The organism is Nocardioides sp. Z13_37 (assembly GCF_058355585.1).
On sequence record NZ_JBZGDV010000004.1, the window covers coordinates 1 to 114,002 of the forward strand.

The following is a 114,002-nucleotide window of genomic DNA, read 5'->3' on the forward strand; positions in this document are numbered from 1 at the left end:
CATCGCTGCCACGGCGAAGTCGAGCCTGACCGAGTGGAACCGGCGGAACGAGGCGGCGTTCGGTTCGCTGGGGCTGGCCGACCTGGTCGACACCAGTTCGCTGAGCATCCTCTTTGGCAGCCGGAACACGAGCCTGCTGGACGGCCTCCTCGGTGAGGCCGATCCGACCTTGGGCCAGACCCGTGGAGACGCCATCTCCGAAGGGCCGGCGCCGGGGTGGCTCACGACTGAGTCGGGGCTGATTGTGCCGGACAAGGCGCAGCTCGTTGCGACCGCTGTAACGATCTATACGGCCCTGATCGTGATGGGCCTCTTCCTCCGTGAAGCAGTGCGACTCGAAGAGCGAATCACCGAAGGCAATCGGGTCGCCATCTTCTTTGCCTTGCTCAGTTGGGCTCAGGCTCAGTGGTGGTTACACGGCAAGGTCGTCGGCCTCGTTCGCCGGTTTGAGAACACCGAGGAGCAGATTGGTCATCCAGGACAGGAGCCGCTCGACGGCTAAGTGCTCGACGCGTGCCGCTGTCTGGATGGCCGACACCTGACTGCACGCTTACCGGCATGCGCCCACGTCCTCATGGAGCCATGTACGGATGTCTCGCATCAATTCGCCACCCACAGGCGTCGCGTGGACGACCTTGACGGACATCAGACTCGCCCGGCGGGGATCTTCCGTGGGGCGGCTTCGAGGTCGTCCAGCTTGATCCGGATCGCTCGCTTGCCGCATCGATAGGCCGGGAGGGTGCCGGCTGCGATCCAGCGCCGGATGGTCTTGACCGAGACCGACATGCACTTGGCCGCTTCCTCGAGGCTGAGGTAGACCGGCGTAGCGCGCCGCTCAGTCATCGGAACGCACCTCCGCCCGCGTGGCGGTTGCCGAGGCGAGGAAGCGTCGGGCCTCCGCGACGGTGATGTAGAGCCGGCCGACGCCCTGGAAGCGGGTCCATCGTGGGCCGACGCCGCGTTGGCGCCAGTCGCGGACGGTGCGCTGTGGTGTGCGGATGAGGTCGCAGAACTCCTCGAACAGGATCAGGTTGTTGTCGTCCCAGTCGTCTGGGATGCCGATGGGTGTCACCATCACGTCGCCTCTCGTCGTGGCCGCCGACGGGTTCGGCAACCGATCTGGAGAAGCAACCTCGTGCTCGGCGGTTCGGACGTCTGTGGCCGTTGCTGTCGAGACCGGAGCGTCTCCTGGTCACCTATGTCGTCCGGGCACCTCCGGGCGGTCACTGGACACGAGCAAGTTGGTCAGCGGCCGATGCCGTGAGAAGTCGGCGACGAGGTCGGGATCGGCTGGGGTGGGCGGCGTGGGGTGTCGCGTAGCGCGGCCGCCTGCATGGCCGCCGAGGTCCGACGGTCGTTCGCTCCGTACCGGTCTATGTCGTCGGCGGCCCTCTGTGCGGCGTGGCGTGGTCCGAGGTCGGCGCGGTCGCGGCTGAAGACGTCGACCCATTGGGTGCGGGCTTCGTCAATGGATTCGGCGACGAGGTGAGCGGTGTTGTGGTGGCGGCCCCGGGTCATGGCGACGTAGGCCGAGGCGGCACCGGTCGTCTCGCCGAGCACGAAGTGTGCGGTGCCGACGGTCTCGCCTTGGGCTCCGTAGGCGGTGGTGGAATATGCGAGCTCGACGTGCTCGCGGACGTACCCGGCCGGGAGGGTACGTTGGCCGGCGCGTCCGGCGACGACCAGGCTGCCGTCCTCATCGATCCCGGCAACGGTCCAGGTGTCCCGGTTGGCGACCCCGAGGTCGCGGTCGTTGCGCCGAGTGGCGACTCGGTCACCGAGACCGATCCGCTCACCACGACGCGTGATGGGCTCACCATTCCGCTCACCAACCTGATCCTCTGGTGGTTCGACAACGTGCTGGCGGCGGTCGCGGATGGCTGCGTTGAGCGCACCGACCTGATCGCGGGTGTCTGCGATGACCAGCTGGTCACTGTCATCAAGACTGTGGGCGCCGATGGCGGCGAGGGCGGCTGTGCGTTCGACCTCGCTGGCGTGGAGGACGATCTGTCCGCGCTCGTGAAGCTTGTCGAAGACCTCACCAGATCGCTCGCCGATGCGCATGAGCAGGCTGAGGTCGGCGTACGCGGGATCGCTGAACCGGTGGACCGACTCGAGCTCGTGGTGCGCTGCGGGTCGTACCCACCGTGCGGCGAGGTCGAGGACGCCGCCGCGACCGACTGCGGGCAACTGGTGGCGGTCACCGAGGAGCGCGACCCTCGCGTGCGCTCGGTCGGCGATCGCGAACAGCGCGCGGGCGGTGTCCTGGTCGAGCATGCCAGCCTCGTCGACGAGCAGGACGTCACCGGGGAGCAGGCGGGCTCGCGCATCGGGACGAGCCTCGGGTGCGGCGTCGGGTCCCGTGTCGACGCGTGTCCAGTGACCGTCTTCGTCCCAGCGGTAGCCGTGCTGGTGGATGAGCCAGGCGGCGGAGAACGCGTCGGCGCCGACCTGCTGCCGTGCCGCTTGGGCAGCCTTGAGGGTGGGGGTGACGACCACGAGGCGACGCTCGGAGGCGTCGAGGACGTCGCGCGCGACCGCGAGGGTGGTGGTCTTGCCCGTGCCGGCGGCGCCTTCGATCACGAGCAGACCTGCGCCGCCGGCCAGCGCCGCGACGACGCGTTGCTGCGCCGGGTCGAGGTGCCGGCTGCCGCGGAGCCGACCCGCAGTGGTCACAGGTTGCGAGGCGCGCGCGGCGAGGGTGTTGACCAGGTCGGCTTCGACGGCGAGTACCCGTTCGGAGGTCAGGCTGCGGACGTGCTCGGGGACGTCGTCGCGGTTCAGCAACGGCACGCACCGTGCCCGGGCCCGCTCGGCGATGTCTTCGACCAACTCTTGACGGACGGGTCGTTCGGCGACCACGCCGACGGCGGCGACCAGTCGTTCGACCTCGCCACGGATGTCGGCGGTGTTCCACGCCGACCGCTTGGCGCCGAGCCGGGTGAGCACGAGGTCGGCGGCGACGTCCCGACTGAGCCGACCGATCTGCAGGCCTAGCTCTGCCGGCGAGATGGTCGGTGGCGTCGGTGGGGTGAAGCCGAGGTCGCGCAGCTCTCGGTTCCATGCGGCGACAAGGTCGGCGCCGCTGCGGGGCACGACCTTGTCCGGTCGTGCGTCGGCCCAGGCGCGTCGGTCCCAGGTCTGGCGCAGACTTGGCCCGGGCTCGGTGCCGGGGTGCTCGGCACGCCAGGCGGCTTCGTACCGACCGACGTTGCGACCGATCTGCGCGGCGCGCTGGCTGAACCGTCCGGCGTACGGCGCGAGCTGCGCGATCTCGCCGCCGTCGTCGAGGGTGTACCCCCGCGCGGCAATCGCGGCTCGGAATTCGGGGTCGCACATCACAGCTGCGTGCCCGATCCCGTTGAGCGCCTCGATGCTGTCGACGACACCGACCGAGTGCAGGCCCCGCCAAGCGCCGCGCGCGAAGACGCGTGCGTTGATCTGCACGTGGAGGTGGCGGTGCGGGTCACCGGCCCGGGAGGTGTAGTGCCGCACGACAGCGGCCTCGACCTTCTCCACCGGGACCTGCACCTGCCGGCCACGTGGCCCGACCCGCGTGGTGGCGTGCTCGGCCACCCACCCGATCACCTCGCCAGCGGCCCGGTCCATCGCCGCGTCGTACGCCGTCGCGACGTCGGGGTGGAGCGCGGCGGCGAGCGACCAGGACTTCGGCCCGTTGACGACGACCTCGACGAACCGCAATGCGTGGGTGTCGTCACGCAGCCGGCCCTTCGGCATCCCCGTCACGACGTCGTAGCCGGCGACCCACCGCTCGTACGCGTCCCCATCCAGCGTCCCCCCGTCCTGAACTGCGGGAACACCGCGTCCCCCCGCCGCGTCACTGGGACCGGTGGCGACGTATCGCTCGGCCACCCCGGTGCCCTCGGCGAGGTAGTAGTCGTCGACTCGTGAGCGGTCCGCCTCGACATAGGAGCGCGCGGCGGACGCGGAGCCGCGGTAGAACTTCACTCCACCGTGCATCAGCGTCGTCACCGCCCGTCAGTACTCGTCATCTAGCCTTGAAATGACGCTCGGCCCGCCCCGAGGGGCGGACCGATCTACGGACCTTCGTAGCATGCGTGCCGCTCAATATTGAAGGTCTTCGGAGGCGTTCAAGGGAGCGGATCTGGGACTCGTCACTCCTCGTCATCGCATGCCGATGAGGCGGAGAAGAAGCGGTAACGGGTCTGACTGGAGACGTCGGGCTCGAGGTTTCGACACTCGGCCGCGTACTCCATCTCATCGACGAGGTCGGGCTCGACCGTTAGTACCGGAAGTCCGATCTTCCGGCAGCGGACCCGACAGGTGGGCCCCGCATTCTGGCTGCTGCATGTTCCGTGCGACGCCCCCGTCCCGGGAACACCTCCGGACAGGGCTACCGAAACAACCGGCTCATCCTCCCCTGTTCCCCACGCGAGCGTCGCCGCAGAAGGTTCGGCTTGCGGGACAGACTAGTGGAGATGATTGCGCGTCCTAGATCTGCGGGGATCTAACCATCGGGGGTGGGCGCGGAGAGCTGCCCCATGCTGGTCTGGACCACTCAGCATGGTCCCTTGTGTGGTAGGGCGCCGTGAGTCACAGTCGTTCGACCGCATACCCCATTTTGGGGATCGGATGCGGCTCATTCTCGGGGGAGATCATGCGCATCGGTCGCGCAGTTTCGGCTGCATTTGTTTTGACGGTTCTGATCGGGTCCGTACTCAGTCTCCCGGCGTCACCAGCATCGGCTGGTCCGTCGATCGGTGCATTGGCCGGTGCTGGCGAACGGCCGGGAGCGACCCGGCTTTCGTTCACGGTCGGTGACAGCGTTCGCGCGCAAGTCGATGTGGGGTCGGGCAACCTGCTGCTGACCGTGCGCGGCATCTCGCTACCCAGCGTGAACCGGCAGCTACAGGTGGGGGCGTACTACAACTCCGCCGCGGTCGGGCTCACCCCGGTGTCGCGGCTGGGCAAGGGATGGGGGCTGACCAATACCCCGGACGTGCGGCTGGTCGAGAACGGCGACGGGTCGGTGACCTACCACGGCGCCGGGGGCTGACCGGGGTGTTCGACCTGGTCAGTGGGTCCACGACGAACTACACGCCCGCGCCCGGATTCAAAGTGCAGCTCGTCAAGGTTCCCGGGTCGGGGTGGACCCTCGCCGACAACGCCTCCCAGGACAAGCTGACGTTCACCACTGCCGGCGCTCTGGCCTCGGTCGCCGACCGCAACGCCAACACCACCACGGTGACCGCGTCAGGGACGGGCACGTTCAAGAACATCGAGGTCGCCACCCCGGTGGACACCGACGGCTGGTCCCACGACGCGCTGGTCACCACCACCTCGGGCACCACGAAAGTCGTGCACGGCGACCCGGCCAGTCCGCTGCGCATGGTGAAGTTCGAGCCCGTCGACGCCGACACCATGCGGTTCGTCGACGCCCGCGGCCGCGCCACCTCCTTCGACTACACGACCGCGGGGCTGATTACCCGGGTCAGCGCACCAGGGTCGGTGACCACCGACGTCGCCTACGACACCAGCGGGCGGGTCACCTCCATCACCCAGGACGAGACGTCGGTCGGTGGTCCGGGCGACTCCACCACCCGCCTTGCCTATCCCTCGGCCACCCAGACGCTGCTTGCCGCACCCGACACGAACCAGTCGCAGGCCGTGTCCGCGGTGCCGCACACGACCTACACCCTCGACTCCACGCAGCGGGTCCTCACGGCGGTCGACGCTGCCGGCCGCAGCCGCTCACGGAGCTACACCGCGAACTTCGACACCGCCACCTCCACCCAGGGCCCCACAGGAACCGGGTTCACCCGCACCAACACGTGGGGCGCGAACAACGGGACCTCACTGACCAAGACAACCTCGGCCACCGGGTCGTCCCAGCAGCTGGCCTACACGGGGACGGGTGCCGCTCAGTACAACCCCACCTCGAGCACCGACGACGCCGGCAATGCCTCGACGTACAGCTACAACGGCGCGGGTAACCAGCTCACCGCGACCGACACCGCCGGGGAGGAGGCCGAGCTCACCTACAACCCGGACGGCACCGTGGCCGAGGCGTTCGCGCCGGGCAATGGCGATTACGCGACCGACTACTGGTACGTCGACAAGCGGCTCGCCGGGATCACCCCGGTGACCTACCCCAGTCTGGGCGAGCGCGAGTACACCTACGACGACCTCGGCCGGCTCGAGACCGCCTCCAACGGCCGCGGCATCACCCGTACCTCCACCTACAACCTCAACGACCAAGTCACCCAGGTCACCTTCACCGGCACCGGCTCTGGTGCCCAGTCCACCACCTACGGGTACGACACTGCCGGTCGTCTCGCCTCACGCACCGACTCGACCAGCGGCGCCACGACCGCGACCACCACCTGGAGCTACGACCAGCTTGGCCGGCTGCTGACCCGTCAGACGACCGTCGCCGCCGGCTCCGGCGGCGGGGGTGGTGGTGTAATCACCTACACCTACGACAAGGCCTCGAATCTCGCCTCCTCCACGTCGAGCGTCGGCGGGACCGTTACATACACCTACGACTCCTCCGGTCTCCCGACCTCGCTCACCTACCCCGACCCCGCGGCCGGGACACCCGGGCTGATGCGGTTCACCTACGACGACCAGGGCCGCCGCACCGCCACCTACCTCAAGACCAACGCCACCCTCTCAATCTGGGCCTCGCGGACCCGCAACACCTACGACAACAGCGGCCGGGTCACCAGGGTCCAGGCCGACACCGGGCCCAGCACCGCCAACATCGTCGACCTCTCCTACTGCTACACCACCGGCACCACCCCGGCAGCGCCGGGATCGGGGGCCTGCACAGGACCGGCGACCGCAGACCGGGACAAGGTGCAGTGGCGCCGCGACAACCTCACCGGCAAAGCCACCACCTACACCTACGACACCGCCGGCCGCCTCACCCAAGCCCAGGTCAGCGGCGGAGCGACCTTCGCCTACACGTTCGACGCCAACGGCAACCGCCTCACCGCCAGCAACGGCTCCACCAGCCAGAGCCTGAACTTCAACAAGGCCAACCAGATCTCGACCACCGGCTACACCTACGACGCCACCGGTAACCAGAAGAACGACCCCTCCACCAGCACCAGCGCGATCACCTACACCGGAGCCGACCAGCTCAAGTCCGTCACCAAGGCCGGCACCGCCTACACCTACCTCCACGCCGGTGTCGACAACGTCGAGCTGCTCCGCCAGACCAGCCCGAGTGGCACCCACGCCACCACGTACGGCCGCACCGCCCCCACCGGTGTCCCGGTCGTGGAGCAGACCAGCGTCAACGACGGCACCACCACCAAGAACACGGCCGTGATCTCCGACCCCGTCACTGGCACCCCGCTGATGTTGCGCACCGACAACGGCGTTCAGTCGATGTACGTCTACGACGGCACCCCCGGCGCGCCCATCGCCCTGGTCTCGTCAGCCTCGATCCAGCAGTTCGGATACGACTACGACCCCTACGGGGTCCCGACGATCACCCAGAACTCCGGTAGCCAAGCCGTCCCACAGAATCCCTACACCTTCGCTGGCACCGGGGTGAAGGACCGCACCACCGGCTGGGTCCACTACGCCAACCGCTACTACAACCCCGCCACCGGCACCTGGACCCAACAAGACGACCTTGACGCACCCCTCGACCCCGCCAACGCGAACCGTTACGCGTTCGCTGGCGGCGACCCCATAAGCAACACCGACCCCACCGGGCGAGACATTCTCGAAGATATCGAGGATGCTGCGACCACCATCGGAACCTTCGCGGGTGCTGGGGCCGGGATTGGTGCAACGGTCGGCTGTGTCGTGGCTACCGCTGGATGCCCAGGCGGTGCTGGGGTCGGTGCTGGGATCGGCAGCGCGATCGGCACCGTCGTCGGCGTATCAGTCGCGATCGAGAACTACAGGAAGAAGAACTGACCGTTGAAGACGTCGACCCTTTGGGTGATAGTCATCGTTCTGGCTGTGGCGATCGGTTACGGACTTAGTGCCGCTGGGGCTAGCAAGCTAGTTGTGGGCCTTGTCGCGATCGCTGTGCTGCTCCCTCTTGCTGTAGTGCTCATACGCCGTGAGGTGAGGGCCCGGGAAGATGGCGGGCGCCGTTGAACGCGAGCCCAGGCCGCCGAGAGCCGCGTCCCATGACGCCTGTATAGCCTGCGTTCCGATCTCGACCCTCGCCACGTCCGCGAGTCGTCCCAGTGCGAACGTCCCGAGGGCTGCCGCGATGAGCGCGTTCCGGAAAGGTTGTTTTCGGTCGGCGTAGTTCCGAAGAGCGATCCCGCACCGGGTCGCTCCGCGAGCCCATCCCGCACCGGGTCGCTCCGCGAGCCCATCCCGCATCGGTTCGCTCCGTGAGCCTGTCCTCGCGCGGAGCGCGGCCACAGCCGGGCCGCGCACCGGAGTGCAGGGATAAATCTGACGTGCTCATCCGACGAACGAGCGCACCACCACTCCGCCGTCGTCTACGACGAGGTTTAGACGACGCAGATCAAGGCTCGCGGTGAGAAGGGCCTGGTCAACGGGGAATACGACGACGCGCCAGCCCGCGGCCCGGGCTCGTTCGGCCGCGTCGGCAACCAAACGCCCTGCAAGGGGCGGTGGATCTCCGTTTGGCAAAATTCCCGCCTTCGGACCGACCGCACCTCGCTTGAGGTCCGACACTGATCGAAGACGGATGGAGGCTCTCTCGGTGCCGATAAAGACGGGGTTGTTGTCGCAAGTCTGCTGAGCCAGGCGCGTGTCATCAGCCAGCACCTCTACCACCAGCTCGAAAGGTCCAACCGCTAACACGGGACCCGCCAACACCGGGAGAAACTCACCACGGGCGATGACCGTTGCCAGTTCCTCGAGGGACTCGAACTGACGGTTCATGTTGGCTCCGGAAGGCGGTCGTGGAGGGCAGCGCTATACGCTACGCCCGGCAGTCGCACATCAACAGTCTTGTACGCGCTTGGTTTCCGACATACTGAACCGCCCCGGCAAGTCCGGAGACTCCGTTCCTTGGGAAGGATGGAGTCATGTCAGGGAGTACGTCGAAGAGGTACCCGGTCGAGCTGCGTGAGCGGGCGGTACGGATGGTCGTCGAGATCCGGGCCGATCACGAGTCGGAGTGGGCGGCGATGAGCAAGGTCGCCGAGCTGCTCGGGGTCGGGACGCCGGAGACGGTGCGCAAGTGGTGTCGTCAGGCCGAGGTCGATGCCGGCCGGCGGCCCGGGATGACTTCGGAGGAGTCCGCGGAGCTGAAGCGGTTGAAGCGGGAGAACGCCGAGTTGAAGCGGGCCAACGCGATTCTCAAGAGCGCATCGGCTTTCTTCGCGGCCGAACTCGACCGGCCCCGCCACCAACAGCGTTGATCGTGGCCTACATCGACGAGCACGTCGGTGTGCGCCACGAGGATGCCGACGGGCCAGGTCTGCGATGGGGTGTCGAGTCGATCTGCGAGCAGCTCACTGAGCTGGGCTGCAAGATCGCCCCCGCGACCTACTACGAGCACCGCGCCAAGAGGCCGTCGGCCCGCGAGCAGCGCGACGAGGAGCTGAAGCCGAAGATCGCCGCGGTCCACGCGTCGAACTACGGCGTCTACGGTGCTCGGAAGGTGTGGCTGACCTTGAACCGCGAACGCGCTGCCGAGGAGCCTCCAATCGCGCGCTGCACCGTGGAGCGGCTGATGGGCGAGATGGGGCTGGCCGGTGCGGTGCGCGGGAAGGTCAAGCGCACCACGATCAGCGATCCGAAGGCGCCCAAGCCGCTCGACCTGGTGGACCGCAACTTCGCGCCGCTGGCACCGGACCGGCTGTGGGTTGCCGACTTCACGTATGTCTCGACGTGGTCGGGCTGGTGCTACACCGCGTTCGTCATCGATGCCTACGCCCGCAGGATCCTGGGCTGGTCAGTGGCGACCACGATGACCAGCCAGCTCGTCGTCGACGCCGTGGAGCAGGCGATCTGGACCCGGCAGCGTGAAGGCAAGGACCTGGCCGGTTTGATCGCGCACCATGACCACGGAGTCCAGTACTTGTCCGTGGCCTACTCCGAGCACCTGGACGCTGCCGGGATCAAGCCCTCGACCGGTGCGGTGGGCTCGTCCTACGACAAGCCCTGGCCGAGTCGGTGATCGGGCTCTACAAGACCGAACTGGTCAAGCCACGACGGCCGTGGAAGGGCTTCGACGACCTCGAGATCGCGACCGCCGAGTGGGTCGACTGGTTCAACCACCGCCGCCCGTTCGAGTACTGCGACGACCTCACGCCCATCGAGGCCGAGCAGGCTCACTACGCTCACCACAAGCAGGCCCCGACAACCGTTGGAGTCTCAAACTAGAAAGTCTCCGGACACGCCGGGGCGGTTCACAGAGTCCCCACGCATCCGTCTGACCGGGGGCTACGACTCCTTCGACGTCGGGGATTCAGTCGAACTGTCGGGCTGGGTGCAAGACGTCTGGAGAGCGGTAGGCGTGAGTGCGCCTACTGAGTGGCGACGGTGCGTGGGTGGGCGGGGTGACCACGAGGCCATGCTCGTCGTCGCCACCAACGACGACTGACGCGAGCATTGACGCAACGCTCGCTCATCGGCAGATCCGCGCTCTGAACGCGGCACACCTGGCCGTCACTCGGCGCAAGAGCGGACACTCGGATCGAGATGTTGCGGACGTGCGGCTCATGCGAACACGGACTACGGTGCTGAGGATGAGACTGCGTCACGTGACGATCGATTGCGCGGACCCCTACGAGCTGGCAACGTTCTGGAGCCGATTGATCGACTGGCCGATCTCCGACATCGATGAAGCCGGCGACGACGAGGTGCTAGTCGAAGCGCCGGACCAAGTGCCGGGTCTCCTGTTCGTCCGTGTCCCCGAGCCGCGATCGGCCAAGAACCGGGTTCACCTCGACTGGGCGCCCGACCGGCGCTCCCGCGACGAGGAGGTCGAGCGGGCGGTCAGCCTCGGCGCCACGATCCACGAGGATCACAGGGGTCCAGAGGATCGCGGCTGGGTGACCCTGCGTGACCCCGAGGGCAACGAGTTCTGTATCGAACCACAATGAACTCAGGCGGCGCCCCAGACCGTGGGCACGGACATCGGCAGATCCGCGCACCATCAGCGGCATGTGCGGATGTTGCTATGGAAGCGGTTGACCGCGCTCGGGCCTCGGCGCCTCACCCGCGTAGTAGGCAGTCCAGGCTTCGGCGTTGGCGACGGCACGTTCCTGCAGGTCCGCGAACCGGGCTTGCTCTCCATGTAGGACAGGCGGGTCCTCACGCATCTTGTCCAGCGCCACTTCTAGGAGACGACCGATGGACACAGCACCAGCCAAGCCCTCGTAAGACCACCCGTGCCAGGGCTCTTGGTCGTGACGGTGAACTGCGACCGACACCTCCCCGCGGGGACTGTGTGTCGCGACTATCCGAACCTCGGGCGAGGTCAGAAGCACCAGACCGTCCTCCTCCTTCGCGACGGTGAAGTCGCCGTCGAGCAGAGGAGACCATCTGTCGCGCACGAGGTCGGCCAGCGTCGCGGTCACGTTGACATCCAAGCATTGCATTGACCGCCTGAGCCCGCACCGCTGTGAGGGCGGGTGGCCGTCGGGGTCGAGCAACGATTCGGGACCGGTAAGCGTCGTACGGGTATGCGCCGGATCCCTGCCAGAGTGGCCTTGACCATCGCATTCGCCGCGGGCGCCGGTTGCAGCGCAGGCACGTCTGACGAGGCGCCACGTCATGTCGGCACGTACAAGGCCATTGGGAAAGGTGGCGACGGGGCGATGTTGGAGGGAACAGTCCGGTTGGACGACGGCTGCTTCATCGTCGAAACCAGCGCGGCCGAGCGCTTCCTCGTCTACTTCCCGAAGGACGAGGTTGAGTGGAGCAAGGAGGGACTTCACTATGGCGGTTGGACGTACAGCAACGGCGACAGCATCGCCCTAGGCGGCGGAGGGGCTGATGCCTCGCGGCCCGCTCCGCCCGACTGCCGTGAGCGCTTCGAGGGGCTGCGTCAGTGGACTGTCGCTCAGTCCGGCTAGTGCGCTGAGCCGGTCTTACCCAACGTCCGGATCTGCCGCGATCCGCTCGAAGTGCGGGGTGTGCGATCACCCCTCCAGCAGATCGAGATCGCGTACGCAGAACCCGTGGTGCGCCCACTCCTCGTTCAGGACCACGCGAAGACATTCGTTCACAGTCTTCCCTTCGGCGTACGGCGGCCAGCCGAGCCCTGCAGGCACCGGCGCAACCTCCGACAGTTCATCAGCAGTCACGCTGGCCAACCAACGTTCCAGCTCGTCGGCCTGCTCGTCACGCACCGTCAACACCTGATCGAGGCTTGGCCGCGCCGATCGGTCCAGACCCAGCTCTTCCTGGTCAGGTACGAAGTCCGGTGCCAAGCCGAGTGCGGTGAACGTTCCAGGTGATCCCAGGCAGCAGCGGCGAAACCACGAGTCGTGCACGAAGACGAGATGACGAAGCGTTTCCACCGCCGACCACTCGGCTCCGACGCGCTGGTGCTCCAGCCCTCGGGCTGCGCCGCGGAGGCGGGCGACCGTCGCCACCCAGGTCGCCCTCAGACGCCGCTCGGCTTCTCGGAGGTCAGCCGGGTCGGTCGATCGCATCAGCGGCCGCACCGGGTACCGGCGGTCCAGCTCCGCCTCGACGTATGACATCACCTCGACCCCGTTGACCACCAGATTGCTGACCAAGCCGTCGATCATCACGTCCTGCATCACCACCCCGATCAGACGGGCCCCGGTCAGGTCGCACTCGCGGAACTCGGCACCTGTCAGGTCTTGGTCCTCGAATCTCGTCATGTCGGTCAGTCTGCAACGACGCACCGACATGTGCGCGCGTCGGCCACGAACGGTGCTCAGTTCAGGTCGTCCTGTCGCCGAGGTCGTCGTGTTCTCGAACGACTTCGCCAACCGGCGGGAGCGCCCCAGGCGGCCGCGGGCGACCTTCGACGCGCCAGGCGTGCCGGATCGGGCGGAAGACCGGCTGCTCGTCGTTCCACCCGACCCGGCGGACCTCGAGGTCGTGCTCCCGGCCGAGGTTCCGCGCGGCGGCCGCGGTGACCCCGCGGTCCACCAGGACGAGCTCGAGCCGTCCGGCGACGCCCTGCTGGGTCAGGTGCTCGAGCATCAGGTCGCTGGCGCGGTTCTCGGGTGTTGGACCGTCAGGGCCTGCCATCGGTCAGATCACTTGGATACGGCATGCCCCGCACGGTGACGACGCCACTCGTCGAGACAATAGGGACACACCCAGTCAGAGTCGGGCCATGCGGGTCACGCCTTGCCGCGCGGCACCACGAGCGTCGACGTGGAGACCGCCGGCCGCACGAGGTCGGTGCCCGCGAAACGGACGACCAGGGGCCTCTTGCCGGGCGCGACGTCGCGGACGACGAGACGGGCCGTCCCGCGGACCAGCTCGCCCTCGACCGTGCGCCGCCCGATGGTCACGGTGATCGCGCCGGACGGCTTCGGTGCTCCCACGGCCTTGACGCGCACGTCGACGACCACACGTCCCCGCTTGGCGTCGGGGCGGACCCGCATGGTGGGCACGGCCCTGAGGGGCGACGCCACCGTGAGGGTCTCGGTCGTGGCGCGGAAGTTGCGGCGCGTCATCGTGACCTCGACCGCGAGCGCGTGACCGACGTCGCCCTTGCGGACGGTGTACGTGCGCTTCGTGGCCTTGGCGATGCGTCGGCCGTCGCGGAGCCACCGGTAGGTGGCCGATGCGTCGACGGGCCGGACACGACCGGGCTTCACGACGAGCCGGCGCCCCACCTGTGCCTTGCCTGTGACCTTGGACGGGCTGAGCAGCGTGACCGGCTTGGCCTGGACGGCCGCGGTCGCCGGTGCGTTCGACCTCGACTTGCGGTAGCCCTTCGCGCTCGCCGTGAGACGTGCGCTGATCTGCTGCCCGATCTCGTCGCGGGTGAGGGTCAGCGTGTTGCCGGTGGCTCCCGCAAGGGGCTTCCCGTCGGCGTACCACTGCGTCGTGGACTTCTTCGGTTGCGGCGACCATGCCGACGGGGTGAGCGTCAGGGTCGATCCGACCTGGGGCTCGCCCTGGATCGTCGGCAGCTGGGTGCGCTCGAGGGTGCCGGGGGCGACCGGAGGCGTGGCCAGGGTCGCGGCGCCGGGGGTGTAGCCGTCGAGCTGTGCGGTGACCCGGGCGGTCAGTGTCTTGCCCTTGACGTCGGGCGTGGGCACGTACCCGGCGCCGGTGGCGCCCGGGATGGCGGCACCGTCGGCGAGCCACTGGAAGGTGATGCTGGACGGCGCGGGCGTCCACGCCCCGACGGCGACCTCGAGCGGCGCGCCGACCATGGGCGTGCCGGCGATGGTGGGGGGCGACGTGGGCTGCACGACGCGGTCGTTGAAGTGGATGAACCCGCTCGGCCAGCCGCCGCCGGACTTGGTGATGCGGCGCCAGTAGAAGTCGCCGCCCCAGTAGTCCTCGGAGACGATGATCTCGGTGTCGGAGATGACCTGCTCCACGACGGCGACATGCCCGTTCCCGCCGGCCGGCGTCACGTGCGGCCTGTACCAGGCGACGGAGCCGACCGTGGGCGTCTGGTCGGTGATGGCGGCCATCGCCACGCCCCAGTTCGACGCGTTGCCGTTGCCCTCCCACGGCCGCACGTCGGGCATGCCCGACTGGATGAGCCGGTACGCCACGTAGTTCGTGCAGTTGTGCCCGGCGAACATGCGCCAGTACTGCTTCGACGAGGCCTGCCGGTAGCCGCCGTCGCCGTACCCCTTGGCCGCGCAGCCCTGGTAGCCCGTGCACAGGTACGTCGACGACGACAGGCTGATCCGACCCGCGGTGGTCGGCACGAGGAGGGCGAGGAGGACGAGCACCCCGGTGAGCACCTTCGCCGTCCCGAGACCCCGCCCGACGACGCTCCGCAGGGCGGTCGGGCGCGGGAGGTCGGGGTGTGACGTCTGGGACTCATGGGGCTTTTGGTGCACGAGAGGAGATCGTATGTGTCATCTGTCAAGCCCGCCACGCCGATGGATGAAGATCAACCGTGTAATTCGTGGCCCTGAGCGGGGACAGCCCTCTGTGGAGCCGGTTGTCGACGCTCCGCGACCGCACTTGGTGGGCGAGTCTGACACTTGGAGGCCGTTGCAACCCCCTCCAAGTGTCGGAGTCCCCGCTCGAGCGGGGACTCCGACAAGGGAACGGCCCGACCGAGCCCACCCGGCCCACCCGACCACCTCAGAACTCGTAGCCGAACTCCTCGATCGTCCGGCGGAAGCGGGCGGCCACGATGTCGGCGTCGCCGGGGCCGTAGAGCTCGCGGTAGTGGGGCCCGCTCCCCTGCTTGGCGTGGGGCAGGTCGAGCTCGAGGCCGAGGCGTGAGGACAGGTCGGCCACCGCGGCGGGCAGCTCCTCGTAGCGGTAGACCCGGTCGACGACGACCCGCCCGCCGAGGCGGTAGAGCCGCTCGTTGAGGGCGAGGCGCTCCATCCGCTTCGGGGTGCGCACGAACTCGGCGAAGGTCTTGGTGAACGACGGCTTGCGCGCGCTGTAGCGATAGGACGAGGCGACCACGTCGAACGGGTTGCGCTCCACCGCGAAGGTGAAGTAGTCGTCCCACGTCTCGCGCCCGATCACCTCGATGACGCGGCGTGCGCCCATGTGGGCGTACGAGCTGGGCTCGGTGTCGTCGTTCTGCGGGCCCACTCCCCCGGCGGCGGCGCGCAGCTCCTCGTCCTCGGGGCTGATCCGGGTGACGATGTCGTCGGGGCCGCAGTGGCGCGACAGCGCGATCTCGAGGCTGGTGCCGGCGGTCTTGCGGGTCTTGACGAACACGAAGCGGTGTCGGTGCGACGCGATCACGGCTCAGTCTTCCTCGTCGGCCAGTTCCTCGCCGTGGGTGCCCGGGCGCGGCGCCCACGGCAGCTCCTTCGCCGGGCGTACGACGATGAGCCGGTCGCCGCGCGCGAGCAGGGACACCACGGGGTCGAAGTAGCGGTAGACCTTCTCGTCGCGGATGACCGCGATGACCTGGTCGGGCAGCCGCTGGGGCTGCTTGCCGACCTCGGCGACGAGCAGGTCGCGCTCGGCGACCTCGAGGCCCTCGCCATAGGTCATCAGGTCCTCCATCACCGAGCCGAGCATCGGCGACATCGACGACAGGCCGAGCAGTCGCCCGACGGCGTCGGAGGAGGTGATGACCGAGTTGGCACCCGACTGGCGCATCAGCGGGACGTTCTCCTGCTCGCGCACCGACGCCACGATCCACGCGTCGGGGTTGATCTGGCGCACGGTGAGGGTGACGAGCACGTTGGAGTCGTCGCGGTCGGTGGTGATGATGACGTGGGTCGCCTTCTCCACCCCGGCCTGGCGCAGCACCCCGCGGCGGGTGGCGTCGCCGACGATGGCCACGAGCCGGTCGCGATTGGCCTCCTCGACGGGCACGGGCTCGGGGTCGACGACCACGATCGACCTGCGGTCGTAGCCGTTGCTGACGAGGGTGTCGATCGCGCTGCGGCCCTTGGTGCCGTAGCCGACGACGACGACGTGCTGGTCCATCTTCTTGTTCCTCCACCGGGAGACCCGGAACATCTCGCGTCCCTGCGAGGCGAGGACCTCGAGGGTGGTGCCGATCAGCAGCACCAGGAAGGCGATGCGGGCAGGGGTGATCACCAGCGCGTTGACCAGCCGGGCCTGCTCCGACTCCGGTGCGATGTCGCCGTAGCCGGTCGTGCTGAGCGTGACGGTCGTGTAGTAGAACGCGTCGAGCAGCGTCAGGTCGCGGCCGGGGTGCGCGTTGTCGCTGTAGCCCTCGCGGTCGAGGTAGACGAGCAGCATGGTGCCGAACAGGATCCCGGCCGCCAGCAGGATCCGGCGGCCGAGCTCCCACCAGGGAGAGCGTTCGGTCTCCGGGAGGGAGACCCGGCCGACGCCGGGCTCCACGCTGTCAGCAGACACGATCAGGAGTCTCGCACGCTCCTCCGCTCCCGCAGTCGCTGCACCATCTCGAGCCGCGCGCGCGTCGTGCTCTTCTGCGGGTAGACGGTGTCGAACGCCGCGTTGACCGCCGCCCCGATGAGCACGGCGAGGGCCAGCAGGTAGAGCCACAGCAGCACGGCGATCGGCGCCGCCAGCGGCCCGTAGATCGACCGCGACTCCGCGGCGGTGACGGTGAGCACCCAGCGCAGCGTGTAGGACCCGGCGATCCAGCAGAACAGCGCGAAGACCGCGCCGGGCAGGTTGAAGCTCCAGTTGGTCCGCACCGGGACCGACACGTGGTAGAGCGTGGCGAGGAAGCAGATGCACACCGCGAGCACGACGGGCCAGTAGAGGCTGTTGACGAAGTCGAGGCGCTCGGGCACCACCCGGTCGACCAGGCTCGGGCCGGCGACGACGAGCGGGATGCTCACCGCGCCGGTCACCATCGCGAGGACGTAGAGCACGAACGACAGCGCGCGGGTGGCGACGATCCCCCGGTGCCCGCCGAGGCCGTGCATGATCGTGATGGTGTCGACGAAGACGTTGAGCGCGCGCGAGCCCGACCACAGCGCCAGGATGAACCCGATCGAGATCACGTCGTAGCGCCCGCCGTCGAGGACCTGGTCGATCGTCGGGCGGATGATCGTGTCGACGGCCCTCTCGGTCAGGCCCTGCCGCGACATCTCGAGGACGGCGTTGCGCACGTCCTCCACCTGGGTGTCGGTGAACCGCTCGCTGACGAAGCCGACCGCGCCCGCGAGGGCGAAGATCAGGGGCGGCACCGACAGCACCGCGAAGAACGCCGCCTCCGCGGCCAGGCCGGTGACCCGCTGCCGCAGGCACGAGCCGACGCTCGTGACGATGATGCGCCACAGCTGCTCCCGCCACCGGCGGAGGAGGACCTCGACGCGGCGCCGGACAGGGGTGTCCTCCCGCGCCTCGACCATGTGACCACGCTATCGAGCCGGCCCGCCCGGTCGCCGGACCCGCGCGGCGGTTCCGCCTCCGACGTGACCGACCCCTCGAGGCGGGACGCGAAGGGCCCTACCGTGGCCCCATGAGCGACCGCCCCACCGTCGACGCCCGCACCGCGACCAACCAGGCGCCGCCCCTCGTCGGGCACAACGTGGTCACCTCCGACCTCGCCCTCACCGAGGCGCTCGCCCGCCACGGCGCCGCCGGACTGGTCGACGAGCTCGCCCCGCTGGGGGCCGAGGCCGGCACCGCCGAGGCGCGCGAGCACGGCATGCTCGCCAACCGCCACCACCCCGAGCTCGTGCCGTACGACCGCTGGGGCAACCGGATCGACGAGGTCTCCTTCCACCCGTCGTGGCACTGGCTGATGGAGCGGGCCGTCGGCCACGGCCTGCAGGCCGCCCCGTGGGAGCAGCAGGAGGCCGGCGACCCGCACGCCCACCTGCGTCGCGCCGCCGGGTTCTACGCGTGGTCGCAGACCGAGCCCGGCCACGGGTGCCCGATCTCGATGACGTACGCCGCCGTGCCGGCGCTGCGGGCCGACGAGGCGGTCGCGAAGGAGTGGACGCCGCTGCTCGCCTCCCGCTCCTATGACCCGGGCGTGCGCAGCCGGTCCACCAAGACCGGGGCGCTGGCCGGGATGGGGATGACGGAGAAGCAGGGCGGCTCCGACGTGCGGGCCAACCAGACCCGGGCGACCCCGACCGCCGAGGACGGGTGGTACCGCCTCGACGGCCACAAGTGGTTCACCTCCGCGCCGATGAACGACGTCTTCCTGGTCCTCGCGCAGGCCGAGGGCGGCCTGACCTGCTTCGTCGTGCCGCGCGTGCTGGACGACGGCACCCGCAACCGGATCGACGTGGTGCGGCTCAAGGACAAGCTCGGCAACCGGTCCAACGCCTCGAGCGAGCTCGAGCTCGCGGGCACGCTGGCCCAGCGCCTGGGCGACGAGGGCCGCGGGGTGCGGACCATCATCGAGATGGTGGCCGCGACCAGGCTCGACTGCGTGCTCGGCTCGGCGGCGCTCATGCGCCACGCGCTGGCCGAGGCGTCCTGGCACGTCGCGCACCGCTCGGCCTTCGGCCGGCTGCTGGCCGACGCGCCCCTCATGCAGAACGTCGTGGCCGACCTCGCCGTCGAGTCGGAGGCGGCCACCGCGCTCGCGATGCGCCTCGCCGCGGCCGTCGACCGGCCCGACGACCCGCACGAGGTGGCGTTGCGCCGCATCGCGCTCCCGCTGGCGAAGTTCTGGGTGTGCAAGCGCACCCCGGCGATGGTGGCCGAGGCCCTGGAGTGCCTCGGCGGCAACGGCTACGTCGAGGACTCCGGGCTGCCGCTGATGTTCCGGGAGTCGCCGCTCAACTCCGTCTGGGAGGGCTCGGGCAACGTCAACGCGCTCGACGTGCTCCGTGCCCTGGGCCGCGAGCCCGAGGTGCTCCAGGCCTGGATCACGGAGGTGGGTGCGGCACGCGGCGGCGACAGCCGGCTCGACCGGGCGGTCGACGACACCTTCGCCCTGCTCGGCGAGGCCGCAGGTGCCGAGGCGGGCGCGCGGCGGCTGGCCGGCCAGATGGCCGCCTGCCTCCAGGGCTCCCTCCTGGTGCGCTTCGCGCCGGGCGAGGTGGCCGACGCCTTCTGCGGCAGCCGGTTCGGGACGTCGTACGGCGGCACGTTCGGGATGCTGGAGAGCGGCTCTCTCCGCGCTGTTGTCCAGCGGGCCACCCCGGTGCTGTGACAGGCTCGTCGCGCGCACCGTCCGGACCCGCCCGTCGGTGCGCCTGAGCCGGGTCCGCGCGCGGAGCGTGTGCACATCGGGAGGGGGAGGCCATGTCGGCCAAGGGCAGCACGTTGTTCACCGTCGGGACCCTGCTGCGCCACGCGCAGGACGCCGGCGCCGCCGTGCGGCTCCTCGTCCAGGGCACGTGGCTCGAGGGCCGCATCGTCGGCGCGGACGGCCACGGGGTGGTGCTCGACGACGGCAACGCCCAGCAGGCGCTCGTCCGCCTCGACGCGATCGTGGCGGTCAGCTTCTCCCGCTCCGACATCGACGACCCTGAGGGCAAGGACAGCACGGACGGCGAGGACGGCAAGGACGCGCGGGCGCACGGGCGTCGCCGCCGCGACCCGATCGAGGCGGGACCGGTCGGCGGCTGACCTCGCCGCGCGGGTGCTCCTCAGCCCAGCGCCGCGCCGACCACCTGGCGGGCCTCCTCCTGCACCTGCGCGAGGTGCTCGGGCCCGCGGAACGACTCGGCGTAGATCTTGTAGACGTCCTCGGTGCCGCTGGGCCGCGCCGCGAACCAGGCCGACTCGGTCGTCACCTTGAGCCCGCCGATCTTGGCCCCGTTGCCGGGCGCCTCGGTGAGCTTGCCGGTGATCGGCTCGCCCGCGAGCTCGGTCGCGGCCACGTCGTCGGGGGTCAGGGCGGCCAGCCGGGCCTTCTGCTCGCGGTCGGCGGGCGCGTCGATGCGGGCGTACGCCGGGTCGCCGTGGCGCTCGACCAGCTGGGCGTAGTGCTGGCTGGGCGTGCGGCCGGTCGCGCCGAGGATCTCGCTCGCCAGGAGCGCCAGCACGATGCCGTCCTTGTCGGTGGTCCAGGTGGAGCCGTCGCGCCGCAGGAACGAGGCCCCCGCAGACTCCTCTCCCCCGAACCCGAACGACCCGTCCATCAGGCCCGGCACGAACCACTTGAAGCCCACGGGCACCTCGACGAGCGGCGCGCCGATCGACGCAGCGACCCGGTCGATCATCGAGCTCGAGACCAGCGTCTTGCCGATCCGGGCGCCGTCGGGCCAGCCGGGACGTGCCCCGCCGAAGAGGTGGGCGATGGCGACCGCGAGGAAGTGGTTGGGGTTCATCAGGCCCGCGTCGGGGGTCACGATGCCGTGCCGGTCGGCGTCGGCGTCGTTGCCCGTGGCGATGGCGTACTCGTCCTTGCGGCCCACCAGCGACGCCATCGCGTAGGGCGAGGAGCAGTCCATGCGGATCTTGCCGTCCCAGTCGAGCGTCATGAAGCGCCAGGTCGGGTCGACCAGCGGGTTGACCACCGTCAGGTCGAGCCGGTGCCGCTCGGCGATCTCGCCCCAGTAGGCCACGCTCGCCCCGCCGAGCGGGTCGGCGCCGATCCGCACGCCCGCGTCGCGGACCACGTCGAGGTCGAGCACGCTGGGCAGGTCGTCGACGTAGGTGCCCAGGAAGTCGTAGGGCTCGGCCGCGGCACGCGCCTTGGCGAACGCCACCCGGCGCACGCCCGCGATGTTGCCGCGGATCAGCTCGTTGGCGCGGGCGGCGATCACGCTCGTGGCGTCGGAGTCGGCCGGGCCGCCGTGGGGCGGGTTGTACTTGAAGCCGCCGTCCTGGGGCGGGTTGTGCGAGGGGGTGACCACGATGCCGTCGGCGAGCCCCGGGCCGGTCGTACGCCCGTGGTTGGCCCGGATGATCGCGTGGCTGACCGCCGGGGTCGGGGTGAAGCCGTCGCGGTCGTCGACCAGCACGGTCACGTCGTTGGCGACCAGCACCTCCAGCGCCGTGGCCCACGCCGGCTCGGACAGCGCATGGGTGTCGCGTCCCATGAACAGCGGCCCGTCGTAGCCCTGCTCGCGGCGGTAGTCGCAGATCGCCTGCGTGGTCGCGGCGATGTGCACCTCGTTGAACGAGGTGGCGAGCGACGTGCCGCGGTGCCCGCTGGTGCCGAAGGCGACCTGCTGCGACACCTCGTCGGGGTCGGGCTCGAGGTCGAAGTAGGCCGTCACGAGGTGGGAGACGTCCACCAGGTCCTCCGTGCGGGCGGGCTGTCCGGCTCTCTCGTGGGTGGCCATGGCCCCATCTTGCTGGGTCCGGCGAGCCCCGTCGAGAAAGCCCCCGTCCTCGTGTCGATTCCGGCAGTCTGGACCCGTCAGAGGGGTGAGGCCGCAGCCGCGGCCCACGACACGAAGGAGCCACCGGCGATGAGCCGATACCTGATCCTGCTGCCCGCGCCCGAGGCGGAGTGGGACGACCTGCCGCCCGAGGAGCACGAGAAGGGGCACCGCTCGCACGGCGAGTTCCACCGCGACCTCGAGGCCGAGGGGCACACCCTCGTCACCGGCGGACCGCTCGAGCCGTCCGTGCTGGCGACCTCCATGCGCCCGGACGGGGCCGGGGGCGCGCTGGTCACCGACGGTCCGTTCAGCGAGACCACCGAGCAGGTGGTCGGCTTCTACCTCGTCGAGTCCACCGACGAGACGGCGCTGCGCGCCACCTGTGAGCGGTTCGCCGCGCGTGGCGAGCACATCGAGTTCCGCCGGATGGCGGAGTGAAGGAGACCGGCATGACCGACTACATCGTCCTGCTCCTGGGCGACACCGAGGCGTGGTGGGACACGCCCGAGGAGGAGAAGAAGGCGACCTACGCGGTGCACGGCCGCTTCACCGCCGAGCTCGAGCGCCGCGGCCACACGATCATCGGCGGGGCCGAGCTCCCCCGCGCGTCCGAGGCGAAGTCGCTGGCACCGCACTCCGACACCGTCATCGACGGTCCGTTCACCGAGTCCACCGAGCAGCTGGGCGGCTACTACGAGGTGCGCACCGACGACCTCGACGACCTGATGCAGGTCTGCGCGATCCTCTCGGCCACCGGCGACGCCGTCGAGGTGCACCGCAAGATCACCGAGCAGCCCTCGTGAGCCGCTACGTGCTGTTCATCGCCTACGAGTCCTCGGAGTGGGACGCCGCGAGCGAGGAGGTCCGCGAGTCCTACTACCGCGACCACGACGCGTTCTCCGCCTTCGTGGCCGAGCACGGCACCGAGCACGCCTCGGGTGCCCTCGCCGACGCCGACCGGGCGACGACGGTGCGCCACCGCGGTGGCACCCGCGACGGCGAGGTCGTCGTGACCGAGGGCCCGTTCGCCGAGACCGCCGAGCAGCTGGGCGGCTACTACGACGTGGAGCTGCCCGACCTCGACCACGCCGTCCGGGCCGCGGCGCTGCTACCGGCCACCTACTCGGTCGAGATCCGACCCACCATCACCATCGGCTGACCGCTGCGACGACACGCTGCGACGACAAGGAGAGGACGAGAGATGAAGTACCTGGTGCTGTTGATGGACGACGGCGACGAGAAGCCGTGGGACGAGCAGACGGACGACGAGAAGGCCGCCACGATGGCGAAGTTCGGCGAGTTCGACGCGGCCTGCGCGGCGCGCGACGGCGTGGAGATCCTCGCCGGCGAGGCGCTCGCCGGCCCGGAGGCGGCGACCACCGTCCGCCCGCGCGGCGGCCGGCTGCAGGTGAGCGAGGGCCCCTTCGCCGAGGCGGTCGAGGCGATGGGTGGCTTCTACCTGATCGAGGCGCCCGACCTCGACGTGCTCCTCGAGGTGCTCGCGGCCCTGCCCGCCTACGACCTGCACGTGCAGCCCGCGGTGGACATGGGCTGAGCGCCCCGATGACCCTCCCCCAGGACGCCCTCGCCGAGGTCGTGCGCGAGGAGTGGGGCCGCCTGGTGGCCCTGCTCCTCGCGCAGTTCCGGCGCCTCGACCTCGTCGAGGACGCGTTGGGCGACGCCGTCGAGGCGGCCAGCCGCACCTGGCCGTTCGACGGCGTCCCCGCCAACCCGCCCGCCTGGCTGATGACGGCCGCCCGACGCCGGGTGATCGACCGGCTGCGCACCGAGGACGTGGCCCGCCGCAAGGAGCAGCTGCTGCTCGTCGACGCCGAGCACCACCAGATGGGAGCACGCACGATGGCCGACGCGGGGACCCACGTCGAGGACGACGTGCTGCGCCTGGTGCTGATGTGCGCGCACCCGGCGCTGTCGCCGGAGGCGGCCAGCGCCCTCAGCCTCCGGCTGGTGCTGGGCGTGCCGACCCCCGACATCGCGCGGCTCTTCCTCGTGCCGGAGCCGACGATGGCCGCGCGGATCACCCGGGCCAAGAAGCGCATCGTGGGGGCCGGCATCCCCTTCGCGGTCCCCGACGCCTCCGTGCTGCCGGACCGGATGGACATGGTCGCGCAGACCGCCTACCTCGCCTTCACCGCCGGCTACGCCCCCGGCACCGGTCCCGACCTGCTGCGCGCCGACCAGTCCGGCGAGGCGATCAGGCTGGTGCGGGTGGTGCTCGGCCTGCGTCCCGGCGAGCCCGCGCTCGTCGCGCTGCTCGCGCTGATGCTGCTGCAGCACTCGCGGCGCGACGCCCGGGTGCGCGACGGGCGGCTGGTGCTGCTCGCCGACCAGGACCGCGGCCGCTGGCACCACGACGACATCGCCGAGGCGACACGCCTCCTCGCCCACCCCGACCTGACGGGCCCGCTGACCGCGCTGGCGGCGTCCTACGTCCTGCAGGCGCGCATCGCCGCCGAGCACGCCACCGCGCCCAGCACCGAGGACACCCGCTGGGACCGCGTCCTGCACCTCTACGACCTGCTGCTGCAGGTGGCGCCGTCGCCCTCGGCCCGGCTTGCGCGCGCGGTCGCGGTCGCCGAGCAGCACGGCCCGGCCGCGGGGCTCGAGGCGCTCGAGGGCCTGGAGATCCCGGCCAGCCACCGTCCGGCCGCGGTGCGTGCCGAGCTGCTCTCCCGCGCCGGCGAGACCGACGCGGCGCGGGCGGCGTACGACCAGGCCATCGCCGCCTGCCGCAACGAGGTCGAGCTGGCGTTCCTCGTGGCCCAGCGCGAGGCGCTCTAGCCCTCCGGGACCGGCTGCTGCTTGGCGAGGACGGTGAGTCCGTCGTCGACGACGAACCCGCGTGCGCGGTCAGCGTCGTGGTCGACGCCGATCTGGACGCCGGGCGGCACGATGACGCCCTTGTCGATGATCGCGTTGCGCACGACCGCTCCCTCGCCGACCCACACGCCGTCCATCAGCACCGAGTCCGACACCTCCGCACCGTCCTTGACCCACACGGCCGGCGAGAGCACCGACCGGTTGACCCGGCCGCCGCTGACCACGACGCCCGGCGACAGGATCGAGTTGAAGGTCGACACCCGCGAGCCGCTCGCGCCCTCGACCAGCTTGGCCGGCGGGTGCGGGCCGTAGCTGGTGTAGATCGGCCACGCGGTGTTGTAGAGGTTGAAGACGGGCAGCGGCGAGACGAGGTCCATGTGGGCGTCGTAGTAGGAGCGCATCGTGCCGACGTCGCGCCAGTAGCCGCGGTCGCGGTCGGTCGCGCCGGGGACCTCGTTGTCCCTGTAGTCGTAGACCGCCGACTCCGACTTGTCGACGAACCACGGCACGATGTCGCCGCCCATGTCGTGCTTGGACTGGTCGCGGTCGGCGTCGCGGGTCACGGCATCGCGCAGCGCGTCGGCGTCGAAGACGTAGTTGCCCATGCTCGCCAGCACCTCGTCGGGCGCGTCGGGCAGGCCGACGGGGTCGGTCGGCTTCTCGAGGAACGCGCGGATCCGCGACGGGCTCGCGGGGTCGACGTCGATCACGCCGAACTGGTCGGCCAGGCCGATCGGCTGGCGGATCGCCGCCACCGTGCACCCCGCGCCGGACTCGACGTGGTCGGCGACCATCTGGGCGAAGTCCATGCGGTAGACGTGGTCGGCGCCCACCACGACCACGATGTCGGGCCGCTCGTCGGTGAGCAGGTTGAGCGACTGGTAGATCGCGTCGGCGCTGCCGAGGTACCACCGCTTGCCGACGCGCTGCTGCGCGGGCACCGGGGTGACGTAGTTGCCCAGTAGGTTGGACATCCGCCAGGTCGTGGTGACGTGCCGGTCGAGGCTGTGCGACTTGTACTGGGTCAGCACGACGACCTTGAGGTAGCCGGAGCTGACGACGTTGGACAGCGCGAAGTCGATCAGCCGGTAGATGCCGCCGAACGGGACGGCGGGCTTGGCTCGGTCGGCCGTCAGCGGCATCAGACGCTTGCCCTCACCCCCGGCGAGCACGACGGCGAGGACCTTCTTGCGCGCGGGCGTGATGGCCATGCACCGAAACTAGCCCTCCGCGGGGGCGCGGTCGACCACCCGCGGGGGCTACCTTCACGTCATGCGCATCGACGTCCTGAGCAGGGAGTACCCACCGGAGGTCTACGGCGGCGCCGGGGTGCACGTCGCCGAGCTGGTCCGAGCGCTGCGGGTGCTGCCCGACGTCGACGCCCGGGTGCGCTGCTTCGGCGCGCCCCGCTCCGAGCCCGGCACGACGGCGTACGCCGAGCCCGAGTCGCTCGCCGGGGCCAACCCCGCCATCCGCACGCTCGGCGTCGACCTCGCGATGGTCGACGACTGCGCCGGGGCCGACCTGGTCCACTCGCACACCTGGTACGCCAACATGGCCGGCCACCTCGCCGGGCTGATGCACGGCATCCCCCACGTCGTCAGCGCCCACTCGCTCGAGCCGATGCGGCCGTGGAAGGCCGAGCAGCTCGGCGGCGGCTACGCGCTGTCGAGCTGGGTCGAGCAGACGGCGTACGAAGGAGCGGCGGGCATCGTCGCGGTCAGCGCGGCGATGCGCGACGACGTGCTGCGCAGCTATCCGGCCGTCGACCCCGACCAGGTGCACGTCGTGCACAACGGCATCGACACCACGGAGTGGGCGCCGCTCGACGACCCCCGCCGGGTGCGCGAGCTGGGCGTCGACCCCGACCGGCCGAGCGTGGTCTTCGTCGGACGGATCACCCGGCAGAAGGGCCTGCCGCTGTTCCTGCGGGCGGCCGCCGCGCTGCCGCCCGACGTGCAGCTGGTGCTGTGCGCCGGCGCGCCCGACACCCCCGAGATCGAGGCCGAGGTGCGAGGGCTGGTCGAGGACCTCGCCGCCACCCGCTCGGGTGTCGTGTGGATCCCCGAGATGCTCCCCCGCACCGACGTCGTGGCGCTGCTGACCGCGGCGACCGTGTTCGCGTGCCCGTCGATCTACGAGCCGCTCGGCATCGTCAACCTCGAGGCGATGGCCTGCGAGACCGCCGTGGTCGCCACCGCGACCGGCGGCATCCCCGAGGTCGTGGTCGACGGGGAGACCGGCTGGCTGGTGCCGATCGAGCAGGCCACCGACGGCACCGGCACCCCGCTCGACCCCGAGCGCTACGTCGCCGACCTCGCCGCCGCGCTCACCGACGCCGTCAGCGACCCGGACCGCGCCCGCGCCTTCGGCGTCGCCGGCCGTCGCCGAGCCGAGGACCACTTCAGCTGGGGCTCCATCGCCACCCGCACGCTCGAGCTGTACCGCTCGCTGACCTGACTCCAGTCGAGTCGGCGCCTCCTGACCGCCAGATCGGGTCGAGTCGGCGAGTCCTGACCGCCAGATCGGGTCGAGTCGGCGCATCCTGACCGTCGTTCCGCTCGAGCTGGCATGTCGAGGGCGTGAGGACGAGCCCACTCGACCCCGCCTGAGCGTCACAACGAGCCCACTCGACCCCGCCTGAGCGTCACGACGAGCCGACTCGACCCGCCCGAGCGTCACGACGAGCCCACTCGACCCGGCCTGAGCGTCACAACGCGCCCACTCGACCCGGCCTGAGCGTCACAACGCGCCCACTCGACCCGGCCTGAGCGTCACAACGCGCCCACTCGACCACGCCTGAGCGTCACAACGCGCCCACTCGACCACGCCTGAGCGTCACGACGCGCCCACTCGACCCCGCCTGAGCGCTACAACGAGCCCACTCGACCCCGAGCGTCACGACGAGGCGAGCGGTCAGCTGAGGACGAGGCCCGGGTAGAGCGGGTGCTTGTCGAGCATCTCGGCCGACCGCTTGGTGACCCGGTCGGCGACGCCGTCGTCGAGGACGTACGACGCCTTGCTGGGCGCGCCGGCCTTGGTGGTGCCGGCCGTGGTGTTGGACAGGACGTCGACGATCAGCTCGGCGACGGTGTCGAACTCGTCGTGGCCGAAGCCGCGAGTGGTCAGGGCGGGGGTGCCGAGCCGGACGCCGGAGGTGTACCAGGCGCCGTTGCGGTCGGCGGGCACCGAGTTGCGGTTGGTGACCACGCCTGCCTCGAGGAGCGCGGACTCGGCCTGGCGGCCGGTGAGGCCGTAGGACGACACGTCGAGCAGCACGAGGTGGTTGTCGGTGCCGCCGGTGACGAGCGTGGCGCCGCGAGTGAGGAACCCGTCGGCCAGCGACTTGGCGTTGTCGGCGATGCGCTGCGCGTAGTCCTGGAAGTCGGTGGTGCGCGCCTCGGCGAACGCGACGGCCTTGGCCGCCATCACGTGCGACAGCGGGCCGCCGAGCACCATGGGGCAGCCGCGGTCAACGTCGGCGGCGAACTCCTGCTGCGCCAGCACCATGCCGCCGCGGGGGCCGCGCAGCGACTTGTGGGTCGTGGTGGTGGTGATGTGGGCGTAGGGGACGGGGTCCTCCTCGCCGGTGAACACCTTGCCGGCCACCAGGCCGGCGAAGTGGGCCATGTCGACCATCAGCACGGCGCCGACCTCGTCGGCGATCTCGCGCATCTTGGCGAAGTTGACCCGGCGCGGGTAGGCGGAGTAGCCGGCGACGAGCACCAGCGGCTTGAACTCGCGCGCCTTGGCCGCGACGGCGTCGTAGTCGAGCAGCCCGGTCTCCGGGTCGGTGCCGTACTGCTGCTGGTGGAACATCTTGCCACTGATGTTGGGCCGGAAGCCGTGGGTGAGGTGGCCGCCGGCGTCGAGCGACATGCCGAGCAGCCGCTGGTTGCCGAACTCGTGGCGCAGCTGCTCCCAGTCGGACTCGCTGAGCTCGTTGACGTTCTTGGCCTGCATCTTCTCCAGGTAGGGCGTCTCCACCTTGTTGGCCAGGATCGACCAGAACGCGACGAGGTTGGCGTCGATGCCGGAGTGGGGCTGCACGTAGGCGTAGGGCGCGCCGAACAGCTCGCGGGCGTGCTCGGCGGCCAGCGACTCGACGGTGTCGACGTTCTGGCAGCCGGCGTAGAAGCGGTGGCCGACGGTGCCCTCGGCGTACTTGTCGCTGAACCAGGTGCCCATCGTGAGCAGCACAGCGGGCGAGGCGTAGTTCTCCGAGGCGATCAGCTTGAGGGAGGCGCGCTGGTCGGCGAGCTCCTGCCGGGTGGCCTCCGCGATGCGGGGTTCGACCGAGGCGATGACCTCGAGAGCCTGGGAGTACGCACTGCTGATCAGGGAGTCCGTCATGGCGACAGCCTAGAGCCCGACCGCGGCCGGATGGCGGCCACCCGCGCGCGCTGGACACCGGCGGACGGGAACCCCGGTGGCGGGTCGTGCGTTGGACCCGCATGCCCCTCCCCTCCCCGACCGACCAGGCCGAGCGGCTCGTCCACCTCGGCGTCGACGAGCTCTCCGGGACCGCCCCCGACCGGCTGCGCGAGGTGGCCGCGCACGCGCCGGCGGGCGCGCTCCTGGTGACGTCGGCCCCGGCCTCGGCGCTGGCCCCGCTGCTGCGCCGGGCCGACCGCGACGGCTTCGTCGTCGAGGACATGACCGACGTCGACGCGTTCGCCCCCGTCGAGGAGGTGCCGCCGACGCCGTACGTCGTCGTCGGGCTCGACCGCGGCGACGCCTTCCTCGGGCGCACCCCCGCCGAGTCGGTGCCCGAGATCCTCGCCGCGGGCCGCTCGCCCCTCACCCTCGCCGAGGGCCTGCACTGGGTGCTGCCGGAGCCCGGCGTGCTGGAGCGCAACGCCTGCTTCATGACGCCCGGCTCGCGCCTGCGTCGGACAACGGCTCGTACGACGCCCGCGCGCCCGCCCTGTGGATCGGCAACGGCACCGGCCGCGACGGCGCCGAACGCCGCGGCGCGACCAAGCTGGGCTGGTGCTGGTGGGGCAACCACCACACCTGGCTCAGTGTCGCCTCGTGCGCGGGCCGCGGCTGACTGATCGACGACCCTCCGGCGTACCTGCGCCGCGGCATCGTCAACCTCGCTAGGACGGGAGGCCTGTGCGCACGGGGCGCTGTGGGACGGCTTTCCTGGTTGCTCGTACGCGCCGGCTGGTGGCGTCAGCGCCGGTCAGCAGATGTTCTTGTCGGTGATGGCTTCGCCGCACACGACGTAGGACCAGGTGACCGGGAGTGTGAACTGACGACCTCCGGCTTCGTAGTTCACGTCCACGCCGTCAATCAGGGCTCCGCTGCTCCCTGTCTCGACAGTCGTGATGATCTCGGTGAACGGCTCGCTCTTGCCCGACCCGCACAGAGACTCGTCGAACCGTGCTCCTTCGACTTCGGTGAGTGACTGCCAGCGAAGCTCGCCGCGCTCACGCAGCTCGAGGGGGGTGCCGAGCTGCGACCCGACCGGAGCCCAGTCGATGTCTGGCCCTTCGCGCTGCTCCGGAACGGGCACCGTGCGTAACGCGAAGTCCACGTTCCCCGCGCCTTGGGTGATGTGGGGTTCGGCCCCGAGGAGCGTCACGGGCTCCGTGGTGCAGATGATCAGGCTCCCGAACGTCGCGCTCCAGCGGGGCCCAGCGTCAGGTGGGCGATCCACGCTGACGCCGCCAGAGCCTAGTGTCGTGGAAAGTGGTCCGGTCGAGCTGGGTTCTTGCTCTTGCCCTTCCTCAGGTTCGGAGCAGGCCACGAAGGCGAGCACGCTCAGGCTGAGCACGAGGGGCGCGAGCCTCCTGGTCGGGCGTAAGCGCGTCGTGCTGGGTGGTCTCGTCGCCATGGGCGGGCCTTCCGGTTCGGGTCTCGGCGTCGAAGCCGCGCGAGGTGGTCGCGTTGCAGCGGGTCGGGGCGGCGCGCGGCGCCTCCTCCAGGAGACGCCGCGCGCCCGATCGTTTCGCTACGACGATTCAACGCCCAGCTTGCTGGTGAAGCGAGACATCACCGTGCCCGCCCGGGGGTAGTCGACCAAGCCGCCGCACCCGGCCTCTTCTCGCGACCACCAGTGTGACCTGGGTCGCACCCGGACCCGGAGCCCGGCGGGGCCGCCCGCCGCACGTCTCACATCGTGGCGCTTCATCTCGCATAGCAAGATTCCGCCTTGTGGAACGGCTGTCCAAGCCCTGAGACTTCTTGACATGGTCACCGCCTCCACCCACGCACACCTTGTGGTCCGACGTCATGTCGACCTCATGCGCGTGGGCAGCGCGACCTGTTGGCATCGCTGAACGCCGCCCCAGCACATCCCCCTCCGCGCTCACCGTCGCGCGCGGCACCATCAGCGAACAGGACTCTCCTGACATGCCCGACCTCCGGTTCACGCCACAGGCCGCCCAGCACACCGAGATCCCGCGCCCCAAGCGCGCCGAGGGCCAGTGGGCGCTCGGCTACACCGAGCCGCTCAACAAGAACGAGCAGTCCAAGAAGGACGACGACCCGCTCAACGTGCGCGACCGGATCCTCCACACCTACTCGCGCCGCGGCTTCGACTCGATCGATCCCGCCGACCTGCGCGGCCGGTTCCGGTGGATGGGCCTCTACACGCAGCGCGCTCCCGGCTTCGACGGCGGCAAGACCGCCCAGCTCGAGGAGGAGGAGCTCGACGACCGTTACTTCATGATGCGCGTGCGCACCGACGGCGCGGTCCTCGACGCGGCCGCCCTCCGGGCGCTCGGCGAGGTGTCGACGGCCTACGCCCGCAACACCGCCGACATCACCGACCGCAACAACATCCAGTACCACTGGATCGAGATCGAGGACGTCCCGGCGATCTGGGAGCGGCTCGAGGCGGTCGGGCTCAGCACCCTGGAGGCGTGCGGCGACAGCCCGCGACCGTTCCTCGGCTCCCCCGTCGCAGGCATCGCCAAGGACGAGATCATCGACGGCAGCGAGGCGCTCGCCGAGATCAAGCGCCGCGCGCTCGACAACCCGGCGTTCTCCAACCTGCCCCGCAAGTTCAAGACCGCGCTGACCGGGCACCCGAGCCACGACGTGGCCCCCGAGGTCAACGACGTGTCGTTCGTCGGCACCGTCCACCCCGAGCACGGCCCGGGCTTCGACCTCTGGGTCGGCGGCGGCCTGTCCACCAACCCCATGCTCGCGCACAAGCTCGGCGTGTGGATCCCCCTCGACGAGGTCGCCGACGCCTGGGAGGGCGTGGCGGGCATCTTCCGCGACTACGGCTACCGCCGGCTCCGCTCCAAGGCCCGCCTGAAGTTCCTCCTGGCCGACTGGGGCAAGGAGAAGTTCCGCGAGGTGCTGGAGAACGAGTACCTCCACCGCGCGCTCGTCGACAACCCCTCCCCCGCGGCTCCCGTGGTGCAGGGTGACCACATCGGCATCCACGAGCAGAAGGACGGCCGGTACTACATCGGCGCCGCGCCGGTGGTGGGCCGCATCGACGGCACCACCCTCACGGCGCTGTCCGAGGTGGTCGAGCGCTACGGCGCCCGCGGCGCCCGGCTCACCGCCTACCAGAAGCTCGTGGTGATCGGCGTGCGCGCCGAGGACACCGAGGCGTTCGCCGACGACCTGGAGAAGATCGGCCTCACCGCGCGCCCGAGCAACTGGCGCCGCTCCACGATGGCCTGCACCGGCATCGAGTTCTGCAAGCTCGCCATCGTCGACACCAAGGAGCGCGCCCGCCGCCTGGTCACCGAGCTCGAGAAGCGCTTCCCCGACCTCGACAGCGCCATCTCGATCAACGTCAACGGCTGCCCCAACGCGTGCGCGCGCACCCAGATCGCCGACATAGGCCTCAAGGGCCAGCTCGTCATGGACGCCGACGGCCGCCAGGTCGAGGGCTTCCAGGTGCACCTCGGCGGCGCCCTGGGGCTCAACCCGGCGATGGGTCGCAAGCTGCGCGCCCACAAGGTCACCAGCGCCGGCCTCGACGACTACGTCTCAGCCGTCGTCTCGGCCTACCTGCGCGACCGCACCGACGGCGAGCGCTTCGCCGCCTGGGTCGCCCGCGCCGACGAGGTCCTGCTGCGCGGGGAGCCGGTGGCGTCCTGATGTCGGAGCGAGCCGTGCCCTTCCACTGCCCCTACTGCGGGGACGAGAACCTGTTCCCTCGCGAGGGTGCAGGCGCCTGGGAGTGCCGCTCGTGCCTGCGCAGCTTCACCGTGCAGATGACCGGGATGATCCCGCACCCCGGCACCGACGGAGGAGCGCCATGAGCCTGTCGACCCGCGCCGCCCGCGCGTTCAAGGGCACCCACACCGAGGGGCGTACGCCCGAGGAGCTGCGCGAGCTCGTCTCCCACGTCGGCGCCGAGCTCGAGCTCGCTCCCGCCGAGGTGATCATCGAGTGGGCCGTGGCGACCTTCGGCGAGCGGTTCGCCATCACCTCCTCGATGGGCGACGCCGTGCTCGCGCACCTCGCCTCCACGGTGGCTCCGGGCATCGACGTGGTCTTCCTCGACACCGGCTACCACTTCGCCGAGACCATCGGCACCCGCGACGCCGTCGAGGCCACCCTGCCGGTCAACCTGCTGACCATCACGCCCGTCCAGAGCGTCGCCGAGCAGGACGCCGAGCACGGTACGGACCTCTACCGCACCGACCCGGACCTGTGCTGCGCGCTCCGCAAGGTCGCCCCCCTCAACGAGGCCCTCTCGCGCTACGACGCCTGGGCCACCGGGCTGCGCCGCGCCGAGACCCACAACCGGGTCATCGCACCCGTCGTCGGCTGGGACGCGCGCAAGGGCAAGGTCAAGGTCTCGCCCCTGGCCCGGTGGAGCGACGAGCAGGTGGAGCGCTACGTCCTCGACCACGGCGTCCTGGTCAACCCGCTCGTCCATGACGGCTACCCGAGCATCGGCTGCCGGCCGTGCACGCGCCGCGTCGCCCCCGGCGACGACCCGCGCAGCGGCCGGTGGGCAGGCACCAGCAAGACCGAGTGCGGGATCCACGCATGACGTCACCCACCCTCGAGAAGATCTCCCGCTCGACGCAGCGCGACAACGTCGTCCCGCCGCAGCACCACCCCCTGATGCACCACCGCACCACTCACGAACGGAGGCACCCCTGATGGCTGCTCCTGCTCTGGTTGCCCTGGCCCACGGAAGCCGGGACCCGCGTTCGGCCGCGACGATCAAGGCGCTCGTCGCCGAGGTCAAGGCGATGCGACCCGACCTCAAGATCGAGACGGCCTTCCTCGACCTCTCCAAGCCGAGCTTCGACACGGTCGTCGACAGGCTGGTGAAGGCGGGCCACGACGAGATCGTCGTCGTCCCGCTGCTGCTCACCGAGGCCTACCACGCCAAGGTGGACGTGCCGCAGGCCATCGCCGCTGCGATGGCCCGCCACGACGGGGTCCGCATCCAGGCCAGCCGCATCCTCGGCATGGAGGCCGCCTTCCTCGAGGTGCTCGACCTGCGCCTGCGCGAGGCGCTCAAGGCCGCGCGGGTGCGCGAGCTCGACGCGCTGGTGCTGACGGCGGCCGGGTCGTCCGACCCGCTCGCCAACCAGGCGGTCGCCCGCATCGCCCGCACCTGGGGCGCGCGCCACCGGCTCCCGGTCACCGCGGCCTTCGCCTCGGCCGCTCCCCCGGCCGCCGGCGAGGCGGTGCGCGCCTTCCGCGCCGAGGGCAAGCGCCACATCGCCGTCGCGTCGTTCTTCCTCGCTCCCGGGCGGCTGCCCGACCGGGCCACCGAGCTGGCCGTCGAGGCCGGTGCCGTGGCGGTCTCCGACCCGCTGGGGGCGCACCCGGCGGTCGCCCGCGCGATCCTGGCCCGCTACGCGGTGGGCGCCGTGGAGCTCGTCCCCGTCTGATCCGGCACGACGTCGTCGCGGCCGGTCGCTCGGGCGGCCGGCTGGGTGGTGTCAGGTCAGGTGCTTGAGCGCCTCGCGCCGCGACAGCCCGCTGAGCCGGTCGGCGTGGTCCTGCACGAAGGTGCGGACCCACGCCGGGTCGGTGCGCGCGTGCTGCCGCAGCGCCCACCCCACCGCCTTGCGGACGAAGAACTCGCGCCCGTACGTCGTGTCGTCGAGGTTGGCGACGAGCACCCGCTCCAGCAGGTCGGTGTCGGTCTGCTCGCCGTGGCGCAGCTGCGCCAGCACGGCCGTACGCCGCACCCACAGGCTGTCGGGGTCGACCGACCAGCCCTCGACGACCGGCGTGGCCGCACTTCGGTGGTCGAGGAGCACCTGGCCGACCGGCTGCGAGGCGATCTCGTCGACGACGTCCCACCAGGCCCCGAGCCGGACGAGCCGCTCGAGCAGGGGCAGCAGGTCGGGGTCGAGCCACGCGCGGTAGGCCGGGTCGCGCAGCAGCGCGACCGCGGCGTACCACTCCTCGCGGTGCTCGGCGTCCTCCCACAGCTCGAGCACCGCGGCCTCCCACTGGGCCCGGTCCACGAAGCGGTGCTCGGCCAGCAGCGGTCGCAGCAGGGCCCTGAGCGCGGGGGCCCCGAGGCCGACGAACGGCATCTCCGACTTCATGTACGCCTGCTGCTGGGCAGCGCGCACCGGGTCGCCGACCTCGGCGAGGGCCGCCCGCACCGCACCGACGTACGTCATGGGCTAGCCGACGAGCCGCTCGCGCAGGTGGGCGAGCTGTCGCGCCGGGTCGGCGGTGAGGCCGCCGTGCACGGGGCCGGGCTGCAGCACCGTGCTCCGCGGCGCCTTGAGGAACCCGAAGCGCTGCCCCAGCGACTGCCGGGCGGCCTCGCCCGCGCGTTCGTCGCCTCGGCACACCCAGTCGGCGAAGGTGAGGGCCTCGCACACCTGGTCGACGTCGATGCCGGGGTGGAGGGCGCGCAGCCGGTGGGCGTCGACGGACCACGCGGCGTCGAGGAAGTCGGCGGCCTGGCAGTGGAGCACGACGCCGACGTTGAGGAACTCCTCGCGCTCCGGGCGGGGCACGCACCGCAGCACGACGTACTGGTAGGCCATCCGGTGGGCGGTCATCGCGCGGCCTCCGGCAGCCACTGGCGGGTGCCCAGGCGCGCGATGAGGAACTCGACGTACGCCTCGCGCAGCGCGTCCGGCGTCTCGGCGCCGGGCACCGGCTCGAGCCACACGTCGGGGACCGCGGCCAGCACCTCGACGAAGACGTCGCGGTCGAGCCGGGCGGCGATCTCGTCGTCCAGCTCGCGGGCCCGGCGCGCGCACGCCTCGAACACGTGGCCGCTGGCGTCCCACGGCTGCGCGGCGAACCGCGCGGGGTCGGTGACGCCCGAGCGCCAGCCGTGGTGGAAGTAGAGCGAAGCGCCGTGGTCGATGACCCAGAGGTCGCCGTGCCAGAGCAGCAGGTTGGGGTTGCGCCACGAGCGGTCGACGTTGGCGGTGAAGGCGTCGAGCCAGAGCACCCGCGCGCCCTCGTCGTCCGCCGCGCTGACCTGGCCGTCGACGCCGAACGAGCCGGGGAGGAAGTCGATGCCGAGGTTGGGACCGACGCTGGCGTTGAGCAGGTCCTGGACCTCCTCGTCGGCCTCGTAGCGCGCGAGCTCGGGGTCGAGGTCGAGCACGACGAGGCGCGGGGTGCGCAGGCCGAGGCGGGTGGCGAGGCCGCTGACGATGACCTCGGCGACCAGCCCCTTGGCGCCCTGGCCGGCGCCGCGGAACTTGCACACGTACGTGCCCAGGTCGTCGCCCTCGACCACGCCGGGCAGGCTGCCGCCCTCGCGCAGCGGCGTGACGTAGCGGGTGACCTGGACCGTCGGGAGGGGTCCGGTGACTGCGGTGCTCGTCACCGGACCGGTGCCTCCTCGGCGAGCCGCCGCTTCTCGGCCTCGACGTCGAAGCCGGCGGTCGGCCAGTGCAGGTCGAGGCCGCGCAGGGTGTCGAGGAGGATGTGGGCGACGGCCAGGTTGCGGTACCACTTCTTGTCCGACGGCACGACGTACCAGGGCGCGGCGTCGGTGCTGGTGCGCTCGAGGGCGATCTCGTAGGCCTCGCGGTAGGCCGGCCACATCGCCCGCTCGTCGAGGTCGCCGGTGTCGTACTTCCAGTGCTTGTCGGGGTTGGCCAGCCGCTCGGCGAGGCGGTTCTTCTGCTCGGCGGCGCTGATGTGGAGCATGCACTTGATGACCGAGACGCCCTGGTCGGTCAGCCGGGCCTCGAAGTCGTTGATCGCGCCGTAGCGACGCTCGATCTCGGCGGCGTCGGCGAAGGAGCGCACGCGCCCGATGAGGACGTCCTCGTAGTGGGAGCGGTCGAAGACCCCGATGTAGCCGGCGTCCGGCAGCCCCTTCTCGATGCGCCACAGGAAGTCGTGCGCGAGCTCCTCCTCGGTGGGCGCCTTGAAGCTGGTGATGCGGATGCCCTGCGGGTCGACCAGGCCGATCGTGTGGCGCAGCACCCCGCCCTTGCCACTGGTGTCCATGCCTTGGAGCACCATCAGGATGCGACGCTGGGAGCCCGCTGTGCGCTCGGCCCAGAGTCGCTCCTGGAGGTCGGCCAGCTCGACCTGCATCTCGGCGAGCGCGTCCCGGCCCTCGCTCTTGCTGCCCTCGAAGCCGGGCGCCGCGTCGGTCGCGATCGTGGTCAGGTCGACGGGTCCGTCCGGAAGGCGGAGCGCGTCGGCGATGGCGGGACTCATGGGGCCATCATGGCCCACCGGCGCCGACCGGCAGCGTACGCGGCCGGACGAAGTCCGGCGGCGTACGCGTCGGGCGCGGGTCGCGTGCGCGTCAGTGCGCCATCGCGTCGGGATCGATGACCGGGGGCAGTACCGACCACGGGAAGTCGATCCAGCGCTCGGTGAGCCGCCACGAGTAGTCGGGCCGGATGACCGACTGGGGCTTCTCGTAGATGACGACCGTGCGCACCTCGGCGACGTGTCCCTCGCAGAACTCGTGGACGAGCTCGAGCGTGCGCCCGGTGTCGGCGACGTCGTCGGCCACCAGCACCTTCAGGCCCGACAGGTCGACTGCTGCCGGGGTCGGCGGCAGCATGATCGGGACGTCGAGGCGCTGGTCGACGCCGGTGTAGAACTCCACGTTGACAACGGAGATGTTCTTGACCGCCAGCGCATAGCCCAGCCCCATGCCCAGCGCGAGCCCGCCCCGGGCGATCGCCAGGATCATGTCGGGACGAAACCCCGAGGCGGCGACCTCCTGGGCCAGCTCACGCGTCGCCGTGCCGAACAGGTCGTAGGTCAGCACCTCGCGCTCGCTCACCCACCTATCCCACCAGAGTCCTCCACTCCCGGGGAAGGCGGCCCGGGGACTGCGCCGCCCCCGCCCGCCCGCTCCTTGCGTCATACGAAGGCGAACGCATAGGTGCGTGTCGAGTCTCAGGACATCGGTAACGCATAGGTGCGGCTTCGTATGACGCAACGCGCGCCGACCGGAGCGAGCGGCCACCCGGCCCCGGTCAGAAGTCGGGGTGGGGCTCGTCGACCTCGGCGGCGCCGGCGAGCGCCTCGCGGACGACGGAGAAGGCGAGGCCGGCGGGGTAGCCCTTGCGCGCCAGCAGGCCGGCCAGGCGGCGGGTGGCGACCTGGGGGTCGAGCGCCGACATCGAGCGCAGCTTCTTGTCGACGAGCGCGCGGGCGGCGGTGCGCTGGTCGTCCTCGTCGATCTGCTCGAGCGCCGCCTTGGCATCGTCGTCACCGACGCCCTTGCGGCGCAGCTCCTGAGCCAGGGCGCGCGGGGCGAGGCCGCGGCTGCGGTGGCGGCTCTCGACCCACTGCCTGGCGTAGGCGGCGTCGTCGATCAGCCCGACCTCGGTGAAGCGGTCGAGCAGGCCGGCTGCGAGGTCGTCGGGGACGCCGCGCTTGGCCAGCTTGTCGGCCAGCTCCTGGCGCGAGCGGGCCTGCCCGGTGAGGGTGTCGAGGAGGATCCTGCGGGCCACCGCCTCGGGGTCGGCCTCGACCTCCGCGGCAGCGGCCTCCGCGCGGGCGACCCTGGCCGCCTCGCGCTCCCCCCAGGTGCGGGTGCGCCCGCGACCACCCGAGCGGCGCCCGCCACGTCCGCCGCGCCCGGCTCGGGCGGGGCGATCGGTGCCGGGCTCCGGGGTCTCGGCACCGGTCTCGGCGGGCGTGGGTGGGACCTTCCCCACCCACGCCTCGACGCCGAGGCCCACGTCACCGACCCACGAGGGGGCCGGCCGGGTCTCCGGACCGACCGCACCGGACGAGGGTCCGGATGCAGAGCCGGGCGCCCGGTCAGAAGTCATTGACCCCGATGGGCTCGTCGCTCAGGTCGTCGGCGGGCTTGTCGACGACGGGAGTGACGCCCAGCTTCTCGAGGATGAGCTTCTCGATCTCGTTGGCGAGGTCGGGGTTGTCCTTGAGGAAGTTGCGCGAGTTCTCCTTGCCCTGGCCGAGCTGGTCGCCCTCGTAGGTGTACCAGGCGCCGGCCTTGCGGATGATGCCCGCCTCCACGCCGACGTCGATCAGGCCGCCCTCGCGGCTGATGCCCTTGCCGTACATGATGTCGAACTCGGCCTGCTTGAACGGCGGGGCCACCTTGTTCTTCACGACCTTGACGCGGGTGCGGTTGCCGACCATGTCGGTGCCGTCCTTGAGCGTCTCGATGCGACGCACGTCGAGGCGCACCGAGGAGTAGAACTTCAGCGCCCGGCCACCGGTCGTGGTCTCCGGCGAGCCGAACATCACGCCGATCTTCTCGCGCAGCTGGTTGATGAAGATGGCCGTGGTGCCGGAGTTGTTGAGGGCACCGGTCATCTTGCGCAGCGCCTGGCTCATCAGGCGGGCCTGGAGGCCGACGTGGCTGTCGCCCATCTCGCCCTCGATCTCGGCGCGGGGCACGAGCGCGGCCACCGAGTCGATGACGATCAGCGACAGCGCGCCCGAGCGGACCAGCATGTCGGCGATCTCGAGCGCCTGCTCACCCGAGTCGGGCTGGGAGACCAGGAGCGCGTCGGTGTCGACACCGAGGGCCTTGGCGTAGTCGGGGTCGAGCGCGTGCTCGGCGTCGATGAAGGCGACGATGCCGCCGGCCGCCTGCGCGCTGGCCACCGCATGGAGGGCGACCGTCGTCTTTCCGGAGGACTCCGGACCGTAGATCTCCACGACGCGGCCGCGCGGCAGGCCGCCCAGGCCGAGTGCGACGTCGAGGGCGATCGACCCCGTGGGGATCACCTCGAGCGGGGCACGCGTCTCGTCGCCCAGTCGCATGACCGAGCCCTTGCCGAACTGCTTCTCCACCTGAGCGAGCGCGGCATCCAGGGCCTTCTCGCGGTCTGCACCAGCCATTGCAGTGTCCCGTCTTGTCGTCGTGTCGTGAGAGGTACGTCTGCGACGCTAGGGCGAGCCACCGACAGTCCCTGATCAGGACGGTCGAACGCTGTGGACAACCTCGCCCCTCGTCATACCTGTGGAAGAACAGTAACCCGAACACCTGTTCGACGGCGGCTCCGGGTGCGGCGTGTCGCGCCCCGGTCGTGAACGCGTCCTGGACGCGTCGGGCGCCGCGTCAGGCGTGACGCCGGGTGACCGCGCCCGCGACGACCACCGCACCGGCCAGCAGGGCCGCGAACATCGCGAGCACCGGGTAGCCGAGCGAGCCGACGATGACGCCGGCGAGGGCGCCGCCCCCGGCCGCGGTCAGCGACATCGCCATGTCGGAGGTGCCCTGGACGTCGGTGCGCGCGTCGATGGGCGTGCGGTCGGCGATGACCGTCGACGCAGCAACTGTGGCGCACGACCAGCCGAGGCCGAGCAGGAAGAGCCCCGCGAAGATCTGCCACGACGTGCCCTGCGGCGACAGCCCGCACAGGGCGAGCGAGACCAGCAGCACCACTCCCCCGGCGACCAGCACCGTCGCCCGGCCGTAGCGGTCGGCGGCCCAGCCGACGAGCGGGGAGAAGGCGAACATGCCGAGCACGTGCACCGAGATCACGAACCCGATGACCTCGAGGTGCGCACCGCCGTGCTCCATGTGGAGCGGCGTCATGATCATCACGGTGACCATCGCGGCGTGGGCGCACGCCATCGCCACGACGGCGGCACCCACCGCCGGCACGTCGCGCACGACGACCACGAAGCGACGCCACGACCGCCCGCGCGGCTCGTCCCGGTCGGGCGTGGCGCCGGCCTCGCGCTGCGCGAGCAGCAGCGGGTCGGGACGCAGCCGCCACCAGACCCACCCCGCCGCCAGCACGAGCACGACCGCGCCGATGGCGAAGCCGCCGGTCAGCTCGGGCACGCCGATCGACCGGGCGACGCTCGCGCCCACCCCGGTGAGGTTGGGCCCGGCGACGGCCCCGAGGGTCGTGGCCCACACCACGACCGAGAGCGCGCGGGCCCGGTGCTCCTCGGTGGCGAGGTCGGTGGCGGCGTAGCGCGAGCCGTTGTTGACCGCCGTCGTCGCGCCGAGCAGCACGGCGCCGAGCAGCAGCACCGCCATCGAGTCCACGACGCCGGCGACGACCGCCAGCACCGCGCCCGTCGCGCCCGCGAGGTAGCCCAGGACGAGCCCGACCCGGCGCCCGCGACGCCGCATCACCCGCGCCAGCGAGTACGCCGCGGCGGCCGTGCCGAGGACCTGGAACGTCTGGGCGAGGCCGGCCATCGTCTCGCTGCCGGAGATGTCGCGCGCCAGCAGGGAGGCCGTCGCCACTCCGATGGTCACGCCGACGGCGCCGACGGCCTGCGAGACGACGAGGGTGCGCACCGTGCGGCGCTGCACGTCCGCGACGGTGAGGCCCGCCTCCAGCCGGGTGCTCACCGCTCGCTGTCCGGGAGCTCGAGGTGGCGGCGCACGGCGGACCAGACCTGCTTGGGCGGGACGCCCGCGTCGAGCGCCTCCCGGGTCGTCCGCCCGTCGAGCTCACGCACGACGGTCAGCTCGGCCCACGTGCGCGAGTAGTCGCGCCCCAGGACCTGGTCGAGCCGCGCCCAGAACTCCGTGTGCCTCATGCCCACACCTCATCACGGACCGCCGACACCTCGAGCCAGGACTCCGACCGCTTGCCCGAGATCTCGGCGCGCACCTCGACCTCGGTCCAGCCGGCGCCGAGGACGACCGGACGCAGCGCGTCGGCACGCCAGTAGGTGAAGTGGCGCCGGTGGCGGATCGACCCGTGCGTGGACCACCCCTCGCCGTCACCCTCCTTGAGGGAGATCCGCAGCAGCCCACCGGGCCGGGTGACCTCGGCGAGGCGCCCGAGGACCGTCGGCAGGTCCGCCCGGGCGACGTGGAGCAGCGAGGCGTTGCCCCACACGGCGTCGTACGGGCCCTCCGGCGAGGTGAGGTCGTCGACGAGCGGGTCGAGGAGCTCGGCCTGCCACCCCCGCTGGCGCAGCAGGTCGACGAAGCCCTGCGAGACGTCGGTACGCCGCACGCGCAGGCCGAGCTCCTCGATCAGGCGCGCGTCGCGACCCCCGCCGGACCCGATCTCCAGCACCCTGGCGCCCGGACCAATCCGGTCGACGAAGTCCTCGATGTCGGCACGGACGGAGGCCGGGATGACTGACGACGCGTCGGCGTACGCCTCGGCGTCGAGGTCGTAGGCGCGGACCGTCTCGTTCACCCGCGTCCGGCCCCCACGTCGTGCAGGTGGTGCACGACGTCGTGCAGGTGGTAGGAGCCGAGCGAGGCGACGGTGAACCGGTCGCCGTTGGAGCGCAGGCCGGGCCGGTCCGCGCTGGCGCCGCTCACGCCGGCGTAGAGGTCGGCGACGACCGATGCGGCCAGCACCAGCTCGGCCGACACCACGGCGGGGTCCTGCCCGGCGTAGTCGCTCTCGACGGCGGTGGCGTCCTGGTCCCAGTTGGCGAACGTCGGCTCGTCCTCGGTCAGCATCAGCCGCACCCGCTCGCCGAAGAGCACGTGCACGTCGCGGACGTGGCAGCCGTACTCGAGGACCGACCACACGTCGGCGGCCGGACGCAGGCGCGCGTCGCTGCGGGCGAGCGCTCGCGCCCACTCCGCGGCGGTCCCCCGCAGCAGGTCGGGGAGGTCGGCCAGCGCCTGTGCGGCGGGGTCGAACCCGCACTCCGGGCACGGCCGCTCCAGGACCCAGGTCCAGTCCTTGGCGTCGGGCGCGATGCTCATGCGCGCCATCAAACCAGTCGCGGGCGCTGGGACAATGACCGGAATGGACATCCGACGTGCACTTCCCGCCGACCTCCCCGAGGTCGCCGAGATCTATGCCCGCGAGGCCCGCGGAGGCCACGCCACGTTCGACCTCGAGCCCCGTCCGATGGAGCTGTGGGAGGAGCGGCTGGCCGCTGCCGGGGCCGGCGAGCACTTCCTGGTGGCCGAGCACGAGGGCGCCGTGGCCGGCTACGCCACGTCGTCGTCGTTCCGGCCCAAGCCGGCCTACGCCCACACCCGCGAGACGACGGTCTACGTCGCGCCGGGCCAGCAGGGCCGCGGCGTGGGTCGGCAGCTGTACGACGCCCTGCTGGCGCAGCTGGCCGACGACGGGGTGCACCTAGTCGTCGCCGCGGTCGCCCTGCCTAACCCCGCCAGCCTGGCCCTGCACCGCGCCTGCGGCTTCGAGGAGGTCGGCGTCATGCGCGAGGTGGGGCGCAAGCACGATCGGTGGATCGACCTGGCGTGGCTGCAGCGGGTCCTCGGCTGACCTGATCGGTCCAGACCACCCGCGCGTCTCCGCCGTGACGGTGAACCGCTGAGCCACATCGGCGGCACAGTAGGGCTTGATGGGACAGGTGCACGACGGGTGGAGCTCCGACGCGGGCTACTCGGCCTGGAGCGACGCGCAGCTGGTCGACGCCGTGGGGGCGGCCGACCGGGGCGCTCTGCACGAGCTGTTCGTGCGGCACGAGCCGTGGCTGGCCACGCGCCTGTCGCGGCGCTGCGCCGACACGGCAGTGGTGGACACCGCCGTGCAGGACACGTTCCTCGCCGTGTGGCGCAGGCCGCAGGGGTGGCGCGGCGAGGGCGACGTGGCCGCGTGGCTCTGGGGGATCGCCGTGCGCTCGCTCCTGCGCCAGCTCCGCCCCCGCGCCAACGTCGTCGAGCGGCTGCGCAACCTGCGCAGCCATCCGGCGACGTCGGCGGAGGAGGAGGTGCTGGCCCGGGTGGAGCACAGCGACGTCGGCCTGGCCTTCGCGCGCCTGTCCCCCGACCTCCGGGCGGTCGTCCAGGCGACCGTCCTCGACGGCCTCACCACCCGTGAGGCCGCCGCGCTGCTCGGCATCCCGAGCGGCACCGTCAAGAGCCGGATGAGCCGCGCTCGCACCGAGCTGAGGGGGGCCCTGCTGTGACGCAGACCTGGCACGCCGACGAGCAGACCCTGCGTGCGTGGGCCGACGGCTCGGCGCCGCCCGTGCTGGCCGCCTCGCTCGAGGCGCACCTGCTCCGCTGCGACGGGTGCCGGCGCCGGATGGCGAGCCGCGGCCCCGCCTCGCCCGCCAGCGACGTCGTACGCCGCTGGGACGCGCTGGCCGACGAGGTGGACCGGCCCCGTCGCCGGCTCCTCGCGCGCCTGGGCCTGTCCACCCCAGCACTGCGGGTCGCGTGGCTCGGCGCCCTGCTCGTCCTCCTCGCGCTGCCGGTCGTCGCGACCGCGCTGGGCGGCCGGGTGCCGCTCGTGCTGGCGGTGGCACCGCTCGCCCCGCTGGCGTCGGTGGCCCTGGCGTTCGGCCGGTCCGTCGAGCCGGCCGGCGAGATCGCGGTGGCCGCGCCGAGCGCCGGGCTGCGGATGGTGTCCGCACGCGCCCTGCTGGTCGCGGTGCCCGCTGTGCCCATCGGTGTCATCGCCGCGTTGGTCGCCGGCTTCCCGCTCGGCGTCGCCCTCGGGTGGCTGGTGCCCGGCGCGGCGCTGTGCGCGCTGGTGCTGCTGAGCGGCACCACCCGGGCGGACCCCGCCCTCGTGGCGGGGAGCCTCGGTGCCGCGTGGGCGGTGGCCCTCGCCCTGCCCGCAGCGGTCGACCGCGTCCCGGCCGACGCGGTCGTCGACCTCGTGGCCTCGCCGCCCGTCCAGCTCGTCGCGCTCGCCATCGCCGCCGGCGCCGCCGCCGTCACCGTCGCCCGCCGCGACGCCGTCGCCTACCGGAGGACCGCATGACCAGCCCCGCCACCCCCGCGAGCCCTGCCGGGCCGGCCCGCTCGCTCGGAGCCCCGCGGTCGGCGGGCATCACCACCTCGGGACTGACCAAGCGGTTCGGCCCGCGCGTGGCCGTCGACCACGCGGACATCGAGGTCGGCCGCGGAGTCGTCGGCCTGCTGGGGCCCAACGGAGCGGGCAAGACCACGCTGCTGCGCATCCTCGCCACCGTGCTCGCACCCGACGAGGGCGGCGTGCGCGTCCTGGGTCTGGACCCATCGGTCCCCGCCGAGCGCCTCGAGATCCGCCGACGGCTCGGCTACCTGCCGCAGTCGCCGGACCTGTACGGCGGCTTCACCCCGCTGGAGATGGTCGACTACGTGGCGATCCTCAAGGAGCACACCGACCGGGCCTGGCGCCGGCGCGAGGCCCGCCGGGTGCTCGAGTCGCTGGGGCTGGGCGACTCGATGCACCGCCGCATCCGCACGCTCTCCGGGGGCATGCAGCAGCGGGTCGCGCTGGCCGCCGCGCTGATCGGCGCGCCCGACCTGCTCGTGCTCGACGAACCGGCCACGGGCCTCGACCCCGAGCAGCGGATCACGTTGCGCTCGGTGCTGGCGGAGTCCGCCGAGCGCGGCACCGTGGTGCTCTCGACCCACAACACGGCCGAGGTCGCGGCGCTGTGCCACCGCGTCCTGGTGATGGACGGGGGCCGCATCTGCTGGAGCGGCACGCCGGCCGGGCTCGCCGCGACCGCGGACGGGATGGCGTGGGAGTCGGCCGGCGACGAGCCGACCGCCCTGCGGAGCTGGGTGACCGGCGCCGGGACGCGGCGACACCTCGGCACGCCGCCGGCCGGGACGCCCACCGTCGCCCCGACCCTGGACGACGGCTACCTGCTCGTGACCGGGCGGGCGCGGTGAGCACCCTGGCGCAGGCGGCGCTGCCCACGGCCCGCACGATCCGGTGGTGGCCGCTGGCCGCCGTGGCCGGGTCGCTGGCGGGTCTGGTGCTCATGGCGCGCGGCGCCGATCGACCGGCCGGACCGGTGCTGCTGCTCGGTGCCGTCGCCCTCGCTGCGCTGGTCGTCGGCGCACTGCGCGACGACGCGGCGACCACGCTCGAGGCGCTGCCGGTGACGCTCGGGCGGCGCCGAGCGCTGCGGCTCGCGCTGGCGGGCACACCCGTGCTGGTGGCGTGGTGTGCACTGCGCGTCCTCGGCGACACTGCGCGTCCCGCCACCGCCTCGCTGGTCGCCGTCGCCGCGTGCGGTGTGGCGGTGGCCGTCTGCGGCCCGCGCCGGTGGTCGCTGCTCGCCGGGGTCGCGCTGCCCCTGGTCTGGTACGCGGGCGACCGCGTGGTGGGAGGGCGCGGCGCCGTCGGCGACGTGCTCGGCTGGTGGCGCACCGACCCGTGGCCCGTGCTCGCCGTCGCGGTCGTGCTCTGCCTCGCCGGGGGCCGGCGATGAGCGCGGCGGTGGCGGCCCCGGCGGGACTGCACGCGCGGCGCTCGTCGTACGCCGTCGTGCGCGCGCTGGCCGCGACCGAGCTGCGGCGCACGCTGCGCACGCCGCTCGTGCCCGTGGCCCTCGTCGCGTCGGCCTGGTACCTCTGGACGATCACACCGGCCACCGAGCAGTGGTCGGGCGCGGCCTACAGCGAGATGGCGATCGCCTCCACCCCGCTGCTCGCGGTGCTGTCGTGGGTGGCCGCGCGCTCCTTCCACCGGGAGCGGCGCGCCGTGGCGCTCGCCGCGCCGGTCCGTGAGGGACTCCGCGCCACGGCGCGCACGCTGGCCGCCCTCCCGCTCCTCGCCCTCACCGTGGCCTTCGCCGCCCTGGTGGCGTGGCGCCAGCACGACCTGGGCGGTCTCACCCTCGGAGTCGAGCCGGGGCGGACGACGCAGGCCATGCACTCGCTGCCCGAGCTGGCCCAGCACCTCGCCCTGGGCGTCCTGGCCGTCGCGCTCGGCGCCGCGCTGGGACGCCGGGTGCCACGCCTCGTGCTCGCGCTGCCCGTCCTGCTCGTGTGGTGGTTCGCGGTGTCGGGCCTCTACTGGCTCTTCGGCAGCCGGCGGGTCGCCCCCTTCGCGGTGGTGCAGGTGCAGCCGGTGACCGTGCCGGTCGGTCCCGCCTCCGCCGACCCGCTGTCGTTCCCGGCGTCGTGGCTGCTCGAGGGACCGGGCGAGCACCAGGAGGGCTGGACGCGGCTGCTGGTCTCGACCGAGCTGGCCTGGTGGCACTGCGGGTGGCTGCTCGGCCTGGCGGCGGTCCTGCTCGCCGCGGCCGCGCCAGCCGGCCGGGCCCGCCGGGTGCTGGTCGTGGGGGGCGTGGCGCTCGCCGCCCTCAGCGCGGTGGCCCAGGCGCGGGTGATCCCGTGAGACGCCGCGTCAAGGGCCGGGACGCGACGGTGGCGGTGGTGGCCGTGCTCGCGGCCGCCCTGGCGGGGTGCAGCGCCGCCGCCGACACCGACGGCGAGGTGCTCGCCGCCGGCCCGATGAGCGCCGCGGCGCCCACGCACCCCGACGCGGTGCCGGTCGTCGTCGACACCGACCTCGCGCCCGACGACCTCGCCGCGCTCGCGCTGCTGGTGCGTCACCCGCGCGTGGACGTCGTGGCGGTGACCGTGCCTGCGACCGGACAGCTGGACTGTCGCGGGACCGGCCTGCTGGCCGACTTCTTCGAGGCGCTCGCGACGGCTCCTCCCCCGGTCGCGTGCGGGGCCACCCCGCGTGGGGTCGAGGGGATCGCGTTCCCGCCCGAGTGGGGCGCGGGGGCGCTCACGATGAGCGGGCTCCCGCGCGACGGGACGCCGGGCGAGCTGCGCACCGTGCGGGCCGCCTCGCACGACCTCGTCGCCCGGCTGGCGCGCGAGCACGACGGCCTGCACGTCGTCGCGCTGGGCCCGCTCACCGACGTGGCGGCGCTGCTGCGCGAGCACCCCGGCGCCTACCGCCGGCTGGCCGGCGTCACCGCGATGGCCGGCAGCGTGGCCGCCGAGTCGCACGCCGACGGCGTGGCGGAGTGGAACGCGGCGGCCGACCCGGTGCCCCTCGCGGAGGTCCTCGCCGGCCCGGTGCCGGTGACGCTGCTGCCCGACGACCCGGTCGAGCGCGGCGCGCCGGACGGACTGGCCGGTCCCGTGGTGGGCGGGCTGGGCCGGGTTCCCGGTTTCGCGTCGCCCGCCTTCTGGGACCTCCCCACGGCCGGCGTCTTCGTGGAGCCGGGGGCCGCGACCACCGAGACGGGCACGTGGTCGGTCGACGTCTCCACCGACCGTGGCCGGCTGCGGCGCACGGGTGACGGGCCGGTGCGGGTGGTGACCGGCCTGGACGGGGCGGCGCTCGACGAGGTCTACCGCCAGGTGTTCGGCTGAGCGGCGCTCAGCCGAGGCCGAGGCGCTGCGCCGACACCTCGCGGATCTCGACCTTGCGGACCTTGCCGGTCACGGTCATCGGGAACTCCTCGACGACCATCACGTAGCGCGGCACCTTGTAGTGCGCGAGCCTGCCGTCGGCGAAGGCGCGCACCGCGTCGGCGTCCAGCGGCTCGGCGCCCGGCCGCATCCGCACCCACGCGCAGAGCTCCTCGCCGTACTTCTCGTCGGGCACCCCGACGACCTGGACGTCCTCGATGTCGGGGTGGGTGTAGAGGAACTCCTCCACCTCGCGCGGGTAGACGTTCTCCCCGCCGCGGATGACCATGTCCTTGATCCGCCCCGTGATCTGGACGTAGCCGTCCTCGGCCATGACGCCGAGGTCGCCGGTGTGCATCCACCCGTCGGCGTCGACGGTCTCGGCGGTCTTCTCCGGGTCGTCCCAGTAGCCCAGCATCACCGAGTAGCCGCGGGTGCAGAACTCGCCGGCCTCACCGCGCGGGAGCGTCGCCCCGGTGACCGGGTCGGCGATCTTCACCTCCAGGTGGGGGCAGACCCGCCCGACCGTGGCGACCTTGTGCTCGAAGGAGTCGTCGGTGCGGGTCTGCATCGAGACCGGCGACGTCTCCGTCATGCCGTAGGCGATCGTCATCTCCTCGATCCCCGCCGCGATCAGCTTCTTCATCATCTCCGCGGGGCACGGGGACCCTGCCATGATCCCGGTGCGCACCGAGGAGAGGTCGTAGGACCCGATGTCGGGCAGCGCCCACTCGGCGATGAACATCGTGGGCACCCCGTAGAGCGACGTGCAGGCCTCCTCGGCCACCGCCCGCAGCGTCAGCGCCGGGTCGAAGCCCGGGGACGGGATGACCATCGTCGCGCCGTGGGAGGAGCAGGCGAGGTTGCCCATGACCATGCCGAAGCAGTGGTAGAAGGGCACCGGGATGCACACCCGGTCGAGCTCGGTGTAGCGGCACACCTCGCCGACGAGGTAGCCGTTGTTGAGGATGTTGCGGTGGCTGAGGGTGGCGCCCTTGGGGAAGCCAGTCGTGCCCGAGGTGTACTGGATGTTGATCGGGTCGTCGGGCGACAGGCCGGCCGCGCGCGCGGCGAGGGCGTCGTCGGGGACGGCGTTGCCGTCGGCCAGCAGGGCGGCCCAGCTCTGCTCGTCGTCGAGGTAGACCGCCCGCTCCAGGGTCGGGGTGCCGATGGCGGTCTCGGCCACCATCGTGCGGTAGTCGCTGGTCTTGAACGACGACGCGGCGACCAGGAGCCGCATGCCCGACCGGTTGGCGACGTAGGAGAACTCGTGGGTGCGGTAGGCGGGGTTGACGTTGACCAGGATCGCGCCGACCTTCGCCGTGGCGAACTGCACGAGGGTCCACTCGGCGCTGTTGGGCCCCCAGATGCCGACCCGGTCGCCCTTCTCGATCCCGGCGCCGATCAGTCCGCGGGCGACGGCGTCGACGTCGGCCTGGAGCTGCGCCCACGTCCACCGGCGGCCCGTCGCGCACTCGACCAGCGCCTCGCGGTGGGCGTACGACGCGACGGTGCGCGCGAGGTTGTCGCCGATCGTCTCCTCGAGCAGGGCCGGCGTGGTCTCGCCGCGGGTGTAGGCGTCCATCGTCCGAACCTAGCCCGGCGGAGCGCCTCAGGTCAGCAGCAGCTTGTCCAGCCGGCGGCGTACGACGAGCAGCCCGACGATGCCCATCGTCACGAGGTAGACCACGGAGACCGCCGACTCCCACGTCACCACGCCGGTCGTGAGCTCGCGGCACAGCACCACCCCGCGGTAGAGCGGGGTGACCTCGACGATCCAGCGCAGCACGCCGCCGCCGAACGCCTCGATGGGGAAGAACGTCGCCGAGAAGAGGAACAGCGGCATCTGCGCGAGCTGGATCTTGTCGAAGTCCTGCCAGGACGTCATCCACGTCGTCAGGGCCATGCACACGGCCGAGAACGCGAACGCGATGAGGATCGCGGCCGGCAGGGCGAGGACGGCCCACCAGGAGTGGGTCAGGCCCATCAGCGCCATCACGCCGAGGAACGCGGCGGAGTAGACCGAGCCGCGCATCAGGCCCCACGTGATCTCGCCCCGCGCGATGTCTCCGGTGGAGAGCGGCGTGGCGAGCATCTGGTCGTAGAGCTTCTCGTAGCGCAGCTTGAAGAACACGTTGTAGGTCGAGTCGAGCAGCGCGCCGTTGAACGCCGACGTGGCGAGCATGGCGGGTGCGACGAACTCGGCGTAGGGGATCGCCTCGCCGTGGAACTCGAAGGTGTCGATGAGCTTGCCGACGCCGATGCCGATGGAGAAGAGGTAGAAGACGGGCTCGAGGAAGCCGGTGATGAAGAGCTTCCACGCGTCCTTGTAGACGACGTAGTTGCGCAGCACCAGCACCTTGGTGGCCGCTGCCGGGGTCAGCGGGGCGGGGATCGGCTCGACGAGTGCCATCTCAGACCTCCAGCCGGCGGTCGAGGTGGCGCACGGCGAGGAACCAGCCGAGGACGGTGAGCGAGACCAGGACCACGACGTGCACGGCGACGAGCGACCAGTCGACCTGGCCGACGCAGAACATCCGCGACAGCGAGACGCCGTGCCACAGCGGGGTCAGCCTGGCGACCCACTCGAGCACCGGGCCGAGGTTGCTGATCGGGAAGAACGCCCCGGAGAACAGCGTCAGCGGGATCACGCCGAGGCGGAACAGCAGGCCGAACCCCTCCTCCGACCGCAGCCGCGCGCTGTAGGCGAAGACCAGGGTCGCGAAGGCGCAGCCGACCAGCACCTGCGACACCCACGCGAGGATCGGCCCCCACCAGGTGGTGAAGACGCCGAACGGGGCGAGGACGAGCATGAAGACCGCGCACGCCGAGGCGACGCGGAACACCACGAACGCGACGAAGGCGTTGACCAGGTCGCGCACGGCGAGCGGCGTGGCCAGCTGGGCGTAGAAGGTCTTGTGCCACTTGATGGCCCCCATGACGGGGTACGTCGACTCGTTGACCGCGATCGTCATGGCGTGCGAGGCGACGAGGCCGGGGACGACGAAGGCGAGGTAGGACGTCGCGCCGTCGAGCCGGTCGGGGTCGGCCTCGATGAAGCCGCCGAGCAGCACGCCCATCGCGACGACGTAGAGCAGCGGGGTGAGGAAGCTGCTCACCACTCCCCCGCGCCACGTGCGCTTGAGGACGGTGAGCCAGTAGTCGTACTGGCGGGCCATGCCCTCCCACGCCGACAGGGCGCCCGGGGTCGTCGGTGCGGCGGTGGTCGCGGCGGCGCCGTCGGGGGCGGTGTGCGGTGTCGTCACGTCAGTCCGCCAGGCTCCGGCCGGTGAGGCGCAGGAAGACGTCCTCGAGGGTGGAGCGGCGCACCAGCGTCGCGATGGGGTGCAGACCTCGGTCGATGACGGCCGAGACGACCTCCTCGCCGTGGTCGCTGTAGACGAGGAGCCGGTCGGGCAGCACCTCGATGCGCTCGCCGAGGTCCTCGATCTTCTCCGCGAGGGCCTCGTGCTCGCCGACCCCGAAGCGCAGCTCGGCCACCTCCCGGGTCGAGTGGGCGTCGATGAGCTCGCGCGGCGACCCCTCGGCCGCGATGCGCCCCTTGTCCATCACGACCAGGCGGTCGCACAGCTGCTCTGCCTCGTCCATGTAGTGGGTGGTGATGACGAGGGTGACGCCGGCCTGCTTGAGCCGGAAGAGCTGGTCCCACAGGACGTGGCGCGCCTGCGGGTCGAGGCCCGTGGTCGGCTCGTCGAGCAGCAGCAGGTCGGGCCGGTTGATGAGGCTGCGGGCGATGGTGAGCCGGCGCTTCATGCCGCCCGAGAGGTTCTCGACCTTCGCCTTGGCCTTGTCGGTGATCTGCGCGAACTCGAGCAGCTCGTTGGCCCGCTCGCGGCAGGTGGCCCGGTCGATGCCGAAGTAGCGGCCGTAGATGTAGAGGTTGTCGAAGACGTTGAGCTCGTTGTCGAGCGTGTCCTCCTGCGGGCACACGCCCAGCCGCCCGCGGATGGCCGGACCGTCGGTGGCGGGGTCCATGCCGAGGATCCGCAGCTCGCCGCCGCTCACGGGACTGACCGAGGCGATCATCCGCATCGTGCTCGACTTGCCGGCGCCGTTGGGGCCGAGGAAGCCGAACGCCTCGCCCCTGCGTACCTCCACGTCGATGCCCTTGACGGCTTCGAAGTCACCGAAGGACTTGCGCAGTCCCCGCGCCGAGATCATGGCTTCTGTCACAGGGGTCGACCCTAGATCAGCACCTGCCCGCCCGACCAACCCGTCACCCACAGGTCGCGCCTCCGGGTCACTGCTGCTCGACGCCTGCCGCGGTCGGATCTGCGCCGGACGCCTGGATGCGGTCCACCGCCACACCTAGGGTGTGGACGTGGACGAGGCCGGCGTCGAGCCCGTGTCGCCGGAGGCTCCGGCCCTGGCGGGCACCGTGATGATGAGCCAGCAGTGGCGCGACCTGACCTTCCTCCACTGGGCGCTCGACCCCGCCGCCGTGGCCCGCCGGATGCCGCCCGGTGTCCGGCCCGACACCTTCCAGGGGCGGACCTACGTCGGGCTCGTCCCGTTCCGCCTGGTCGACGCCGGAGCGGGGCGGGGGCCGGCGGTCCCGTGGCTGGGCACCTTCCTCGAGACCAACGTGCGCCTGTACTCCGTCGACCGCACCGGGCGGCGCGGCGTCGTCTTCCTCAGCCTCGCCGCCGAGCGGGCCGCGGTGGTGCTCGGGGCCCGCTCCGCCCTGGGCCTGCCCTACCGCTGGGCGCGGATGCGCCACCACCGCGACGGCGACGTGCACACCTACGACGCGCGCCTGCGCGGGGCCGGTGCGCGGCCGGCCAGCCACGTCGTCGTACGCGCCGGGGCGCAGCGCGCGCCCACCGACCTCGACCACTTCCTCACCGCCAGGTGGGGACTCCACACGCGGTGGTGGGGACGCACCCTCCACGTCCCCAACCGGCACGAGCCGTGGCCCCTGCACGACGCCGAGGTGCTCGCCCTCGACGACGGGCTGATGGCGTCGCTGGGGCTCTCGGGCCTCGCCTCGCGCCCGCCCGACCACGTGGCCTTCAGCCCGGGCGTGCACGCGGACTTCGCGCTGCCTGCCGACGCGGCCACCCCGCGTCCGCGCTGACGCCTCTTGGCAGGCCGGCGGCACGGCGGAAAAATGTGGGACACCGATGTCGAAGCGCGTCGCGCCCGTTCGACGTACGTGCGAGAACACACCGACCCGCACCACAGGAGGAGCGATCACGATGCCGCGATTCATGGGATTCGTCAGGATGGAGGAGAACATCGACATGCCGCCGCAGTCGTTGTTCGACGCGATGGACGTCTACATCGGAGAGCGGGCCGCCAACGGCTCGTTCCTCGACGGGGGCGGGCTCTACGGCACGGAGGACGCCGTCAACTTCGTCGTCCGCTCGGGCGAGGTGACCCGCGTCGACGGGCCCTACGCCGAGGGCAAGGAGGTCGTCGGCGGCTGGTCGCTCATGGAGTACGCCAGCCTCGAGGAGGCCGTCGCCGACCAGCGCCTCTTCGCCGAGCTGCACGCCAAGCACTGGCCGAACGCCACCGTGGTGGCGACGCTGCGGCAGGTGTCCGAGGGTCCTGAGGCTCCCGGCGACTGAGCGGACCTCACTACGCTGGCCGCGTGCCGGCACCGACGTACGACGACCCCTCGGGCCCCCCGGGGCCGGAAGGGGTCGTGATCGCCACGTGGCGGGCCGAGTCGGCCCGCCTCGTCGGCGCCCTCACCCGGATGACGCGCGACGTCGACCTCGCCGAGGACCTCGCGCAGGACGCGCTCGTGGCCGCGCTGGAGCAGTGGCCGGTGTCCGGCATCCCGGACAACCCGTCGGCGTGGCTGATGACGACGGCGAAGCGCCGCGGCGTCGACCACTTCCGCCGTGCGGACACGCTGCGGCGCAAGGTCGCCGAGCTCGAGCACGCGCGGGGCGGGGAGGAGGCACAGGTGCCCGACCTCGACGACCAGGTCGACCACATCGAGGACGACGTCCTGCGGCTGGTCTTCCTCTCCTGCCACCCCTCGCTGACGCCCGAGTCGCGTGCCGCCCTCACCCTGCGCCTGGTGGGCGGGCTCACCACGGCCGAGATCGCCCGCGGCTTCCTCACCAGCGAGTCCACGATGGGCCAGCGGATCTCGCGCGCCAAGCGGACGCTCGCCGAGACCGGCGCCGAGCTCGAGCTGCCCACGGGCGCCGAGCGGACGGCGCGCCTCGACGACGTGATGGCCGTGGTCTACCTGATCTTCAACGAGGGCTACACCGCCACCGCGGGCGACGACTGGATGCGCCCCGACCTGGCGGCCGAGGCGACCCGGCTGGCCCGCATGCTCGCCGACCTCGCGCCCGACGAGCCCGAGGTGCTCGGCCTCCAGGCGCTGCTGGAGCTGCAGGGGTCGCGCACCGCCGCGCGCGTCTCCCCCGACGGCACGCCGGTGCTGCTCGACGCCCAGGACCGCACGAAGTGGGACCAGCTGATGGTCCGGCGCGGGCTGGCCGCCCTGCGGGCCGCCTCTCGCCTGGCCGCCGCCGGCCGGCCGGTCGGCCGCTACTTCCTGCAGGCCTCCATCGCCGCCGAGCACGCGAGCGCCGCGCGGGCCGAGGACACCGACTGGGGCAGGATCGCGGCGTTGTACGACGTCCTGGCCCAGGCCGCGCCCGGCCCGGTGGTCGAGGTCAACCGGGCCGTCGCCCACGGGCGGGCCCACGGCGCCACGGCCGGCCTGGCCGTGCTGGACGCCGTCGACCGGTCGGCGCTGGGCGACTCGCCGCTCCTGCCGAGCGTGCGGGGCGACCTGCTCGAGCTGGCCGGGCGGCACGCCGAGGCGGCCGAGGCGTTCGCGCGCGCGGCCTCGCTGACCCGCAACGAGGGCGAGCGCCGGGTGCTGCTGGCGCGGGCCGAGGACAACGAGGCGCGCGCGGTCGAGTGACGCCGGCCCGGCGAGGGCGTTCCGCTGGGGCACGCAGCGGGACATGATGGAACGACCCGGGGCTCGGACGACCCGGGTGGGAGGCGCCATGGCGAGCGACGCACCGGTCTCCCGGCGTGCGCGCCGACGCGGTCGAGGCTGGTTCGTCGTCGCCGACCTCGCGCGCCTGCTCGCGACCTGGCTGGTCTCCACCGCCCTGCTGTGGACGGCTGCCGCGCTGCTCCCCGACCTCGAGGCCTCCTCGCTGGGGAGCCTCGCCGCGGTCGCGGCGGGCAGCGGTGTCGTCGGCTCCCTCGTGCGTCCGCTGCTGGTGGAGGTCAGCGTCCGCCTCGGCTGGCTGACGGTGCTCCCCCTGGCCTTCTGCGCCCAGGCAGTGGTGCTGCACCTCGCGATCCTCCTCGTCCCGGCGATCACCGCGACCTGGCCGGCCGCCTTCATCGCGAGCTGGCTGTGCGCCGCCGGCGGGACGATCGCCGCCTACCTCCTCACCGCCGGCACCGACGAGTCGCTCACCACCGCCCTCGCCCGTCGAGGCCGAGCGGTGCGGCCGCCCGACCCGGACGTCGACGGCCTCGTCGTCGTGCAGCTCGACGGGGTGCCGTTCCCGGTGCTGCGGTGGGCCGTGCAGGCCGGCGGGGTGCCGACCATCCGGCGGTGGGTGACCTCCGGCGCCTACGAGCTCCGCGAGTGGACCCCCCAGCTGCCGTGCACCACCCCGGCCAGCCAGCTCGGCCTGCTGCACGGCACCGTCGCCGGCATCCCCGGCTTCCGGTGGTACGACCGCGAGCTCGGCCGCGTCCTGGTCGCCAACCACCCCGCGGACGCGCGCATCATCGAGGAGCGCGCGAGCAACGGCCGGGGCCTGCTCTGCGAGGACGGCGTGTCGATCTCCAACCTCTTCTCCGGAGACGCCGACAACGCGCTGCTGACGATGAGCCGGGCCAGCCCCCGTGTCGGCTCGGCCCAGACCAGGAGGGCGGTGGCCTGGTTCATGGTCACCCCCACGGGCTTCGCCCGCAGCCTCTCCCGCACGCTCGGCCAGGTGGTGAAGGAGCGGTGGCAGGCACGCGCCCAGGTGCGGCACGACCTGGTGCCCCGGGTGCCCAGGAACTGGACCTTCGCGCTGCTCCGGTCCGTGACCAACGGCCTGCTGCGCGACCTCAACACCGCGCTGATCGCCGAGGAGATGCGGTCGGGCCGCAAGGTGATCTACGTCGACTACGTCGACTACGACGAGGTCGCGCACCACGCCGGCCTCTTCCGGCACGAGTCCCTGGACGCCCTCGAGGGGCTCGACCGGGTGCTGGGCAACCTGGAGCTGCTCGCCGAGAACGCCGCCCGGCGCTACCGCCTGGTCGTCGTCTCCGACCACGGCCAGGCCCAGGGCCAGCCGTTCGCCGACCGCCACGGCGTGGACCTGCCGACCCTCTGCACCCGGCTGATGGGCGAGGACGTCCACGACTACGAGGAGAGCGACGAGGGCTGGGGCAGGGCCGACGCGCTGGTCCAGGACATCGGCTCGCAGGGGGTCGCGGGCCGGCTCACGGCGCCGGCCCGCCGCCGGGTCGAGCGCGAGGGCGAGGGCCGCGACGGCGGGCGTGCTCGCGACCGTGCCCCCAGCCAGCCCGTGGTCCTGGGCTCGGGCAACCTGGGGCTGTTCTACGTGCCTGGCCAGACGCGTCAGAGCCTGGACGCGCTGGCGGCCCGCTGGCCGCGCCTGCTCCCCGGGCTGTGCGAGCACCCGGGGGTGGGGTTCGTCGCCGGGATCGACGAGCGCGGCGTTCCGTGGGCCCACGGCGACGGCTGCCGGGTCGACCTGGCCTCCGGCGCGGTCACCGGCACCGACCCGCTGGCCCGGTTCGGCGAGCACGCCCGGCGGGTGGTCCTGCGGGCGGTGCTGGACCCGCGGGCCCCCGACCTCTACGTCAACAGCTCGGTGGACGACCACACCCTCGACATCGCGGCGTTCGAGGAGCTGGTCGGGGCCCACGGCGGCCTGGGCGGCTGGCAGGACAGCGCGGTCCTCCTCGCGCCCATGGACCTCGCCGTCTCCGTGCCGGAGCACGTCGAGGGCGCCGAGCAGCTCCACCAGGTGCTGCTCGGGTTCCTCCGGCAGTCCGGTCAGCGCCTCGAGTCGGAGCCGCGCCACCGCAGCGAACTCGGCGGGGAAGTCTGACACCTGGAGGGGGTTGCAACGGCCTCCAAGTGGCGGAGTCCCCGCTCGAGCGGGGACTCCGACACAACCCGACACGACCCGACGCCAGGCCCGATGCCAGGCCGTACGCCCGGGTCAGGGGTCGCGGTCAGGGCTTTCGCCCGCGCCGTCGGGCGACCAGGGCTCCCCGTGCTCGACCGTGATCACCCGGCAGTCCGGCGCCACGGCCGCGACCTCCGCCTCGAAGGCGGCCAGCGGACGCTCGAACCAGTCGCCGAAGATCGTCATCAGGGGCGCGTGCAGCGTGCCCCAGTGCACCGGCAGGGCGTGGCGTGCGCCCGTCATCGCACACGCCTGCGCCGCCTCCGCGGGTCCCATGTGGTTGGCCGAGAGCCGGGGCCCCCACCCGCCGATCGGGACGATCGCCACGTCCAGCCGGTCTGTCCCGGCCAGCGCGGGCAGCTCGGCCATGCCGTCGTACAGGGCGGTGTCGCCGGCCACCCACAGCGTGGTCGCCTCCGTGCGCACCAGGTGGCCGTGCGCCTCGTTGGGGCGGTGCGGCATCGGGCGGCCGTGGTGGACCGCGGGCACCAGCCGCACCTGCACGGCGCCCACGTCGGTCCACTCCTCCGCCGGCACGCCGAGGAGGCCCCGCGTGCGCACCCAGTCCGCGTTGCGACTGCCGGTCAGGACGGGCACCCGCGGCAGCATCCGGAGCGACCGGAGCTCGGCGTGGTCGAGGTGCAGGTGGGAGAGCAAGACGGCGTCGGGGTGCGCCCACTGCTCACGTGTCGGCACGACGCCCCTGCGGCGCAGGACGTTGTTGTGGGGGCGCAGCAGCGGGTCGGTCAGCAGCCGGCAGCCCGCGAGGTCGATCACCACAGTCGAGTGGCCCAACCACGTGAGCCTCAGCCGGTCGCCGGACGCGCGCACCCATCGAGCCTAGACCTCACCCGGCGGGCCCGCGTACGACGTCATGGGTCCCGCCGGTTCGAACCGCGGATCCTCATGACGTCCCGCCTGGCTCGGCCACCAAGCCGCCCTCAGCGCGCCGCGCGGGTCGCGCCGCGCACGGTCCGGCCGGCCGTGACGACGGTGGCGGCGACCGCCAGGACCACGACGCCCGCGCTCAGCGCGAGGTAGGCCGGCAGGTCGACGACGGGGACCCCCCAGCCGACGAGACCGACGCTCGTGCCGACGACGGCGGGCAGGACCGACACGGTGCCGATCGCCCAGGCCGCCAGCCCGGTGAGCACCGCCTCGGCCCCGGTCATCGCGAGCAGCTGCCGCGGCGTCGCGCCGGTGCGGTGCAGGAGGCGGAACTCGCCGCCACGTCCGGCGGTGAGGAGCACCAGGGCGTTCAACGACCCGAGCCCCACGAAGAGGAGCAGCAGCAGGGTGAGCAGCGTCGAGAGGCGCTGGCCGCCGGAGTCGGCGCTGGCGGCCGTCTCCACGTGGCTCGCCGTCGGCACGACGTCGACGCCGTCGACCTGCACGGGTGCCTCCGCGGACACCAGCGCCAGGTGGGTCGTCGTGTCCACGCCGAGCTCGGCAGGCGTGGCCGGGCCGACGATGTGGGGTCCGAGCCCGAGGCCGCGGTCGTACACCGCGACCACGCGCAGATCCGTCTCCTGCCCGTCCGACCGGACCCGGAGCGTGTCGCCCACGCCGGTGCTCGTCTCGAAGCCGCTGTCGGAGCTGACGGCCACGGTGAGCGGCTCGGCCAGGTCGGCGAGGTCCCCGCGCACGACGCCGGGGTCCAGGTCGGCGCGCTCGACGTCCGGCGGCACGACCAGCAGCCGGGTCGCCTCCCAGGCGAGCGACTCGGGGCCCTCGTCGTCGACGCGGACCTCGGCCGCGGCGTCCGCGAGGGGGACGACGCCCGTGACGCCGTCGGCTCCGGCCAACCGCGCGAGCTGGTCGGGACCCAGGCCCGCGTCGGACGTCGCCACCAGGCCGGTGCCGATGGCGTCCCCGAGCTGCTGGGTCGCCGCCTCCTGCAGGGCCCGGTCGACGGTGGTCTGCGTCGTGCCGACCGCCACCACGAGCGCCAGCGGCACGACGACCGCGGTCAGGCGGCGGGAGAACCCGTGCAGGTTGCCGACGGCCAGGCGGGTGCTGGCCCTGCCGCGGCCACCGGACACGGCCGCGGCCCGGCCGAAGGTCCACTCGACCAGCAGCGGGCCGGCCAGCGCGGCGGCACCGATCAGCAGGAACGCCGAGCTGGCGGCGAGCGCGCCGCCCATGGCTCCGGGCAGCACTGCCGGCGTCAGCGCGGCGCACAGCCCCGCGACTGCGGTCACGACGGCGGCGACCCGGCGTACCGGACCGACCCGGCGCGAGTCGGCGGCGCTGTCGCGTACGGCCGTGGTGGGCGCCGTGCGCACGGTCTCGCGCGCGGCGAGCCGCCCGGAGAGCAGCGCGGTCGGGACGACGACGAGGACGGCCGCGAGGACCGGGAGCAGCGAGAGGCTCGAGGTGAAGCCGGGGTCGACGAGTCCGGCGTCCCGCAGCGCCCCGTCGAGCCAGCGGGCGAGGACCATCCCGGGGACCGCGCCGACCGGCGCGGCGACCGCGCTGAGGAGCAGCAGCTCGGTGGACACCTGGCGGCGCACCTGGGCGCGGGTGGCGCCGACGACGCGCATCAGGGCGAACTCGTGCCGCCGCCTGCGCAGCGCGAGGGTCGTCGTGGCGGCGACGACGAGGACGACGAGGACCAGCGCGGTGCCGGCGAACGACGTGCCGAGGGCGACCAGCAGCCCGCCCTCGGGGGCCGGGAGCCGCAGCCCCGACTCGATGAGCACCCCGGTGACGGTCACGAGCGCCGACGCGAGCGCGACGACCAGTGCGGTCCCGATCGAGCCGGGCACGTCGGCGCGGGCGCCCGAGGCGGCCAGGCGCAGCGCGCTCATCGGCTCGTCTCCAGCACGCGGGCGTTGACCTGCTCGGCACTCGGCGCGACGAGCGCGTCGACGACCAGGCCGTCGGCCAGGACGAGCACCTGCTCGGCGCTCGCCGCCACCCGGCTGTCGTGGGTGACGACCACGACGGTCTGCTCGAGGTCGCGGGCGGTGCTGCTCAGCAGCTCCAGCACGGCCGCTCCGGTCGCCGAGTCCAGCGCGCCCGTCGGCTCGTCGGCGAAGACCACGGTCGGCCGGGTGATCAGGGCGCGGGCGATCGCCACGCGCTGGGCCTGGCCGCCCGAGAGCTCGCCGGGCCGGCGCCCGAGCATCTGCCCGAGGCCGGTGCGCGCGACGAGGTGGTCGGTCCACGCCGGGTCGGGCCGGTGACCGGCGAGCACGAGGGGCAGCTCGAGGTTGTCCCGCACGCTGAGGTGGCCGATGAGGTTGTAGGACTGGAAGACGAACCCGACGTGCTCGCGGCGGAACCGGGTCAGCGCGTCGTCCGACAGGGTGCTGATGTCCTGCCCGCCGACCACGACGCTGCCGCTCGTCGGCCGGTCCAGGCCGGCGGCGCAGTTGAGCAGCGTCGACTTGCCCGAGCCGGACTGGCCGACGATCGCGGTGAGTGATCCGGCCTTCAGCGTGAGGGAGATGCCCCGGAGGGCCGGGGTCGGCTCGGGACCGGTGTCGTAGCTCTTGTGCAGGTCGTGCAGCTCGATCGCGGTCCCCGTGCGTGGGGGTGTCGTGACGGTCATCGTGGTGCTCCATCGCTCGGGTGGGTGGGTCACCACGACGCTAGGAAGGATGCGGCCCGGCCACGAGCCGCGCAGGATGCAACTCGTGGGCTTGCACCTTTGGGTGCAAGGTCAGCCGTCGACCTCGACCACGCCGTTCTGGTAGGCCCACACGACCGCCTGCAGCCGCGACTTCACCCCGAGCTTGGGCAGCATCCGCGCGAGGTGGGACTTGACCGTCGAGGTCTCCAGCACGAGCGCGCGGGCGACCTCGTCGTTCGACATCCCCTGCGCCAGGAGCAGCAGGATGTCGAGCTCTCGCGGCGTCAGGAGGTCGGTGGCGCGTGCGGCGACGACCGGTTGGGTGCGTCGCCGGGTGACCATCTCCGCCACGACCCGCCGGGTGAGGGTGTTGTCGAGCGTGCCGTGCCCGCCGGCGACCGCGCGGACGGCGTCGACGACGGTCTCCGGCTCGGCGTCCTTGAGCAGGAACCCCGAGGCGCCCGCCTCGAGCGCCCCGAACAGGTAGTCGTCGACGTCGAACGTCGTGATGACCAGCACCGGGATCGGGTCGGCCACGTCGGGTCCGCACAGCTCGGCCGTGGCGGTGATGCCGTCGGTGCCGGGCATCCGGATGTCCATGCAGACCACGTCGGCGGCGAGCGACCGCGCGGCGTCGACGGCGGCCCGCCCGTCAGCCACCGCGGCCACCACCTCGAGGTCGGGCTCGGCGCCGATCATGGTCGTCAGGCCGGCCCGTACGAGCGGCTGGTCGTCGGCGACCACCACGCGGATCACTGCGTCGGTCACGGCGTCTCCTCCTCGCGCGGCACGGTCAGGGTGACCACGAAGCCGCCGTCGGGCGAGGGGCCGGTGACGAGGTCCGAGCCGGTGAGCTCGGCCCGCTCGCGCATCCCGAGGATGCCGAAGCCCCCACCTGCACCGGGCGACGGCGCAGGTGAGGGCGCCGACGAGGGCGCGACGTTGCGGACGGTGAGGACCAGCGCCGCCGGGTCGCGGGCGTCGACGACGACGTCGCAGGCTGCGTTGGGCGCGTGGCGCGCCGCGTTGGCCAGCGCCTCCTGCACCGTGCGGTGGGCCGCCAGCTGGGCCAGCGGCCCGACGTCCAGCTCGGCGAGGCGGTCGCTCGCCGCGCCGAGCACGGTCAGGGTGACGTCACGACCGGCGGCGCGCGCGTCTCGCACCAGGCGCACGACGCCGTCCAGGGTCTCCGGCTCCACGTCCCTCGCGACCTCGCCGATCCCGTCGGGGGCGCCGTCGTCGTCGCGCAGCAGCGCCACGAGCTGTCGCAGGTCCTTGAGCATCGCCGTGCTCTGCTGCCGGACCTGGCGCACCGCGACCTTGGCCCCGGCCGGGTCGGTGTCGATCTGCCGGTCGAGCGCGGCCGTCATCACCGCGATGCCGGAGAGGTGGTGCGCGGCGATGTCGTGCAGCTCGCGGGCCATCGCCGTGCGCTGCCGGGCGACCGCGGCCTGGGTGAGCGCCGCCTGCTCGCCCGCCTGGGCCCGGGCCTGCGCGGCGCGGGCCACGACGGCGTCACGCCGCGAGACCACGACCGCCCCGACCACCCCGGCGGTCACCACCGTCCCCAGGCCCTGCGCCACCGCGAGCCCGACCGATCCGGCCGTGAGCCCCTCGTCCCGGCTCGCGCGGACGACCTCGCCGAGGGCGATCAGGAGGCCCGCTCCCGCCAGCACCGGCACGGCCCGCTGCCACGGGGTGGCGAGCACGACGGCGTACGCCGCGACCAGCGCCGCCACCGTGGTCGCGCCGGTCGCCGCCCCGAGCCCCGCGACCGCCGCCAGAGGCACGATCGCGCAGACCGCGAGGAGCGCCGACGACGCCGACGTACGCCGGCGAGCGGGTCCCCGGAGCAGCACGGCGGCCTGGGCGGTGATGGCCACGAGCCCCACGACGAAGGTGGCCGCCGTGGGTGCCGGCTGGCCGTCCAGCGATCCGGGCGACGACGACCCCAGCACCACGACACCGAGGAGGAGGACCAGCGCGACGCCCCACGCACCCACCACCGTCACGGGACGGAGCTGGTCTGCCACAGCGGTGAGCCTACCCAGTGCGGCGCCCGCGGGTCGGTCGCTCGACCTCAGCGCGCCCCGAGCGCGTCGAGCGCCGCCATGTCGTCCTCGTCGAGGACGAAGCCGGCGACGTCGGCGTTGGACCGGATGCGATCGGGGTGCACCGACTTCGGGATCACCACGACCTCGTGCTGGAGGTGCCACCGGATGATCACCTGTGCCGGCGTGCGCCCGAGGCGCTCGGCGATCCGGACGACCTCGGGGTGGTCGAGGGTGCCGCCCCGCAGGGCGCTGTAGCCCTCGACCGCGACGCCGCGCTCGCGGTGCTCGGCGAGCGTCCGGGCGTCGAAGAGCAGCGGGCTCCACTCGATCTGGTCGATCGCGGGCCGCACGCCGGTCGCGTCGGTGACCTCGTCGATCAGGGCGGCGTCGAAGTTGCTCACGCCGATCTCGCGGGCCAGGCCCTGCTCGCGGGCCTGGACGAACGCGCTCCACATGGCGCTGTTGGTCGAGCCCTCGCCCGGCCAGTGGATCAGCCAGAGGTCGACGTGGTCGGTGCCCAGCAGCTCGAGGCTCTCGCGCAGGGTCTCCAGCTCGCGCCCGCTCCGGCCCGGCGGGCACTTGGTGGTGACGAACACGTCGTCGCGCGCGACCCCGCTCTCGGCCAGTGCGCGGCCGACCTCCGCCTCGTTGCCGTAGACCGTCGCGGTGTCGAGGTGGCGGTAGCCCGCCTCGAGCGCCGCCGACGTGGCGCGCACGGCGTCGTCGCCGGTGATCTGCCAGGTGCCGAAGCCGAGCAGCGGGATGCGCGCCCCGCCGCTCAGGGTCAGGGTCTGGTCGGGCAGCTGCGGGGCGTGGTCGCTCATGCCGACCGATGCTGCCAGCCGCGCCACGACCTGTCACCGACGCCCGCCCCGCCGGGTGGGCCGGTGCGCGGGCCCGGATGCAACGGAGTCCTGGGCCCCCATGGGCCCAGGACTCCGCCGGTACTGGTGTCGGCCGGTGTCGGCCGGGGTCGTCAGGCCTGCTGGCCGAGGGCGAACTGGATGTTGCCCTCCTCGTCCACGCCCCCGTCGAGCACCTTGTCGGCGAGGAACTCCGACGCCGGCGCGTCGACGTAGATCGTGGCCCCGTCCTGCTCGACGACCAGGTCGTCGGCCTCCGCGTGGTCGGCGGGGCTCACGGACAGGGACTGCCCGTCCGCCTCGGTGGCGATGCGGAGCGCGGAGATCTCCGGCACCTCCTCGGCGAGCCTCTTGACGATGTCGGTCACGTTCTCGGTGAGAGCAAGCACGGGCTCTCCTTCCGTAGGGAGAATGTGTCCGCTCCACCATTGCTCGCACGCGCGGGTCATGCAAACCAGCAGGTCACGGGGCGCTGTCGAGCACCCGCCGCACCACGCGCCGCCGCAGGGTGGGCGAGGCCACCACCTCGTAGCCGGCCTCGAGGAAGACCTGCACCAGCCCGACCGAGGCCTCGTCCCAGATCACGGTCTTGCCGGCCGGCGGCTCCATCGGGTAGCCCTCCAGGACGCGGGCGCCGACCTGCTGGCCGTAGTCGACGGTGGCGGCGGCGAGCTCGTAGGTCAGTCCCGCACGTCGCCAGCCCTTGCGCACGACGAAGCAGGTGACCGACCAGACCCCCTCGAGGTCGGGGTCCATCCGCATCCACGCCTGCTTGCGGCTCCACAGCCTGGGGTAGTTCTCCCGCGGCTCGACCGCCACCCAGCCGGCGGCCTCGCCGTCGACGTACCCGATCAGCCCGGACGTGGGACCGGCGGTGCCGCAGGCGGTCTGCTCGACCAGCGCGGTGTCCCTCTGCTCCTGGGTGGTGTCACGCCAGATCCAGCCCGGCACCTTCATGGCCTGGCAGCGGCACTTCCGGGCTCCCCCAGTGGCGAAAACCGCCTCGACGTCCTCGGCCGTCGCTCGGTTGGCCGGGAGCCAGGTGAAGTCGGGCATGAGCCGACCCTAGGACCTGCCGTGGCTCGTGCGCTGCACGGACGCGCATCGATGCGCGCTCCCGGGGATCCGGTGGCGGTGCCGGGACGGGCGCCTAGCGAAGCGTCGCGACGCGGATCCGGTCGACCACGAGCACCGCCGGGAGCTCCGGGTCGTCGGTGTCGTGGCCCGGCCAGTCGCCCCCGATCGCCAGGTTGAGGAGCAGGAAGAACGCATGGTCGAAGGGCCAGGGTCCGGGCACGTCGGACCGTCCCACCCGGTGGTGCTCCCGGTCGTCGAGGAGCCACGTGATCGCAGACTCGTCCCAGACGACGGCGTAGTCGTGGAACTCCTCGGACAGGTCGGCACCTGCATCGATCGCCGCGCCGACGCCCCCGGCGAGCCCGCTGTAGCCGCGACCATGGACCGTCCCGTGCGAGCGGCCGGGGTCGGCTCCGACGTGCTCCATCACGTCGATCTCGCCGCACGCGGGCCAGCCGACCTCGTCGATGTCGGTGCCGAGCATCCAGAACGCCGGCCACGTGCCGCGCCCGCCCGGCACCTTGATCCGTGCCTCGATCCGCCCGTACGTCGTGGCGAAGCCGTGCCGTGTCGTCAGGCGCGCCGAGGTGATGGTGCCGTCGGCCTCGCGCCGAGCCGTGATCGCGAGGTGTCCGGCGCCGTCGAGCGCAGCGTTGGCCGGATCGTCGGTGTAGACCTGTCGTTGCCGGTCGCCCCAGCCTCCGCCGCCGAGGTCGTGGGTCCAGACCCGCGGGTCGGGCCGCTGCCCCCGCGGCCCCTCGAAGTCCTGGACCCACATGCGCACAGTATGGCCGGATCCCGCCGCCCTCGCCGTGGCGGCGACGACGCGTGCCGACGACGTGGCCGACCTCCGACGCGTGGGCCGCTTGCGGCGGCACGGCACGGTGTCGCTCACCCGGTGAACGCGCACTCCAGCTCCGCGATCCGCGTGCGCAGGCACCGCTCGGCGGTGCGCCAGAGGGTCGCGGAGTGCGCGTGGCGGTGCTGGACGGCGGTGCCGGGCCGCGCCCGGTCGCGGCAGCGCTCCTGCTCCTCGGCCCGCGCGGCGAAGGAGTCGGCAGCGAGGGCCAGCTCACGGACCACCGCGGCCGTCTCGTCGAGAAGAACTGCCGTCATGACCCCACCCTGCGCGCGGAGACGTCGCCCGGGCGGCTGTCGGCGCGAACATCCTCCATTTGGTGGGGTCTGTCGGTGGGGTCGGTGGGTGGGGTCGGTGCCGGACGGCCGCGGCCATCCCTCGGGGCGGGGGCGGTGTCGTACCCCGGTGCGAGACTGGAGCCATGACCGCCCTCGACCGCTTCAGCGCGCCCACGCGCGCGTGGTTCGAGGCGTCGTTCGCGAGCCCCACCCCGGCGCAGGAGGGCGCGTGGGACGCCATCGCCGCCGGCAAGAACGCGCTCGTCGTCGCCCCCACCGGCAGCGGCAAGACGCTGAGCGCGTTCCTCCACGCCATCGACCGGCTGCTCGGCTCGGAGCGACCCGACGACAAGACCCGGCGCACCCGCGTCCTCTACATCTCCCCGCTGAAGGCGCTCGGCGTCGACGTCGAGCGCAACCTCCGCGCCCCCCTGACCGGCATCCGCCACACCGCCGAGCGCCTCGAGACCACGGTCCCCGACCTCACGGTCGGCCTCCGCTCCGGCGACACCAGCCCGGCCGAGCGGCGCAAGCTCGGCACCGCGCCACCCGACATCCTGATCACCACGCCCGAGTCGCTCTTCCTGATGCTCACCAGCCAGGCCCGCGAGACGCTGCGCGGCGTGGACACCGTGATCATCGACGAGGTCCACGCCGTCGCCGGCACCAAGCGCGGCGCCCACCTCGGCATCAGCCTCGAGCGCCTCGACGCCCTGCTCGACCGGCCCGCCCAGCGCATCGGGCTCAGCGCGACGGTGCGCCCCCTCGAGGAGGTGGCCCGGTTCCTCGGCGGCACCCAGCCGGTCGAGATCGTCGCCCCGCCGAGCACCAAGGAGTGGGACCTGCGGGTCGTCGTGCCGGTCGAGGACATGACGATGCCCGAGGAGTACGACGAGGAGTCGGGCGACCCGGGCCGCTCGACCAGCATCTGGCCCCACGTCGAGGAGCACGTCGTCGACCTCGTCGAGCAGCACCGCTCCACGATCGTCTTCGCCAACTCGCGCCGCCTCGCCGAGAGGCTCACCGCCCGGCTCAACGAGATCGCCACCGCGCGGGCCGAGCGGGCCGAGACGGACGGCGCAGAGACCGGCGAGGCGGACGGCGGGGCGCAGGGCCCCGGTCGGAGCTCGGCGGCACCCGGCGGGCCGCCGGCCCAGGTCATGGCCCAGTCGGGTCAGAGCAGCGGCGCCGGCACGATCATCGCCAAGGCCCACCACGGCTCGGTCTCCAAGGAGCAGCGCGCGGTCATCGAGGACGACCTCAAGCGCGGGCGGCTGCCCTGCGTGGTCGCCACCAGCAGCCTCGAGCTCGGCATCGACATGGGCTCGGTCGACCTCGTCATCCAGATCGAGTCCCCACCGAGCGTCGCCAGCGCGCTCCAGCGCGTCGGCCGCGCCGGCCACCAGGTCGGCGAGGTCAGCCGGGGCGTGCTGTTCCCCAAGCACCGCGGCGACCTCGCGCAGACGGCCGTGTCCGTCGAGCGGATGCGCTCGGGCGCCATCGAGAAGATGGCGGTGCCGACCAACCCCCTCGACGTGCTCGCCCAGCAGGTCGTCGCCGCGCTCGCGATGGAGGAGTGGCACGTCGACGAGCTCTTTGCCCTCCTCACCCGCTCCGCCTCCTACACCCAGCTCCCCCGCTCGGCCTTCGACGCCACCCTCGACCTGCTGAGCGGGCGCTATCCCAGCGACGAGTTCGCCGAGCTGCGCCCGCGCATCGTGTGGGACCGGGTGACCGGCCAGCTCAGCGGACGCCCGGGTGCCCAGCGGCTCGCCGTCACCAGCGGCGGCACCATCCCCGACCGCGGGCTGTTCGGCGTCTTCCTGGTCGGCGAGAAGGCCAGTCGCGTCGGCGAGCTCGACGAGGAGATGGTCTACGAGTCGCGCGTGGGCGACGTCTTCGCCCTCGGCGCCACGAGCTGGCGCATCGAGGACATCACCCACGACCGCGTGCTCGTGACGCCGGCGCCGGGCATCCCGGGCCGCCTGCCGTTCTGGAAGGGCGACGCCCTCGGCCGGCCCGCCGAGCTCGGCGCGGCCGTCGGCGCGTTCACCCGCGAGCTGGCCGCCACGCCGGCCGCGAAGGCGATCGAGCGCGTCCGCGAGCGCGGACTCGACATCAACGCCGCCACCAACCTCGTCACCTACCTCGGCGAGCAGCGCGAGGCCACGCAGGTCGTGCCCAACGACGCCCAGATCGTGGTCGAGCGGTTCCGCGACGAGCTCGGCGACTGGCGCCTGGTCGTCCACTCCCCCTACGGCACCCCGGTCCACGCCCCGTGGGCGCTGGCGATCAACGCACGCCTGCGCGAGCGCTTCGACATCGACGGGCAGGCGGTCGCCTCCGACGACGGCATCGTCATCCGCATCCCCGACACCGACGCCGAGCCACCCACCGGCGAGGTCATCGTCTTCGAGCCCGAGGAGATCGAGCAGCTCGTCACCCAGGAGGTCGGCGGGTCGGCGCTGTTCGCCAGCCGCTTCCGCGAGTGCGCCGCGCGCGCCCTGCTGCTCCCCCGCCGCGACCCGGGGCGGCGCAGCCCCCTGTGGCAGCAGCGCCAGCGCAGCGCCCAGCTCCTCGAGGTCGCGAGCCGCTACCCCGCCTTCCCCATCGTGCTCGAGGCCGTGCGCGAGTGTCTCCAGGACGTCTACGACCTGCCCGCACTGGTCACCCTGCTGGGTCGCGTGCAGCGCCGCGAGGTCACCGTCCTCGACGTCGCGACCACCCAGCCCAGCCCGTTCGCGCGCAGCCTGCTGTTCGGCTACGTCGCGCAGTTCGTCTACGAGGGCGACTCCCCCATCGCCGAGCGCCGCGCCGCCGCGCTGGCGCTCGACCAGGGCCTGCTGGCCGAGCTGCTCGGCCGGGCCGAGCTGCGCGAGCTGCTCGACCCCGAGGTGCTGACCGAGGTCGAGTCCGAGCTGCAATGGCTCGCCCCCGACCGTCGCGCCCGCGACGCCGAGGCCGTCGCCGACCTGCTGCGCCTGGTCGGGCCGCTGTCGGTGGCGGAGATCCGCGCGAGGTCGGTCGAGGGCGCCGACGTCGAGGGGTGGCTGGCCTCCCTCGACCGCCGGGTGGCGCTGGTCCGGATGGCCGGCGAGGACCGGTGGACCGCGATCGAGGACATCGGCCGGCTGCGCGACGGCCTCGGCGTGCCCGTCCCCGTCGGCACCCCCGACGCGTTCCTCCAGCTGCCCGACGACCCGCTCGGCGACCTGGTCTCGCGCTACGCCCGCAGCCACGGCCCGTTCACCACCGCCGAGGTGGCGACCCGGCTCGGCCTCGGCGAGGCGGTCGCGCGCCAGACCCTCCAACGGCTCGCGCACCGCGGTCGGGTGCTCGACGGCGAGTTCCGGCCCTCGGGGTCGGGCACCGAGTGGTGCGACGCCGAGGTGCTGCGCAAGCTGCGCCGCCGCTCGCTCGCCCGCCTGCGCCAGGAGATCGAGCCGGTCGGCCACGACGCGGTCGCCCGCTTCCTGCCCGCGTGGCAGCGGGTGGGCGGCTCGCTGCGCGGCGTCGACGGGGTCGTCGCCGCCATCGACCAGCTGGCCGGCTGTCCGGTGCCCGCCAGCGCCCTCGAGCCTCTGGTGCTCGCGGCCCGCGTCCGCGACTACGAGCCGTCGATGCTCGACGAGCTCACCGCCTCCGGAGAGGTCATCTGGACCGGCCACGCGCCGCTGCCGGGCAGCGACGGCTGGGTCAGCCTGCACCTCGCCGACCAGGCGCACCTGACGCTGCCCGAGGTCGAGGGCGACGAGCCCGACGGCCTCCAGCGGGCGGTCCTCGACGCGCTCGACCCGGGAGGGGCGTGGTTCTTCCGCCAGCTGGCCGACCGGGTGGGCTCCACGACCGACGCCGAGCTCAGCACCGCCCTGTGGGAGCTGGTGTGGAAGGGCCTGGTCACCAACGACACGCTCGCACCGCTGCGTGCCCTGGTCCGCAGCGGCACGCCCTCCCACCGCACCAGGCGCACGCCGCCGCGGATGGGGCGCACGACCCGGGGCCGGATGCCCGTGCGCACCGGCCCGCCCGAGACGGCCGGCCGCTGGGCGCTGCTCCCGGAGCGCGACGACGACCCGACCCGGCGTGCGCACGCCCGCGCCGAGCACCTCCTCGAGCGGCACGGCGTGGTGACCCGTGGCGCCGTCGTCAGCGAGCGCGTGGCCGGCGGCTTCGCCGGCGTCTACAAGGTGCTGAGCGCCTTCGAGGACACCGGCCGCTGCCGTCGGGGCTACTTCATCGAGGGCCTGGGAGCGGCGCAGTTCGGCAGCGCCGGCGCGATCGACCGGCTGCGCACCTTCGCCGAGCCCGACAGCGCCCGGCCCGGCACCAAGCCGACCGTCGTCGCGCTCGCGGCCACCGACCCCGCCAACGTCTACGGCGCCGCCCTGCCGTGGCCCGACGCGGGCGACCCCGAGCGACCCGGGCACCGGCCGGGCCGCAAGGCGGGCGCGCTGGTCGTGCTGGTCGACGGCGAGCTGACCGTCTACGTCGAGCGGGGCGGCCGCACGCTGCTCACCTGGAGCGAGGACGTCGACGTGCTCACCCCGGCGATGGCCGCGCTCGCCGACGCCGCCCGGCGCGGCGCGCTCGGCCGGCTCACCGTCGAGAAGGCCGACGGGCAGGCGCTCATCGGCAGCGGCGGCGAGACCCCGATCCGGCTCGCGCTGACGGCGGCTGGGTTCGTGGCGACACCGAAGGGGTTGAGGCTGCGTGCCTGAGGGCGACACCGTCTACCGGGCGGCGGCCAAGCTCGACCGCGCCCTCACGGGCCACCGGCTCACGCTCACCGACTTCCGCGTCCCGGCCCTCGCCACCGTCGACCTCCGCGAGGGCACCGTCATCCGCACCCTGTCGCGCGGCAAGCACCTGCTCACCCGCGTCGACCACGAGCGCGCCTGGACGATCCACACGCACCTCAAGATGGAGGGCTCGTGGCACGTCTACCCCCACGGCGAGCGGTGGCGCCGCCCCGACACCCAGGTCCGCCTCGTGCTGGGCATCGAGGGCCGCACGGCCGTCGGCTTCCAGCTCGGCGTCGTCGAGCTGGTGCCCCGTGAGCAGGAGGCCGGGCTCGTGGCGCACCTCGGCCCCGACCTGCTCGGGCCCGACTGGGACGCCGACCGTGCGGTGGCCAACCTGCGCTCCCAGCCGGCCCGCCCGATCGGCGAGGCGCTGCTCGACCAGCGCAACCTCGCGGGCATCGGCAACATGTACATGGCCGAGCTCTGCTTCACGATGGGCGTCAACCCCGCCGACGCCGTGTCGACGGTCGACCAGCTCCCCCGGCTCGTGCGTCGCGGCAGGCAGATGCTCGAGGTCAACAAGGAGCGGGCGATCCAGACCACGACCGGCGACCTCCGCGAGCGGGAGCGGATGTGGGTCTACCGGCGCGACCGGTCGCCGTGTCGTCGCTGCCGCACGCCGATCGCGGTCACGATGCTCGGCGAGCCGGGGCGCGAACGCGCTGCCTACTGGTGCCCGAGCTGCCAGCCCGCGCGGTGAGACGGGGTCAGGCGGCGGAGGCCACCACGTCGCCGGTCGGGCGCGCGCTGACGACCATGCCCAGGGCCGCCTCCTCGATCGAGACCGCGTCGGCGACCTCGCGCAGCACCTCGGACAGCGGCAGGTCCATCGCCTGGCACAGCGAGGCCAGGAGCTCGGACGACGCCTCCTTCTGGCCCCGCTCGATCTCGGAGATGTAGCCCAGGCTGACGCGAGCCTCGGCCGACAGCTCCCGCAGGGTCATCCCGCGCTGCATCCGCGCACGCCGCAGCACGTCGCCGAGCAGTCGTCGGAAGAGCACCATGCGTGAGTCCTTGCTCTCGGAGTTGCGTGGGTGAGGGAAGTCTCTGGTCCAACGCTACCCGAGGGCTCCTTCTTCCCGGCCGGTTACCCGCACTTCGGCGTCGATCAGCCGCCCGGCCGCTCGCCCGGCCGGTCGGCCAGCTGGTCGTCGAGGAGCGCGAGGACCGCGGCGCACGTGGCCTGCCGGATCGCCGAGCGGTCGCCGTCGAGGTCCAGCAGGCGCGCCGTCGACCCGGCCGGACCGGCCACCGCCACCCACACGGTCCCGACCGGGCGGCCCTCCTGCTCGTCGGGCCCGGCGACGCCCGTCGTGCCCAGGCCCCAGGTGGCCGCGAGCCGGTCGCGGACGCCGCTCGCCATCGCGAGCGCGCACTCCTCGGACACCACGCCGTGCTCCTCGACCACCGAGGCGGGGACGCCGAGCGTCGAGACCTTCACCCTCGTCGCGTACGACACCACGCCCCCGACGAAGCTGCGCGACGCGCCCGGCACGTCGGTCAGCCGTGCCGCCAGCAGCCCGCCGGTCAGCGACTCGGCCGTCGCGAGTGTCTCCTCGCGACGCGCCAGGGAGGCCAGGACGCGCGCGGCGACGTCGCCTGCCCGATCCCCTGACCACATGTCGGCGAGACTAGCCGCATGGCACTTCCCATCGAGGACTACGCACTCATCGGCGACCGGGGCACGGCCGCACTGGTGGGCAAGGACGGGTCCATCGACTGGCTCTGCCTGCCGCGCTTCGACTCCCCCGCGTGCTTCGCGGCCCTGCTGGGCACCGAGGAGAACGGCCGCTGGCTGCTGGCGCCGGCCGACGAGGTCGTCGCCACCAGCAGGCGCTACGTGGACGGCACCGCGGTGCTCGAGACGACGTTCACCACCGCGGGCGGCGAGGTGGTGCTGCTCGACGTGATGCCGGACCGCGACGGCCGCGCGGACGTCGTGCGCCGCCTGACGTGCACCCGGGGCACGGTGCGGATCCGCCACGACTGGGTGGTGCGCACCGACTACGGCCAGGTGCGGCCGTGGGTGAGCCGCGAGAGCGCGCACGGCAACGAGCTGGTGGTGGCGGTCGCGGGTCCCGACAAGCTCGTCCTCCGGGGGCCCCACCTGCCCCGGGGCCACGACGGCCACCACAGCGACGAGTTCGACCTCTCGGCCGGCGACGAGGTGACGTTCTCCACCACCTGGGTGCACTCGTGGAACGACGTGCCCGAGCCCCTGGACTTTGATCGGCGCATCGCCGCCACGATCGCCGACCAGCGTGCCTGGTCCGACCACGCGCCCGGCGACGTCGCGCACGCCGACCTGGTGCAGCGCAGCCTGCTCACGCTGCTGCTCATGACGCACGACGAGACGGGCGGGATCGTCGCCGCCCCGACCACCTCGCTCCCCGAGCACTTCGGCGGCGAGCGCAACTGGGACTACCGCTTCTGCTGGTTGCGCGACGCGGCCCTCACCCTGGAGTCGCTGCTCGGGGCCGGATACCCCGACGAGGCGCTCCAGTGGCGTGACTGGCTGCTGCGGGCAGTGGCCGGCGACCCGGCCGACCTGCAGATCATGTATGCCGTCGACGGCGGCCGCCAGCTGCCCGAGCGCGAGGTGCCGCACCTGCCGGGGTATGCCGACAGCAGGCCCGTGCGCATCGGCAACGGCGCCGTGTCGCAGCGCCAGAACGACGTGCTGGGCGAGGTGATGATCGCGCTCGAGCTGGCCCGCGAGGCGGGCCTGCACGAGACGCCCAACTCGTGGGCGCTCCAGCGCGCCCTCGTCGACGAGCTCGCCGAGCACTGGGACGAGCCCGACAACGGCCTGTGGGAGATCCGCGGTCCCCAGCGGCACTTCACGCACTCGCGCGTCATGGTGTGGGTCGCCTTCGACCGCGGCGTGCGGGCGATCGAGCGGCACGGCCTCGACGGCCCGCTGGAGCGGTGGCGCGAGCTGCGCAACCGGGTGCGCGAGGAGGTGCTCGACAAGGGCTTCGACCACCAGCGCGGCACCTTCACCCAGCACTACGACACCACCGAGGTGGACGCGTCGCTGCTCACGATCCCGCTCGTCGGCTTCCTGCCCGGTGACGACCCGCGGGTGCTGGGCACGATCGCCGCGGTGCGCGCCGACCTGTCGGTCGACGGCCTCCTCCTGCGCTACCGCACCGAGACGGGGGTCGACGGGATCCCCGGCGACGAGAACCCGTTCCTGGCCTGCTCGTTCTGGCTGGTCTCCGCGCTTGCGGCCGCCGGGCGCCGCGACGAGGCGCACGCGCTGATGGATCGCCTCTGCGCGCTGGCCAACGACGTGGGCCTCCTCTCGGAGGAGTACGACATCGCTCACCACCGGATGGCGGGCAACTTCCCCCAGGCCTTCAGCCACCTGGCCCTCGTGCAAGCGGCCCTCGCCCTGCGCTGAGCAGGACGAGGGCCGCGAGCAAGGAGTGTCAGCCGTCAGCCGCGACGGACCTTGACCTTGATGACCTCCCGGGCGCCGCGGACCTTGCGGCTCCCGGCGTACTTCACGACGATCCGCTTCGTGCCGGCCTTGGCGAACCGGTCGAGGCGGACGAACGCCTTGCCCTTCTTGAGCTTGACCGTGTACTTCTTGCCGCCGGCCTTGACCACGACCTTGCCGCTCACGCCGGAGATGCCGAGCGCGGAGGCCTTGATCTTGAGCCGGGTGCGGGTCTCGCCACGGACGACGCGTCCGGGCTTGGTGCGGACCTTGAGCGCGCCCTTGGCCTTGCGGACGTCGATCGGCAGCGAGAACGACGTGCCGGTGGTCGGGCCGGTGAAGGTGATCACCTGCTTGCCGGTCCGGACCTTGCCCTTGAGCTTCACCGACACCGCGCTGGTGCCGTAGTCGTCGTAGACGGCCGAGCCGAGGGTGTTGTCCACGGCCTGCGGGTCGAGCGTCTTGTCGCCCACCTTGACGTTGAGCTTGGCGTCCTTGGGGTCGGTGGGGCCGGTCATCGCGAGCGACGACAGCGCGAGGTCCACCGTCTGGCCGAGCCGGTAGAAGCGCGGGGCGCCTGCCGGCCAGATGACGTTGACGTGCTGCTGGTTGGTGTTGACGGCCAGCGGGGCCTTGGCGGCGAACTGCGCCATGTAGTCGACCATCGCCTGCAGGTCGACCTTGCCGGTGTCGCGCTTGCCCGTGGCCTGGTTGAAGGCACGGAAGTTGTCGCCACCGCCCGCGAGGAACGAGTTGGCCGTCACCGAGTACTGCGTGGCGGGCTCGATGAGCTTGCCGTCGAGCCACATGCCGGTGACGCGGTCACCCTCGGCGCGGGTGGGGTCGTAGGTGGCGAAGAAGCCCTTCGACACGCCCAGGCGCAGGAACGGTCGCGTCGGGACCGGGCCGCCCGGGTTGGTCTGCCACTGCTGCTCGAGGAGCGTCTTGATCTGCGCGCCCGTCATCTTCATGTTGACCAGCGTGTTGGCGAACGACTGGACGTTGGCCGCCTGCTTGTAGGTCAGCTTGGCGGGGTAGCCGCCGGCCTGGCCGCGCATGTCGTCGCGCAGGCCGCCCGGGTTCATGAACGCGATCTGAGCCGCGCCCGCCTCGGGCGTGGACGTGGCCCAGCGCTGGACCTCGGCGACCAGGTTGCTGAGGGTGGACTCGCCGCCCCGGTTCTCGGTGCCGCTCGCCAGGCGTGCCCGGTCGAACGACCCTGCGACGGAGCCGAGCTCGGCGGCGCCCAGGACGTTGCCACGGGCGACGGCCTCGTCGACGATGGTCTCCTTGACCTCGGCCTTCAGGTCGATCGCGGCCTGCGCGGTGAGCGCGAGCGTGCTGGCCGCGACGACGTCCTGGCTCACGACGCTGACCGCGTCAGTGTCGGGGTCGACGCTGAAGACCAGCTTGTTGAGGTTGGTGCCGTACTGGCCGGCCGAGACGACCGGACGGCCGTTGATCGTGTGGTTGTAGGCCAGGTGCGTGTGACCGGAGATGATCGCGCTGACGTCGTCGTTGACCCCGTTGACGATCCGGCCGAATGCGTTGTCGTTGCTCTGGGCATCGGCCAGGCGGGTCGTCGGGGCGCCCTCGTGGACGAGCAGGATGACGAGGTCGGCGCCGCCCGCCTTGAGCGCGTCGGCCGCGGCGTTGGTCTCGGCGATGATGCTGCTGACCTTGAGGTCGGCGATGCCGGTGGGGCTCACCAGGGAGGACAGCTCCTCGGTGACGCCACCGATGAAGCCGACCTTCACCCCGTTGACGGTCGTGGTCCAGGTGCCGCCGTCCGAGCCGTCGGCCGGGTCGGGCGTGCGCGCGGTGATGTCGGGCAGCGCGTAGGAGCTGTCGGACTTCTTGCGGACGTTGGCGGCGATGTACTGCCACAGCGCCCCGCCGTAGGGGTTGGCGGTGGCGTCGAAGGGCGCCATCACGCGGTTGGCGAGGTCGGCGTAGCCACCGTCGAACTCGTGGTTGCCGGCCGCGGAGACGTCCAGGCCGGCGGCGTTGAGCGCGTCGAGGGTGGGCTTGTCCTTCTGGATGAAGGAGTCGAAGGTGGAGGCTCCGATGAGGTCTCCGCCGGCGGCGAAGATGGTCGGGCCCGTGTGGTCGGCCTCGAGCTGGGCGACGGCGCCGGCGAACTGGGCGGCCCCTGCCTCGGCGCCGTTGGCGAGCAGCCGGCCGTGGAAGTCGTTGGTGGCGAGGATCTGGACGTCGACCGGCGCGGCGCTGGCCGGCGCGGCGGTGGCGATGACGGCAAGCGGTGCTGCGAGCAGCCCCGTCAGTGACGTCGCAAGGGCGAATCTGCGACCTGTTCGTGATGCTGGCACGAGGTGTGGCCTTTCGTTCGGTGGGTTGTGAATCGGGTCACCCTAGCCCTGACGACGGGTCGATCAGCGCGCGGGAGTCTGTGCGGGACCGAGGTGTCCCGGCCACCTCGGGGGAGGCCGGGACACCCGCTGGCCGGGGTGGGGATCGGTCAGCGTCGCATCACCTTGAGCCTCACCGTGGTCGAGTCGGCGCGGGTGCTGTCGTCCCCGCGGTATCGCACCGAGGCCCGGTGGACCTTGGGCTTGGCGAACGACTTGAGCCGGATCACGGCGCGACCATCGTCCAGGCGCGCCCGATAGGTCTTGCCCGCGACCCGCACCCGCACCTGACCCGTGGGCGCGTAGCCGTCGCCCCGGACCTTCACGACGATGCGCGCACGGGTCTTGCCCGCCACGATCCTCGCGGGCTTGACCGTCGTCCGGAGACGGGCCCGGGCCTTGGTGACGCGGACTGCCACTGTCGCCGTCGACGCCTTGTGGCCGGCGTCGCCGGCGTAGCTGAGCGTCAGCTGGTGGGTGCCGACCGGAAGAGATCGAGCGGGCAGCGACAGCGAGCCCGCCCCTGCCGTGAGCGTGGTCGCCCCCAGCACGGAGCCGTCCTTGGACACGGTGACCTTGCCGGTCGCCGTGGTCGGCGAGACCACGACGCCCAGCGTGCCGACGCTGCCGTAGGTGATGCGGGCCGCCGTGCCCTTGACGGACGTGTCGACAACGACGGGCGCGGGCGCGGCGGGCGCCTGCTTGCGGAGCCCCAGGAGCACCGGGTCATGGTCGGAGGAACGGTACGGGCCGTCCGCGTGGAAGTCCGTGCCGTGGTAGTTCCAACGGCTGTACTCCAGCGCCAGCGACTCACCGGCGTTGATGTTCCAGATGTCGGTACCGGTCGAGCGCGCCAACGCGGCGTCGTTCACCAGGATGTGGTCGAGCGATCCCGAGAGCCCGGAGAACGAGTAGGAGAACTCGCCGTTGGCGAAGTGCTGCTCCACGTTGGTGAACCCGGCGTCGTAGAGGACCCGCAGCGGGTCCTCCATGGCGTAGGAGTTGAAGTCACCGCCGAGGACGACGGACTCGACGCCCGTCTCGGTCTGCAGCCCGGCGACCCAGTCGCGGAGCGCGGTCGCCTGGAGCACCCGGGAGCCGTTGGACGCGCCCTGCCCGTCGCCACTGTCGACATCGCCCGGATTGGGGCCGGCGGACCCCTTGGACTTGAAGTGGTTGATGACGAACAGGAACGGGTCACCGCCCGCGTCCGCCCTGAAGACCTGACCCAACGGCTCGCGCGCGTTGTCGAACGCCTGGCCGGCGTCGCTCAGGGTGCCGAGTGCACGGGACTCGCCCACGCGGTCGACGCTCGAGGGCTTGTAGATGATCGCGTTGGTGATCACGTCCATGCCGTCGGCCGGGAGCGCGGCCGAGGAGGGGTTGGCCGCCCAGGTACCGGCGCCCGCGTCGTCGTTGAGCGCCGTCACCAGGCTGTTGGTCGCCTCGTCGGGCGTCTCCCCCAGCGTCGCGGAGTTCTCGATCTCGAGGAGGCCGACCACGTCCGCGTCGAGCGCGTTGATCGCGGCGACGATCTTGGACTGCTGCCGCTCGAAGTCCTGGGGGTCCCAGGCACCTCGCTGGTCGCAGCCGCCGTTGACGGTGTTGCCGTCGCTGGCGCGGTCACGGAAGGGCGAGCATCCGCCGTCGCCGGTGTTGTCGTCGTCGGCGTCACCGAGGGTGGTGAAGTAGTTGAGCACGTTGAACGAGGCGACCTTGATGTCCGCCTGACCGACCTCGTTGATGAGACTCTCGTCCGGAGCGACCGTCCGGGTGTCCTCGAACGTCGCCGGGGACCCCGCGTTGCCTGGGCCGACGACCGTCGTCAACGGCTGGAACCGGTAGGTCGGCGCGCTCGGCGAGCCGCCCTCGGTGAAGATCACGTCGGCGGTGAACGTCGCCTTCGCGCCCACCCGAACGGGGTCGGTCGTGGAGATGTAGGGCGGGGTGAGGTCGCCGTTGACCAGGCAGCCGGTCGGTCGCGGGCTGCACTCCGCGGCGTTGCCGGTCAGCAGGAAGTTGGTCGACGCACCGTCGTCCAGGATGACCGCTCGGGCCAGGTTGTCCGCCTCGGTCGCGCTGGCTCCGGCCGGTCCGGGCAGCTCGACCTCGGTGCGCTGGATCAGCGGCTTCGTGCCCTGGGCGAGGCCCACCTCGCCGAAGTTGTTGGTCGAGAAGGTGTTGCTGACGGTGAAGTCACCGGTCGGGCGGTAGCGCATGCCCTCCAGCGACTCCTTCTGGGCCGCGGTGCGCGGCCAGGTCGCCGTGGTCGTGGTGACGATGTCGGCCGGCGTCTCGGAGAGCACCGTGATGCCGGACGGCACGACCTCGACCTGGGTGGCGCCGGCGTACTCGGTGACCTTGCCGGTGACCTCGACGTAGCTGCCGGGCGTCGTCGTGACGGTCCCGCTGGTCTGGCGCACGAACACGGCGTCAGACGCGGTGTGGGTCGCGAGGTCGATGTCGGCGGCGCCGGTGCCGGGGGTCTGGATGTAGAACCCGAAGAAGCCGCCGCTGGGGTAGGTCGCGGTGACGATGCCGCGCGTCTTGACCTGCTGGCCCACCAGCGGTGAGACCGCTCCGGTGCCCTGCACGTCGGAGATCGGGATGAGCGACGGCGCCGGAGCGATGGTGAAGGTGAAGGTCATGTCGTCGGTCGCAGCGGTCGGCGTGGCCGAGTCCGTCGCCGTCGCGGTGACGGTGAAGGTGCCCGACTCGGTGGGCGTGCCGGACACGGCGCCGTTGCTGGCGACGGTGACGCCACCGGGGAGGCCGGTCGCGGTCCAGGTGTAGGGCGACGTCCCTCCGCTCGCGGCCAGGGTGAACGGGGTGATCGGCACGGTGACCTGACCCGACTTGTCGCCGGGCGGGGTGGCCTCGAGCGCTGCGGGCTCGCCGTCGCTCGCGGCCGTCGGGCTGGGCGTCGCCGGGGCGGCGAAGTCTGTCCGGTTGTTGTCGCCGTCGGTCGCCGTCGCACGCGAGGCCGATGTCGTGTTCGTCAGCGCTGTGCCGGTGTTGTCGGTCTCCGACGAGGTCGCCGTCCCGTATCCGACGAAGTCGACGACGCCGGCGACCGTGTGCATGGTCGTGCCGGTCGCCGTGATGGCGGTCGCAGCCTCGGCCAGGATCACCTGGCCGCTGCCGGCAGCCATGCTCAGGAAGTTCGAGGTCGCCTCGAAGTCAGGCGCGGGCAGCTCGGCGCCGCCGCACACGGCACCACCTGTGCAGCCGGTTCGTGAGGAGGTCTGGACGAGGTAGGTGCTGTTCGGGGGAACGGTCTCGTCGGGGAGTGTGAGCACGCTCGGTGTACCGGTCGTGAAGGTGCCGCTGCGGTACTGCAGGCTCATCCCGCTCAGGGACTTCGCGGAAGCCGTCGGGTTGTAGAGCTCGACGAAGTCGACCTTGTAGGCCGCCGACGCGGAGGTCGAGCCTCCGCCGCCGTAGACCTCGTTGATGATCAGACCAGTGCTCGCGGCGTGGGCCGGGGCCGCTGACAGGGGGGCGAGGCTCGCCGTCAGGATGGCGAGACCGGCTCCTGCCGCGATGCGACGCGACGAGGAGAGCGCGGGTGTGCGCATGTGTGCTCCGGGTGTTGGGGTGGATGCTGACCGACGCATCTTCACCCACAGAGCCCCGGAATCCCCTCCCCCAGAGGGACCTTTTCGCGCGAGTGTTGCCAAATCTTCACTCGCGCAGTTGTGGCCTCTTGTGGTCGGCCGCTCAGGCGCCCCGCGAGGCCCTCTGACGCCTCACGTCACGGAAGAACTCGTACCCCGACCACATCGTCATGACGACCGCGGCGGCCAGCATCGCCTGGGCGAGGTAGAAGAGCACCTCGCCGAGCGGGCCGGGCCAGAAGTCGAAGGCCCCGCCGTGCGCGTCACCGTGCGGCAGCGGCCAGATCAGGCCGGACAGGGCGAAGGCCTGCAGCACCGTCTTGATCTTGCCGCTCTGCGCGGCGGGGATGACGACGTCCTTGAGGACCGACAGGCGCAGCAGCGTCACGCTCCACTCGCGCAGCAGCACCAGGATCGTCACCCACCACCAGACGTCGCCCACGACCGACAGCCCGATGAGGGCCATGCCGGTGATCGCCTTGTCGGCGATGGGGTCGGCGATCTTGCCGAAGTCGGTGATGAGGTTGTGCTTGCGCGCGAGGTCGCCGTCGATCTTGTCGGTGATCATGGCGACGGCGAACAGGCCGAAGGCGACCCAGCGCCAGAGCGGGTCGTTGCCGCCGTCGTGCAGCAGCGCCCACCCGAAGAAGGGCACCATCACGATGCGCAGTGTCGTGAGCACGTTGGCGATGTTGAAGTTGGAGGCCTGCTGGTGCTGGGTCGTCATGCCCCGGCCCCGTCCGCTCGGGCGATGAGGTCGACGCCGTCGGTGCCGGTGACGGTGGCGCCCACCAGGTCGCCGACCCGGGCGGCGCCCGCACCGCTCAGCAGGGTCGTGCCGTCGACCTCGGGGCCCTGGTGCGCGGCGCGTCCCTCGACCACGCCGTCCTCGACGGACTCGACGAGGACCACGACCCGCTGGCCGACGCGCTCCTCCGCCCGCTGGGCGTTGAGCTCCTCCACGAGCGTGGTGACGTGCTCGGTGCGGGCGCGGATCTCGTCCTCGTCGAGCTTGAGGTCGTCGGCGAAGCCCGCGGCCTCCGTGCCGTCCTCGTCGGAGTAGCCGAAGACGCCGGTGACGTCCATGCGCGCGGCCTCGAGGAAGTCGCACAGGACCTGCAGGTCGTCCTCGGTCTCCCCCGGGAAGCCCACGATGACGTTGGAGCGCACGCCCGCCTCCGGGGCGAGCGAGCGGATCCGCTCGAGGAGGTCGCGGAAGCTCTCGGGGTCGCCGAAGCGCCGCATCCGCCGCAGCACCGCGGCGCTGGCGTGCTGGAACGACAGGTCGAAGTAGGGCACCACGCCGGGGGTGGAGGCGATCGCCTCGATGAGGCCCGGCCGGGTCTCGGCGGGCTGCAGGTAGGACACCCGCACCCGCTCGATGCCGTCGATGGCACTGAGCTCGGGCAGCAGGGTCTCCAGCAGCCGGAGGTCGCCGAGGTCCTTGCCGTAGGAGGTGGAGTTCTCGCTGACCAGGAACAGCTCCTTGACGCCCTGGGTGGCCAGCCACTGGCCCTCCTGCAGCACGTCGCTGGGGCGCCGGCTCACGAAGGAGCCGCGGAAGCTGGGGATCGCGCAGAAGGAGCACCGGCGGTCACAGCCGCTGGCGAGCTTGAGGGGCGCCATCGGGCCGGCGTCGAGGCGGCGGCGTACGGCGCGGGGTCCGGTCGCAGGTGCGCCCGCACCGATCTCGCTCGCGTCGGCGAGGACGTCGTGGCCCGGGATCGAGACGGTCGAGGCGTCGCGGTCGACCGGCGAGATCGGGAGCAGGCGCCGGCGGTCGGACGGGGTGTGCGGGTGGTGGGTCTCCCCCGCCACGATCGCCCGCAGCCGCGCGGCGATGTCGGGATAGTCGTCGAAGCCGAGCACCGCGTCGGCCTCGGGCAGCGACTCGGCGAGGTCCTTGCCGTATCTCTCGGCCAGGCAGCCGACGGCCACCACGGCCTGCGCCCGGCCGCCGTTGCCCGCAGACGCCTTGAGGTCGGCCGCCTCGAGCAGCGTGTCGACCGAGTCCTTCTTGGCGGCCTCGACGAAGCCGCACGTGTTGACCACGACGGTGTCGGCCTCCTCGGCGTCGTCGACGAGCACGAACCCGCCCGCCTCGAGCCGTCCGGCGAGCTCCTCGGAGTCGACCTCGTTGCGGGCGCAGCCCAGCGTGACGACGGCGACCTGCAGCGGCGCCGGGTGGGTGTCGGTCGGGATCTCGGGTTCAGTGGTGGTCATCGCACCCGTGAGTATGACGGGTCCGGCGCGCGTACCCGAACCGCCGAGGCGTGAGGGCCGCCACGCGTACGCACCGACGAACGCGATCGGCAGGGGTCATCGCAGGCTCGCCCGCACGAACAGGCTGACCAGGTCGACGACCGCGCACACCACGACCAGGGCCAGCACCGTGGTGGTCATCGCCTGGTAGTCGAACGCGGCGCGCTGCTGCTCGAGCAGCCGTCCCAGCCCGCCGGCCCCGACGACGCCGACCACGACCGTCTCCCGGGCGGTGACCTCCCACCGGTAGAGCGCGTAGGCGATCAGCTGGCCGGCGGCGGCGGGCACCGACGCGTAGGCGAACGCCGCGAGCGGCGACGCGCCGAGCGCCGTGAGCGCGTCGCCCGGCTGCCGGTCGAGGTCCTCGATCACCTCGGCGAACAGCCGGCCGAGGACGCCGAAGGTGTAGATCCCCAGCGCCAGCGCCCCGGGCAGCGGGCCGGGGAAGACCACGAACAGCACCAGCAGCGCCCACACGGGCGGGGGCACAGCGCGGGTCACCAGCAGCAGCTGTCGGGCCGCCCAGCCGGACACCGCACGTGCGGGCGAGCCCGCGCCGCGCGCCGCCACCAGCGCCACCGCGACGCCGAGGGTGGCGGCCAGGCTGATCGCGACGACCGACATCTGCAGCGTCTCGACCGTCCGGTCCACCAGGACCGACCACCCGCCGGCCGGCAGGCGCGGTGGCAGCAGGTCGTCGAGGAGCCGGCCCAGCAGCTCGACGGTCCTGGCGGAGAACCAGCGGGAGAGGTCGGGCGCCAGGTGCCACACCGAGCCGGCGACCAGCACGAGCCCGGCAGCTCCCGAGAGCTGCCACCGCCGGGGTGAGCGGCCGCGCCGCAGCCACGCGCCCCACCGGTCGATGAGCGCCCCGAGCAGGATCAGCGCGTAGAGCGAGGTCCAGGTCTGCGCGTGCTGGGCGCCCTGGAAGCTGAGGCTGAGCTGCAGCCCCAGGCCGCCCGCCCCGACCATCCCGAGGATGACCGCGGAGCGGATGGAGCACTCGAAGCGGTAGAAGGCGTACGACGTCACCGCCGGCAGCAGGCTCGGAGCGAGGCCGTAGAGGAACGCCTGCGCGCGCCCGGCACCGGTCGCCCGGAGCAGGTCGTAGGTCTCGTGGTCGCACTCGTCCAGCAGCTCGGAGAACACCTTCGCGGTGATCGCCCCGAACGGGATCGCGATCGCCAGCACGCCGACGAGAGGGTCGCGTCCGAGCACCGCCACCAGGAGCAGCCCCCACACCGCCTCGTGCACCCCGCGGGGCAGGCTCGCCGTGAGCCGCGCGAGCACCAGCCCGCAGCGCCGCAGCGCCGTGCGCGACGTCGCCGAGGTCGTCCCCCACACGGTCTCGCTCATCACCGGCGCGAACAGGAGCCCGAGGACCAGCGACAGCACCGTGCCCAGCACCCCGAACGCCAGCGTGGTCAGGGCGGCATCGGCGGTGTCGCGGAGGAACGCCGCGGAGGTGTCGGGTCGGAGGGCGTAGGCCCAGAACTCGCCCAGCGACCGCAGGCCGCCCACGTTCACGACACCCGCCCTGCCGCCCGACACCCCCACCAGCGACCAGACCAGGGCGACGAGCCAGACCAGCGCCCAGGCGCGGCCGGGGAGGCGCCACCGGGGACGCCGCCCGCCCCGACGGCGGACGACTGCGGGCCGCGTGCCACCGCCCGGCGGCGGCACGGGCGCCGGGCCCGAGGCCTCCAGCGAGGCGATCGAGCCGAGCTCGCTCATGCCCGGTCGATCGAGTAGAGCTGCTCGCGGTGGCGGGCGCCGACCTCGGACGCGGGCAGGTCGAACAGCACCCGTCCCGCGCGCAGCCCGACCACCCGGTCGCAGCGGCGCACGGCCAGGTCGAAGTCATGCAGGCTGACCAGCAGCGTCCGCGCCGGCGTCGCGACGGTCTCGCACAGCAGCCGCATCACCTCGTCGGCCCGGGCCGGGTCGAGGCTCGACACCGGCTCGTCCGCGAGCACCAGCTCGGGGTCCTGCACCAGGATGCGGGCGAGGGCGACGCGCTGCTGCTCGCCGCCGGAGAGGGTGTCGGTGCGGGCGAGGAGCTTGTCCTCGATCCCGGTGCGCGCCAGCGCCTCGCGGGCGGCGCCGACCTCACGCGGCCGTGCCAGCGAGCTGAGCGCCTCCCAGGTGGACCACCGGCCGAGCCGCCCGGCGTTGACGTTGTGCACCACCCGGAGCCGACCGACCAGGTGGAGGCGCTGGTGGATCGACCCGATCCGGCGGCGTACGGCGACCAGCTGGCCGGGGCCGAGGCGACCCAGGGGCTCCCCGAGGACCTCGACCACGCCCGCGTCGGGCGCGATCGTGCCGGCGCAGAGCCCGAGCACGGTCGACTTGCCGGCTCCGCTGGGTCCCACCAGCGCCACCCGCTCACCTGCGCGGACCGACAGGTCGAGGTCCGCGAGCGCGACCTGGGGTCCGTAGGCGACGGTGACGCCGCGGAGCGCGACGGCGAGACCGGTCATCAGGAGAGCAGTCCCAGGTCTCGGGCGATCTCCTCGATCTGGTCGTAGTTGCTCGCCTCGGTCGGCACGACCGCTCCCGCGCCGTACGCCTCCAGCACCGACTGCTCCTCGGGGGTGGAGCCGTCGAGGGCCAGCAGCGCCTCCCCGAGCCGGTCGGTGAAGCCGTCGCCGAGGCGGTCGTCGAGCTCGGGACCGGCCAGCCAGTGGTAGTCGTGGTAGGTCGGGGTCGTGTAGACCTCGACGACCCGGTCGAGGTCCACGGTGCCGGCGTCCTTGCGGGCCTGCCAGACCTGCAGGTTGAGCACGCCGGTCTCGTACGAGCCGGACTCCACCAGGTCGATCGTCGTGTCGTGGGAGCCGGAGAACCCCGGCTCGCCGTCGAAGTCCGCGGCGCTGTCGACGCCCGCTTGGGCCAGGAAGTACTCCGGCATCAGCCGGCCCGAGGTGGACGACTCGCTGCCGAAGGTGAATCGCGTGCCCGCCAGTGCCTGCAGGCCGGAGTCGTCGGCGATCGGCTCGATGCCCGTCTCGGCGTTGGCGATGAAGACGCTGCGGAACCTCGCGTCGATGTCGCGCTGCGCGAGCAGGACGGCACCCGGCGTCTGGAGCCGCGCCTGGACCCCGGTCAGCCCGCCGTAGAACACCATGTCGAGGTCCCCGGTGCGGAACAGGCTCACCGACGCGGCGTAGTCGGTGACCGGGACGAACGCCACCTCGACGCCGAGCTGGTCCGCGAGGTAGTCGGCCAGGCCCTCCTCGCGCGAGGTGAGCTCGCCGGGATCCTGGTCGGGGATGGCACTGATGCTGAGCGTCTGCGAGGCCGCTGCCGACTCCCCCTCGGCGGCGTCGTCCCCGCAGGCCGCGAGGGTGAGGAGCACGAGGACGAGCGCGGCACCACGAGTCCGGAACGACACGACAGCCTGCCTTTCCGCCGTACGCCGACGGCGTCACCGAGATGTCGTCGACCCTAGGTCATCGTCGGGGTCTCCGGCCCGTCCCGGCCCGCACGGCGTCGTCCCAGCCGGATCAACCGGGCGCCCGGGGGTACTGCGCGGGCATGGACTTCACCACGATCAGAGGAGACCTCGGGGCGCCCGTCGAGGACGTCGCGCAGGAGGCGGTGGACGCCACCGCGGTCACGTACGCCCGGTCACCGGACGTCGACGTGGCGACGACGCTGCGCGCGCAGCTGCGGGGGCGAGGCATCGACACCACCGACGCGAGCCTCGAAGAGCTCGCCGAGGCGATCCGCGCAGGGCACGAGGTGCGCCTCGGCAAGCACGACGGCTCCGTCGACCCGGCCCCCTGACGAGGGTCAGTCGGCGACGAACGTGCCCTGGCCGGCGACACCCGGCTCGCCCACCGGGCGGGGGTCGCCGCCAGCGAGCGACACGGTGACGGCGCCGTCGGTCGAGTCGACCCGCACGGGCGGCGAGGCCTTGAGCTCGCGGCTCTCGCCGACCGCGAGGTTGCCCTTGAAGACCTGCTCCCCCGCGCCGTCGCGGACGACGACGCGCGCGCCGCCCGCCGCGGCGGTGACCACGACGGCGACAGGCTCGGCCGCGGGCGCGTTGCCGCCGCCCTGCGGGCCGCCCGAGCCGTTGAGCACCGGCGTCGAGCTGCGCAGCTCCGGCGGGGTGTCCATGACCAGGCGGGCGATCGACCAGGCCAGCACGAGGGCCATCACCACCGCGACCAGCACCGACCAGTTGGGGCCGCCGCGGGTGCCGCGGATCGAGCCGTGCGCGCCCGTGGCGAGCTCGGCCTCGAACACCCGGCGCGGGTTGATGGGCGCGTGGGCGTAGCGCTCGTCGTAGGACGCCAGCAGGGGCGCGACGTCGATGCCCAGCACGCGGGCGAGGGTGCGCAGGTGGCCACGGGCGTAGAAGTCGCCGCCGCAGGGCTCGAAGTCGTCGACCTCGACGGCCTCGATGACGTGGGGGCGGATCCGGGTGCGCTCGGCGAGCTGGTCGACCGTGAGCCCGAGCCGGGTGCGTGCCGCGGCGACCTCCGGCCCGATGACCGGGTCCTCGGCGGGCTCCACCTCGAAGTCGTCGAGCACCAGCGGCTCGACCGGCTCGCCGGGCCGGGCGATGGCCCGGACGCGGTCGCCCCACGACTGGGTCTCCTCGACGAGGCTCACCCGTCCCGGGCGGCGCAGCTCGCGCCCCTCGAGCTCGTCGTCCGGGGCCTCGACGACGTCGCGCCGGATCTCCGAGCGCCGGGCGGACCCGGTCTCGCGCAGCGCCACCGGGGTGGGGCTCGCCACGACGGGCGACGCGACGTGCTCGACGGGCTCGGCGTGGTCGACGACCTCGCCCTCGACGACCTCGCCCTGGACGACCTCGTCGGCGGCGTCCGCCGACCCCGACGGCTCGGTGGGCTCCGTATGGTCCGCGGACTCTGCGTGCTCCGGGCGCTCGCGCGCCTCGGGCTCGAGGACGACGATCTGGCTGCTGTCGCGGGCGACCCGGCCGAGCGCCTCGGCGAGGTCGCCGTCGGTGCCCGTCACGCGGGTCGAGAGCCCGAGCGGCACGGCGAAGGGCGCGCCGTGGAGCAGTCGCGACAGGCTGGTGTGGCGCCGTCCGGCGCCGGTCAGCTCGGCCTCGACCAGCTCGGGGTTGTGGGGCACCACGACGAGGCGGCCGTCGCGGAGCGGGCCGCGGCGCGGCGTGTGCTCGACGTGGTGCACCGCCGACCAGGGCAGGCCGCGCCAGGTGCGGCCCAGGCGGATACGGATGCCCTGGGTGTCGGCGACGAGCAGCGGTGTACGAGCGTCGACGAGGCCGGCGAGCCAGTAGGCGCCCAGCAGGCCCATCGCGACGACGAACGCCCAGTCGAGCGCCGAGCCGCTCTGGGTGGCGCGGGCCAGGTAGGCGATGGCGACCGCGGAGGCGGTCAGCCCGACGCCCGCGGCGACGGCCGCGCTGCGGCGTACCTCCACCGCGTCCGGGGCGACCGTGAGCCCCTCGTGCTCACCGGTCGTGGCATGGATGTCGTCCTCGTGCACTGCTGCGGCGCCCATCAGGCTCCCCCCTCCAACGTGGCGATCACGGAATCGATCTCGTCCGGCTTGACCAGGACGTCACGCGCCTTCGAGCCCTCGCTCGGCCCGACCACCCCACGGCTCTCCAGGATGTCCATCAGCCGGCCCGCCTTGGCGAAGCCGACACGCAGCTTGCGCTGCAGCATCGAGGTGGAGCCGAACTGCGTGGAGACGACCAGCTCGATGGCCTGTACCACGAGCTCCATGTCGTCGCCGATGTCGTCGTCGAGCTCGCGCTTGGACTCCTTCGGCGCCGTCACGTCCTCGACGTAGGTCGGCTCGAGCTGGTCCTTGCAGTGCTTGACGACCTGGTGGATCTCCGCCTCGGTGACCCACGAGCCCTGGACGCGCACCGGCTTGGACGCCCCCATCGGCAGGAAGAGTCCGTCACCCTGGCCGACGAGCTTCTCGGCACCCGGCTGGTCGAGGATGACCCGGCTGTCGCCCAGCGAGCTCGTCGCGAACGCGAGCCGCGAGGGGACGTTGGCCTTGATCAACCCGGTCACCACGTCGACCGACGGGCGCTGCGTCGCGAGCACGAGGTGGATGCCCGCGGCGCGGGCCAGCTGGGTGATCCGCACGACCGAGTCCTCGACGTCGCGCGGCGACACCATCATCAGGTCGGCGAGCTCGTCGACGATCACCAGCAGGTAGGGATAGGGCGTGAGCGTGCGCTCGCTGCCCGCGGGGACCTCGACCTTGCCGGCCCGCACGGCCTTGTTGAAGTCGTCGATGTGCCGGAACCCGAAGTTGGCCAGGTCGTCGTAGCGCATGTCCATCTCGCGCACGACCCACGCCAGCGCCTCGGCGGCCTTCTTGGGGTTGGTGATGATCGGCGTGATCAGGTGCGGCACGCCCTCGTAGGCGTTGAGCTCGACCCGCTTGGGGTCGACCATGATCATCCGCACCTCGTCGGGCGTGGCCCGCATGAGGATCGAGGTGATCAGCGAGTTGATGAACGACGACTTTCCGGAGCCGGTGGCTCCGGCGACCAGCAGGTGCGGCATCTTCGCCATGTTGGCGACCACGAAGCCGCCCTCGACGTCCTTGCCGAGGCCGGCGACCATCGGGTGGTGGTCGGCGCGGGCCGTGCCGGAGCGCAGCACGTCGCCCAGCGACACGATCTCCTTGTCGACGTTCGGGATCTCGATGCCGATGGCCGACTTGCCGGGGATCGGGCTGAGGATGCGCACGTCGGCCGACGCCACGGCGTAGGCGATGTTCTTCGAGAGCGCGGTGACCTTCTCCACCTTGACCGCGGGGCCGAGCTCGACCTCGTAGCGGGTGACCGTCGGGCCACGGGTGTAGCCGGTGACGGTGGCGTCGATGCCGAACTCGTCCATCACCTGCATCAGCCGCTCGACGACCGCGTCGCTGGCCTTGGAGCGCGCCTTGTGCGGCGAGCCCGGCTTGAGCGCGGAGTTGTCGGGAAGCGAGTAGGTGATGTCGCCCGAGAGCGCGAGCTGCTCCACGCGCGCCGGGAGGGGCGTGTGGGGCGGCGGCTCGAGGGCGCCGGTGTCGTCCCGGCCGGCGCCCGCGACGGCCGGGGTGACCTCGGTGGGCGCGTCGGCGGAGAGATCGGGGTCGGCGAACAGGTCGATGCCGTAGTCCTCCACCGGCTCGACGTCCTTCTTGCGCCGACGCTTGGAGAGCTCGCGGTCGGCGAGCACCGGGCTGTCGTAGGCGGGGTCGCCCATCTCGGGGTCGACCTCGTCGTCGAGCACGGAGCGGCGGCGCGCGCGCACCGGCTTGGTCGGCTCCTCCGAGCCCGGCTCTGCGGCCGGGGTGCGGCCCAGGGCCTTGTCGCGCAGCGCGGCGAGCCTGGCCGGGACCTGGTAGACGGGGGTCGCGGTGATGATGAGGACGCCGAACACCGCCAGCAGCGTCAGCAGGGGCACCACGACGTACGTGGTCTGCATGAGGTCCAGGAGCAGGCTCGAGGTGACGTAGCCGATCGCTCCCCCGGCCTCCTGGAGGTTGGTCGCGTCGCCGAGGACCGGCTGCGGGTTGCCGTTGGCGATGTGGACGATGCCGAGCAGGCCGAGGGCGAACGCCGCCCAGCCGATCACCTGGCGGCCCGCGGGACCGTTGCGCTCGGGGTCGCGCAAGGTGCGCCAGCCGGCGTAGACGAGGAAGAGCGGCACGAACCAGCCCACCTTGCCGACGGCGCCGGCGGTCATGGAACGGGCCACGTCCATCACGCCGCCGGGCAGCTGCCACCACACGGCCGCCGCGACCACCATCGCCAGGCCGAAGAGGAAGAGCCCGACCCCGTCACGGCGGTGCTCGGGGTCGAGATCACGGGCCGACTGCCCGATGGAGCGGGCGACCGCACCGACCGCGTGCGCGATGCCGAGCCACACGGCCGCGACCGCCCGGGCCAGTGCCCCGAACGCCGCCGCGACGGGGCCCTGCCCGTTGCGCACGGCGCGGGGCGCGGGCCGCGATCCTGAGCGGCGTGCGGACGCGCTGGAGCGGCTCCGCCCCTTCGCTGCGGACGCGCGAGGGGCGGGGCGCTTGCTGGTACTCCGTGATCGGGTGCTCGAACCCTTGGTGGTGCGCTTGGATCCAGACGTGCTCGAGCTCCGCGACCCCGGCGGGGAAGACGTACGGGTCGCCATGGTCCGACCCTACGGCCACGTCACACCAGTCACAGGGACCACACGGGTGCGTGTCGTGGGCCCGGGTCGGGCGGAGCGGAGGACGCGCGGCCCCGGCTCAGGGGCCGGAAATGCGCACCAAGGGGTCTTCCTGACCGACCGGACAGGTGCTTATGGTGACCCGGATCACCCGGCCGACTGGTGCCGGGGACTTCTCGTCTCATGGAAGAAGAACACACGTGAAGCTCCTCAACAGGGGGCTTGCACTCGCCGTCGTGGGCGCCGGACTGGCCGCCGTCCCCACGCTCGGAGTGCAGGCAACAGCGGCACCGAGTGCCGAACCTTCGCTGCTCTCGCAGCTGCGCGACCAGGCCGAGGGCTCGGTCGCCATCAGCAAGGAAGCCGCCACCGGCAAGGCCGGTTTCGTCCGCACCGACGGTGACCTGCTTCCCGGCACGTCCGCCTCCGACGCCGCGAGCGCGAGCGCCAAGGCCGACGCCTACCTCGACAAGTACGCCGGCGCCCTCGGCGCGCGCAGCGACGAGCTCGAGAAGGTCCGCGTCGAGTCCGGCCCGCTCGGCTGGACCGTCACCTACAGCCAGTCCTACGACGGCGTCCCCGTCTTCGGGTCGGGCGTCAAGGCCAACCTGGACAAGCAGGGTGACCTGACGTCGGTCACCGGCTACGCGGCCCCCGACCTGTCCCTCAGCACGACCCCGCGCCGCAGCGGCGACGAGGCCGCCGACGCGGCCGTGGCGATCGTCGAGGCCGCCCCGCCGATGTCCGACGCGGACACCGCGGTCGACACCTCCGGGCTGCGTGCCGACGAGACCACGCTCGTCGTCTACCGCAAGGGCTCCGTCAAGGGCGAGGCCGGCAAGGCCGTCCTGGCCTGGCAGGTCGACGTCTCCAACGTCACCGAGGACAGCGGGACGGTCCGTGAGGTCCTGCTGCTGGACAGCACCAGCCTCAAGCCGGTCAACCGGTACTCGCGGATCCACGAGGCCCGCGACCGACGGCTCCTCACCGTCACCGACGACAACGACACCCCGGACGACGTCAGCGACGACACGTTGGCCGAGCTGTGGCGCGAGGGCCAGCCGCTCCCCGGCAGCCTCGACCAGGACCAGCAGAACATGGTCGCCTCGGCCGGCGAGATCTACAACCTCTACAAGAACCTGGCCGGCCGCGACTCCTTCGACGGCGAGGGCGGCACGATGTACATGGTGCACAACCGCGCCGACCGCTGCCCCAACGCGTCGTGGAACGGGCAGTACACCAGCTTCTGCCCGGGCGTCTACGACGACGACACCGTGGGCCACGAGTGGAGCCACGCCTACACCGAGTACACCTCCGGCCTGATCTACCAGTGGCAGTCCGGCGCGCTCAACGAGTCGATGTCCGACGTGTTCGGCGAGACGCAGGACATCCTCAACGCTCGCGAGGACACGGGCGAGGGCGACCTGGCCGTCGAGCGCACCGCGGGTCTCTGCTCGCGCTACACGCGCGGCCAGATCGGTGCGACGATCACCGCCCCGGCGTCTGTCGCCGGTGAGTGCGAGTGGGCGGTGCCCTTCCAGCACGGCCCCGTCTTCGACAAGGCCGGTGTCACGGCCGACGTCGTGGCGGGCACCGACGCGGTCGAGGTCGAGGACGGCACGACGATCGGCACGACGACCGACGGCTGCTCCGAGCTCACCAACGCGGCCGCGGTCGCGGGCAAGTGGGTCTACGTCGACCGCGGCACCTGCATCCTCAACGACAAGGTGCAGAACGCCGTCGACGCCGGCGCCACCGGCATCGTGGTCGGCAACGTCACCAACGGCGCGCCTGCTGCCGCCGGTGGCGACTTCCCGATCTACGGCCTGATGGTCGACGCCGTGGCCGCGAGCAGGATCAAGTCCGTCGGCGCGGTGACCATCAACGTCAAGGACATCGACGAGGCGGCCAAGGACGACAACGCCCGGTGGGTGCTGAGCGAGAAGTCCTCGGCGTTCGGTGGCGCGATCCGCGACATGTGGACGCCCACCTGCTACGGCGACCCGGGCAAGGTCTCGGACGCCGAGTACAAGTGCAGCACCGACGACGCCGGCGGCGTCCACAGCAACTCGGGTGTGCCCAACCACGCCTACGCGCTGGCCGTCGACGGCGGCACCTACAACGGCCAGACCATGGCCGGCATGGGCTTCGACAAGGCGGCCAACATCTGGTGGCGCACCCAGTCGGCCTACCTCACGCCGACGTCTGACTTCACCGACCTGGCCGACGGCCTGGAGGCGTCCTGCGCCGACCTCACCGGCAAGCCGATCAACAAGGTCACCCTCGGAGACAACGACGTGCAGCCCGCGACGCCCATCACCGCGGCCGACTGCTCGGACCTGGCGACGGTCATCACGGCGACCGAGCTCCGCAAGGAGCCCGTGCAGTGCGACTTCCAGCCGCTGCTCGACCCGAGCGCGCCGTCTCTGTGCGGTGACGGCTTCGTCAACGAGGTCCGCTGGAGCGAGGACTTCGAGGACGGGCTCGCGGGCTGGACCCCCAGCAGTGACGTCGTGTTCGAGGACGGGATCCACGAGCCGTGGCAGTCCAAGGCCGTCGACGACCACCCCGGCAAGGTCGCCTTCGGGCCCGCCCCGGACCAGGGTCAGTGCGTCAACGGTGCCGGCGACTTCTCCAGCCGTGACTCGATCGCCAGTCCGGTCATCGCGGTCGGAGCCACCCAGCACCCGAAGCTGACGTTCGACCACTCGGTGTCCACCGAGCTCGGCTACGACGGCGGCAACGTCAAGGTCAGCATCAACGGGGGCGCCTTCGCCGCCGTCCCGGCGTCGGCCTACCTCTACAACCCGCCGTCCAGGCTGACGTCGGCGAGCGGCGGCAACACCAACCCGCTCGCGGGCGAGCCCGGCTTCACCGGCTCCGACGGCGGCACGCTCGAGTCCCGATGGGGCACCTCCGTGGTGGACCTGAAGGCCCTGGGTCTGAAGTCCGGGGACACGGTGCAGATGCGCTTCGACATCGGGCGCGACGGGTGTGGCGGCGTCCTGGGTTGGGCGGTCGACAACGTCCAGCTGATCGACTGCAAGGTCACCAACACGTCGGTGCGGGCGACGCACGTCCCGGAGCCCTCGGTCTTCGGCACCGCGTCCAAGCTCGACGTGACGGTCTCCACCACCGCGAGCGGCACGCCCACCGGCGCCGTGGAGGTGCTCAAGGGCGACAGCACCAAGATCGCGAGCGGCACGCTGACCGAGGGCAAGGCGTCCCTCGCCCTGCCTGCCGACCTGGCCGTGGGCACGCACGTGCTGACGGTCAACTACCTGGGCAGCGGTGGGTTCCAGCCGTCCACCGGTAGCGCCACGGTGACGGTCACGGCCGCGCCCGTCACCAAGGTCGACTCGACGACCACGGTCAGGGTCAGGCCCGCCAAGCCCCAGGCCGGCAAGAAGGTCACCTTCAAGGTCAGGGTCAAGGCCGACGTCGCCGTCACCGGCAGGGTCGAGATCAAGGTCCAGGGCAACACGACGATCGTCAGGCTCAAGAACGGCAAGGCCGAGCTGACGGTCAGGAAGGGCCTGAGGGCCGGCAAGCGCACGGTGAAGGTGAAGTACCTCGGATCCGACACCGTGAGGCGCAGCAAGGACTCGCTGACGTTCCGGGTCACGCGCTGACCCTGAGCAGCAGCTGAGCACCACCCAGGCAGCACCAGCACCATCACCGGAGGCCCCGGCGGAGCAGTCCGCCGGGGCCTCCGGCCGCCCTCAACGTGCGTCGAGGCCGCTCAGCCAGGGCAGGACCACCTGCAGGGTGGGTGCGGCCAGGATCAGTACGGCGAGCAGCGACACCGCTGCGGCCTGCGCCGGGTGCGTACGCGTGTCGCGCAGCACCTCGACCCGGGCCGCGAGCGAGCCGGACGACCCGAGGGCGCCGGCGGGCGCCGGCGACCCGGCCAGCGTCAGCAGCGCGGAGAGCAGGGCCCGGCGGTGGCCGTCGCGGCACGCGGCCCGATCGGCGAGCACCTCGACCAGCACCTCGACCTCGTCGCGGGCCGCCTCACTGGCGACCCAGCGCGGGAACGCGCGGTGCAGCACGGTGAACGCCTCGAGCACCAGGTCGTGGCGCGAGCGCAGGTGCGAGCGCTCGTGCTCGAGGACGGCGTCGAGCTCGGCCGGGGCGAGCGCGGTCAGGGCCGAGCGTGACACGACGATGCGCGAGCCGCGCATGCCGGGCACGCAGTAGGCCACCGGCACGGCGTGCTCGAGCACCGACATCTCGCCGTCCCGGCGGGCGACCAGGTCGACGCGCTCGCGGTGCGCGCGCCGGATCCGCCGCAGCGAGGTGCCGGTGCGGTGGGCGCTGAGGAGCAGCCTCGCCAGCACCACGAGGGTCACGGCCAGGGCGAGGGCGGCCACCGCGACGTCGCCCCTCGAGGCCGGGGGCTCCCACAGCCGGGCGGTCACCAGGGACAACCCGGCGCCGAGGGCGGCCAGGACGGCGGCGAGCGCCGTGCTCTGCCACAGCAGCATCGCCGCGGCCGGCGTGCGGCGCAGGCGGGTCCAGCGCGACAGGACCCTCGGCAGCGGTCCGGCCAGCAGGACGGCGAGGACTCCGAGGACGACAGGGGTCGGCATCGGCCGTCCCGGTCAGCCGATCTCGTGGAGGGCGCGTCGCAACGCGGCGAGGTCCTCGGGGCTGGCATCGCCGACGAACGAGACGAGGGCCTGCTCGCGGTCGCGGCCGGTCTCGGGGAGCGCCTCGTGCATCAGCTCGGCGGTCATCGCGGCGCGGGTCAGGCGCGGGGAGTAGCGGAAGGCGCGGCCGTCGCGGCGACGTACGACGACGTCCTTGCGCGCGAGCCGGTCGAGCACGGTCATCACGGTCGTGTAGGCGAGCTCGCGGTCGCGGTGGCCGGTCAGGCGCTCGTGCACCTCGCGCCCGCTGGCGCCCGGAGGGTCCTGACCCGCGGGGGCGTTGAGGTCCCACAGCACCTCGAGGACGGCCTGCTCGAGCTCTCCCATCCGGGACCTTGGACTCATGGACAGGAGTCTAGGGGCCCTGTCGGGCCATCTACGACTCGACGTAGTATCTACTACGCTCTGTAGTAATCTTGCGCCGAAAGGGTGCCCATGGACGTCCTCGACATCGCCCGGTGGCAGTTCGGGATCATCACCGTCTACCACTTCCTGTTCGTGCCGTTGACGATCGGGCTCACCGCCGTGATCGCCGGGCTGGAGACCGCCTGGGTGCGCACCGGCAAGGAGGAGTACCTCCGCCTCACGAAGTTCTTCGGCAAGCTCTTCCTGATCAACTTCGCCATCGGCGTCGTCACCGGGATCGTTCAGGAGTTCCAGTTCGGGATGAACTGGTCGGACTACTCCCGCTTCGTCGGCGACATCTTCGGCGCCCCGCTGGCCGTGGAGGGCCTGCTGGCCTTCTTCCTCGAGTCGACCTTCCTGGGCCTGTGGATCTTCGGCTGGGACAAGCTCCCCCGCGGCCTGCACGCCGCCTGCATGTGGCTGGTGCACCTCGGCACGCTCGCCTCGGCGTGGTTCATCCTCGCCGCGAACTCGTGGATGCAGCACCCGGTCGGCTACCGCTTCAACCCCGACTCCGGACGTGCGGAGCTCGTCGACTTCTGGGCGGTGATGTTCAACAAGGTCCAGGTCATCACCTTCCCGCACGTGATCTTCGCGGCCTACATGACCGCCGGAACGTTCGTGCTCGGCGTCGCGGCCTACCTCTACATGAAGAAGCGCCACCAGGCCGACCGCCCGATGTACTACGGAGCGATCCGGCTCGGCGCCGTCATCACCCTGCTCGCCGGGCTGGGCGTCGCGATCACCGGCGACGTGCAGGGCAAGGTGATGACCGAGGTCCAGCCGATGAAGATGGCCGCGGCCGAGGGCCTCTACGAGACCAGCGACAGCTGCGCGCCGTTCTCCGTCTTCACCGTCGGCACCCCCGACGGGAAGGAAGAGAAGTTCGCCATCACCGTGCCGTGCGTGCTCTCCTTCCTCGCCACCGGCTCCATCGACGGCAAGGTCCAGGGCATCGACCCACTCAGCGAGGAGTACATCGAGAAGTACGGGTCCGACCCGGCCTCGAAGGCCTACACCGACGGCGACTACACCCCGGTCATCCCGGTGACCTACTGGTCGTTCCGCTTCATGATGGGCCTCGGCGTCTTCGCAGCGGCCGGTGCGGCGCTCATCCTGTGGCTGACCCGCAAGGGCCGCCAGCCGCAGGTGCGGTGGCTCGGCGCCCTCGGCATCAGCCTGCCCATCGCCACGACGCTGGCCTCGTCCTGGGGGTGGATCTTCACCGAGATGGGTCGCCAGCCATGGGTCGTGTTCGGGCTGATGACCACCGAGTCCGGGGTGTCGCCGGGAGTCTCGGTCTTCGAGGCGGCGACCTCGCTCATCGTGCTGACGGCGCTGTACGCCCTGCTCGCGGTCATCGAGGTCAAGCTCCTCATCACCTACGTGAACAAGGGCGCCGACCCCTACGAGGAGCCGCCCCGCGTCCCGGTCGGCGGCGACTCCGACGAGGACGCCCCGCTCACCTTCGCCTACTGACCTGCCGACCCTGTTGCCCCGGAGAGAGACACCATGGAACTGACCACCGTCTGGTTCGCCCTGATCGCCGTGCTGTGGGTCGGCTACTTCTGCCTGGAGGGCTTCGACTTCGGCGTCGGCATGCTCCTGCCGGTGCTGGCCCGCGACGACACCGAGCGCCGCGTCATGATCAACACCATCGGCCCGGTGTGGGACGGCAACGAGGTGTGGGTGCTGGTCGCGGGCGGCGCCACCTTCGCCGCCTTCCCCGAGTGGTACGCGACGTTGTTCAGCGGGTTCTACCTCCCACTGCTGCTCATCCTCGTCGCCCTGATCGTGCGCGGGGTCTCCTTCGAGTACCGCCACAAGCGTGAGGAGGTCGAGTGGCAGGGGCGCTGGGACCTCGCGATCATCTGGGGCTCGTTCGTGCCCGCCGTGCTCTGGGGCGTCGCGTTCGCCAACATCGTCGCGGGCGTGCCGATCGACGCCGACAAGGAGTTCACCGGCAACCTGTTCACGCTGCTCAACCCCTACGGGCTCCTGGGCGGGCTCGTCACGCTGACGCTCTTCGCCACGCACGGCGCCCTGTTCATCGCGCTCAAGACCGACGGCGACATCCGCTACCGCGCCCGCGACCTGGCCGTGCGGATCGGCGTCCTCGCCGCCCTGCTGGCCGTGGTGTTCCTGGTCTGGACCCAGGTCAAGACCGGGAGCACGCTGAGCGCGGTGGCGTTCGCCGGCGCCGCTCTCGCCCTCATCGGCGGGCTGGTCTCGGCCGTCGCGGGCCGCGAGGGCTGGGCCTTCACCGGCACCTTCGCCACCATCGCCTTGGCGGTCGGCGGGCTGTTCCTGGCCCTGTTCCCCGACGTGATGCCCTCGACGACCGACGTGGCCTACTCCCTCACCACCACCAACGCGGCGGCGACGGCGTACACGCTGAAGGTGATGACGTGGGTCGCGGTGATCTTCACCCCGATCGTCCTGGGCTACCAGGCCTGGACCTACTGGGTGTTCCGCCGGCGGATCTCCACCCACCACATCCCCACCACGGTCCTCGCGGAATCCCCGCAGTGAAGCCGCTCGACCCGGCCGTCCTGACCCACCTCCGACCCGCTCGCGGCGCGCTGGCCCTCGTCGTCGCCGGCGGCGTCGTGGGCGGGGTCGCCACGGTGGCGCAGGCGTTCGCCCTCGGGGCTCTCGTCGTCGCCGCGGTCACGCCGCCCGATGGCGGGTGGCAGACCGCCGCCTGGGCGTTCGGCGCGGCCGTGCTGGTGCGCACGCTCGCGGCCTACGTCGGCCAGCGGGCGGCAGCGCGCGCCGGCGGCGAGGTGTCGGGTGCGCTGCGCCAGCGCCTGCTGGACGCCGCGCGCCGCACCGACGGCATCGCCCCGGCCCGCCTCGTCGTGCTCGCCACGCGCGGTGTCGCCGGCGTCGAGCCCTACGTGACCCGCTACCTGCCGGCCCTGGTGCCGGCCGCCGTGCTGCCGGTCCTCACCCTGGCCGCGATCACCTGGCTCGACCCGCTGTCGGGCCTCGTCGTCGCCCTCACGCTCCCCCTCATCCCGGTCTTCGCCGTCCTCGTCGGGCTCACCACGCGCGACCGCGCCCGGACGCAGTGGCGCGCCCTGGAGGCGCTCTCGGGCCACTTCCTCGACGTGGTGCGCGGACTCCCGACGCTCGTCGCGCACAACCGTGCGGAGGCGCAGGTCGGCACGATCCGGTCGGTCACCCACCGCTACCGCCGCGCCACGGTCGACACCCTGCGGCTCGCGTTCGCCTCCTCGTCGGTGCTCGAGCTCGTCGCGACCCTGTCGGTCGCGCTGGTGGCCGTGACCGTCGGCCTGCGGCTCGCCTCGGGGTCGGTCGGCTTCGAGGTCGCCCTCACCGTGCTGCTGCTGGCCCCCGAGGCCTACTGGCCGCTGCGCCGGGTCGGCGCCGAGTTCCACGCCGCCGCCGAGGGCACCGCCGCCCTCGCCGACGCCGACGCACTGCTCGCCGAGGCCACGGACGACTCCCCCGCCGCCGCGCAGCCCGACTCCACGGCGCTGGCGACGACCGGCCTCGAGATCGGCTACGCCACCCCCCTCGCCACCCCCCTCACCGCGCCGCTCGACCTCGACCTCCCCCGCCGCGGGCTGGTCGCCGTCGCCGGTCCGTCCGGGTGCGGCAAGTCCACCCTCCTGGCCACGCTGCGGGGCGAGCTCGCCCCGCTCGCCGGCGACGTGCTCGTCGGCGGCATCCCGCTCGACGAGGTGGACCCGGCGTGGTGGCACGCGCAGGTCGCCTGGGCGCCGCAGCGCCCGTTCCTGCTCGCCGACACGATCACCGCCAACGTCCGGCTCGGCCGTCCCGGGGCGAGCGACGACGAGGTGTGGCAGGCGCTGCGCAGCCTCGGTCTCGACGACGTCGTGCGCGCCCTGCCCGACGGGCCGGCCACGGTGCTCGGCGAGGACGGTGCCGGGTTGTCCGCGGGCCAGCGGGCCCGCATCGGGCTCGCCCGCGTCGTGCTCGCCGATCGCCCGGTCGTGCTGCTCGACGAGCCGAGCGCCCACCTGGACGAGGAGACCGAGCAGGTGCTGCTCGACACGCTCGCCGTCCTCGCCCGCCGCAGCCTGGTCGTCGTGGTGGCCCATCGCCCGGCCGTGCTCGCGGCCGCCGGCCGGGTCGTCCGGCTCACCCCCTCCCCCGCCGCCGCGGACTCCGGGACGACGGAGGCCGACCGGTCCACGAGCGCCGCCGCGGTCTCCGGCGCGAGCGCCGCGCCCACCGACCGCCGCGCGGCCGCGCCGGTCGTCGCGGCCTCCGAGGACGACGACACACGTCCCCGCTGGGGACTGCGGACCGCCACCGTGCTCGGCGCCCTGTCCACCGGCTCCGGCGTCGCGCTCACCGCCACCGCCGGCTGGCTGATCACCCGCGCCAGCCAGCACCCGCCCGTGCTCTACCTCATGGTCGCGATCGTCGGCGTGCGCCTCTTCGGCCTCGCCCGGCCGGTGCTGCGCCACGCCGAGCGCGTGCTGAGCCACGACGTGGTGCTGCGCGAGCTGGCCGAGCGTCGGGCCGCGGTCTTCGCCGACCTGGTGCCCCTCGTGCCCGGCCGCCTCGGGCCACGCCGCGGCGACCTGCTCACCCAGGTCGTCGACGACGTCGACGCGCTGCTCGACGACCGTCTGCGCGTCCGCCAGCCGGTCGTGACCGCGGCGCTGGTCGGCGCCGCGGCGGCCGGCCTCACCGCCCTCGTGTCCCCCGTCGCCGGCGCCGTCGTGCTGGTGGTCGTGGCCACGGGCGGCCTCGCCTTCGTGCTCGCCCGGCGCGGCACCGCGGCCGCCGAGCCGCAGGTCGTGGCCCACCGTGCCCTGCTGGGCACCCGGGTCGAGGAGCTCGTCCACGGCGTGCGCGAGCTCGAGCAGTGGGGCGCGACCCAGCGTGCGCTGGCCGCCGTACGGGCGGAGTCGGACGCGCTCTCGCGCGCCCTGCGACGCTCCGCGCGCGCCGTGGCGGCCGGCACCGCCCTGACCACCATGGCGGCGGGTGCGGGCGTCGTCGCGGTCGCCGCCCTCGTCGACCCGTCGAGCACCACCCCGGCCCGCCTCGCCCTGCTGCTCCTGGTGCCGCTGGCCCTGGCCGACACCACCGGGAGCCTCGCCGACGCCGGTGCGCTGGCAGTCCGCGCCCGCGCCGCGCGCGAGCGCCTCGACCGGCTCGCCCACACGCCTCCCGCGGTCACCGATCCCGACGCGCCCGCACCGGTCCCCGAGGCGTACGACGTCGCGATGCACCACGCCGAGCTCGGCTGGACCGAGCGGCCGGCGCTGGCGCTGGAGCACCTCGCCCTGCGTCCCGGCGAGCACCTCGGCGTCACCGGCCCGTCCGGCTCGGGCAAGTCGACGCTCGCCGCCACCCTGGTGCGCTTTCTCGACCCGATCGAGGGAGAGGTGCTCCTGGGCGGCACCGACCTGCGACGGCTCGCGCTGCACGACGTACGCCGCCGCGTGGGCCTCGTCGACGACGACCCGCACGTCTTCGCGTCCACGGTCGCCGAGAACGTCCGGCTCGCGCGCCCCGGTGCCGACGACGACGAGGTCCGCGCCGCGCTGGACCGCGCGTCGCTCGGTCCGTGGGTCGACGCCCTGCCGGCCGGCATCCACACCCACGTCGGCGAGGGCCGGCGCGAGGTGTCCGGCGGCGAGAGGGCGCGGCTCGCGCTCGCCCGCTCCCTGCTCGCGGACCCGCCGGTCCTGGTGCTCGACGAGCCGACCGCCCACCTCGACGGCCCCACGGCCCGAGCGGTCGCCGACGAGATGCTCGGCTCCGCCGCGCGGGCGGGCCGGTCGATCGTGTGGATCACCCACGGCACCGTGGGCCTCGACGCGATGGACCGGGTGGTCCACCTGGAGCCGGGGACGTCGCCCTCGGTCAGTGGGCGTGCTCTCGCGCGGAGCGCAGCGGCAGGGTGAACCGGAAGGTGCTGCCCTGTCCGAGCTCTGAGGCCACCGACAGGGTGCCGCCGTGCGACTCCGCGATCCGCTGCGCGATCGGCAGCCCCAGCCCGGTGCCCGGCACCGACAGCGCGTTGGGGTTGGTGGAGCGGTGGAACGCGGAGAACACGTTCTGCTGATCGGCCGGGGAGATGCCGATGCCGGTGTCGGTGACCTCGACGCACACCTGGTCGTCGCCCACCGTCATGGCCACCACCACCGCGCCGTCCTCGGGGGTGTACTTCACGGCGTTGTCGACCATGTTGTCGATGACGCGCGCGAGCTCCTCGGGGTCGCCGAAGACCACCACGGGCCCGGGGGCGGAGCGGTCGAAGCGCAGCCCGACCCCGGCCTGCTTGGCCCGGATGCTCAGCAGGTCGACGCTGGCCTCGCACAGCTCGGCGAGGTCGACGGCCCGGCGCACGGTCTCGCGCCGGCCCTGGATGCGGGAGTAGTGGAGCAGGTTGGCGACGAGGTTGTTGAGCCGGCCGGCGTTGCGGATGATGGCGTCGATCGAGGCCAGCTCGGGGTGCCGGTCGGCGATCAGCTCGGCATGGCCGAGGATCGCGGTCAGCGGCGTCTTGAGCTCGTGGGAGATGGTCGCGATCAGCTCGCTGCGGTAGCGGGCCAGCTCGCGGAGCTCCTGCACGAGGCGCTGCTCGGTCTCCAGGACGCGGGAGGCGCGGACGGTCTGCGCGACGAGCCTGCCCACCTCGAGCACCGCGTCGGCCTCGGCCGGGGTGACCGGGCGCGCCCGGCGACCGAAGCCGAGCACGAGGTAGCCGACGAGGTCGTCCTGGGAGACCAGCGGGCACACCAGCGCGCGGTCGACGCGCAGGCCGCGCATCAGCCGCTGCAGGCCGGCCGCGCTCCGGGGCAGCTCGTCCGACGTCTCGTCGTCGACCCCGAGCTCGATGAGCACCAGCCGGTCCGCCAGCCGGGTGAGGTCCTCGCGCAGCTCGGGGACGTCGTGCTCGTGGGTGAAGGCGTGGGGCGTGCCGACCCCGAGCTCGCTGCCCTGTGCGTCGCTGGGGAACGTGCGCACCACGGTCTGCACCGTGCCCAGCGACTCGGCGACGGCCACCACGGCCGCGCCGAGCGCCTGGGCGAGGTTCTGCGCGGTGGCGGCGCCCGCGACCGTGGTGAGCATCCGGTCCAGGCGCACGCGGTCGGTGAGCCGCTCCCGCTCCCGGGCGTTGGAGAGCGCGACGCCGGCCTGCACCGCGAACATCTCCAGCAGCTCGCGGTCGGCCTCGTCGGGCACCCGGCCGTCGGCGGGCAGGTCGACGGCCATGTTGCCCAGGAGCTCGCCGCCCGCCGAGTAGAGCGGGGCGTAGAGCGCGTGCTCGGGGTGCCACGCCTGCGGGTCGGGGACGGGGTCGAGCTCGGGGATCCACGCCGCCTGCAGGCGCTCGGGCGACATCCGTCCGGCGGGGACGAAGCGGAGGATGCCCCACTTGTCGGCCTCGCGGAACTCGTCGAGGATCTGCTCGGCCGGGGTGCGGCGGTGCAGGATCTGCGTGACCACCTCGGGCGGTCCGGCGACGTGGGTCATCACGAGCACGTCTCCCTCGAGCCGGGCGATTGCCGCGACGCCGTAGCCCAGCACGTCGACGACGCCGTGCGCGATCTCCTCGAGGATCACCTCGGTGTCGGTGGAGGAGTTGACCCGCCGCATCAGCTCGGCCAGCCGGCTGAGCGCGCCCTGGTTGCGCGGCATCCCCACCTCCCCCCGACGCCGACCGGCGCCCCTGGTCCTGTGCTGCCGGTCCCGCCCGGGGTCCTGGGTCGATGCTAGGGCACGGTCAGGCCTCGATCACCACAGGAATGATCATCGGACGACGCCGGTGTGCGCGGCTGACCCACCGGCCGACCACGCGGCGCACGGTCTGCTGCAGCTGGTAGCTGTCGCTGGTCCCGTCGGCGACGGCGGCGTCGATGGCGTCGATGATCGGCTGGCGGATCTCCTGCAGCGTCGCCTCGTCCTCGGCGAAGCCGCGGGCGTGGATCTCGGGCCCGGACACGACCTTGCCGGTCACCGAGTCGACCACCACGATGACCGAGAGGAAGCCCTCCTCGCCGAGGATCCGGCGGTCCTTCATCGAGGCCTCGGACACCTCGCCGATCGTGGTGCCGTCGACGAACACGTAGCCGACGTCGACCTTGCCGACGACCCGCGCCACCCCGTCGATGAGGTCGACCACGACCCCGTCCTCGGCCAGCACGACGTTCTCGACGCCCGTGGCGCGCGCGAGGTCGGCGTTGGCCCTCATGTGGCGGAACTCGCCGTGCACCGGCAGCACGTTGCGCGGCTTGACGATGTTGTAGCAGTAGAGGAGCTCACCGGCGCTCGCGTGCCCGGACACGTGCACCAGCGCGTTGCCCTTGTGCACGACGTTGGCGCCCAGGCGCGAGAGCCCGTTGATCACCCGGTAGACGGCGTTCTCGTTGCCGGGGATCAGGGAGCTGGCGAGGATGACGGTGTCGCCCTCCTCGAGGTGCACGAAGCTGTGGCTGCGCTGGGCGATGCGGCTCAGCGCCGACAGCGGCTCGCCCTGCGAGCCGGTGGAGACCAGCACCTGCTTCTCCGGCGGCAGGTCGGCGAGCTCCTTGGCGTCGACCATCACGCCCGGCGGGACGTTGAGGTAGCCGAGCTCCTGGGCGATCGCCATGTTGCGCACCATCGAGCGGCCGACGTAGCCGACCTTGCGGCCGTGGGCCACGGCGGCGTCGAGGACCTGCTGGACGCGGTGCACGTGGGAGGCGAAGCAGGCGACGATGATGCGCTGGTCGCTCTTGGCGAAGACCCCCTCCAGGACCGGCGAGATGTCCTTCTCCGAGGTGGTGAAGCCCGGCACCTCGGCGTTGGTGGAGTCGGTGAGGAACAGGTCGACGCCCTCGTCGCCGAGGCGGGCGAACTCGTTGAGGTCGGTGATCCGGCCGTCCAGCGGGAGCTGGTCCATCTTGAAGTCGCCGGTGTGCAGCACGACGCCGGCGCCGGTGCGGATGACGACCGCGAGCGCGTCGGGGATCGAGTGGTTGACCGCGACGAACTCCAGCACGAACGGGCCGAACGTGATCGTCTGGCCCTCGGCCACCTCGTAGTGCACCGTCTCCTTGAGCCGGTGCTCGCGCAGCTTGGAGCCGAGCAGCGCCAGGGTCAGCTTGGAGCCGACCAGCGGGATGTCGCCCCGCTCGCGCAGCAGGTAGGGCGTGGCGCCGATGTGGTCCTCGTGGCCGTGGGTCAGCACCAGCGCCTCGACGGCATCGAGGCGGTCGCGGATCGGCTCGAAGTCGGGGAGGATCAGGTCCACGCCGGGGTGGTGGTCCTCGGGGAACAGCACGCCGCAGTCGACCAGCAGCAGCCGGCCGTCGTACTCGAACGCGGTCATGTTGCGACCCACCTCGCCCAGCCCGCCGAGAGGGATGACCCGGAGGCCTCCTGCCGGCAGCGGGGCGGGTGCGCTCAGGTCGGGGTGGGGATGGCTCAAGGGATTCCTCGGGTTGGTGTGGTCGATCAGATGAGGCCGGCGGCTGCCAGGCCCGTGCGCAGTGCCGCGACCTCGTCCTCGTCGAGAGCGACGAGCGGTCCGCGGACGCGGCGGTTGTCCAGCACCCCGAGCAGCTCGAGGGCTGCCTTCGCGGTGGTGGCTCCGTAGTTGGGGACGCCCATGACGGCCTCGAAGGCCGGCACGAGCGCCGTGTGGATGCGCAGGGCCTCGGCGTGGTCGCCGCGGACCCAGGCGCCGATCATCGACGCCAGCTGGTCGCCCGCCGCGTGGCCGACGACCGAGACCAGGCCGACGCCGCCGTAGGCGAGGTAGCCCAGCGTGGCGACGTCGTCGCCGGAGTAGACGGAGTAGCCCATCTCGACCAGCTGCGCGGTGCGGGGCAGCAGGCCGGAGGCGTCCTTGACCGAGGCGACGTGGTCGTAGCGCCGCATCGCCTCGTAGGTGTCGAGCTCGATGAGGCTCGCGGTGCGACCCGGCACGTCGTAGAGCATGACCGGCAGGTCGGTCGCCTCGGCCACCGAGGAGAAGTGGTGGCGCAGGCCGACCTGGCCGGGCTTGTTGTAGTAGGGGCTGACCAGCAGCACCGCGTCGGCGCCGATCTTCTCGGCCTGGCGCGCCAGCTCGACGGAGTGGGCGGTCGAGTTGGTGCCCACGCCGGCCACCACGGTCGCGCGGTCGCCGACCGCGTCCTGGACGGCTCGCAGGACCTCGCCGTCCTCGGCCACCGACGTCGTCGGGCTCTCGCCCGTCGTGCCGCTGACGACGACGCCGTCGTTGCCGTGGTCGACGAGGTGGGCGGCGATCCGTCCGGTGCCCTCGAGATCGACGCTGCCGTCCTCGTGGAACGCGGTGGCCATCGCAGTGAGGAGGCGACCGAACGGGGCGTTGGAGCTCATGGTCGAAAGGTTATCGCCCCACCTGCGCGCGAGTCGCGGCGCCGAGCCGCACACGGGTGTCGGCGGTCGTGGACATACTGGGTCGATGGCGTACGACGAGGTGCTGGCGCAGCGGATCGACGAGCTCTTGCAGGGCGAGCCGGGGCTGACGTCGAGGAGGATGTTCGGCGGCCTGGGCTACATGGTCGACGGCCACATGGCGGTCGCCGCCGGCAGCCAGGGATCGCTCATGGTGCGCTCCGACCCCGCCGACGCGGAGGCGTGGGTCGACGGCGACACGGTGAGCCCGATGGTGATGCGCGGGCGGCCGATGGCCGGCTGGCTCCTGGTCGCCGCCGAGGCGCTCGCCACCGACGAGCAGCTCCAGCTCTGGCTCGACCGCGGCGTGCGCTACGTCCGCACCCTGCCGCCCAAATGAGGTGGGGGCCCGACCGCCGTCAGCGCGCGGCGGCCCTGGCCCGGAGCACCGGCAGCACGTGGTGCTCGAGCATCGGCGCCAGGTCGTCGGGGTGGTCCTCGAGCGGGGTCCAGCGGACCTCCGCGATCTCGCCCGCCGCGACGGGCTCGGCGTCCGACTCCACCCAGAAGACCGTGGAGTGCAGCGAGTGGCCGGGCTCGTTGGCCGCCTCGGAGAGGAACTCCCCCAGCAGGGTCGCCGACCCGATCTCGAGGCCGACCTCCTCGCGGGTCTCGCGCAGCGCGGCGTCGCGGGCCGACTCCCCCGGCTCCAGCTTGCCGCCGACGAGCATGAAGCGTGCCGTGCCGCGCTTGCGGACCGTCAGCACGCGGCCGTCCCGCACGAGCGCGACCGCGGCGACGACGATGTGCCTGTCGTCCGTCTCGTCCATGCCTCGAGCATCCCAGCCCTGCCCGGACGGCACGCAGCCACCCTGACGGGGCTTACCCGCGGGTGGCCGCGTGGTGCTGCTCGCTGGTCCGTCAGCCGCCTCTCGGCGAAGGGCCGCTCTCAGCGGCGAAGGGTGAGGCCCGGGGGCATGATGCGGAGCCAGCTGTCCATCACAACGCCCCACCCGAGCACCGTCATTCCCGCCCATCGCCGGGCATCCACGGGATCGTGGATGATCCGGGTCACCTGGTGACGCGGATCCTCCACGATCAGGTGGCCCAGGCGCCGGCTACGCCTCCAGCGCGCGGCGCACGGCCGCGAGCGCGTCGGCCTCGGACGCGCCGAGCGAGCGGACGGTGGCGGCGTACGACGCGGCGGCCTGGCGCAGCGACCGCTCCACCCCCGAGCCGCTGACGTACGTGCCGGCGCGCCCGCGGGTCTCGACGACGCCGAGGGCCTCGAGCTCCTTGTAGGCCCGCGCGACCGTGTTGGCGGCGAGGTCAAGGGAGGTGGCCAGCCTGCGGACCGGCGGGAGCCGGACGCCGGGAGCGAGCTCGCCGGAGTCGACCTGCGCCCGGATGGCCTCGCGCACCTGCTCGAAGGGCGGCACGCCCGACGCGGGGTCGACGTCGATCCGCACGCCGGGGCTCACGCCGCGGGCTCCATGCGCTCGAGCCACACGCGGTCGTAGCCGTCGAAGCGCTCGCGCTGCGTCTCGACCCACTCGTCGGCCGGGAACTGCGGGTAGTGCACGTCGCCCTCCGGCTCGAGGTCGACCTCGGTCAGCACCTGGTGCGTCGCCCACGGCAGCAGCGCGGCGTAGACCTCACCGCCACCCGCGACCATCAGGTCGCCGGGCTGGGCGCCGGCGAGCGCGAGCGCCTCCTCGACCGTGTGGGCGACGAGCACGCCCTCGTGCGACCACTCGAGGTGCCGGGTCAGGACGATCGTCGTGCGCCCGGGCAGGGGGCGGCCGATCGACTCGAAGGTCGTGCGGCCCATCAGCAGCGTGTGGCCCCAGGTGAGCTCCTTGAACTGCGCCTGCTCGCCGGGCAGCCGCCACGGGATGTCGGGACCGTTGCCGATCACCCGGTTGCGGGCGTGGGCCGCCACCAGCACCACGCGCTGCTCGGGCCGGAGCGGTCCGGTCGCGCCGCCGCTCATACGGCGATGGGGGCCTTGATGCCCGGGTGGGGGTCGTAGCCCTCGACGGCGATGTGCTCGAGGTCGAAGCCGTCGATCTCCGTCACGGACGGGTCGAGCACCAGGCGCGGCAGCGCGCGCGGCTCGCGGGTGAGCTGGAGGCGGGCCTGGTCGACGTGGTTGAGGTAGAGGTGCGCGTCGCCCATGGTGTGCACGAAGTCGCCGACCTCGAGACCGGTCACCTGCGCGACCATGTGGGTCAGCAGGGCGTAGGACGCGATGTTGAACGGCACGCCGAGGAACGTGTCGGCCGAGCGCTGGTAGAGCTGGCACGACAGCCGGCCGGGGCCGGTCGCGGCGGGCTCGACGTAGAACTGGAACATCGTGTGGCACGGCGGGAGCGCCATGTCGTCGACGTCGGCGACGTTCCACGCCGAGACGATGTGGCGGCGCGAGTCGGGGTTGGTGCGGATGCCCTCGACCAGCCGGGCGATCTGGTCCACGTGACGCCCGTCGGGCGTGGGCCACGAGCGCCACTGGTAGCCGTAGACCGGGCCCAGGTCGCCTTGCTCGTCGGCCCACTCGTCCCAGATCGTGATGCCGCGGTCCTGCAGCCACTTCACGTTGGTGTCGCCGCGCAGGAACCACAGCAGCTCGCCGAAGACCGAACGCGTGTGCACCTTCTTGGTGGTCACGAGCGGGAAGCCCGCGGACAGGTCGAAGCGCATCTGGTGGCCGAAGACGCTGAGCGTGCCGGTGCCGGTGCGGTCGGTCTTCTCCACGCCCTCGTCGAGGATCCGCTGGAGCAGGTCGAGGTAGGCGCGCACGGGGCGACTCTACGACGCACGCTCAGGTCAGCAGCACAACCTTGCCGGTGGTTCGTCGCTCGGACAGCGCCCGGTGCGCCTCGGCTGCCTTGGCGAGGGGGAACCGGGTGGTGGCGGGCCGCCACTCGCCGGCGGCGAGCCGATCCACCGCCTCGCGGGCCAGCCCCTGGATCCCGTCCGGCCGGGCGAACATGCGCGCTCCGATGGCAGCGGTCACCGCGACCCCGCGCTCGAACACGTCCTGCGCCGACAGGGCGATCGCCTCGCCGGCCGTCCAGCCGAACATGACCAGCCGGCCGCCCGGAGCGACCAGGTCGAACGCGGCCCGGCCCACCGTGCCGCCCACCCCGTCGAGGGCAACGGTCACGGCGCGCTCGGCGCCGAGGAGGGCCGCCACCTCGGCGGGCCAGCCGGGCTCGAGGTAGTCGACCGGGTGCGCGCCGTACGACGCCACCAGCGCCGACTTGGCCGCACCGCCGGCCACCCCGACGACGCGTGCCCCGGTCTGCACGGCGGCCTGGACCAGCAGGGTCCCCAGCCCGCCGGCCGCGCTGGTGACCAGCACCGTGTCGTCCGGCCCGATCGCCGCCTCCTCGAGGATGCCCAGCGCGGTGCGGCCGGTCCCGACCATCGCGACCGCCTCTGCCTCGTCCACGTGCTCGGCCAGGGGGATCAGCGCCGCGGCAGGCGCCAGGGCGCGAGCGGCGTAGCCGCCACTGAGCACACCGAGGTGGGCGACCACCCGTCGGCCGAGCCAGGACCGGTCGACGTCCGGCCCGACGGCGTCCACGACCCCGGCGACCTCGCGGCCCGGCGTCATGGGCAGCGCCGCTCGCCCGAAGGGACCCGCGACGCCTTCGCGCAGGGAGGCGTCCAAGAGGTGCACACCTGCGGCGGACACGGCGATCCGCACCTGTCCCGCCGCCGGGTCCGGCTCGTCGACGTCCTCGAGCACCAGCACCTCCGGACCGCCGTAGGCCCTCTGCACGATCGCCTGCATCACGTCGGTCCCCGCTCACTCGTCGTCGGCTCTTGCCCGGGACGCTAGGAGCTCACGTGGACGTGAGGTCAAGCAGTCGCCGCAGCCGGCGTCGCCGCCAGGGCACACCCGCTCAGGACCGCGGCACCCGGGCCTCCACCACCACGCACTCGACGCCGAAGGCGTGGTGCCGGCCGAGGGCGTCGTACGCCGACCGCAGGCGGGCCTGCACGGCCTCGGGCTGGGCGCGCCACGCGAGGCCGAAGTTGCCCACCGTGGTCAGACCGCACCAGAGGTCGTCGGCAGCGATCCGCCACGTCCACGAGCGGGTGCCGGCGGCGGTCACAGCGAGCCCGGCCTCGGCGAGGATGCCGGCGAGGCCGTCGGCGGAACGGTCGAAGTCCCGGTCGGCCGGCAGCCGCGGCACCACAGGACGCACGACGTCGACGGAGTCGAGCAGGTCGTTCCACATCACGGCCTGCGGAGGCGGCGTGCTTCCCCAGATCGTCGCGCGCACGACCGCCCCGGGCGCTGCCACCCGAGCCAGCTCGCGGGCACCGGCGCGAGGGTCCTCGACGTGGTTGAGCACGAAGGCGGCCGTCACCACCTCGAAGCCGTCGTCGGCCAGCGGCAGGTCGGGCAGGCCACCCACGAGCACGCGCTCCCGCCCGAGCGCGGCGGCAGCGAGCCGCGCCATCTCCGGGTCCGGCTCGGCCCCGATGGCGTCGTGTCCCGCCCGCCGCGCGGCTCCCACCAGCGCGCCGGTGCCGCAGCCCACGTCGAGCAGCCGCGCACCGCGTGGCAGCCCGTCGAGGACCGCGGGGATCGCGCCGGCGCACAGGCCGGCGAAGCTCCGCGCGTACGCCTGCGCCACGCCTGTCCAGAGTGCCTCCGCCACGAGGCGCGACCCTAGCGGTGGCTCAGCGCAACCGGACCGTGCCGCCCGCGACGATGGTCACCGGCTCCTCGCACACCGCCGGCGTCCGGCACACCACGAGCGCCCGCCGGCCCGACTCCGACTGCCGCACGGCGTCCTGTGCGCCGTCGCGGCGCGAGGAGTCGATGAGGTGCGCCCAGCCGCCGTCGGCCATCGGCACGCTCTGCACGAGCACGTCGTAGGCGCCGAGCGCGGTGACGAGCGGCGGCACCGGCACCTCGTCGAGCGCGGCCGGCGCCTCGTCGATCGGCTCGGTCCCGCCGTCGGCGTCCACGCGGAGCACCTCCCCGGACCGGAGCCGGGCGACCACGGCGGAGCCGTCGGCGACGAAGACCTCCACGCCGCGCAGCCCGACCACCACGTCCGCCAGGTGCAGCTCACCCTCGGCGTACCACGCGACGGGCAGCGGGTTGGCCTCCTCGCGCACCGGGGGCGGTGTCGGCCGGGCGGCCCACCACGCCCACCCGGCCGCGAGCACCGCCGCGACGACGACGCCCACGAGGGCGCGTCTCGCCGCCAGCCGGCGACGGGCGGCCCGCACCCGCTCGGCCCGCTCGAACCACGGCTCGGGCCCGTCGCGGGGGTCTCGCGGGCGTACGCCGTGGGGTGCCGGCTCCCCGGGACGTGGCGGCAGCGCGGCCCGCTCACGGGCCTCGGCCCACAGGGTCACGTCGACCTGCTCCTCGCGCACGCGGCGCCGCCACGAGCGCCGGGCGGCCACCAGGGTCTCGGCGACCGCGAGCCGCGCGTCGTCCGGCGCGACGCCCTCCTCCTCGAGGCCGGCGACGAGGTCGGTCCAGCGCGCGTCGACGTAGGTCGCGAAGTCCGACCGGTCCGCGGTGCCCACCTCGCGCCTCCTCCCGTGCGTCGACCGTGCGCCCCGGCTCCGAGGCCTCGGGAGGCGTTCGGGGCCGCGGCCGGCGCGGATGGGTCAGGCGCTCAGCGACATCGGCCCGTAGACCTGGCGGTCGTGCTCGAACAGCGTCACCGCGGCGACGCCGTGCTCGGCGAGGTCGGCCCAGATCTCCCCCACCCACGACTCCGCGTCGCCCTGGGTGGCGAAGCGCTGGTCGGAGTGGCCGGCGACCTCGACCTCCTCACCCGCCGCGTCCTCCAGGCGCCACCACCAGGGCCGCTCGGCGGCCGAGGGCTGGCGGAAGGTCGGCGGCTGTCCGGGAAGCACGTCAGGACTCCTTCACCGACGGGTCGACGAAGGGCGGCTTCACGAGCTGGAAGACCTCGCGCCGCCCGCGGATGTCGACGCCCACCTCGGCGTCCTCGGCGACCATGGTCGGGATCAGCGCCAGGCCGATGCCCTTCTTCAGCGTCGGGGAGAACGTGCCGGACGTGACGTCGGCCAGCGGCACGTCGGGGGTCAGCGTGACGCCCATCCCGGGTCGGGGGATGCCGCGGCCGACGGCGAGGAGCCCACGCAGCCGGCGCTTGGGGCCCTCCTCCTTCACCTTCTGCACCGCGTCGCGGCCCCAGAAGGCGCCCTTCTTCCAGCCGACGGCCCACGAGAGCCCGGCCTCGAGGGGATTGGTGTCGAGACCGATGTCCTGGCCGTGGAGCGGGTAGCCCATCTCGGTGCGCAGCGTGTCGCGGGCACCGAGGCCGCACGCGACGATGCCCCACTCCCCGCCGGCCGCCATCAGCTCGTCCCACAGCCGGCCGGCGACCGAGTTGGCCACGACCAGCTCGTAGCCGCGCTCGCCGGTGTAGCCCGTGCGGCACACCACGACGCCGACGCCGGTGTCGTGCAGCTCGGCCTCGACGAAGGACATGTACTCGTGCCCGGCGGGCAGCCCGACCTTCTCGAGCACCTCGTCGGACCGGGTGCCCTGCACGGCCAGCACAGCGTAGTCGTCGTGGTGGCTGACCACCTTCACGCCCGCGGGGGCGGCGGCCTGCAGCCGCGCCACGACCTCGGCCGTGTTGGCGGCGTTGGGGACGAGCAGCACGTGCTCGTCGTCGTGCCAGTAGGCGATGAGGTCGTCGACGATGCCGCCGGACTCGTCGAGGCACAGCGTGTACTGGGCCTTGCCGGGCCGGATCTTGGCCAGGTCGTTGGACAGGGTGGCGTTGACGAAGTCGGCGGCACCCGGACCGGACACCATCGCCTTGCCGAGGTGGCTGACGTCGAACACGCCGACCGACTCCCGCACCGCCGTGTGCTCCTTCACCACGCCGGTCCGGTACTCCAGCGGCATCGACCACCCGCCGAACTCGGCGAACTTCGCACCGAGGGCCTCGTGACGGTCGTGGAGGGGCGACTGCTTGAGCGATGCGGCCATGGCGCCGAACCTACCGCGTGCCGCGCGTCAGGCCTCGCCTAACATGCCCGGGTGACCACCTACGCGCTGCGCAGCGCCAGTCCCGCCAAGACCCGAGCCGACGCCGTCGTGGTGGGAGTGGTCACCGGCGCCAAGGGCCCACGGCTGTGCGACGCCGCCGCCGACATCAGCGAGGCCTACGGCCGCCGGCTGCGTCCGTTCCTCAGCACGATGGGCGTGACCGGCAAGGCCGGTGAGTCCGTCAAGGCCCCGACCGGCGACGGCGTGAACGCACCCCTGCTGGTGTTCGTCGGGCTCGGTGCCGACCAGGCCGACCCCGTCGCCGTACGCCGGGCCGCGGGCGTCGCCGCCCGCAGCGTGCCCAACGCCGCCTCGGTCGCCCTCGCGCTGCCGAGCGACACGCCCGAGCTGGTGGAGGCCGTGGTCGAGGGCCACCGCCTCGGCGGCTACACCTTCACCGGCTACAAGTCCCACCAGCCCGAGGCGTCCGCGCCCAACGACGTCGTGGTGCTCACCGGCATCGCCCGCCGTGCCGACGCCGTCGCCGCCCTGGCGCGCGCCGAGGTGCTCGCCGACGCCGTCGCGCTGACCCGCGACTGGGTCAACACGCCGCCCCGCGACTGCACGCCCCCGATCCTGGCCGAGCTCGTGCGCGCCGCGCACAAGGAGGTCACCACCGGCCGCGGCGCGCCCAAGGTCACGCTCGAGATCTTCGACCACGAGCAGCTCGCCGAGATGGGCTGCGGCGGCATCCTCAGCGTCGGCGACTCCTCCGAGGCGCCCTCGCGCCTGGTCAGGCTCACCTGGGCGCCGCGGGGCGCGGCCGTGCACCTCGCGCTGGTCGGCAAGGGCGTCACCTTCGACTCCGGCGGCCTGACCATCAAGCCGTCGTCGAGCATGGTCAACATGAAGGGCGACATGGCCGGCGCGGCCAGCGTCGTGGCCGCCACCCTCGCGATCGCGCGCCTGGGCCTGCCGATCAAGGTCACGGCGTACGCCCCGATGG

At 72.6% G+C, this 114,002-nt stretch carries 104 protein-coding genes and 2 pseudogenes (1 of these 106 running past the window's edge); 41 read left to right on the forward strand and 65 right to left on the reverse strand.

From position 1 onward, the window contains the following. The coding region (locus AC4H2S_RS11310; RefSeq protein ID WP_491497083.1) for a hypothetical protein at positions 1-502 on the forward strand (502 nt) is incomplete at its 5' end. Positions 503-645: 143 nt separating this feature from the next. On the opposite strand, the gene AC4H2S_RS11315 is transcribed toward AC4H2S_RS11310, so the two are convergent. From AC4H2S_RS11315 to mobF, 3 genes are all read right to left on the reverse strand, one after another. Then, positions 646-843 (reverse strand): helix-turn-helix domain-containing protein, encoded by a 198-nt coding sequence (locus AC4H2S_RS11315; protein WP_491497084.1) that lies wholly within the window; start codon positions 841-843, stop codon positions 646-648. Continuing rightward, positions 836-1,075: a hypothetical protein gene (locus AC4H2S_RS11320; protein WP_322423689.1), complete on the reverse strand. Its 240-nt coding sequence runs from the start codon at positions 1,073-1,075 to the stop codon at positions 836-838. Before AC4H2S_RS11320 ends, AC4H2S_RS11315 begins: the two co-directional genes overlap by 8 nt. A 170-nt stretch (positions 1,076-1,245) precedes the next feature. Further along, complete coding sequence (gene mobF / locus AC4H2S_RS11325; protein WP_491497085.1) at positions 1,246-3,993, reverse strand: MobF family relaxase; 2,748 nt, start codon at positions 3,991-3,993, stop codon at positions 1,246-1,248. Between the two features lie 646 nt (positions 3,994-4,639). Between mobF and AC4H2S_RS11330 the strand changes: the two genes are divergently transcribed. Both AC4H2S_RS11330 and AC4H2S_RS11335 read left to right on the forward strand, forming a co-directional pair. Next, on the forward strand, positions 4,640-5,038 hold the full coding sequence (locus tag AC4H2S_RS11330; RefSeq protein WP_491497086.1) for a hypothetical protein: 399 nt from the start codon (positions 4,640-4,642) through the stop codon (positions 5,036-5,038). 62 nt (positions 5,039-5,100) lie between these two features. Beyond that, positions 5,101-7,917 carry an RHS repeat domain-containing protein gene (locus tag AC4H2S_RS11335; protein ID WP_491497087.1) on the forward strand — a complete coding sequence of 939 codons (2,817 nt, stop codon included), beginning with the start codon at positions 5,101-5,103 and terminating at the stop codon, positions 7,915-7,917. Between the two features lie 504 nt (positions 7,918-8,421). Here AC4H2S_RS11335 and AC4H2S_RS11340 read toward each other — a convergent pair. Beyond that, entirely contained in the window at positions 8,422-8,868 is a 447-nt protein-coding gene (locus tag AC4H2S_RS11340) for a hypothetical protein (RefSeq protein ID WP_491497088.1), read from the reverse strand. Positions 8,869-9,014: 146 nt separating this feature from the next. Here AC4H2S_RS11340 and AC4H2S_RS11345 point away from each other — a divergent pair. Continuing rightward, positions 9,015-10,317: pseudogene (locus AC4H2S_RS11345) on the forward strand (IS3 family transposase). A gap of 365 nt (positions 10,318-10,682) precedes the next feature. After that, positions 10,683-11,039 carry a VOC family protein gene (locus AC4H2S_RS11350; RefSeq protein WP_186342031.1) on the forward strand — a complete coding sequence of 119 codons (357 nt, stop codon included), beginning with the start codon at positions 10,683-10,685 and terminating at the stop codon, positions 11,037-11,039. Between the two features lie 75 nt (positions 11,040-11,114). Here AC4H2S_RS11350 and AC4H2S_RS11355 read toward each other — a convergent pair whose 3' ends face one another. Beyond that, the gene (locus tag AC4H2S_RS11355) at positions 11,115-11,516 is read right to left on the reverse strand and encodes a hypothetical protein (protein WP_491497089.1); all 402 of its coding nucleotides are present in this window, start codon (positions 11,514-11,516) and stop codon (positions 11,115-11,117) included. Between the two features lie 132 nt (positions 11,517-11,648). Here AC4H2S_RS11355 and AC4H2S_RS11360 point away from each other — a divergent pair, with 132 nt between their 5' ends. Further along, on the forward strand, positions 11,649-12,014 hold the full coding sequence (locus tag AC4H2S_RS11360) for a hypothetical protein (RefSeq protein ID WP_491497090.1): 366 nt from the start codon (positions 11,649-11,651) through the stop codon (positions 12,012-12,014). A gap of 66 nt (positions 12,015-12,080) precedes the next feature. On the opposite strand, the gene AC4H2S_RS11365 is transcribed toward AC4H2S_RS11360, so the two are convergent. The 6 genes from AC4H2S_RS11365 to AC4H2S_RS11390 form a co-directional block, all read right to left on the reverse strand. Further along, positions 12,081-12,791, reverse strand: a complete 711-nt coding sequence (locus AC4H2S_RS11365) for a DinB family protein (RefSeq protein ID WP_491497091.1) — start codon at positions 12,789-12,791, stop codon at positions 12,081-12,083. Positions 12,792-12,852: 61 nt separating this feature from the next. Continuing rightward, entirely contained in the window at positions 12,853-13,167 is a 315-nt protein-coding gene (locus AC4H2S_RS11370) for a hypothetical protein (RefSeq protein WP_491497092.1), read from the reverse strand. A 95-nt stretch (positions 13,168-13,262) separates the two neighbouring features. After that, positions 13,263-14,954, reverse strand: coding sequence for a CHAP domain-containing protein (locus tag AC4H2S_RS11375; RefSeq protein WP_491497093.1), 1,692 nt, complete (start codon positions 14,952-14,954; stop codon positions 13,263-13,265). A 250-nt stretch (positions 14,955-15,204) separates the two neighbouring features. Further along, positions 15,205-15,828, reverse strand: a complete 624-nt coding sequence (locus AC4H2S_RS11380; protein WP_491497094.1) for a hypothetical protein — start codon at positions 15,826-15,828, stop codon at positions 15,205-15,207. Between the two features lie 3 nt (positions 15,829-15,831). Next, complete coding sequence (locus AC4H2S_RS11385; protein WP_491497095.1) at positions 15,832-16,923, reverse strand: potassium channel family protein; 1,092 nt, start codon at positions 16,921-16,923, stop codon at positions 15,832-15,834. Positions 16,924-16,925: 2 nt separating this feature from the next. Next, a complete protein-coding gene (locus AC4H2S_RS11390) occupies positions 16,926-17,891 on the reverse strand; it encodes a YihY/virulence factor BrkB family protein (RefSeq protein WP_491497096.1) in 966 nt (321 codons plus the stop codon). A 110-nt stretch (positions 17,892-18,001) separates the two neighbouring features. Here AC4H2S_RS11390 and AC4H2S_RS11395 point away from each other — a divergent pair, with 110 nt between their 5' ends. Both AC4H2S_RS11395 and AC4H2S_RS11400 read left to right on the forward strand, forming a co-directional pair. Further along, on the forward strand, positions 18,002-19,654 hold the full coding sequence (locus AC4H2S_RS11395) for an acyl-CoA dehydrogenase family protein (protein ID WP_491497097.1): 1,653 nt from the start codon (positions 18,002-18,004) through the stop codon (positions 19,652-19,654). A gap of 92 nt (positions 19,655-19,746) precedes the next feature. After that, positions 19,747-20,073, forward strand: a complete 327-nt coding sequence (locus tag AC4H2S_RS11400; RefSeq protein ID WP_491497098.1) for a hypothetical protein — start codon at positions 19,747-19,749, stop codon at positions 20,071-20,073. 20 nt (positions 20,074-20,093) lie between these two features. On the opposite strand, the gene pgm is transcribed toward AC4H2S_RS11400, so the two are convergent. After that, complete coding sequence (gene pgm, locus AC4H2S_RS11405) at positions 20,094-21,737, reverse strand: phosphoglucomutase (alpha-D-glucose-1,6-bisphosphate-dependent) (protein ID WP_491497099.1); 1,644 nt, start codon at positions 21,735-21,737, stop codon at positions 20,094-20,096. 129 nt (positions 21,738-21,866) lie between these two features. Here pgm and AC4H2S_RS11410 point away from each other — a divergent pair, with 129 nt between their 5' ends. From AC4H2S_RS11410 to AC4H2S_RS11430, 5 genes are read left to right on the forward strand one after another with little or no spacing between them, the layout of a single operon-like run. Then, positions 21,867-22,217 carry a YciI family protein gene (locus AC4H2S_RS11410; protein ID WP_491497100.1) on the forward strand — a complete coding sequence of 117 codons (351 nt, stop codon included), beginning with the start codon at positions 21,867-21,869 and terminating at the stop codon, positions 22,215-22,217. Between the two features lie 11 nt (positions 22,218-22,228). Further along, positions 22,229-22,582 (forward strand): YciI family protein, encoded by a 354-nt coding sequence (locus AC4H2S_RS11415; RefSeq protein WP_491497101.1) that lies wholly within the window; start codon positions 22,229-22,231, stop codon positions 22,580-22,582. Beyond that, positions 22,579-22,938, forward strand: coding sequence for a YciI family protein (locus AC4H2S_RS11420; protein WP_491497102.1), 360 nt, complete (start codon positions 22,579-22,581; stop codon positions 22,936-22,938). The genes AC4H2S_RS11415 and AC4H2S_RS11420 overlap by 4 nt, the downstream gene beginning before the upstream one ends. 42 nt (positions 22,939-22,980) lie before the next feature. Next, positions 22,981-23,334 carry a YciI family protein gene (locus AC4H2S_RS11425; RefSeq protein WP_491497103.1) on the forward strand — a complete coding sequence of 118 codons (354 nt, stop codon included), beginning with the start codon at positions 22,981-22,983 and terminating at the stop codon, positions 23,332-23,334. Between the two features lie 8 nt (positions 23,335-23,342). Next, on the forward strand, positions 23,343-24,581 hold the full coding sequence (locus AC4H2S_RS11430) for an RNA polymerase sigma factor (RefSeq protein WP_491497104.1): 1,239 nt from the start codon (positions 23,343-23,345) through the stop codon (positions 24,579-24,581). Here AC4H2S_RS11430 and glgC read toward each other — a convergent pair. Continuing rightward, on the reverse strand, positions 24,578-25,825 hold the full coding sequence (glgC, locus tag AC4H2S_RS11435) for a glucose-1-phosphate adenylyltransferase (protein WP_491497371.1): 1,248 nt from the start codon (positions 25,823-25,825) through the stop codon (positions 24,578-24,580). The two genes, AC4H2S_RS11430 and glgC, sit on opposite strands and share 4 nt — an antisense overlap. A 67-nt stretch (positions 25,826-25,892) precedes the next feature. Between glgC and glgA the strand changes: the two genes are divergently transcribed. Beyond that, positions 25,893-27,080: a glycogen synthase gene (gene glgA / locus AC4H2S_RS11440; RefSeq protein WP_491497105.1), complete on the forward strand. Its 1,188-nt coding sequence runs from the start codon at positions 25,893-25,895 to the stop codon at positions 27,078-27,080. A gap of 456 nt (positions 27,081-27,536) precedes the next feature. Here glgA and AC4H2S_RS11445 read toward each other — a convergent pair whose 3' ends face one another. Beyond that, positions 27,537-28,973 (reverse strand): glycine hydroxymethyltransferase, encoded by a 1,437-nt coding sequence (locus AC4H2S_RS11445; protein ID WP_491497106.1) that lies wholly within the window; start codon positions 28,971-28,973, stop codon positions 27,537-27,539. 101 nt (positions 28,974-29,074) lie between these two features. Between AC4H2S_RS11445 and AC4H2S_RS11450 the strand changes: the two are divergent. Together AC4H2S_RS11450 and AC4H2S_RS11455 are read left to right on the forward strand one after the other, a co-directional pair. Continuing rightward, positions 29,075-29,494: pseudogene (locus AC4H2S_RS11450) on the forward strand (DUF5701 family protein); the annotation flags it as partial. A 59-nt stretch (positions 29,495-29,553) separates the two neighbouring features. After that, positions 29,554-29,673 (forward strand): DUF5701 family protein, encoded by a 120-nt coding sequence (locus tag AC4H2S_RS11455; RefSeq protein WP_491497372.1) that lies wholly within the window; start codon positions 29,554-29,556, stop codon positions 29,671-29,673. 135 nt (positions 29,674-29,808) lie between these two features. On the opposite strand, the gene AC4H2S_RS11460 is transcribed toward AC4H2S_RS11455, so the two are convergent. Further along, the gene (locus AC4H2S_RS11460) at positions 29,809-30,210 is read right to left on the reverse strand and encodes a hypothetical protein (protein ID WP_491497107.1); all 402 of its coding nucleotides are present in this window, start codon (positions 30,208-30,210) and stop codon (positions 29,809-29,811) included. Positions 30,211-30,980: 770 nt separating this feature from the next. Here AC4H2S_RS11460 and AC4H2S_RS11465 point away from each other — a divergent pair. The 4 genes from AC4H2S_RS11465 to AC4H2S_RS11480 all read left to right on the forward strand — a co-directional run bounded on the left by AC4H2S_RS11465 (position 30,981) and on the right by AC4H2S_RS11480 (position 34,453). Beyond that, positions 30,981-32,693 (forward strand): nitrite/sulfite reductase, encoded by a 1,713-nt coding sequence (locus AC4H2S_RS11465; RefSeq protein WP_491497108.1) that lies wholly within the window; start codon positions 30,981-30,983, stop codon positions 32,691-32,693. Further along, entirely contained in the window at positions 32,693-32,857 is a 165-nt protein-coding gene (locus AC4H2S_RS11470) for a hypothetical protein (RefSeq protein ID WP_489976118.1), read from the forward strand. Before AC4H2S_RS11465 ends, AC4H2S_RS11470 begins: the two co-directional genes overlap by 1 nt. Further along, complete coding sequence (locus tag AC4H2S_RS11475; protein ID WP_491497109.1) at positions 32,854-33,597, forward strand: phosphoadenylyl-sulfate reductase; 744 nt, start codon at positions 32,854-32,856, stop codon at positions 33,595-33,597. The genes AC4H2S_RS11470 and AC4H2S_RS11475 overlap by 4 nt, the downstream gene beginning before the upstream one ends. A 112-nt stretch (positions 33,598-33,709) precedes the next feature. Further along, on the forward strand, positions 33,710-34,453 hold the full coding sequence (locus AC4H2S_RS11480) for a sirohydrochlorin chelatase (RefSeq protein WP_491497110.1): 744 nt from the start codon (positions 33,710-33,712) through the stop codon (positions 34,451-34,453). A 51-nt stretch (positions 34,454-34,504) separates the two neighbouring features. Here the strand turns inward: AC4H2S_RS11480 and AC4H2S_RS11485 are convergent, their stop codons facing one another. The 11 genes from AC4H2S_RS11485 to AC4H2S_RS11535 all read right to left on the reverse strand — a co-directional run bounded on the left by AC4H2S_RS11485 (position 34,505) and on the right by AC4H2S_RS11535 (position 42,648). Further along, positions 34,505-35,200: a DNA alkylation repair protein gene (locus AC4H2S_RS11485; RefSeq protein ID WP_491497111.1), complete on the reverse strand. Its 696-nt coding sequence runs from the start codon at positions 35,198-35,200 to the stop codon at positions 34,505-34,507. Between the two features lie 3 nt (positions 35,201-35,203). After that, a complete protein-coding gene (locus tag AC4H2S_RS11490) occupies positions 35,204-35,590 on the reverse strand; it encodes a DUF3037 domain-containing protein (protein ID WP_491497112.1) in 387 nt (128 codons plus the stop codon). Next, complete coding sequence (locus AC4H2S_RS11495; RefSeq protein ID WP_491497113.1) at positions 35,587-36,375, reverse strand: HipA family kinase; 789 nt, start codon at positions 36,373-36,375, stop codon at positions 35,587-35,589. Before AC4H2S_RS11495 ends, AC4H2S_RS11490 begins: the two co-directional genes overlap by 4 nt. Beyond that, on the reverse strand, positions 36,372-37,223 hold the full coding sequence (locus AC4H2S_RS11500) for a PPK2 family polyphosphate kinase (protein ID WP_491497114.1): 852 nt from the start codon (positions 37,221-37,223) through the stop codon (positions 36,372-36,374). Before AC4H2S_RS11500 ends, AC4H2S_RS11495 begins: the two co-directional genes overlap by 4 nt. Positions 37,224-37,314: 91 nt before the next feature. Next, positions 37,315-37,803, reverse strand: a complete 489-nt coding sequence (locus AC4H2S_RS11505; RefSeq protein ID WP_491497115.1) for a phosphoribosyltransferase — start codon at positions 37,801-37,803, stop codon at positions 37,315-37,317. 196 nt (positions 37,804-37,999) lie between these two features. Next, complete coding sequence (locus tag AC4H2S_RS11510; RefSeq protein ID WP_491497116.1) at positions 38,000-38,710, reverse strand: regulatory protein RecX; 711 nt, start codon at positions 38,708-38,710, stop codon at positions 38,000-38,002. Between the two features lie 82 nt (positions 38,711-38,792). Next, positions 38,793-39,845 (reverse strand): recombinase RecA, encoded by a 1,053-nt coding sequence (recA, locus tag AC4H2S_RS11515; RefSeq protein WP_491497117.1) that lies wholly within the window; start codon positions 39,843-39,845, stop codon positions 38,793-38,795. 220 nt (positions 39,846-40,065) lie between these two features. After that, positions 40,066-41,319, reverse strand: coding sequence for an MFS transporter (locus tag AC4H2S_RS11520; RefSeq protein ID WP_491497118.1), 1,254 nt, complete (start codon positions 41,317-41,319; stop codon positions 40,066-40,068). Further along, on the reverse strand, positions 41,316-41,510 hold the full coding sequence (locus tag AC4H2S_RS11525; RefSeq protein ID WP_491497119.1) for a DUF3046 domain-containing protein: 195 nt from the start codon (positions 41,508-41,510) through the stop codon (positions 41,316-41,318). Before AC4H2S_RS11525 ends, AC4H2S_RS11520 begins: the two co-directional genes overlap by 4 nt. Further along, complete coding sequence (locus AC4H2S_RS11530) at positions 41,507-42,124, reverse strand: class I SAM-dependent methyltransferase (RefSeq protein WP_491497120.1); 618 nt, start codon at positions 42,122-42,124, stop codon at positions 41,507-41,509. Before AC4H2S_RS11530 ends, AC4H2S_RS11525 begins: the two co-directional genes overlap by 4 nt. Continuing rightward, a complete protein-coding gene (locus tag AC4H2S_RS11535; protein WP_491497121.1) occupies positions 42,121-42,648 on the reverse strand; it encodes a DinB family protein in 528 nt (175 codons plus the stop codon). The genes AC4H2S_RS11530 and AC4H2S_RS11535 overlap by 4 nt, the downstream gene beginning before the upstream one ends. A 43-nt stretch (positions 42,649-42,691) precedes the next feature. Here AC4H2S_RS11535 and AC4H2S_RS11540 point away from each other — a divergent pair, with 43 nt between their 5' ends. The 7 genes from AC4H2S_RS11540 (at position 42,692) to AC4H2S_RS11570 (ending at position 47,982) form a co-directional block, all read left to right on the forward strand. After that, complete coding sequence (locus AC4H2S_RS11540; protein WP_491497122.1) at positions 42,692-43,180, forward strand: GNAT family N-acetyltransferase; 489 nt, start codon at positions 42,692-42,694, stop codon at positions 43,178-43,180. Between the two features lie 79 nt (positions 43,181-43,259). Further along, on the forward strand, positions 43,260-43,826 hold the full coding sequence (locus tag AC4H2S_RS11545; protein WP_491497123.1) for an RNA polymerase sigma factor: 567 nt from the start codon (positions 43,260-43,262) through the stop codon (positions 43,824-43,826). After that, entirely contained in the window at positions 43,823-44,629 is an 807-nt protein-coding gene (locus tag AC4H2S_RS11550; protein WP_491497124.1) for a zf-HC2 domain-containing protein, read from the forward strand. The genes AC4H2S_RS11545 and AC4H2S_RS11550 overlap by 4 nt, the downstream gene beginning before the upstream one ends. Then, the gene (locus tag AC4H2S_RS11555; protein WP_491497125.1) at positions 44,626-45,531 is read left to right on the forward strand and encodes an ABC transporter ATP-binding protein; all 906 of its coding nucleotides are present in this window, start codon (positions 44,626-44,628) and stop codon (positions 45,529-45,531) included. Before AC4H2S_RS11550 ends, AC4H2S_RS11555 begins: the two co-directional genes overlap by 4 nt. Further along, positions 45,528-46,076, forward strand: a complete 549-nt coding sequence (locus tag AC4H2S_RS11560; protein WP_491497126.1) for a hypothetical protein — start codon at positions 45,528-45,530, stop codon at positions 46,074-46,076. The genes AC4H2S_RS11555 and AC4H2S_RS11560 overlap by 4 nt, the downstream gene beginning before the upstream one ends. Continuing rightward, entirely contained in the window at positions 46,073-46,987 is a 915-nt protein-coding gene (locus tag AC4H2S_RS11565; protein WP_491497127.1) for a hypothetical protein, read from the forward strand. The genes AC4H2S_RS11560 and AC4H2S_RS11565 overlap by 4 nt, the downstream gene beginning before the upstream one ends. Continuing rightward, the gene (locus AC4H2S_RS11570; RefSeq protein ID WP_491497128.1) at positions 46,984-47,982 is read left to right on the forward strand and encodes a nucleoside hydrolase; all 999 of its coding nucleotides are present in this window, start codon (positions 46,984-46,986) and stop codon (positions 47,980-47,982) included. The genes AC4H2S_RS11565 and AC4H2S_RS11570 overlap by 4 nt, the downstream gene beginning before the upstream one ends. A 7-nt stretch (positions 47,983-47,989) precedes the next feature. On the opposite strand, the gene AC4H2S_RS11575 is transcribed toward AC4H2S_RS11570, so the two are convergent. From AC4H2S_RS11575 to AC4H2S_RS11590, 4 genes are read right to left on the reverse strand one after another with little or no spacing between them, the layout of a single operon-like run. Beyond that, the gene (locus AC4H2S_RS11575; protein ID WP_491497129.1) at positions 47,990-49,606 is read right to left on the reverse strand and encodes an AMP-binding protein; all 1,617 of its coding nucleotides are present in this window, start codon (positions 49,604-49,606) and stop codon (positions 47,990-47,992) included. A 27-nt stretch (positions 49,607-49,633) separates the two neighbouring features. Then, complete coding sequence (locus AC4H2S_RS11580) at positions 49,634-50,434, reverse strand: ABC transporter permease (RefSeq protein WP_491497130.1); 801 nt, start codon at positions 50,432-50,434, stop codon at positions 49,634-49,636. 1 nt (position 50,435) lies between these two features. After that, entirely contained in the window at positions 50,436-51,287 is an 852-nt protein-coding gene (locus tag AC4H2S_RS11585) for an ABC transporter permease (RefSeq protein WP_491497131.1), read from the reverse strand. Between the two features lies 1 nt (position 51,288). Then, on the reverse strand, positions 51,289-52,215 hold the full coding sequence (locus AC4H2S_RS11590; RefSeq protein WP_491497132.1) for an ABC transporter ATP-binding protein: 927 nt from the start codon (positions 52,213-52,215) through the stop codon (positions 51,289-51,291). A 148-nt stretch (positions 52,216-52,363) separates the two neighbouring features. Between AC4H2S_RS11590 and AC4H2S_RS11595 the strand changes: the two genes are divergently transcribed. From AC4H2S_RS11595 to AC4H2S_RS11610, 4 genes are all read left to right on the forward strand, one after another. Beyond that, positions 52,364-53,119, forward strand: a complete 756-nt coding sequence (locus AC4H2S_RS11595; protein WP_491497133.1) for a YqjF family protein — start codon at positions 52,364-52,366, stop codon at positions 53,117-53,119. Positions 53,120-53,252: 133 nt separating this feature from the next. Further along, entirely contained in the window at positions 53,253-53,615 is a 363-nt protein-coding gene (locus AC4H2S_RS11600; protein ID WP_491497134.1) for a YciI family protein, read from the forward strand. Between the two features lie 23 nt (positions 53,616-53,638). Continuing rightward, positions 53,639-54,940 (forward strand): RNA polymerase sigma factor, encoded by a 1,302-nt coding sequence (locus AC4H2S_RS11605; protein WP_491497135.1) that lies wholly within the window; start codon positions 53,639-53,641, stop codon positions 54,938-54,940. Between the two features lie 88 nt (positions 54,941-55,028). Continuing rightward, the gene (locus AC4H2S_RS11610) at positions 55,029-57,116 is read left to right on the forward strand and encodes a phage holin family protein (protein ID WP_491497136.1); all 2,088 of its coding nucleotides are present in this window, start codon (positions 55,029-55,031) and stop codon (positions 57,114-57,116) included. A gap of 114 nt (positions 57,117-57,230) precedes the next feature. On the opposite strand, the gene AC4H2S_RS11615 is transcribed toward AC4H2S_RS11610, so the two are convergent. From AC4H2S_RS11615 to AC4H2S_RS11660, 10 genes are all read right to left on the reverse strand, one after another. Next, the gene (locus tag AC4H2S_RS11615; protein WP_491497137.1) at positions 57,231-58,028 is read right to left on the reverse strand and encodes an MBL fold metallo-hydrolase; all 798 of its coding nucleotides are present in this window, start codon (positions 58,026-58,028) and stop codon (positions 57,231-57,233) included. Between the two features lie 110 nt (positions 58,029-58,138). After that, positions 58,139-60,007, reverse strand: coding sequence for an FtsX-like permease family protein (locus tag AC4H2S_RS11620; protein WP_491497138.1), 1,869 nt, complete (start codon positions 60,005-60,007; stop codon positions 58,139-58,141). Then, complete coding sequence (locus AC4H2S_RS11625) at positions 60,004-60,786, reverse strand: ABC transporter ATP-binding protein (RefSeq protein WP_491497139.1); 783 nt, start codon at positions 60,784-60,786, stop codon at positions 60,004-60,006. The genes AC4H2S_RS11620 and AC4H2S_RS11625 overlap by 4 nt, the downstream gene beginning before the upstream one ends. Before the next feature lie 78 nt (positions 60,787-60,864). Then, on the reverse strand, positions 60,865-61,542 hold the full coding sequence (locus tag AC4H2S_RS11630; protein ID WP_491497140.1) for a response regulator: 678 nt from the start codon (positions 61,540-61,542) through the stop codon (positions 60,865-60,867). Further along, positions 61,539-62,807: a sensor histidine kinase gene (locus AC4H2S_RS11635; RefSeq protein WP_491497141.1), complete on the reverse strand. Its 1,269-nt coding sequence runs from the start codon at positions 62,805-62,807 to the stop codon at positions 61,539-61,541. Before AC4H2S_RS11635 ends, AC4H2S_RS11630 begins: the two co-directional genes overlap by 4 nt. Positions 62,808-62,854: 47 nt before the next feature. Then, positions 62,855-63,652, reverse strand: a complete 798-nt coding sequence (locus AC4H2S_RS11640; RefSeq protein WP_491497142.1) for an aldo/keto reductase — start codon at positions 63,650-63,652, stop codon at positions 62,855-62,857. 152 nt (positions 63,653-63,804) lie between these two features. Continuing rightward, the gene (locus tag AC4H2S_RS11645) at positions 63,805-64,080 is read right to left on the reverse strand and encodes a Fe-S cluster assembly protein HesB (RefSeq protein WP_491497143.1); all 276 of its coding nucleotides are present in this window, start codon (positions 64,078-64,080) and stop codon (positions 63,805-63,807) included. Positions 64,081-64,153: 73 nt separating this feature from the next. Continuing rightward, positions 64,154-64,747 (reverse strand): hypothetical protein, encoded by a 594-nt coding sequence (locus AC4H2S_RS11650; protein WP_491497144.1) that lies wholly within the window; start codon positions 64,745-64,747, stop codon positions 64,154-64,156. 94 nt (positions 64,748-64,841) lie between these two features. Then, a complete protein-coding gene (locus AC4H2S_RS11655) occupies positions 64,842-65,546 on the reverse strand; it encodes a glycoside hydrolase family 16 protein (protein WP_491497145.1) in 705 nt (234 codons plus the stop codon). A 113-nt stretch (positions 65,547-65,659) separates the two neighbouring features. Further along, entirely contained in the window at positions 65,660-65,884 is a 225-nt protein-coding gene (locus AC4H2S_RS11660; protein WP_491497146.1) for a hypothetical protein, read from the reverse strand. A 164-nt stretch (positions 65,885-66,048) separates the two neighbouring features. On the opposite strand from AC4H2S_RS11660, the gene AC4H2S_RS11665 reads away from it, so the two are divergent. After that, a complete protein-coding gene (locus AC4H2S_RS11665; protein ID WP_491497147.1) occupies positions 66,049-70,623 on the forward strand; it encodes an ATP-dependent helicase in 4,575 nt (1,524 codons plus the stop codon). After that, positions 70,616-71,407, forward strand: a complete 792-nt coding sequence (locus tag AC4H2S_RS11670) for a DNA-formamidopyrimidine glycosylase family protein (RefSeq protein WP_491497148.1) — start codon at positions 70,616-70,618, stop codon at positions 71,405-71,407. Before AC4H2S_RS11665 ends, AC4H2S_RS11670 begins: the two co-directional genes overlap by 8 nt. A gap of 7 nt (positions 71,408-71,414) precedes the next feature. Here AC4H2S_RS11670 and AC4H2S_RS11675 read toward each other — a convergent pair whose 3' ends face one another. Then, entirely contained in the window at positions 71,415-71,711 is a 297-nt protein-coding gene (locus AC4H2S_RS11675) for a helix-turn-helix domain-containing protein (protein WP_491497149.1), read from the reverse strand. Between the two features lie 104 nt (positions 71,712-71,815). After that, entirely contained in the window at positions 71,816-72,328 is a 513-nt protein-coding gene (locus AC4H2S_RS11680; protein WP_491497150.1) for a CinA family protein, read from the reverse strand. A gap of 18 nt (positions 72,329-72,346) precedes the next feature. Here AC4H2S_RS11680 and AC4H2S_RS11685 point away from each other — a divergent pair, with 18 nt between their 5' ends. Then, positions 72,347-74,113: a glycoside hydrolase family 15 protein gene (locus AC4H2S_RS11685; protein ID WP_491497151.1), complete on the forward strand. Its 1,767-nt coding sequence runs from the start codon at positions 72,347-72,349 to the stop codon at positions 74,111-74,113. A 35-nt stretch (positions 74,114-74,148) separates the two neighbouring features. Here the strand turns inward: AC4H2S_RS11685 and AC4H2S_RS11690 are convergent, their stop codons facing one another. From AC4H2S_RS11690 to AC4H2S_RS11720, 7 genes are all read right to left on the reverse strand, one after another. After that, positions 74,149-76,482: a bifunctional metallophosphatase/5'-nucleotidase gene (locus AC4H2S_RS11690; RefSeq protein ID WP_491497152.1), complete on the reverse strand. Its 2,334-nt coding sequence runs from the start codon at positions 76,480-76,482 to the stop codon at positions 74,149-74,151. Positions 76,483-76,631: 149 nt separating this feature from the next. Continuing rightward, complete coding sequence (locus AC4H2S_RS11695; RefSeq protein ID WP_491497153.1) at positions 76,632-80,099, reverse strand: ExeM/NucH family extracellular endonuclease; 3,468 nt, start codon at positions 80,097-80,099, stop codon at positions 76,632-76,634. 142 nt (positions 80,100-80,241) lie between these two features. Beyond that, positions 80,242-80,865, reverse strand: a complete 624-nt coding sequence (pgsA, locus tag AC4H2S_RS11700; RefSeq protein ID WP_491497154.1) for a CDP-diacylglycerol--glycerol-3-phosphate 3-phosphatidyltransferase — start codon at positions 80,863-80,865, stop codon at positions 80,242-80,244. Then, positions 80,862-82,313, reverse strand: a complete 1,452-nt coding sequence (gene rimO, locus AC4H2S_RS11705) for a 30S ribosomal protein S12 methylthiotransferase RimO (protein ID WP_491497373.1) — start codon at positions 82,311-82,313, stop codon at positions 80,862-80,864. The genes pgsA and rimO overlap by 4 nt, the downstream gene beginning before the upstream one ends. 144 nt (positions 82,314-82,457) lie before the next feature. Continuing rightward, positions 82,458-84,134: a PhnE/PtxC family ABC transporter permease gene (locus tag AC4H2S_RS11710; RefSeq protein ID WP_491497155.1), complete on the reverse strand. Its 1,677-nt coding sequence runs from the start codon at positions 84,132-84,134 to the stop codon at positions 82,458-82,460. Continuing rightward, positions 84,131-84,883, reverse strand: coding sequence for a phosphonate ABC transporter ATP-binding protein (locus AC4H2S_RS11715; protein ID WP_491497156.1), 753 nt, complete (start codon positions 84,881-84,883; stop codon positions 84,131-84,133). The genes AC4H2S_RS11710 and AC4H2S_RS11715 overlap by 4 nt, the downstream gene beginning before the upstream one ends. Then, a complete protein-coding gene (locus AC4H2S_RS11720; protein ID WP_491497157.1) occupies positions 84,883-85,797 on the reverse strand; it encodes a putative selenate ABC transporter substrate-binding protein in 915 nt (304 codons plus the stop codon). Before AC4H2S_RS11720 ends, AC4H2S_RS11715 begins: the two co-directional genes overlap by 1 nt. A gap of 143 nt (positions 85,798-85,940) precedes the next feature. Here AC4H2S_RS11720 and AC4H2S_RS11725 point away from each other — a divergent pair, with 143 nt between their 5' ends. After that, complete coding sequence (locus AC4H2S_RS11725) at positions 85,941-86,192, forward strand: hypothetical protein (RefSeq protein WP_491497158.1); 252 nt, start codon at positions 85,941-85,943, stop codon at positions 86,190-86,192. Between the two features lie 6 nt (positions 86,193-86,198). On the opposite strand, the gene AC4H2S_RS11730 is transcribed toward AC4H2S_RS11725, so the two are convergent. Next, the gene (locus AC4H2S_RS11730; RefSeq protein WP_491497159.1) at positions 86,199-87,908 is read right to left on the reverse strand and encodes a helix-turn-helix domain-containing protein; all 1,710 of its coding nucleotides are present in this window, start codon (positions 87,906-87,908) and stop codon (positions 86,199-86,201) included. Next, positions 87,908-90,550 carry an FtsK/SpoIIIE family DNA translocase gene (locus AC4H2S_RS11735; protein ID WP_491497160.1) on the reverse strand — a complete coding sequence of 881 codons (2,643 nt, stop codon included), beginning with the start codon at positions 90,548-90,550 and terminating at the stop codon, positions 87,908-87,910. The genes AC4H2S_RS11730 and AC4H2S_RS11735 overlap by 1 nt, the downstream gene beginning before the upstream one ends. Positions 90,551-90,768: 218 nt before the next feature. On the opposite strand from AC4H2S_RS11735, the gene AC4H2S_RS11740 reads away from it, so the two are divergent. Further along, positions 90,769-94,200 carry a M4 family metallopeptidase gene (locus tag AC4H2S_RS11740; protein WP_491497161.1) on the forward strand — a complete coding sequence of 1,144 codons (3,432 nt, stop codon included), beginning with the start codon at positions 90,769-90,771 and terminating at the stop codon, positions 94,198-94,200. Positions 94,201-94,290: 90 nt separating this feature from the next. Here the strand turns inward: AC4H2S_RS11740 and AC4H2S_RS11745 are convergent, their stop codons facing one another. Both AC4H2S_RS11745 and AC4H2S_RS11750 read right to left on the reverse strand, forming a co-directional pair. Further along, a complete protein-coding gene (locus tag AC4H2S_RS11745) occupies positions 94,291-95,160 on the reverse strand; it encodes a M56 family metallopeptidase (protein ID WP_491497162.1) in 870 nt (289 codons plus the stop codon). A gap of 12 nt (positions 95,161-95,172) precedes the next feature. After that, on the reverse strand, positions 95,173-95,565 hold the full coding sequence (locus tag AC4H2S_RS11750) for a BlaI/MecI/CopY family transcriptional regulator (protein ID WP_491497163.1): 393 nt from the start codon (positions 95,563-95,565) through the stop codon (positions 95,173-95,175). A 90-nt stretch (positions 95,566-95,655) separates the two neighbouring features. On the opposite strand from AC4H2S_RS11750, the gene AC4H2S_RS11755 reads away from it, so the two are divergent. Genes AC4H2S_RS11755 through cydD form a run of 3 tightly spaced genes read left to right on the forward strand, consistent with a single transcriptional unit; the run spans position 95,656 to position 101,540 of the window. Then, positions 95,656-97,104: a cytochrome ubiquinol oxidase subunit I gene (locus tag AC4H2S_RS11755; protein WP_491497164.1), complete on the forward strand. Its 1,449-nt coding sequence runs from the start codon at positions 95,656-95,658 to the stop codon at positions 97,102-97,104. Positions 97,105-97,137: 33 nt separating this feature from the next. Then, positions 97,138-98,157 carry a cytochrome d ubiquinol oxidase subunit II gene (gene cydB, locus AC4H2S_RS11760; RefSeq protein WP_491497165.1) on the forward strand — a complete coding sequence of 340 codons (1,020 nt, stop codon included), beginning with the start codon at positions 97,138-97,140 and terminating at the stop codon, positions 98,155-98,157. Further along, entirely contained in the window at positions 98,154-101,540 is a 3,387-nt protein-coding gene (gene cydD / locus AC4H2S_RS11765) for a thiol reductant ABC exporter subunit CydD (protein WP_491497166.1), read from the forward strand. The genes cydB and cydD overlap by 4 nt, the downstream gene beginning before the upstream one ends. Here the strand turns inward: cydD and AC4H2S_RS11770 are convergent. From AC4H2S_RS11770 to dapA, 3 genes are all read right to left on the reverse strand, one after another. Continuing rightward, positions 101,500-103,281 (reverse strand): ATP-binding protein, encoded by a 1,782-nt coding sequence (locus AC4H2S_RS11770; protein WP_491497167.1) that lies wholly within the window; start codon positions 103,279-103,281, stop codon positions 101,500-101,502. The genes cydD and AC4H2S_RS11770 overlap by 41 nt on opposite strands. Before the next feature lie 85 nt (positions 103,282-103,366). Continuing rightward, positions 103,367-105,052 (reverse strand): ribonuclease J, encoded by a 1,686-nt coding sequence (locus AC4H2S_RS11775; RefSeq protein WP_491497168.1) that lies wholly within the window; start codon positions 105,050-105,052, stop codon positions 103,367-103,369. A gap of 26 nt (positions 105,053-105,078) precedes the next feature. Beyond that, entirely contained in the window at positions 105,079-105,969 is an 891-nt protein-coding gene (gene dapA, locus AC4H2S_RS11780; protein WP_491497169.1) for a 4-hydroxy-tetrahydrodipicolinate synthase, read from the reverse strand. A gap of 85 nt (positions 105,970-106,054) precedes the next feature. On the opposite strand from dapA, the gene AC4H2S_RS11785 reads away from it, so the two are divergent. After that, complete coding sequence (locus AC4H2S_RS11785) at positions 106,055-106,387, forward strand: TfoX/Sxy family protein (RefSeq protein ID WP_491497170.1); 333 nt, start codon at positions 106,055-106,057, stop codon at positions 106,385-106,387. Positions 106,388-106,406: 19 nt separating this feature from the next. On the opposite strand, the gene AC4H2S_RS11790 is transcribed toward AC4H2S_RS11785, so the two are convergent. The 9 genes from AC4H2S_RS11790 to gcvT form a co-directional block, all read right to left on the reverse strand. Further along, positions 106,407-106,817: an NUDIX hydrolase gene (locus AC4H2S_RS11790; RefSeq protein WP_491497171.1), complete on the reverse strand. Its 411-nt coding sequence runs from the start codon at positions 106,815-106,817 to the stop codon at positions 106,407-106,409. 288 nt (positions 106,818-107,105) lie between these two features. Continuing rightward, the gene (locus AC4H2S_RS11795) at positions 107,106-107,468 is read right to left on the reverse strand and encodes a GntR family transcriptional regulator (protein ID WP_491497172.1); all 363 of its coding nucleotides are present in this window, start codon (positions 107,466-107,468) and stop codon (positions 107,106-107,108) included. After that, complete coding sequence (locus AC4H2S_RS11800) at positions 107,465-107,980, reverse strand: dihydrofolate reductase (protein ID WP_491497173.1); 516 nt, start codon at positions 107,978-107,980, stop codon at positions 107,465-107,467. Before AC4H2S_RS11800 ends, AC4H2S_RS11795 begins: the two co-directional genes overlap by 4 nt. Beyond that, positions 107,977-108,786: a thymidylate synthase gene (locus tag AC4H2S_RS11805; protein ID WP_491497174.1), complete on the reverse strand. Its 810-nt coding sequence runs from the start codon at positions 108,784-108,786 to the stop codon at positions 107,977-107,979. The genes AC4H2S_RS11800 and AC4H2S_RS11805 overlap by 4 nt, the downstream gene beginning before the upstream one ends. Positions 108,787-108,808: 22 nt before the next feature. Next, positions 108,809-109,786, reverse strand: coding sequence for a zinc-binding dehydrogenase (locus AC4H2S_RS11810; protein WP_491497374.1), 978 nt, complete (start codon positions 109,784-109,786; stop codon positions 108,809-108,811). A 112-nt stretch (positions 109,787-109,898) separates the two neighbouring features. Continuing rightward, positions 109,899-110,663 (reverse strand): class I SAM-dependent methyltransferase, encoded by a 765-nt coding sequence (locus tag AC4H2S_RS11815; RefSeq protein ID WP_491497175.1) that lies wholly within the window; start codon positions 110,661-110,663, stop codon positions 109,899-109,901. A gap of 22 nt (positions 110,664-110,685) precedes the next feature. Further along, on the reverse strand, positions 110,686-111,549 hold the full coding sequence (locus AC4H2S_RS11820; protein WP_491497176.1) for a hypothetical protein: 864 nt from the start codon (positions 111,547-111,549) through the stop codon (positions 110,686-110,688). An 84-nt stretch (positions 111,550-111,633) separates the two neighbouring features. Next, a complete protein-coding gene (locus tag AC4H2S_RS11825) occupies positions 111,634-111,885 on the reverse strand; it encodes a hypothetical protein (protein ID WP_491497177.1) in 252 nt (83 codons plus the stop codon). 1 nt (position 111,886) lies between these two features. Beyond that, positions 111,887-112,996: a glycine cleavage system aminomethyltransferase GcvT gene (gene gcvT / locus AC4H2S_RS11830; RefSeq protein ID WP_491497178.1), complete on the reverse strand. Its 1,110-nt coding sequence runs from the start codon at positions 112,994-112,996 to the stop codon at positions 111,887-111,889. A 51-nt stretch (positions 112,997-113,047) separates the two neighbouring features. Here gcvT and AC4H2S_RS11835 point away from each other — a divergent pair, with 51 nt between their 5' ends. Then, positions 113,048-114,002, forward strand: the 5' portion of a protein-coding gene (locus AC4H2S_RS11835; protein WP_491497179.1) for a leucyl aminopeptidase. Its footprint extends 560 nt past the window's final position; the window shows 955 of its 1,515 coding nt (coding positions 1-955); its start codon is at positions 113,048-113,050; its stop codon lies beyond the right edge, outside the window.

Bases quoted from the DNA above. Each gene is read 5' to 3' on its own strand.
- AC4H2S_RS11680 (WP_491497150.1), bottom strand. From the start codon at position 72,328: ATGTGGTCAGGGGATCGGGCAGGCGACGTCGCCGCGCGCGTCCTGGCC.
- AC4H2S_RS11490 (WP_491497112.1), bottom strand. From the start codon at position 35,590: ATGACCGCCCACCGGATGGCCTACCAGTACGTCGTGCTGCGGTGCGTG.
- AC4H2S_RS11525 (WP_491497119.1), bottom strand. From the start codon at position 41,510: ATGAGGCACACGGAGTTCTGGGCGCGGCTCGACCAGGTCCTGGGGCGC.
- recA (WP_491497117.1), bottom strand. From the start codon at position 39,845: ATGGCTGGTGCAGACCGCGAGAAGGCCCTGGATGCCGCGCTCGCTCAG.
- AC4H2S_RS11425 (WP_491497103.1), top strand. From the start codon at position 22,981: ATGAAGTACCTGGTGCTGTTGATGGACGACGGCGACGAGAAGCCGTGG.
- AC4H2S_RS11395 (WP_491497097.1), top strand. From the start codon at position 18,002: ATGAGCGACCGCCCCACCGTCGACGCCCGCACCGCGACCAACCAGGCG.
- AC4H2S_RS11715 (WP_491497156.1), bottom strand. From the start codon at position 84,883: ATGACCGGTCTCGCCGTCGCGCTCCGCGGCGTCACCGTCGCCTACGGA.
- AC4H2S_RS11410 (WP_491497100.1), top strand. From the start codon at position 21,867: ATGAGCCGATACCTGATCCTGCTGCCCGCGCCCGAGGCGGAGTGGGAC.
- AC4H2S_RS11750 (WP_491497163.1), bottom strand. From the start codon at position 95,565: ATGAGTCCAAGGTCCCGGATGGGAGAGCTCGAGCAGGCCGTCCTCGAG.
- AC4H2S_RS11685 (WP_491497151.1), top strand. From the start codon at position 72,347: ATGGCACTTCCCATCGAGGACTACGCACTCATCGGCGACCGGGGCACG.
- gcvT (WP_491497178.1), bottom strand. From the start codon at position 112,996: ATGGCCGCATCGCTCAAGCAGTCGCCCCTCCACGACCGTCACGAGGCC.
- AC4H2S_RS11400 (WP_491497098.1), top strand. From the start codon at position 19,747: ATGTCGGCCAAGGGCAGCACGTTGTTCACCGTCGGGACCCTGCTGCGC.
- AC4H2S_RS11655 (WP_491497145.1), bottom strand. From the start codon at position 65,546: ATGTGGGTCCAGGACTTCGAGGGGCCGCGGGGGCAGCGGCCCGACCCG.
- AC4H2S_RS11770 (WP_491497167.1), bottom strand. From the start codon at position 103,281: ATGCCGCGCAACCAGGGCGCGCTCAGCCGGCTGGCCGAGCTGATGCGG.
- glgA (WP_491497105.1), top strand. From the start codon at position 25,893: ATGCGCATCGACGTCCTGAGCAGGGAGTACCCACCGGAGGTCTACGGC.
- pgm (WP_491497099.1), bottom strand. From the start codon at position 21,737: ATGGCCACCCACGAGAGAGCCGGACAGCCCGCCCGCACGGAGGACCTG.
- AC4H2S_RS11580 (WP_491497130.1), bottom strand. From the start codon at position 50,434: ATGGCACTCGTCGAGCCGATCCCCGCCCCGCTGACCCCGGCAGCGGCC.
- AC4H2S_RS11660 (WP_491497146.1), bottom strand. From the start codon at position 65,884: ATGACGGCAGTTCTTCTCGACGAGACGGCCGCGGTGGTCCGTGAGCTG.
- pgsA (WP_491497154.1), bottom strand. From the start codon at position 80,865: ATGACGACCCAGCACCAGCAGGCCTCCAACTTCAACATCGCCAACGTG.
- AC4H2S_RS11315 (WP_491497084.1), bottom strand. From the start codon at position 843: ATGACTGAGCGGCGCGCTACGCCGGTCTACCTCAGCCTCGAGGAAGCG.
- AC4H2S_RS11480 (WP_491497110.1), top strand. From the start codon at position 33,710: ATGGCTGCTCCTGCTCTGGTTGCCCTGGCCCACGGAAGCCGGGACCCG.
- AC4H2S_RS11545 (WP_491497123.1), top strand. From the start codon at position 43,260: ATGGGACAGGTGCACGACGGGTGGAGCTCCGACGCGGGCTACTCGGCC.
- AC4H2S_RS11365 (WP_491497091.1), bottom strand. From the start codon at position 12,791: ATGACGAGATTCGAGGACCAAGACCTGACAGGTGCCGAGTTCCGCGAG.
- AC4H2S_RS11445 (WP_491497106.1), bottom strand. From the start codon at position 28,973: ATGACGGACTCCCTGATCAGCAGTGCGTACTCCCAGGCTCTCGAGGTC.
- AC4H2S_RS11640 (WP_491497142.1), bottom strand. From the start codon at position 63,652: ATGAGCGACCACGCCCCGCAGCTGCCCGACCAGACCCTGACCCTGAGC.
- AC4H2S_RS11555 (WP_491497125.1), top strand. From the start codon at position 44,626: ATGACCAGCCCCGCCACCCCCGCGAGCCCTGCCGGGCCGGCCCGCTCG.
- AC4H2S_RS11540 (WP_491497122.1), top strand. From the start codon at position 42,692: ATGGACATCCGACGTGCACTTCCCGCCGACCTCCCCGAGGTCGCCGAG.
- AC4H2S_RS11600 (WP_491497134.1), top strand. From the start codon at position 53,253: ATGGGATTCGTCAGGATGGAGGAGAACATCGACATGCCGCCGCAGTCG.
- AC4H2S_RS11650 (WP_491497144.1), bottom strand. From the start codon at position 64,747: ATGCCCGACTTCACCTGGCTCCCGGCCAACCGAGCGACGGCCGAGGAC.
- AC4H2S_RS11350 (WP_186342031.1), top strand. From the start codon at position 10,683: ATGAGACTGCGTCACGTGACGATCGATTGCGCGGACCCCTACGAGCTG.
- AC4H2S_RS11475 (WP_491497109.1), top strand. From the start codon at position 32,854: ATGAGCCTGTCGACCCGCGCCGCCCGCGCGTTCAAGGGCACCCACACC.
- AC4H2S_RS11465 (WP_491497108.1), top strand. From the start codon at position 30,981: ATGCCCGACCTCCGGTTCACGCCACAGGCCGCCCAGCACACCGAGATC.
- AC4H2S_RS11470 (WP_489976118.1), top strand. From the start codon at position 32,693: ATGTCGGAGCGAGCCGTGCCCTTCCACTGCCCCTACTGCGGGGACGAG.
- AC4H2S_RS11695 (WP_491497153.1), bottom strand. From the start codon at position 80,099: ATGCGCACACCCGCGCTCTCCTCGTCGCGTCGCATCGCGGCAGGAGCC.
- AC4H2S_RS11340 (WP_491497088.1), bottom strand. From the start codon at position 8,868: ATGAACCGTCAGTTCGAGTCCCTCGAGGAACTGGCAACGGTCATCGCC.
- cydB (WP_491497165.1), top strand. From the start codon at position 97,138: ATGGAACTGACCACCGTCTGGTTCGCCCTGATCGCCGTGCTGTGGGTC.
- AC4H2S_RS11485 (WP_491497111.1), bottom strand. From the start codon at position 35,200: ATGACGTACGTCGGTGCGGTGCGGGCGGCCCTCGCCGAGGTCGGCGAC.
- AC4H2S_RS11665 (WP_491497147.1), top strand. From the start codon at position 66,049: ATGACCGCCCTCGACCGCTTCAGCGCGCCCACGCGCGCGTGGTTCGAG.
- AC4H2S_RS11790 (WP_491497171.1), bottom strand. From the start codon at position 106,817: ATGGACGAGACGGACGACAGGCACATCGTCGTCGCCGCGGTCGCGCTC.
- AC4H2S_RS11725 (WP_491497158.1), top strand. From the start codon at position 85,941: ATGGACTTCACCACGATCAGAGGAGACCTCGGGGCGCCCGTCGAGGAC.
- AC4H2S_RS11800 (WP_491497173.1), bottom strand. From the start codon at position 107,980: ATGAGCGGCGGCGCGACCGGACCGCTCCGGCCCGAGCAGCGCGTGGTG.
- AC4H2S_RS11710 (WP_491497155.1), bottom strand. From the start codon at position 84,134: ATGAGCGAGCTCGGCTCGATCGCCTCGCTGGAGGCCTCGGGCCCGGCG.
- AC4H2S_RS11755 (WP_491497164.1), top strand. From the start codon at position 95,656: ATGGACGTCCTCGACATCGCCCGGTGGCAGTTCGGGATCATCACCGTC.
- AC4H2S_RS11535 (WP_491497121.1), bottom strand. From the start codon at position 42,648: ATGAGCATCGCGCCCGACGCCAAGGACTGGACCTGGGTCCTGGAGCGG.
- AC4H2S_RS11675 (WP_491497149.1), bottom strand. From the start codon at position 71,711: ATGGTGCTCTTCCGACGACTGCTCGGCGACGTGCTGCGGCGTGCGCGG.
- dapA (WP_491497169.1), bottom strand. From the start codon at position 105,969: ATGAGCTCCAACGCCCCGTTCGGTCGCCTCCTCACTGCGATGGCCACC.
- AC4H2S_RS11810 (WP_491497374.1), bottom strand. From the start codon at position 109,786: ATGCAGGCGATCGTGCAGAGGGCCTACGGCGGTCCGGAGGTGCTGGTG.
- AC4H2S_RS11370 (WP_491497092.1), bottom strand. From the start codon at position 13,167: ATGGCAGGCCCTGACGGTCCAACACCCGAGAACCGCGCCAGCGACCTG.
- AC4H2S_RS11730 (WP_491497159.1), bottom strand. From the start codon at position 87,908: ATGGGCGCCGCAGCAGTGCACGAGGACGACATCCATGCCACGACCGGT.
- AC4H2S_RS11415 (WP_491497101.1), top strand. From the start codon at position 22,229: ATGACCGACTACATCGTCCTGCTCCTGGGCGACACCGAGGCGTGGTGG.
- AC4H2S_RS11575 (WP_491497129.1), bottom strand. From the start codon at position 49,606: ATGGACGCCTACACCCGCGGCGAGACCACGCCGGCCCTGCTCGAGGAG.
- AC4H2S_RS11330 (WP_491497086.1), top strand. From the start codon at position 4,640: ATGCGCATCGGTCGCGCAGTTTCGGCTGCATTTGTTTTGACGGTTCTG.
- AC4H2S_RS11430 (WP_491497104.1), top strand. From the start codon at position 23,343: ATGACCCTCCCCCAGGACGCCCTCGCCGAGGTCGTGCGCGAGGAGTGG.
- AC4H2S_RS11735 (WP_491497160.1), bottom strand. From the start codon at position 90,550: ATGGCGACCCGTACGTCTTCCCCGCCGGGGTCGCGGAGCTCGAGCACG.
- AC4H2S_RS11320 (WP_322423689.1), bottom strand. From the start codon at position 1,075: ATGGTGACACCCATCGGCATCCCAGACGACTGGGACGACAACAACCTG.
- AC4H2S_RS11745 (WP_491497162.1), bottom strand. From the start codon at position 95,160: ATGCCGACCCCTGTCGTCCTCGGAGTCCTCGCCGTCCTGCTGGCCGGA.
- AC4H2S_RS11565 (WP_491497127.1), top strand. From the start codon at position 46,073: ATGAGCGCGGCGGTGGCGGCCCCGGCGGGACTGCACGCGCGGCGCTCG.
- AC4H2S_RS11390 (WP_491497096.1), bottom strand. From the start codon at position 17,891: ATGGTCGAGGCGCGGGAGGACACCCCTGTCCGGCGCCGCGTCGAGGTC.
- AC4H2S_RS11500 (WP_491497114.1), bottom strand. From the start codon at position 37,223: ATGAGTCCCGCCATCGCCGACGCGCTCCGCCTTCCGGACGGACCCGTC.
- AC4H2S_RS11620 (WP_491497138.1), bottom strand. From the start codon at position 60,007: ATGAGCGCGCTGCGCCTGGCCGCCTCGGGCGCCCGCGCCGACGTGCCC.
- AC4H2S_RS11610 (WP_491497136.1), top strand. From the start codon at position 55,029: ATGGCGAGCGACGCACCGGTCTCCCGGCGTGCGCGCCGACGCGGTCGA.
- AC4H2S_RS11785 (WP_491497170.1), top strand. From the start codon at position 106,055: ATGGCGTACGACGAGGTGCTGGCGCAGCGGATCGACGAGCTCTTGCAG.